Annotated in this window: 100 protein-coding genes, 7 tRNA genes and 4 pseudogenes (1 of these 111 cut by a window edge); 53 read left to right on the top strand and 58 right to left on the bottom strand. The window is 72.0% G+C overall.

Going from position 1 to position 113,665, the window contains the following annotated elements; genetic code table 11:
* The 5 genes from IF29_RS0123065 to IF29_RS0123045 all read left to right on the top strand — a co-directional run.
* Nucleotides 1-68, top strand: the end of a protein-coding gene (locus tag IF29_RS0123065; RefSeq protein WP_030258139.1) for a hypothetical protein. Its footprint begins 124 nt before the window's first position; only the last 68 of its 192 coding nucleotides appear in the window; its start codon lies beyond the left edge, outside the window; it ends in the stop codon at nt 66-68.
* 269 nt (nt 69-337) lie between these two features.
* On the top strand, nt 338-700 hold the full coding sequence (locus IF29_RS0123060; protein ID WP_030258137.1) for a DUF6907 domain-containing protein: 363 nt from the start codon (nt 338-340) through the stop codon (nt 698-700).
* 75 nt (nt 701-775) lie between these two features.
* Entirely contained in the window at nt 776-997 is a 222-nt protein-coding gene (locus tag IF29_RS0123055; RefSeq protein ID WP_157623882.1) for a hypothetical protein, read from the top strand.
* Nucleotides 998-1,387: 390 nt separating this feature from the next.
* Complete coding sequence (locus IF29_RS0123050; RefSeq protein WP_157623881.1) at nt 1,388-1,633, top strand: hypothetical protein; 246 nt, start codon at nt 1,388-1,390, stop codon at nt 1,631-1,633.
* Between the two features lie 210 nt (nt 1,634-1,843).
* On the top strand, nt 1,844-2,101 hold the full coding sequence (locus IF29_RS0123045) for a hypothetical protein (RefSeq protein WP_030258130.1): 258 nt from the start codon (nt 1,844-1,846) through the stop codon (nt 2,099-2,101).
* Between the two features lie 145 nt (nt 2,102-2,246).
* Here IF29_RS0123045 and IF29_RS0123040 read toward each other — a convergent pair.
* From IF29_RS0123040 to IF29_RS0123020, 5 genes are all read right to left on the bottom strand, one after another.
* Nucleotides 2,247-2,319, bottom strand: a tRNA-Lys gene (locus IF29_RS0123040).
* Between the two features lie 178 nt (nt 2,320-2,497).
* Nucleotides 2,498-4,507, bottom strand: a complete 2,010-nt coding sequence (locus tag IF29_RS44470; protein ID WP_063757576.1) for a hypothetical protein — start codon at nt 4,505-4,507, stop codon at nt 2,498-2,500.
* 332 nt (nt 4,508-4,839) lie between these two features.
* Nucleotides 4,840-7,149, bottom strand: coding sequence for a DEAD/DEAH box helicase (locus tag IF29_RS0123030; RefSeq protein WP_030258124.1), 2,310 nt, complete (start codon nt 7,147-7,149; stop codon nt 4,840-4,842).
* Between the two features lie 282 nt (nt 7,150-7,431).
* A complete protein-coding gene (locus IF29_RS0123025; protein ID WP_030258121.1) occupies nt 7,432-7,953 on the bottom strand; it encodes a hypothetical protein in 522 nt (173 codons plus the stop codon).
* Between the two features lie 201 nt (nt 7,954-8,154).
* Nucleotides 8,155-8,505: a metallopeptidase family protein gene (locus tag IF29_RS0123020; protein ID WP_030258119.1), complete on the bottom strand. Its 351-nt coding sequence runs from the start codon at nt 8,503-8,505 to the stop codon at nt 8,155-8,157.
* A 107-nt stretch (nt 8,506-8,612) separates the two neighbouring features.
* Between IF29_RS0123020 and IF29_RS0123015 the strand changes: the two genes are divergently transcribed.
* The 5 genes from IF29_RS0123015 to glsA all read left to right on the top strand — a co-directional run bounded on the left by IF29_RS0123015 (nt 8,613) and on the right by glsA (nt 11,569).
* Nucleotides 8,613-8,685: transfer RNA gene (locus IF29_RS0123015), tRNA-Glu, on the top strand.
* A 33-nt stretch (nt 8,686-8,718) separates the two neighbouring features.
* Nucleotides 8,719-8,792 (top strand) — tRNA-Asp (locus IF29_RS0123010).
* Between the two features lie 28 nt (nt 8,793-8,820).
* Nucleotides 8,821-8,894: transfer RNA gene (locus IF29_RS0123005), tRNA-Phe, on the top strand.
* A gap of 174 nt (nt 8,895-9,068) precedes the next feature.
* Nucleotides 9,069-10,319: a hypothetical protein gene (locus IF29_RS0123000; protein ID WP_051725763.1), complete on the top strand. Its 1,251-nt coding sequence runs from the start codon at nt 9,069-9,071 to the stop codon at nt 10,317-10,319.
* Entirely contained in the window at nt 10,316-11,569 is a 1,254-nt protein-coding gene (gene glsA, locus IF29_RS0122995) for a glutaminase A (protein WP_084714829.1), read from the top strand. Before IF29_RS0123000 ends, glsA begins: the two co-directional genes overlap by 4 nt.
* Before the next feature lie 168 nt (nt 11,570-11,737).
* Here glsA and IF29_RS0122990 read toward each other — a convergent pair whose 3' ends face one another.
* From IF29_RS0122990 to IF29_RS0122975, 4 genes are all read right to left on the bottom strand, one after another.
* The gene (locus IF29_RS0122990; RefSeq protein ID WP_030258111.1) at nt 11,738-13,402 is read right to left on the bottom strand and encodes an AbgT family transporter; all 1,665 of its coding nucleotides are present in this window, start codon (nt 13,400-13,402) and stop codon (nt 11,738-11,740) included.
* A gap of 112 nt (nt 13,403-13,514) precedes the next feature.
* Nucleotides 13,515-14,138, bottom strand: a complete 624-nt coding sequence (locus IF29_RS0122985; protein WP_051725759.1) for a hypothetical protein — start codon at nt 14,136-14,138, stop codon at nt 13,515-13,517.
* Between the two features lie 180 nt (nt 14,139-14,318).
* Nucleotides 14,319-15,506 (bottom strand): IS701 family transposase, encoded by a 1,188-nt coding sequence (locus IF29_RS0122980; protein WP_051725756.1) that lies wholly within the window; start codon nt 15,504-15,506, stop codon nt 14,319-14,321.
* Nucleotides 15,507-15,655: 149 nt separating this feature from the next.
* Nucleotides 15,656-17,140, bottom strand: coding sequence for a hypothetical protein (locus IF29_RS0122975; RefSeq protein WP_030258103.1), 1,485 nt, complete (start codon nt 17,138-17,140; stop codon nt 15,656-15,658).
* A 236-nt stretch (nt 17,141-17,376) separates the two neighbouring features.
* On the opposite strand from IF29_RS0122975, the gene IF29_RS0122970 reads away from it, so the two are divergent.
* The 3 genes from IF29_RS0122970 (at nt 17,377) to IF29_RS0122960 (ending at nt 19,020) form a co-directional block, all read left to right on the top strand.
* Nucleotides 17,377-18,096, top strand: coding sequence for a glycerophosphodiester phosphodiesterase (locus IF29_RS0122970; protein ID WP_030258101.1), 720 nt, complete (start codon nt 17,377-17,379; stop codon nt 18,094-18,096).
* Nucleotides 18,097-18,129: 33 nt separating this feature from the next.
* Nucleotides 18,130-18,846: a VIT1/CCC1 transporter family protein gene (locus tag IF29_RS0122965; RefSeq protein WP_030258098.1), complete on the top strand. Its 717-nt coding sequence runs from the start codon at nt 18,130-18,132 to the stop codon at nt 18,844-18,846.
* A 100-nt stretch (nt 18,847-18,946) separates the two neighbouring features.
* A tRNA-Asp gene (locus tag IF29_RS0122960) sits at nt 18,947-19,020 on the top strand.
* 315 nt (nt 19,021-19,335) lie between these two features.
* On the opposite strand, the gene bldC is transcribed toward IF29_RS0122960, so the two are convergent.
* Together bldC and IF29_RS0122950 are read right to left on the bottom strand one after the other, a co-directional pair.
* Nucleotides 19,336-19,542 (bottom strand): developmental transcriptional regulator BldC, encoded by a 207-nt coding sequence (bldC, locus tag IF29_RS0122955; RefSeq protein WP_030258095.1) that lies wholly within the window; start codon nt 19,540-19,542, stop codon nt 19,336-19,338.
* Nucleotides 19,543-20,133: 591 nt separating this feature from the next.
* A complete protein-coding gene (locus tag IF29_RS0122950; protein ID WP_332262556.1) occupies nt 20,134-21,087 on the bottom strand; it encodes a DUF8083 family protein in 954 nt (317 codons plus the stop codon).
* A gap of 98 nt (nt 21,088-21,185) precedes the next feature.
* On the opposite strand from IF29_RS0122950, the gene IF29_RS0122945 reads away from it, so the two are divergent.
* Both IF29_RS0122945 and IF29_RS45170 read left to right on the top strand, forming a co-directional pair.
* On the top strand, nt 21,186-22,334 hold the full coding sequence (locus IF29_RS0122945) for a Glu/Leu/Phe/Val dehydrogenase dimerization domain-containing protein (RefSeq protein WP_030258091.1): 1,149 nt from the start codon (nt 21,186-21,188) through the stop codon (nt 22,332-22,334).
* A gap of 377 nt (nt 22,335-22,711) precedes the next feature.
* The gene (locus IF29_RS45170; RefSeq protein WP_084714803.1) at nt 22,712-22,969 is read left to right on the top strand and encodes a DUF3073 domain-containing protein; all 258 of its coding nucleotides are present in this window, start codon (nt 22,712-22,714) and stop codon (nt 22,967-22,969) included.
* A 181-nt stretch (nt 22,970-23,150) separates the two neighbouring features.
* On the opposite strand, the gene purM is transcribed toward IF29_RS45170, so the two are convergent.
* From purM to IF29_RS0122925, 3 genes are all read right to left on the bottom strand, one after another.
* Nucleotides 23,151-24,242, bottom strand: coding sequence for a phosphoribosylformylglycinamidine cyclo-ligase (purM, locus tag IF29_RS0122935; RefSeq protein ID WP_030258088.1), 1,092 nt, complete (start codon nt 24,240-24,242; stop codon nt 23,151-23,153).
* 32 nt (nt 24,243-24,274) lie between these two features.
* Complete coding sequence (gene purF / locus IF29_RS0122930; protein WP_030258087.1) at nt 24,275-25,858, bottom strand: amidophosphoribosyltransferase; 1,584 nt, start codon at nt 25,856-25,858, stop codon at nt 24,275-24,277.
* A gap of 100 nt (nt 25,859-25,958) precedes the next feature.
* Nucleotides 25,959-26,813 carry a maleylpyruvate isomerase family mycothiol-dependent enzyme gene (locus IF29_RS0122925; RefSeq protein WP_030258085.1) on the bottom strand — a complete coding sequence of 285 codons (855 nt, stop codon included), beginning with the start codon at nt 26,811-26,813 and terminating at the stop codon, nt 25,959-25,961.
* A gap of 63 nt (nt 26,814-26,876) precedes the next feature.
* Between IF29_RS0122925 and IF29_RS0122920 the strand changes: the two genes are divergently transcribed.
* Complete coding sequence (locus tag IF29_RS0122920; RefSeq protein ID WP_030258082.1) at nt 26,877-27,836, top strand: DMT family transporter; 960 nt, start codon at nt 26,877-26,879, stop codon at nt 27,834-27,836.
* On the opposite strand, the gene IF29_RS0122915 is transcribed toward IF29_RS0122920, so the two are convergent.
* Nucleotides 27,815-28,411, bottom strand: coding sequence for a transglutaminase-like domain-containing protein (locus tag IF29_RS0122915; RefSeq protein ID WP_037596211.1), 597 nt, complete (start codon nt 28,409-28,411; stop codon nt 27,815-27,817). The genes IF29_RS0122920 and IF29_RS0122915 overlap by 22 nt on opposite strands.
* A gap of 60 nt (nt 28,412-28,471) precedes the next feature.
* Here IF29_RS0122915 and IF29_RS0122910 point away from each other — a divergent pair, with 60 nt between their 5' ends.
* Complete coding sequence (locus IF29_RS0122910; RefSeq protein WP_030258078.1) at nt 28,472-28,861, top strand: MerR family transcriptional regulator; 390 nt, start codon at nt 28,472-28,474, stop codon at nt 28,859-28,861.
* Here the strand turns inward: IF29_RS0122910 and IF29_RS0122905 are convergent.
* From IF29_RS0122905 to IF29_RS46200, 6 genes are all read right to left on the bottom strand, one after another.
* Nucleotides 28,809-29,759 (bottom strand): RNA polymerase sigma-70 factor, encoded by a 951-nt coding sequence (locus IF29_RS0122905; protein ID WP_084714801.1) that lies wholly within the window; start codon nt 29,757-29,759, stop codon nt 28,809-28,811. The genes IF29_RS0122910 and IF29_RS0122905 overlap by 53 nt on opposite strands.
* Nucleotides 29,756-30,343 (bottom strand): carboxymuconolactone decarboxylase family protein, encoded by a 588-nt coding sequence (locus IF29_RS0122900; RefSeq protein WP_030258074.1) that lies wholly within the window; start codon nt 30,341-30,343, stop codon nt 29,756-29,758. The genes IF29_RS0122905 and IF29_RS0122900 overlap by 4 nt, the downstream gene beginning before the upstream one ends.
* A gap of 145 nt (nt 30,344-30,488) precedes the next feature.
* Nucleotides 30,489-32,744: a phosphoribosylformylglycinamidine synthase subunit PurL gene (gene purL / locus IF29_RS42320; protein ID WP_037596208.1), complete on the bottom strand. Its 2,256-nt coding sequence runs from the start codon at nt 32,742-32,744 to the stop codon at nt 30,489-30,491.
* The gene (gene purQ / locus IF29_RS0122890) at nt 32,744-33,424 is read right to left on the bottom strand and encodes a phosphoribosylformylglycinamidine synthase subunit PurQ (protein ID WP_030258071.1); all 681 of its coding nucleotides are present in this window, start codon (nt 33,422-33,424) and stop codon (nt 32,744-32,746) included. Before purQ ends, purL begins: the two co-directional genes overlap by 1 nt.
* Nucleotides 33,421-33,672 carry a phosphoribosylformylglycinamidine synthase subunit PurS gene (gene purS / locus IF29_RS0122885; RefSeq protein WP_030258068.1) on the bottom strand — a complete coding sequence of 84 codons (252 nt, stop codon included), beginning with the start codon at nt 33,670-33,672 and terminating at the stop codon, nt 33,421-33,423. The genes purQ and purS overlap by 4 nt, the downstream gene beginning before the upstream one ends.
* Nucleotides 33,673-33,852: 180 nt before the next feature.
* The gene (locus tag IF29_RS46200) at nt 33,853-34,029 is read right to left on the bottom strand and encodes a hypothetical protein (protein ID WP_157623880.1); all 177 of its coding nucleotides are present in this window, start codon (nt 34,027-34,029) and stop codon (nt 33,853-33,855) included.
* Nucleotides 34,030-34,127: 98 nt separating this feature from the next.
* On the opposite strand from IF29_RS46200, the gene IF29_RS0122880 reads away from it, so the two are divergent.
* From IF29_RS0122880 to IF29_RS0122870, 3 genes are all read left to right on the top strand, one after another.
* Entirely contained in the window at nt 34,128-34,445 is a 318-nt protein-coding gene (locus IF29_RS0122880) for a histone-like nucleoid-structuring protein Lsr2 (protein ID WP_030258066.1), read from the top strand.
* Between the two features lie 158 nt (nt 34,446-34,603).
* Nucleotides 34,604-34,675, top strand: a tRNA-Gly gene (locus tag IF29_RS0122875).
* A 113-nt stretch (nt 34,676-34,788) separates the two neighbouring features.
* A tRNA-Gly gene (locus IF29_RS0122870) sits at nt 34,789-34,864 on the top strand.
* Between the two features lie 124 nt (nt 34,865-34,988).
* Here the strand turns inward: IF29_RS0122870 and IF29_RS0122865 are convergent.
* The 4 genes from IF29_RS0122865 to purD form a co-directional block, all read right to left on the bottom strand.
* Complete coding sequence (locus IF29_RS0122865) at nt 34,989-35,903, bottom strand: phosphoribosylaminoimidazolesuccinocarboxamide synthase (RefSeq protein WP_030258063.1); 915 nt, start codon at nt 35,901-35,903, stop codon at nt 34,989-34,991.
* Between the two features lie 120 nt (nt 35,904-36,023).
* On the bottom strand, nt 36,024-37,604 hold the full coding sequence (locus IF29_RS0122860) for a N,N-dimethylformamidase beta subunit family domain-containing protein (protein WP_030258061.1): 1,581 nt from the start codon (nt 37,602-37,604) through the stop codon (nt 36,024-36,026).
* Nucleotides 37,605-37,702: 98 nt separating this feature from the next.
* A complete protein-coding gene (locus tag IF29_RS0122855) occupies nt 37,703-39,337 on the bottom strand; it encodes a membrane protein (protein WP_030258059.1) in 1,635 nt (544 codons plus the stop codon).
* Between the two features lie 379 nt (nt 39,338-39,716).
* Nucleotides 39,717-40,958, bottom strand: a complete 1,242-nt coding sequence (gene purD, locus IF29_RS0122850) for a phosphoribosylamine--glycine ligase (RefSeq protein WP_030258057.1) — start codon at nt 40,956-40,958, stop codon at nt 39,717-39,719.
* 353 nt (nt 40,959-41,311) lie between these two features.
* Between purD and IF29_RS0122845 the strand changes: the two genes are divergently transcribed.
* Entirely contained in the window at nt 41,312-42,094 is a 783-nt protein-coding gene (locus IF29_RS0122845; protein WP_030258054.1) for an SLATT domain-containing protein, read from the top strand.
* A 91-nt stretch (nt 42,095-42,185) separates the two neighbouring features.
* Here the strand turns inward: IF29_RS0122845 and IF29_RS0122840 are convergent, their stop codons facing one another.
* From IF29_RS0122840 to IF29_RS0122815, 6 genes are all read right to left on the bottom strand, one after another.
* Nucleotides 42,186-42,833, bottom strand: a complete 648-nt coding sequence (locus IF29_RS0122840) for a hypothetical protein (protein WP_030258051.1) — start codon at nt 42,831-42,833, stop codon at nt 42,186-42,188.
* Between the two features lie 86 nt (nt 42,834-42,919).
* A complete protein-coding gene (locus IF29_RS0122835; RefSeq protein WP_063757574.1) occupies nt 42,920-43,714 on the bottom strand; it encodes a GntR family transcriptional regulator in 795 nt (264 codons plus the stop codon).
* A gap of 139 nt (nt 43,715-43,853) precedes the next feature.
* Nucleotides 43,854-45,209: an aspartate aminotransferase family protein gene (locus IF29_RS0122830; protein ID WP_030258045.1), complete on the bottom strand. Its 1,356-nt coding sequence runs from the start codon at nt 45,207-45,209 to the stop codon at nt 43,854-43,856.
* A gap of 87 nt (nt 45,210-45,296) precedes the next feature.
* On the bottom strand, nt 45,297-45,752 hold the full coding sequence (locus IF29_RS0122825) for a GNAT family N-acetyltransferase (protein WP_030258043.1): 456 nt from the start codon (nt 45,750-45,752) through the stop codon (nt 45,297-45,299).
* Between the two features lie 4 nt (nt 45,753-45,756).
* Nucleotides 45,757-46,359: a GNAT family N-acetyltransferase gene (locus IF29_RS0122820; RefSeq protein ID WP_030258040.1), complete on the bottom strand. Its 603-nt coding sequence runs from the start codon at nt 46,357-46,359 to the stop codon at nt 45,757-45,759.
* 156 nt (nt 46,360-46,515) lie between these two features.
* Nucleotides 46,516-47,802 (bottom strand): adenylosuccinate synthase, encoded by a 1,287-nt coding sequence (locus IF29_RS0122815; RefSeq protein WP_030258037.1) that lies wholly within the window; start codon nt 47,800-47,802, stop codon nt 46,516-46,518.
* 132 nt (nt 47,803-47,934) lie between these two features.
* On the opposite strand from IF29_RS0122815, the gene IF29_RS0122810 reads away from it, so the two are divergent.
* Nucleotides 47,935-48,915 (top strand): diacylglycerol kinase family protein, encoded by a 981-nt coding sequence (locus tag IF29_RS0122810; RefSeq protein ID WP_030258035.1) that lies wholly within the window; start codon nt 47,935-47,937, stop codon nt 48,913-48,915.
* Nucleotides 48,916-48,925: 10 nt separating this feature from the next.
* Here the strand turns inward: IF29_RS0122810 and IF29_RS47855 are convergent, their stop codons facing one another.
* The 3 genes and pseudogenes from IF29_RS47855 to IF29_RS43805 form a co-directional block, all read right to left on the bottom strand.
* Nucleotides 48,926-49,219 (bottom strand): Rieske 2Fe-2S domain-containing protein, encoded by a 294-nt coding sequence (locus IF29_RS47855; RefSeq protein WP_475630830.1) that lies wholly within the window; start codon nt 49,217-49,219, stop codon nt 48,926-48,928.
* A gap of 201 nt (nt 49,220-49,420) precedes the next feature.
* Nucleotides 49,421-49,891, bottom strand: a pseudogene (locus IF29_RS47850) (DoxX family protein); the annotation flags it as partial.
* A 57-nt stretch (nt 49,892-49,948) separates the two neighbouring features.
* A complete protein-coding gene (locus tag IF29_RS43805; RefSeq protein ID WP_051725750.1) occupies nt 49,949-50,863 on the bottom strand; it encodes a hypothetical protein in 915 nt (304 codons plus the stop codon).
* Between IF29_RS43805 and IF29_RS0122795 the strand changes: the two genes are divergently transcribed.
* Both IF29_RS0122795 and IF29_RS0122790 read left to right on the top strand, forming a co-directional pair.
* Nucleotides 50,856-51,164 carry a hypothetical protein gene (locus IF29_RS0122795; RefSeq protein ID WP_030258027.1) on the top strand — a complete coding sequence of 103 codons (309 nt, stop codon included), beginning with the start codon at nt 50,856-50,858 and terminating at the stop codon, nt 51,162-51,164. The two genes, IF29_RS43805 and IF29_RS0122795, sit on opposite strands and share 8 nt — an antisense overlap.
* Nucleotides 51,165-51,212: 48 nt before the next feature.
* Nucleotides 51,213-51,635, top strand: a complete 423-nt coding sequence (locus tag IF29_RS0122790) for a DUF3151 domain-containing protein (protein ID WP_030258025.1) — start codon at nt 51,213-51,215, stop codon at nt 51,633-51,635.
* Between the two features lie 85 nt (nt 51,636-51,720).
* Here IF29_RS0122790 and fbaA read toward each other — a convergent pair whose 3' ends face one another.
* Nucleotides 51,721-52,743: a class II fructose-bisphosphate aldolase gene (gene fbaA, locus IF29_RS0122785; protein WP_030258022.1), complete on the bottom strand. Its 1,023-nt coding sequence runs from the start codon at nt 52,741-52,743 to the stop codon at nt 51,721-51,723.
* Nucleotides 52,744-53,029: 286 nt separating this feature from the next.
* Here fbaA and IF29_RS0122780 point away from each other — a divergent pair, with 286 nt between their 5' ends.
* Nucleotides 53,030-54,058 carry a hypothetical protein gene (locus IF29_RS0122780; protein WP_051725747.1) on the top strand — a complete coding sequence of 343 codons (1,029 nt, stop codon included), beginning with the start codon at nt 53,030-53,032 and terminating at the stop codon, nt 54,056-54,058.
* Nucleotides 54,059-54,091: 33 nt separating this feature from the next.
* Nucleotides 54,092-54,865: a DedA family protein gene (locus IF29_RS0122775; RefSeq protein WP_084714799.1), complete on the top strand. Its 774-nt coding sequence runs from the start codon at nt 54,092-54,094 to the stop codon at nt 54,863-54,865.
* A gap of 44 nt (nt 54,866-54,909) precedes the next feature.
* On the opposite strand, the gene pyrE is transcribed toward IF29_RS0122775, so the two are convergent.
* The 5 genes from pyrE to IF29_RS0122745 all read right to left on the bottom strand — a co-directional run bounded on the left by pyrE (nt 54,910) and on the right by IF29_RS0122745 (nt 59,976).
* Nucleotides 54,910-55,446 carry an orotate phosphoribosyltransferase gene (pyrE, locus tag IF29_RS0122770; RefSeq protein WP_030258016.1) on the bottom strand — a complete coding sequence of 179 codons (537 nt, stop codon included), beginning with the start codon at nt 55,444-55,446 and terminating at the stop codon, nt 54,910-54,912.
* Between the two features lie 25 nt (nt 55,447-55,471).
* Nucleotides 55,472-56,329, bottom strand: a complete 858-nt coding sequence (locus IF29_RS0122765) for an aldose epimerase family protein (RefSeq protein ID WP_030258013.1) — start codon at nt 56,327-56,329, stop codon at nt 55,472-55,474.
* Between the two features lie 53 nt (nt 56,330-56,382).
* A complete protein-coding gene (locus IF29_RS0122760) occupies nt 56,383-57,453 on the bottom strand; it encodes an SRPBCC family protein (RefSeq protein ID WP_030258011.1) in 1,071 nt (356 codons plus the stop codon).
* A gap of 144 nt (nt 57,454-57,597) precedes the next feature.
* Entirely contained in the window at nt 57,598-59,256 is a 1,659-nt protein-coding gene (locus IF29_RS42315; RefSeq protein ID WP_051725792.1) for a spermidine synthase, read from the bottom strand.
* Between the two features lie 201 nt (nt 59,257-59,457).
* On the bottom strand, nt 59,458-59,976 hold the full coding sequence (locus IF29_RS0122745) for a DUF2617 family protein (protein WP_030258008.1): 519 nt from the start codon (nt 59,974-59,976) through the stop codon (nt 59,458-59,460).
* 572 nt (nt 59,977-60,548) lie between these two features.
* Between IF29_RS0122745 and IF29_RS0122740 the strand changes: the two genes are divergently transcribed.
* The 8 genes and pseudogenes from IF29_RS0122740 to IF29_RS0122705 all read left to right on the top strand — a co-directional run bounded on the left by IF29_RS0122740 (nt 60,549) and on the right by IF29_RS0122705 (nt 69,185).
* Nucleotides 60,549-61,730, top strand: a complete 1,182-nt coding sequence (locus IF29_RS0122740) for a pyridoxal phosphate-dependent aminotransferase (protein WP_030258006.1) — start codon at nt 60,549-60,551, stop codon at nt 61,728-61,730.
* A 4-nt stretch (nt 61,731-61,734) separates the two neighbouring features.
* Nucleotides 61,735-62,070: pseudogene (locus IF29_RS0122735) on the top strand (NUDIX hydrolase); the annotation flags it as partial.
* A gap of 214 nt (nt 62,071-62,284) precedes the next feature.
* Nucleotides 62,285-64,165 (top strand): alpha-galactosidase, encoded by a 1,881-nt coding sequence (locus IF29_RS0122730; protein ID WP_198037534.1) that lies wholly within the window; start codon nt 62,285-62,287, stop codon nt 64,163-64,165.
* Between the two features lie 35 nt (nt 64,166-64,200).
* Nucleotides 64,201-65,490 carry a sulfotransferase gene (locus IF29_RS0122725; RefSeq protein WP_030257999.1) on the top strand — a complete coding sequence of 430 codons (1,290 nt, stop codon included), beginning with the start codon at nt 64,201-64,203 and terminating at the stop codon, nt 65,488-65,490.
* A complete protein-coding gene (locus tag IF29_RS0122720) occupies nt 65,481-66,452 on the top strand; it encodes a dimethylarginine dimethylaminohydrolase family protein (protein ID WP_157623877.1) in 972 nt (323 codons plus the stop codon). The genes IF29_RS0122725 and IF29_RS0122720 overlap by 10 nt, the downstream gene beginning before the upstream one ends.
* A 10-nt stretch (nt 66,453-66,462) precedes the next feature.
* Nucleotides 66,463-67,437: a glycosyltransferase family 2 protein gene (locus tag IF29_RS0122715; protein WP_030257994.1), complete on the top strand. Its 975-nt coding sequence runs from the start codon at nt 66,463-66,465 to the stop codon at nt 67,435-67,437.
* The gene (locus IF29_RS0122710; protein WP_051725741.1) at nt 67,421-68,713 is read left to right on the top strand and encodes an MFS transporter; all 1,293 of its coding nucleotides are present in this window, start codon (nt 67,421-67,423) and stop codon (nt 68,711-68,713) included. The genes IF29_RS0122715 and IF29_RS0122710 overlap by 17 nt, the downstream gene beginning before the upstream one ends.
* 4 nt (nt 68,714-68,717) lie before the next feature.
* Nucleotides 68,718-69,185, top strand: coding sequence for an adenylyl-sulfate kinase (locus IF29_RS0122705; protein WP_051725739.1), 468 nt, complete (start codon nt 68,718-68,720; stop codon nt 69,183-69,185).
* A gap of 70 nt (nt 69,186-69,255) precedes the next feature.
* On the opposite strand, the gene IF29_RS0122700 is transcribed toward IF29_RS0122705, so the two are convergent.
* Nucleotides 69,256-69,543: a hypothetical protein gene (locus IF29_RS0122700; protein WP_030257989.1), complete on the bottom strand. Its 288-nt coding sequence runs from the start codon at nt 69,541-69,543 to the stop codon at nt 69,256-69,258.
* Between the two features lie 74 nt (nt 69,544-69,617).
* The gene (locus IF29_RS0122695) at nt 69,618-70,310 is read right to left on the bottom strand and encodes a TetR/AcrR family transcriptional regulator (protein WP_157623876.1); all 693 of its coding nucleotides are present in this window, start codon (nt 70,308-70,310) and stop codon (nt 69,618-69,620) included.
* A gap of 102 nt (nt 70,311-70,412) precedes the next feature.
* Between IF29_RS0122695 and qcrB the strand changes: the two are divergent.
* Both qcrB and IF29_RS0122685 read left to right on the top strand, forming a co-directional pair.
* A pseudogene (qcrB, locus tag IF29_RS0122690) lies at nt 70,413-72,014 on the top strand (cytochrome bc1 complex cytochrome b subunit); the annotation flags it as partial.
* 124 nt (nt 72,015-72,138) lie between these two features.
* Complete coding sequence (locus tag IF29_RS0122685; RefSeq protein WP_051725737.1) at nt 72,139-72,489, top strand: PNPOx family protein; 351 nt, start codon at nt 72,139-72,141, stop codon at nt 72,487-72,489.
* Nucleotides 72,490-72,565: 76 nt separating this feature from the next.
* Here IF29_RS0122685 and IF29_RS0122680 read toward each other — a convergent pair whose 3' ends face one another.
* Together IF29_RS0122680 and clpB are read right to left on the bottom strand one after the other, a co-directional pair.
* Entirely contained in the window at nt 72,566-73,168 is a 603-nt protein-coding gene (locus IF29_RS0122680; RefSeq protein WP_030257982.1) for a type III secretion system chaperone family protein, read from the bottom strand.
* A 150-nt stretch (nt 73,169-73,318) separates the two neighbouring features.
* On the bottom strand, nt 73,319-75,940 hold the full coding sequence (gene clpB / locus IF29_RS0122675; protein ID WP_030257980.1) for an ATP-dependent chaperone ClpB: 2,622 nt from the start codon (nt 75,938-75,940) through the stop codon (nt 73,319-73,321).
* Between the two features lie 225 nt (nt 75,941-76,165).
* Here clpB and IF29_RS43800 point away from each other — a divergent pair, with 225 nt between their 5' ends.
* Nucleotides 76,166-78,058: a serine/threonine-protein kinase gene (locus IF29_RS43800; protein ID WP_157623875.1), complete on the top strand. Its 1,893-nt coding sequence runs from the start codon at nt 76,166-76,168 to the stop codon at nt 78,056-78,058.
* Nucleotides 78,059-78,098: 40 nt separating this feature from the next.
* Here IF29_RS43800 and IF29_RS0122665 read toward each other — a convergent pair whose 3' ends face one another.
* Nucleotides 78,099-78,593, bottom strand: coding sequence for an LURP-one-related/scramblase family protein (locus IF29_RS0122665; RefSeq protein WP_030257976.1), 495 nt, complete (start codon nt 78,591-78,593; stop codon nt 78,099-78,101).
* A 144-nt stretch (nt 78,594-78,737) separates the two neighbouring features.
* Between IF29_RS0122665 and IF29_RS0122660 the strand changes: the two genes are divergently transcribed.
* Entirely contained in the window at nt 78,738-80,570 is a 1,833-nt protein-coding gene (locus IF29_RS0122660) for an NHL domain-containing thioredoxin family protein (protein ID WP_030257973.1), read from the top strand.
* 130 nt (nt 80,571-80,700) lie between these two features.
* On the opposite strand, the gene IF29_RS0122655 is transcribed toward IF29_RS0122660, so the two are convergent.
* Both IF29_RS0122655 and IF29_RS0122650 read right to left on the bottom strand, forming a co-directional pair.
* Entirely contained in the window at nt 80,701-82,014 is a 1,314-nt protein-coding gene (locus tag IF29_RS0122655; protein WP_030257971.1) for a M18 family aminopeptidase, read from the bottom strand.
* A 261-nt stretch (nt 82,015-82,275) separates the two neighbouring features.
* The gene (locus IF29_RS0122650) at nt 82,276-84,108 is read right to left on the bottom strand and encodes an acyl-CoA dehydrogenase (RefSeq protein ID WP_030257969.1); all 1,833 of its coding nucleotides are present in this window, start codon (nt 84,106-84,108) and stop codon (nt 82,276-82,278) included.
* Nucleotides 84,109-84,272: 164 nt separating this feature from the next.
* On the opposite strand from IF29_RS0122650, the gene IF29_RS0122645 reads away from it, so the two are divergent.
* A complete protein-coding gene (locus IF29_RS0122645) occupies nt 84,273-84,806 on the top strand; it encodes an SseB family protein (protein WP_030257968.1) in 534 nt (177 codons plus the stop codon).
* Nucleotides 84,807-84,941: 135 nt separating this feature from the next.
* Nucleotides 84,942-85,901 carry a pirin family protein gene (locus tag IF29_RS0122640; RefSeq protein WP_030257965.1) on the top strand — a complete coding sequence of 320 codons (960 nt, stop codon included), beginning with the start codon at nt 84,942-84,944 and terminating at the stop codon, nt 85,899-85,901.
* Nucleotides 85,902-85,966: 65 nt separating this feature from the next.
* Here IF29_RS0122640 and IF29_RS0122635 read toward each other — a convergent pair whose 3' ends face one another.
* Nucleotides 85,967-86,788: a protein phosphatase 2C domain-containing protein gene (locus IF29_RS0122635; protein WP_030257963.1), complete on the bottom strand. Its 822-nt coding sequence runs from the start codon at nt 86,786-86,788 to the stop codon at nt 85,967-85,969.
* A gap of 198 nt (nt 86,789-86,986) precedes the next feature.
* On the opposite strand from IF29_RS0122635, the gene IF29_RS0122630 reads away from it, so the two are divergent.
* The 5 genes from IF29_RS0122630 (at nt 86,987) to IF29_RS0122610 (ending at nt 90,730) form a co-directional block, all read left to right on the top strand.
* Complete coding sequence (locus tag IF29_RS0122630) at nt 86,987-87,211, top strand: hypothetical protein (protein WP_030257961.1); 225 nt, start codon at nt 86,987-86,989, stop codon at nt 87,209-87,211.
* Between the two features lie 83 nt (nt 87,212-87,294).
* Entirely contained in the window at nt 87,295-87,990 is a 696-nt protein-coding gene (locus IF29_RS0122625; RefSeq protein ID WP_157623874.1) for a hypothetical protein, read from the top strand.
* 121 nt (nt 87,991-88,111) lie between these two features.
* Nucleotides 88,112-88,948 carry a thioredoxin domain-containing protein gene (locus IF29_RS0122620; protein WP_030257957.1) on the top strand — a complete coding sequence of 279 codons (837 nt, stop codon included), beginning with the start codon at nt 88,112-88,114 and terminating at the stop codon, nt 88,946-88,948.
* Complete coding sequence (locus IF29_RS0122615; RefSeq protein ID WP_051725729.1) at nt 88,948-89,595, top strand: vitamin K epoxide reductase family protein; 648 nt, start codon at nt 88,948-88,950, stop codon at nt 89,593-89,595. Before IF29_RS0122620 ends, IF29_RS0122615 begins: the two co-directional genes overlap by 1 nt.
* A gap of 85 nt (nt 89,596-89,680) precedes the next feature.
* On the top strand, nt 89,681-90,730 hold the full coding sequence (locus IF29_RS0122610; protein ID WP_037596203.1) for a PucR family transcriptional regulator: 1,050 nt from the start codon (nt 89,681-89,683) through the stop codon (nt 90,728-90,730).
* On the opposite strand, the gene IF29_RS0122605 is transcribed toward IF29_RS0122610, so the two are convergent.
* The 6 genes from IF29_RS0122605 to IF29_RS0122580 form a co-directional block, all read right to left on the bottom strand.
* Nucleotides 90,664-95,406 (bottom strand): DNA repair ATPase, encoded by a 4,743-nt coding sequence (locus IF29_RS0122605; protein WP_063757572.1) that lies wholly within the window; start codon nt 95,404-95,406, stop codon nt 90,664-90,666. The two genes, IF29_RS0122610 and IF29_RS0122605, sit on opposite strands and share 67 nt — an antisense overlap.
* 32 nt (nt 95,407-95,438) lie before the next feature.
* Nucleotides 95,439-97,472, bottom strand: coding sequence for an SPFH domain-containing protein (locus tag IF29_RS0122600; protein WP_157623873.1), 2,034 nt, complete (start codon nt 97,470-97,472; stop codon nt 95,439-95,441).
* 58 nt (nt 97,473-97,530) lie between these two features.
* The gene (locus tag IF29_RS43795; protein ID WP_051725727.1) at nt 97,531-98,286 is read right to left on the bottom strand and encodes a hypothetical protein; all 756 of its coding nucleotides are present in this window, start codon (nt 98,284-98,286) and stop codon (nt 97,531-97,533) included.
* Nucleotides 98,287-98,421: 135 nt separating this feature from the next.
* Complete coding sequence (locus tag IF29_RS0122590; RefSeq protein WP_030257947.1) at nt 98,422-99,048, bottom strand: alpha-ketoglutarate-dependent dioxygenase AlkB; 627 nt, start codon at nt 99,046-99,048, stop codon at nt 98,422-98,424.
* A 34-nt stretch (nt 99,049-99,082) separates the two neighbouring features.
* Entirely contained in the window at nt 99,083-99,436 is a 354-nt protein-coding gene (locus IF29_RS0122585; protein ID WP_030257945.1) for an ArsR/SmtB family transcription factor, read from the bottom strand.
* 78 nt (nt 99,437-99,514) lie between these two features.
* Entirely contained in the window at nt 99,515-100,141 is a 627-nt protein-coding gene (locus IF29_RS0122580; RefSeq protein ID WP_030257944.1) for a LysE/ArgO family amino acid transporter, read from the bottom strand.
* 79 nt (nt 100,142-100,220) lie between these two features.
* Between IF29_RS0122580 and IF29_RS0122575 the strand changes: the two genes are divergently transcribed.
* The 3 genes from IF29_RS0122575 (at nt 100,221) to IF29_RS0122565 (ending at nt 104,498) form a co-directional block, all read left to right on the top strand.
* Nucleotides 100,221-101,183 (top strand): LysR family transcriptional regulator ArgP, encoded by a 963-nt coding sequence (locus IF29_RS0122575; protein ID WP_030257942.1) that lies wholly within the window; start codon nt 100,221-100,223, stop codon nt 101,181-101,183.
* A gap of 75 nt (nt 101,184-101,258) precedes the next feature.
* On the top strand, nt 101,259-103,448 hold the full coding sequence (locus tag IF29_RS0122570) for a transglycosylase domain-containing protein (protein ID WP_051725725.1): 2,190 nt from the start codon (nt 101,259-101,261) through the stop codon (nt 103,446-103,448).
* A gap of 411 nt (nt 103,449-103,859) precedes the next feature.
* The gene (locus IF29_RS0122565; protein ID WP_198037533.1) at nt 103,860-104,498 is read left to right on the top strand and encodes a LuxR C-terminal-related transcriptional regulator; all 639 of its coding nucleotides are present in this window, start codon (nt 103,860-103,862) and stop codon (nt 104,496-104,498) included.
* A 370-nt stretch (nt 104,499-104,868) separates the two neighbouring features.
* Here IF29_RS0122565 and IF29_RS0122560 read toward each other — a convergent pair whose 3' ends face one another.
* From IF29_RS0122560 to IF29_RS0122550, 3 genes are all read right to left on the bottom strand, one after another.
* Nucleotides 104,869-105,366, bottom strand: coding sequence for a GNAT family N-acetyltransferase (locus IF29_RS0122560; protein ID WP_030257937.1), 498 nt, complete (start codon nt 105,364-105,366; stop codon nt 104,869-104,871).
* Nucleotides 105,367-105,451: 85 nt separating this feature from the next.
* Nucleotides 105,452-106,438 (bottom strand): helix-turn-helix domain-containing protein, encoded by a 987-nt coding sequence (locus tag IF29_RS43790; protein WP_051725722.1) that lies wholly within the window; start codon nt 106,436-106,438, stop codon nt 105,452-105,454.
* Nucleotides 106,435-108,249 (bottom strand): ABC transporter ATP-binding protein, encoded by a 1,815-nt coding sequence (locus tag IF29_RS0122550; RefSeq protein ID WP_232242384.1) that lies wholly within the window; start codon nt 108,247-108,249, stop codon nt 106,435-106,437. Before IF29_RS0122550 ends, IF29_RS43790 begins: the two co-directional genes overlap by 4 nt.
* 509 nt (nt 108,250-108,758) lie before the next feature.
* Between IF29_RS0122550 and IF29_RS48585 the strand changes: the two genes are divergently transcribed.
* Nucleotides 108,759-108,884 carry a hypothetical protein gene (locus IF29_RS48585; RefSeq protein WP_269665019.1) on the top strand — a complete coding sequence of 42 codons (126 nt, stop codon included), beginning with the start codon at nt 108,759-108,761 and terminating at the stop codon, nt 108,882-108,884.
* Between the two features lie 234 nt (nt 108,885-109,118).
* On the top strand, nt 109,119-110,438 hold the full coding sequence (locus IF29_RS0122540; RefSeq protein ID WP_198037532.1) for a hypothetical protein: 1,320 nt from the start codon (nt 109,119-109,121) through the stop codon (nt 110,436-110,438).
* Nucleotides 110,439-110,475: 37 nt separating this feature from the next.
* Here IF29_RS0122540 and IF29_RS0122535 read toward each other — a convergent pair whose 3' ends face one another.
* Nucleotides 110,476-110,973, bottom strand: coding sequence for a methylated-DNA--[protein]-cysteine S-methyltransferase (locus IF29_RS0122535; protein ID WP_030257930.1), 498 nt, complete (start codon nt 110,971-110,973; stop codon nt 110,476-110,478).
* 112 nt (nt 110,974-111,085) lie between these two features.
* Between IF29_RS0122535 and IF29_RS0122530 the strand changes: the two genes are divergently transcribed.
* The 3 genes and pseudogenes from IF29_RS0122530 to IF29_RS42305 all read left to right on the top strand — a co-directional run.
* Nucleotides 111,086-111,613: an NUDIX hydrolase family protein gene (locus IF29_RS0122530; RefSeq protein ID WP_030257928.1), complete on the top strand. Its 528-nt coding sequence runs from the start codon at nt 111,086-111,088 to the stop codon at nt 111,611-111,613.
* Nucleotides 111,614-111,795: 182 nt separating this feature from the next.
* On the top strand, nt 111,796-112,938 hold the full coding sequence (locus IF29_RS0122525; protein WP_030257926.1) for an esterase-like activity of phytase family protein: 1,143 nt from the start codon (nt 111,796-111,798) through the stop codon (nt 112,936-112,938).
* Nucleotides 112,939-113,215: 277 nt separating this feature from the next.
* Nucleotides 113,216-113,665: pseudogene (locus IF29_RS42305) on the top strand (DUF4097 family beta strand repeat-containing protein); the annotation flags it as partial.

The following is a 113,665-nucleotide window of genomic DNA, read 5'->3' as shown; positions in this document are numbered from 1 at the left end:
GACACCCGGGCTGCCTCGGCAAGCGCAAGGCCGTGAGCACCCACCAGCCCCGGACTTGGCCGGGCTGACCAGACTCCCGCCCGGCTGGCCCCTGCGGTAGTGCCGCAGCCGGGCGGGGCACCGCGGCCGTCCGGGCGTCCTGCTCCCCAGGCAGGCTCGGACGGTCCCTCTTCCTCGCCCCGTCCGTGTTGCTGGGGAGGCCGCGGACGGCGAGGGCGGTGCCGGATCAACTGTGGTTGGCCCCCCGCAGGTACCGGCACCATGGCCCCGGCGGTACGCGTATCCCGCCGGGGCCGACATCCTCTCCAGGAGTAGATGTGCAAGACCGCGCCCCGACATGCCCAACGAGATCCTGACCGAGTACCCGCCGTGGTGCGGGGGTGTGCACAATCCGCGCCAGGGCTGGGGAGAGTCGCAGTTCCGCGCCACCCAGCCGGTGTGCCTGGACGTCGAGCTACAAGGGCGCGCCTACGAGATCGGGTCGGTCGACATCACCCAGCACCCGAACGCCACCGACCCGTTCAAGCGCGAGGCGGACATCTCGCTGCAGCTGGCGGACCCCGCCATCGAGCCGGACCCGGACGACATCGAGGCCCCCGCTGCCGGACTCGTCGACTATGCCGGGCGGCTGCGCGACCTGAACGCGAAGCTCGTGCAGATCCGGGCGGATGACCGGGCGGCCAAGGCCTGGCGGACGTAGTCGCTGATCGCTGGCCGAGGTGGTGTGCGGCCTGTCGGGCGGGCTTCAGGGCCGCGATGCGTGAAGATGCCCGGCATGAGCAGCCAAGATCGGCCTCCCGCCACGCTGACATTGGTGCAGGCCTACCGCGCGGCCTTCTACATGGTGGATCAGTACATCGCGCTGGAGGAGCGGCCTGATGAAGGGCTGGTACTGCTCTGGCAGTACTTGCAATCCGACCCGGCGCGGTGGACAGACTGGCTGGCCTCAGTCCAACGGGGGCTCGATGACGTGAACAGCATCGAGCCGCACGGGTAGTGCAGCGTCGGCGCAGGAGGGCTTCTTCGCCCGGCCCGAGCAGGAGCAGGCTAAGGACCTCGCCGCCCGGTCCTCTGGCAGCATGGCTGCCGTGACCCCAATCGATGACCCCGCCCTGCCGCTCCCTCGCCGTGACGGGTGGCCGCTCCGGATCAGCGCTGTCTCCCTCAATCGCGTCGGTGAGCGTCAAGTCTTCATGGTTGAGGAGACGACTCGACGCAATGCTCGGCTATCGAGTCCCGGAGCAGGTCGGCCGGCGACACGGCGGACGCGACGTGTGGGCACAGCCGCCGTGACGGGGTTCCTCAGGACTGGGTCAAGTCCATTGCCGCAGGTCAGTACCTATGCCACGCTGAGCCCGCCAGACGCACCATGAACCCGGGGGACCCCATGAGCGTGTTCGACATCCTGATCGCCGTCGTCGTCGTGATCGCGTTCGCGGTCCTTGTGATCCGCTTGGTCACAGATGGCGTGGACGACCGCCGGCGGTCGAGCGACCCCGATGCCCAGGGCGCATGGACCGGAGCGGACTTCTCCGACGACGCTCACCACTCCAGCGGCGGCCACCACGCCCACCACGACCCCGGTATCCACCACGGCGGCGGAGACTTCGGGGGCGGAGGCCACCACGGGTGACCCTGCTACTGCCGGTGCAGAGCGGACTGATCAAGGGGCCTGTGACGGTAGCCCGGTGCCGGGCAGCTGTCGCACCGCCCGGCCGGGGCGGACTACTGCTGCTGGCCGAACTCCCCAGCGGGACCGCCGATTTGATCTGACCAAGGTGGCTGGCCACCACTGTGCGCAGAGGGATGGACCGGTGGCAATCCACCGTGCGAAGATCTGTCCATGCCTTCAGTCCACAAGAATCCGGCCAGGACCTTCCGGCCCGAGCCCGAGCTGTACGAGCGGGCCAAGACCGCTGTCGCCGAGGTCGGATCCGACATGAACGGGCACCTGGTCGCATTCCTGCGCTGGCTCACCCATGAGACGAACGAGCTCCCGGAGCGGCCTTCGCCTGGGCCGCGGCTCAGCCCTGCACCTGGGGCCACCAAGCGGATTGACGCCAAGGCCACCGCGAGCAAGACCCGCACTCAGGTCGAGTAGCCGACCGGAACGCGCCGCCCGGAAAACGTAGATCATCTAGCGTTCGAGCGAGCAGCGGGCGAGCAGGGCCTCCATGTGATCTCCCGCCGGATACGAAAAAGCCCCCACCGCAGGCGAGTTGCCTGGTGGGGGCTTGATCACAGGGTGGGCCGCGTGGGGCTCGAACCCACAACCTACGGATTAAAAGTCCGCAGCTCTGCCAATTGAGCTAGCGGCCCAGGCTGCGGTGCCGCTGCCCCCGGAAGGGACAGGGCGAGCTGCCGAGTGAAGCCTACCTGGATCTACGGCTGGTTCCGCCACCGGATTGCCGTGCCGATCGGCAGGGCCCGGGGCGAGTGGCTGCCGGGCTGCCCCGGCCCGCCGGGTGGCGGGGCGGGGCAGCCGGTGGCAGGGGTGTCAGCTGGTGCTGAAGTAGCCGGCCAGGTCGGCGATGACGTTGACGGTGCCGAAGCCGTTGAAGAAGTCGACCTTGCCGTCGGTCATCGGGGTGATCGACAGGTTGGCGACGGTCTGCCCCGGGGTGAAGTTCAGCGTGGAGGTCGTCGGCTTCCCCTGCCCGTCCGGGCAGACCGCCAGCCAGCCGCCGAGCGTCGCCCCGGTGACGGTCACGTTCATCACAACGGCCGACACTCCCGTCGCGGGCACCGGGGGCTGGCCGGCCACCGGGAGCGCGATGCCCGCAGTTGCGCTCACCGGCTTGTGGAAGCCGCCCGTTCCATTACGGGTGTCCAGCAGCCGGGTCGGAACGGTGGGGTAGAAGTACGCCCCGGTGTCGTCGCCGGTGAAGTAGCCGGTGATGTCAGCGACGACGTCGACCGAGCCGAAGCCGTTGTAGAAGTCGATCTTCCCGTCCACCACCGGCACGATCGCGAGGTTCGGTGTGGTCTGCTTCGCGGCGAAGTTCACCGTCGAAGTGGTGGGCCGGGCCTGGCCGTCCGGGTAGGCGGTGATGTAGCCGCCCTGGGTCGACCCGGTCGCGGTGACGTTCATGGCCACCGCCGTCACCTTCTCGGGAGCCCCGTTCACCCCGGCGATCTGCAGCGGGATCGCCTTCCCCGCGGCCAGCTGCTGCTTGGGGGTTCCGGTTCCGGTCCGGGTGTCCAGCACCCGGGTCGGCCCTGAGCTCACGAAGGTCGAGCCGGTCGCCGCCGTCGTGTAGTAGCCGACCAGGTCGGCTACGGCGTTGACCGAGCCGTAGGCGTTGTAGAGGTCCACCTGCCCGTCCACCACCGGCACCGTCACCAGGTTGGCCACCGTCCGCCCCTTGCCGAAGTTCAGGTTGGACACGGTCGGCCGGGGCTGTCCGTCCGGGTAGACCGACATCCAGCTGCTGAGGGTCGCCCCGGTCGCCGTCACATTCAGCACGACGGCTCCGACGCCGCTCGACGGCACCCCGGCGCGTCCGGCCACCGGCAGGGCCAGCGATCCGCCGGCGCCCAGCGGCCTGTTGAAGCCGCCCGTACCGCTCCGGGTGTCGAGCACCCGGGTCGGCGCCACCGGCACATAGGTGGTGCAGGCAGGTGGCGGCGTCGAGGCCGGCGCCGGAGGCAGGGTCTGCGACGAGACGTAGAAGGTGTACTGGACCGTGCCGCCGCGCAAACCCGCCTTGTCGATCGGGGTCACGAAGAGGGTGTGGGTGCCCCAGCCGAAGGAGAGGCCCAGCGAGGCGTTGCCGCAGTCGTCCGGGGTCAGCTGCGGGGAACCTGATCCCGGCTGGCTGTCCACCGAGTAGAGGTAGTAGGCGAGGCCGCTCGCCTTGCAGTCGGGCGCAGACGCCGAGGTGCACCCGGACGGAAGCGGGTCCTTCGAACCGCTGATGTCGAAGGTGCCCAGCTGGTTGGCGCTCTTGACCGGCGCGACACCCGCGAGGGACGGAAAGTCGGTGCTCGAGACCAGCGGGGTGGACGGCCAGCCTGCGTCCACCGTGAAGTAGCAGCTGACCGACTCGGGCGAAGACGCGGTCGCGTTGGCTATCTGGGCGTACCAGCCGTACGTGTGACCGTCGACGAGCGGCAGGTTGAGGTACATGTAGGCCGTCTCGCCGCCGGCCAGGTCCGAGTCCGAGACGTCGACGGCTGACGAGCCGTCGGTGTCCCAGACATGCGCTGTGGTGGACCAGAGCCCGTTCACCGCCGGCAGTGCCGGAAGCGACACCTTGAGCCTCACCTGGGTGGCGCCGCTGTACGCCAGCCAGGACGAGCCGCCCGCTCCGCAGCTGGTGCCACCGGTGGTGCCGGGGTCCGTCCCCATCTCCGCCGCCGTCGGCGTCGGAATGGTCGGATCGATCGTCTGGGACCCCGCACGGGGCGCCTTCGCCGCCGCCTCGGCACCGGTCACGGGCAGCAGCAGTGCGGACAGCACCGCCAGCAGCAGTACCAGCAGGCCGAACGGGCCTCCGGCCGACACGCGGCCTCCCCGGCCGCCCAGGCTTCCCCGGCCGCCCCGGCCTCTCTCGTTGCGACGGCGGCCGGTCGGCCGCGTCGTCGTTCCCCTGGACATGGGTGTCCCCCCCTCGCGCTCGCATGGATGCGACGGCGCCGTGTGTGGGTCCGTTCAGAAGGCCCACAGTCCCCTCAGGCCCCGCGCACAAGATCAGGCGGAGCGTAGCAATGCGCCCCCGGCGGTTTGTCCTCTAAGTCAGTACAAGAACCGCTCCCACCCTTGGTAAAGCTTCAGTCAAAACACCGCTGCCCCACCGGAGTTCCGGTGGGGCAGCGGTGTTTCAGGTGCTGGGTGCGTCAGTTCTTCCAGCGCGGCTTGTTGCGGTCGCCGCCGCCGAAGGACGGACGGTCGTCACGGCGCTGGAAGCCGCCGGGGCGGCTGTCGCGGTCGCCGAAGGAGCGGCCGCCGCCGGAGGCCGGACGGTGGTCGTCGCGGCGGCCGAAGGCCGGACGGCTGCTGCCGCCACCGCTGCGGTCGTCACGGCTCTTGTAGGGGCTGGACGGACGGCCGCTGCGCTCGCCGTAGGACGGACGGTCGTCGCGACGCTGGAAGCCACCGCGCTCGCCGCCACGGTCCGAACCGCGGTTGTCACGGTCACCGTAGGAGGAACGGCCGCCACCGTAGGACGGACGGTCGTCACGACGCTGGAAGCCACCACCGGAGGCGCCACCGGAACGGTTGTCGCGGTCGCCGTAGGAGCGGCCGCCCGAGGTGGACGGACGGTCGTCACGACGCTGGAAGCCACCGCCGGAACCGCCGCGGTCGTCACGGCGCTGGAAGCCGCCGCGCTCGCCGCCACGGTCCGAACCGCGGTTGTCACGGTCACCGTAGGAGGAACGGCCGCCACCGTAGGACGGACGGTCGTCACGACGCTGGAAACCACCGCGGTCACCGCCACGCTCGCCGCCGCGGTCGTCACGGCGCTCGAAGCCCCGGCTGTCACGACCCTCACGGCTGTCGCGGCCGCGCTCGTCGCGCACCGACGTGGTGCGCGCCGGACGGCTGTCCTCGACGTCCACGGCCGCGCTCTGCGCCGGGACGGTCGCCTCGGCGACGGTCTCCGCCGCGGCGTCGGCCACCGGCTCGTCCTCGATGCCCAGTTCGGCCCGCTCACGCGCGGCCCGGGCGGCCAGACGCTCGGCGTCGGCCCGCAGGTCGGCGGCGTGCTTGGTGGCACGCTCCAGCTCGCGGGTCAGCTCCTGGACGTCCTTCTCGGCCTGCTTGGCCTGGGTCGCGACCGACTCGGCCTGCACCTCGCTCAGCGAGCGGGCACCGGTGATCTTGATCAGGTCGGCGTCGAAGGCGCCGCCGACGATGTGCCGGGTGGCCTCGACCCCGGCGTCCTCCAGCAGGCGGAACGCGCTCCGGCGCTGGTGCGGGAGGATCAGCGTGACGACGGTGCCGGAACGGCCGGCCCGCGCGGTGCGGCCGGAGCGGTGCAGGTAGTCCTTGTGGTCACCGGCCGGGTCCACGTTCAGCACCAGGTCGACGTCGTCGACGTGGATGCCGCGGGCCGCGACGTCGGTGGCGACCAGGACGTTGACGTAGCCGTCCTTGAAGTCGCCCAGGGTCGCGGTGCGCGCGCCCTGGGTCATGCCGCCGTGCAGGGCGTCGGCGAGGACGCCGGCGTCGCGCAGCTGCTCGGCGACCCGGTCGCAGCCCATCTGGGTGCGGACGAAGATGATCGTCCGGCCCTTGCGGGCGGCGATGGCGTTGGTGACCGGGGCCTTGTCCTTGGGCTTCACGACCAGGACGTGGTGGCTCATGGTGGTGACGGCGCCGGCCGACGGGTCGACCTCGTGCGTCACCGGGTTCTTGAGGTAGCGCTTGACCAGGGTGTCGATCTCGTTCTCCAGCGTGGCGGAGAACAGCATCCGCTGGCCGCCGGCCGGGACCTGGTCGAGGATCTCGGTGACCTCGGGCATGAAGCCCATGTCGGCCATCTGGTCGGCCTCGTCCAGGACGATGACCTCGGTCTCGTCCAGGGTGCAGGCGCCGCGGTTCAGCAGGTCGCGCAGTCGGCCGGGGGTGGCGACGAGGATGTCGACGCCGCGCTCCAGCGCGTAGATCTGGTTGGACATCGAGGTGCCGCCGCAGACCACCTTGAGGCGCAGGTTGAGCACCGAGCCGTACGGCTCCAGGGCGTCGGCGACCTGCATGGCCAGCTCGCGGGTCGGGACCAGGATCAGGCCGCGCGGGCGCTTGGCCTGGCTGCGGCTGCCGCCGAGGCGGGTCAGCAGCGGGAGGCCGAAGCTCAGGGTCTTGCCGGAGCCGGTACGGCCACGGCCGAGGACGTCCTTGCCGGCCAGCGCGTCCGGGATGGTCGCGGCCTGGATCGGGAAGGGCTCGGTGACCCCGCGCTTGGCGAGGGTGCGGACGATGTCCTGGTGCAGGCCCAGGTCGCCGAAGGTGACCTTCGGCTCGGCGGGCTCCGCGGGGGCGGCGTCGGTGTCGACGTCAGCGGTGTCGGTCGCGGTGGTGTCGATGGAGTCGGTGCCGTCCGCGGAGTCGGTCGACTCAGTGGTGACATCCGTGGTGACGGTGGCGGCGGGGGCCTCGGTGCCGTTTTCGGGCATGGCGAAGCGGTCGTCGTCAACGAGAGACATGAAGAACCTTCCGGAATATGGCACGCGCCAATTCCGCGGGGTTCACCTACAACCGCCTCAATGCGGTCAGCCACGGAGTGCACGGTACGCGCCAGGGCGCCTGATGGGAGTAGCAGCAGCGCCGGGCAAATGAAACAAACAACGATCTACCAAGATAGCCTAGGCCCGACCCCCCACGCAAACAGCTCGATCTTGGCCGGGAGTGCGAAGGGCGACCTGAGGCCCATCCGTACGCTGCCTCACGAGGTGGTCAGCGAACCGGGCCCTGATTCTATTCCCGCCTCACTGGGTCGAGTTGGAGGGGGCCGGCTGGGACGGGGCGCTGGAGGCCGGGTCCGACGTGGGCGTCACCGGCTGGGTGGCCGGAGCGGTCGAAGGGACCGCGGACGGGGTGGGCGCACCGGTCATGCTCCCGCCCGAGCCCCCCGCAGTGGTGCCTGCACCGCCGGTGCCGCCGGCACCGCCACCGCCGGAGGTACCGGCCGCAACGCCCTGCGCGGGGGTGCCGCCGGCGACCGGGGTCTGCTCCGCGACGGCCGCACCGGGAGCGCCCGGAGCGGTGGCCTGCGCGGCTCCTGACGCTGCGTTGCCGGTACCGCTGGGCGCGGCGCCGGCGGACTGCCCGGGCCCTGGCTGGTGCTGGGCCCCGGTCCTGGTCCGGCCGCCGATGCCGTCCTGCGAGTGGCCCGGGGCGGAGGCCCCCTCGGAGACCGGCCCTCCCGTCACCGAGGGGCTGCCGGCGCCGTCCACCTCGGTGCACCCGGTCAGCGCCACCGCCGCCAGCGCGCCGACCGCGGCCCCCACCGCGACGGTCCGAAGCCTCCGCCGCAGTCCGGCCCCACCACCATCAATCCTGCTGCCCACCGTGCGCGGCCCCGCTTCCCGTTCGGTACGGCGACCGCCACCGACGGCCCTCCTCAGTCCAACGGGAGGGCGCGGCGAAAGGACACGGCCGTTCGGCCCGGCACACCGGGATCCGGCCACAGCCCCGATCCCGACCCCTGCTCAGCCGTACCCGAGTGCGTGCAGCCGCTCGTCGTCGATGCCGAAGTGGTGACCGATCTCATGCACCACGGTCACCCCCACCTCCGCGACCGCCTGCTCCTCCGTCGCACAGATCCGCAGGATGGGGTTGCGGTAGACGGTGATCCGGTCCGGCAGCACCCCGGCGTACCAGTCGCCGCGCTCGGTCAGCGGCGTCCCCTCGTACAGTCCGAGCAGTTCCGGCATGCCGGGCTCGGGCTCGTCCTCCACGAAGATCACCACGTTGTCCATCAGCCGGGCCAGCTCGGGCGGTATCCGGTCGAGCGCCTCACCCACCAGCTCCTCGAACCGCTCTCGGGACATCTCCAGCACGGTGCTCCTCGGGACGGGGCGGAACGAAACCATTTTGGCGTTACCCGTCCCCATCCCATATGCTTCTGAACGTCCCCGACGGCCGCAAGGAAGCCGGGAGGGCCAGCGCCCTCATCGTCTAGTGGCCCAGGACGCCGCCCTTTCAAGGCGGTAGCACGGGTTCGAATCCCGTTGGGGGTACGCATTACACCGCGCGCAGGTTCGCCTGTGCGAGGCCTCGTGGAGCAGTTGGTTAGCTCGCCACCCTGTCAAGGTGGAGGTCGCGGGTTCAAGTCCCGTCGAGGTCGCAGTGTTCCTCCTTTCGAGGGGGACCACGGCCAGGTAGCTCAGTTGGTACGAGCGACCGCCTGAAAAGCGGTAGGTCGGCGGTTCGACCCCGCCCCTGGCCACAGCGGTACTGCGCGAAGCAGTGGAGAAGCCCCCGGTGAGATCACTCACCGGGGGCTTCTCGTCGTCCCGGCCGCCGTACCGGAGCGGACGCATGCTTTCCTCTTACGTCCGCCCCGTAGCCTGTGCGCGCCCTGTCGGGCGTATGTGCGGTCGCGCGGGGCGGGGAGGACCAGGTGGGCAGCCGAGTCGAGGGAGCAGCCGCCGGCGGCGACTACGGCAGGCGGACCGGGCGGATCGGCTTCCTCCCGCTGCGCCGCCACAACGCCCTGCTCGGGCTGTGGACCGTGGTCTGGTTCCTGCTGGTGGCCCGGAGCGGCGGGGTGTCCTGGCACTACCTGCGGCAGGGCGAGCAACTGCTCTTCGGCGACGCCCCGGGAGGCGGCCTGTCCCTCTACGCCCGGCATCCGGAGCTGCAGATCGGGCCGGTGAGCCTGCTCGCCGCCCGGCTGTTCGCGCCCTTCCCGCCGCAGACCGGACAGCTGCTGGCCGAGGCGGTCATGTCGGCGCTGGGCCTGCTGATGCTGATCCTGGTGGGCCGCACCGCGGCCCTGCACTACCTGGGCACCGGGACCAACCACCGGCGTCTGCAGCAGCGGATACTCATCGCCGGGCTGGCCTTCATACCGATGTGGGTGGAGGTGTCGGTACGGTTCGCACACCTGGACGACGCGCTGGCGCTGTTCTTCACCACACTGGCGGTGTACTCGCTGAGCCGGGGCCGGAGCACCGCCGTCGGGGTCTGGCTGGCGCTGGCCGCCGACTCCAAGCCCTGGGCGCTCTCCTTCGCCGCGCTGCTGCTGGTGCTGCCGCAGGGACGGCGGCTGCGGGTGTCGGCGCTGTTCTGCGCCCTGGTCGCGGTCGCCTGGCTGCCCTTCTACCTGGGCAACCTGGACTCGGTGGCCGCCGCCAGGTTCGTCATCCCCAACCAGCCCGCCTCCTCGCTGCGCTGGCTGGGGGTCAGCGCGCCGTCCACCCCGCCCTGGGACCGCCCGGCGCAGCTCTCGCTGGGACTGGTGCTGGGGGCGCTCGCGGTGCTGCGCGGGCGCTGGCCGGCCGTGGTGCTGCTGGGCGCCGACGCCCGGATCCTGCTGGACCCCAGCGTCTACACCTACTACACCGCCTCGGTGCTGCTGGGCACGCTGATCTGGGACGCGGTGGGCCAGCGGCGGCTGGTGCCGTGGTGGAGCTGGATCGCGCTGCTGTCGCTGTACGGGGGGACGCTGCTGATCCCCTCGGACCCGGCGCGCGGGCTGGTCCGGCTCGGCTTCGTGGTGCTCTCCACCGCCTATGTGCTGCTCTGGCCCACCTCGCGGAAACGCACCCGGCAACGCACCCGGACCCGCGCCCGCACGCGCGCGGCGGAGCCGGTGGACCCGCCGTCCGAGTGGCCGGCCCCGCTCCCGTCCAGCACGATCGGAGCATGACGCCGCCTCAGCGACCTGCCGGTATCGATGTCGTCAGCGAGGCCCTGGCCGACCTGTACCGCCGCTGCCGGGACCTGGACCAGGGCGAGGTGGCCGACTACATCCCGCAGCTGGCCCTGGCCGACCCGGACTGTTTCGGCCTGGCCCTGGTGAGCATGGACGGGCACCGCTACCAGGCGGGCGACTCCGGGACCGGCTTCACCCTGCAGTCGGTGACCAAGCCCTTCGTCCTCGCCCTGGCCCTGGCCGAGCTCGGCACGGACCCGGTGGGCCGGCGGGTCGGCTGCGAGCCCAGCGGCGAGGCGTTCAACGCGATCAGCCTGGACCCGGTGACCGGGCGCCCGGCGAACCCGATGATCAACGCGGGCGCCATCGCGGTCACCGCGCTGGTCCCGGCAGCGGACCCCGGGGAGCGCTTCGCGCGGATCCTGGACTGCCTGGGCCGCTTCGCCGGGCGCCGGCTGGAGGTCGACGAGGCGGTGTACCGCTCGGAGGCGGAGACCGGGGACCGCAACCGGGCGCTGGCCTATCTGATGCGTGGGACCGGTGCACTGGCCGGCGACCCGGCGGAGGCGGTGGACACCTACTTCCGCCAGTGCTCGGTGCGCGCCACCGTCGAGGACCTGGCGGTGATGGCCGCGACGCTGGGGAACGGCGGGGTCAACCCGGTGACCGGCGAGGCCGTCGTCCCGGAGCCGGTCGCCGTGCAGGTGCTGGCGGTGATGGCCACCTGCGGGATGTACGACGCGGCGGGCGAGTGGATGCTGCGGGTGGGGCTGCCGGCCAAGAGCGGGGTGTCGGGCGGCCTGGTCGCGGTCGCCCCGGCGCGCTTCGGCGTGGCGGTGCACAGCCCCCGGCTGGACCGGGTGGGGAATCCGGTGCGGGGAGTGGCGGTGCTGCGCGAGCTGTCGGAGCGGTTCGGCCTGCACCTGATGCACAACCCCGCGCCGGGAGCGGCGACGGTTCTCCCGGACGGCGCCGAGGCGGTGGCCGGCGGCGAGGCCCTGCTGGCGGCACAGGGGGCGCTGGACTTCACGGCGGCGGAACGGCTGCTGTTCGCCCTGGCCGATCGCGTGCCGTCGGCCCCGGGACGGCTGGTCCTGGACCTCGACCGGGTGACGGCCGTGGACGCGACGGCGCGGGCGATGCTGACCAGGGCGCTGAACCTGCTCTCCGAGCGGGGCTACCAGGTGGTCCTGGTCGGAGACGTACTGGGGAGCGGGCCGTGGGTGGGTCCTGGGGGCGTCTGAGGGATTTTCGGCTGCGGACCGTAGGGGGCTTGTCGCGCAGTTCCCCGCGCCCCTGAGGGGGCTGCAACTGACCGCTGTGGGCAAGTTGCAGCCCCCTGGGGGCGCCGGGAACTGCGCGACCGACCAGGCAGACGCCGCGGACGGGCTCCGGCGGAAGTCCAGCTCGCCCTAGAGGTGCACGGGTGCACCCGGCCCCAGCGGGATGCCGATCAGGTACCAGGCGATGAAGAAGATCAGCCAGGTGACGGCGACCACCAGGGTGTAGGGCAGCATCATCGACACCACCGTGCCCACCCCGGCCTCCTTCTTGTACTTCTGGGTGAGCAGCACGATGAAGGGGATGTAGACCATCAGCGGGGTCACGATGTTCATCGGGCCGTCGCCGACCCGGTAGGCGGCCAGGATGGTCTGCGGGGCCACGCCGAGGCGGATGAACAGCGGGATGAAGATCGGCGCGAAGATCGCCCACTTGGGGATGACGCCGGGGATGATGATGTCCAGGACCAGGGTCACCAGGATGAACCCGATCAGCAGCCAGACCGCCCCGATGTTGGCCCGCTCCAGCGCGTCGGCCAGCTTCACCGCGATCACCGTGGCCATGTTGGAGTAGTTGAAGTAGGCAATGAACTGGGCGATGATCAACAGCAGGAAGATCAGCCCGCCCAGGCCGGCGAAGGTCTTGGTGATGGCGGCCATCGCGGCGGCACTGCCCTTGAGGGTCCCGGCCCCGGCGCCGTAGCAGAGCCCCGCCACCAGGAAGAGCAGCATGATGATGAAGATCAGGCTGTCCATGAAGGGCGAGTTGTCGAAGACGCTGCCGGTCTCCGGGTTCCGCAGCGGAGCGCTCGGGAACGCGGTGAGCAGCACCAGCACCACCACGACGGCCAGCAGCCCGTAGAGGGCGAACTTCAGGCCGCGCGCCTCCCGCTCGGGGGCGAGCGTCCCTTCCGCCTCCTCCTCCGCGACGGCCTGCGCCGGCGGCTGGTACGGGCCCAGGCTCGGTTCGACGAACTTCTCGGTGAGCACGGTGATGACGATCGCCAGGAAGAACGTCGAGGCGATGCCGAAGTAGAGGTTCGAGGTCAGGTCGATGCTGCGGTTGGGGTCGACCAGGTGGATCGCCTCGTTGGTGACCTCGGTGACGATGCCGTCGACCGGGGTGATCAGGACGTTCACCCCGAAGGTGGCGCCGACCGCGGCGAAGGCCGCGGCCAGCCCGGCCAGCGGATGGCGTCCGACGCTCTTGAAGGCGACCGCGCCCAGCGGGATCAGCACCAGGTAGCCGGCGTCCGAGGCGATGCTGGACAGGACGCCCAGCAGCACGATGATGAAGGTCAGCGTCGCCGGCGGGGAGACCGCGACGAGTTTTCGGATCAGCGCCCCGATCAGGCCCGCCTCCTCGGCGAGCCCCACCCCGACCATGGCCACCAGGATCACCCCGACCACACCGAAGTCGGTGAAGTTGTCCACCGCCGAGGTGAAGATGAAGCGGATGCCGTCGGCCGTCAGCAGGCTCTTGACGTGCGTGGTCTCGGTGGTGACGTGCACGTCGGGGTGGAGCGCCGCACCCGGCGGGTAGCTCACCGTGGGCTCGCTCGTGCCCTGCGGATAGGTGACCGAGCCGGCGACCGGTGCCGGCGAGGCGGTCTCGTAGGTCGCATGGACGCCGAACGCCGACAGGATCGCCGACAGCACGACCACCAGGACGATCAGCAGCAGGAAGATCACGGCCGGATGCGGGACCTTGTTGCCCGCCTTCTCGATGCCGTCCAGCATGCGCTGGGTGAAGGACCGCTTGCCCGAATCGTCGGGAGCGGCGGCGGCAGTACTCATGGGAGGGGCTCCTCGCGCTGGGCGGTGCCCCATCTGTCCCATATGTATATCTGATCCATACGTGGGCACGCCGCTGCGCCCGGAAGAAATACCCTCTCGGCCGAACCCGTGCTCAGTAGTGCTGGGCCTTGGCGACCCTGGGGACCAGGTTGAGCTCGGACGGCTTGGTGCTGAAGGCCACCGGCTGGGCCTTCTGACCGGCCGCCAGATCGGCGGCGCCGACCACGTCGCTGTCGACCACCTTGCCCGAACCGTCCACGAAGTCGACCTGCACCGCGAAGTTCGCGGTCGAGCCGGTCCGGTTGGTGATGTTGACGATGGCCGCGTAGAGGCCGCCGGTCCGGTCGCGGTTGAGGCCGGTCAGCCCGACGTCGGCCATGGCGTTGCCGCTGCCCTCCACCTTCGCCAGCGCCGCCGTCGCGGCGGCCTTGATCGCGGCGGTGCCCGCCGCCGCGGAGGAGGCGAAGGCCGTGGCGGCCGCGGCCGAGGAGGCGGCCGCCGACTCGGCCGCCGCCACCGCGGAGGCCGCCTTGGAGGCCAGCGACGAGGGGCCCTCCCCCGAGAACGACGCGGTGGCGGCCGCGGTGGCGGACATCGAGGCGGCCGCCGACGAGGCGGAACCGCCCGCGTTGCTGGAGGAGCTGCTGCACGCCGCCAGCCCGACGACCGCGGCCGTCCCCCCGGCGAGAAGCGCACCGGCCAGCGTCAGCCGCCCCGCACGCGTGCCTGTACCCACGTGAAAAACGCCCACCGTCGCACCCATCGTCCGGGGCCGGGCTCCTGATCCCGCACCTGGCCCCATCGTGGGCGCCGAACCGGACGCACCGCGACCGCGCAGACCCGTCCGGGGTACACGCGGGTTTGCCGAGCAGTGTCCGCTTGCCTCAGGCCCGCCGCCTCGGGACCTGACGGGATCTCAGCCGAGCCGCTGCTCGACGGTGAAGGCGTGGGCGGCGGTGCTCAGCGTGACGTGGTGGTGCCAGCCCGGCCAGGACCGGCCCTCGTAGTGCCCGAACCCCAGCCTGTCCCGCATCACCACACGGTCCTCGGCGACCCTGCTCCGGCTCCCCGCCAGCCGCACCAGCTCGGGCAGCGGAGTCCGCTCGGGCAGATCGGTCAGCCAGAAGCCGGAGGGCGCGGGTGCCGCGTCGGGCCACTCGGCGAGCAGCCCGGCGACCGGCAGCACCCCGTCCCAGCGGCCCTCGCGGGCCACCGCCGCATCCCGCACCAGCCGGCGGGTCCGGGCCCCGGCCGGGCGCACCCGCAGGGCCAGGAAGCGGGTCGCCGGGCCGGCCCCGTCGACCCTGGCGTAGGCCTCCCGTCCGGCGCTCTGGGCCATCGCCCGGACCGACCACGGTGCCTCCCGGTAGCGCGGCAGCCCGCGCGCGCCGCGACCCGCGCCGGTGCTCCCGGCGGGCCGCAGCGCCTCCGGATGCACCGTCAGCTCGCCGTGCACACCGACCAGATGGGGCACCCCGCGAGCGGCCAGGCCGGCCCGGAACGCGGTGCCGGTCCCGTAGGCCGAGTCGGCGACCAGCACTGGTGGCACCATCCCCCACCCGGCCAGCTGGTCCAGGGCGTCCAGGGCCAGTCGCCACTTCTCCCGGTGCCCGATCCCGACGGGCACCCGCGCCTGCTGCCGCCGCTCCGCGTCGTCGGCCCACTCCTGGTTCAGGAACAGCCGCCACTGCAGCGGGCAGGACGCCTCCGGGACCACGGCGTGCACGCCCACCGCCACCTGGCAGCGGGCCCTGCGGCCCAGGCCGGCGCTGAACTGCCGGGCCACACCGACCGACAGCCGCCCCCGTTTGGGGAAGGAGACGTCCTCGACCACCCAGGCCTGCGGTCCGAGCACCGGCAGCACCCGTTCGGCGATCCGCCGCAGCACCGGTGCGGGATCCCAGGGTGAGCGGTTGACGAAGTACCGCAGGTTCCGCGGCACGCCGCCGCCGGCTCCCCCGTCCAGCACCGCCCGCTCCAGCCAGCCCACCGCCCTGGCCCGCTGGTCCCGCCGCCGCACCGACCCCAGCACGTCCGCCGCGTACGCGGCCAGCGCATCCGCTCCCGACGCCGCCACGGCGCCCCCACCCCGAGCTGTGTCCATCCGACCACGGTGCGCCACCGGCGGGCATTGCGGAAGACGGCGGGGCGCGGACGCGCCGCAGGGCAGCTGCGCTGAGAGGCAGCTGCCCTGCGGCAACGAGCGGGTGGGACGGCACTGCTGATCAGTGGTTCAGGATCAGCGGTTCGTGATCAGTAGTTCAGGTAGTACCCGAACAGGTCCACCACCAGGTGGTTGGGCGTGGCGGAGACGTTCCAGAAGTCGATGGCTCCGGTCGTCGCGCCCGGGGTGGCCTGGACCAGGTTCGGCACCGTCTGGTTCTTCACGAAGTTCAGCGTGGAGACGCTGGGGAGCGAGGTCGGCGCCGTCGTGGGCTCGGGCGTCACTGCGAGGTAGCCGGGGCCGGTGGCCACCGGAACCGTCGCGTTGTACACCAGGGCCGTCGGCAGCGCCTCCGTCCCGTTCTTCTCGAGCTGCAGGCTGATGCCACCGTAGGCGGCCATCGGCTGCTTGGTCCGGCTGTCCTCCACCCGGGTGGGGTCGGTCGGCAGGAAGGCGCTGGTGCTGCCCGCGCTGTAGTAGCCCGCGACGTCCACGACGGCGTCGACGCCCAGCCCCGGGCCGTTGGCGATGCGGATCTTGCCGTCCGCGCCCACCGGCACGACCACCGCGTTGGCGACGGTCTCGTTGGCGGAGAAGTTCACGTTGGACGCCGTCGGCGGGGTGCTGCCGTCCGGGTACGTGGTGAGGTATCCGCCCGACTTGTCGTTGGTCGCGGTGACGTTCAGCGCCACTGCGGTGACCCCGCTGGGCACGCCGGCCTTGCCCGCGATCTGGACCGCGATGGAACCCTTCGCGGGGATCTGCGCCTTGGTCGCGCCGGTGCCCTTGCGGGTGTCGACCAGCCGGGTCGGCCCGACCGGGGTGTAGCCGCTGGCCGCGGTCTGGCTGAAGTAGCCGTCGATGTCGGCGATCACGTCGACGGTGCCCTTGCTGCCGTTGTAGAGGTCCACGTAGCCCCCGCTGCCCACGGGGACGAAGGACAGGTTGGCCACGGTCTGCTTGGCCGCGAAGTTCACGTTGGAGCTCGGCGGGCGGCCGGAGCCGTCGGGGTAGGCCGTGATGTAGCCGCCGCCGGTGGCATTGGTGACGGTCAGGTTGAGTATCGCCGCGATGGCGTAGGCGGAGATGCCGCCGTTGCCACCGACCTTCACCTTGACCGTGGTGTTCGGCTTGAGCGTGGTCTTGCTGACGCGGGTGTCCAGCAGTCGGGTCGGACCGTAGGCGGTGTAGTCCGAACCGTCGGGGTACACGGGCGTGCCGTTGGTGAAGGTTCCGGTCTGATCGGTCACGCTGACGCTGAGGGTGTGTTCGCCCACCGTGGTGAACGTGTGCCCGATCGCCACAGCACCGTCGCCGGACGCCGTGATCGGGGTGGCCTTGACACCGTCCCAACTGGCCGTCAGGGTCACCGCACCGGTGCTGCCGGTGACGTCGATGCTGTACTCGACGTCATAGGCGCCCTTGCCCGGGGTGCGGGTGGGGGTGAACGACAGGGTGGAGGCGGCGGCCCTGACGCCGGCCGCGCGCGGGGAGAAGACCGGGTGGGAGAAGCCGGTGAGGCCCTCCACCGAGGTGGTCGTCAGCGGAACCTTCTGGACGACCAGCTTGGACACGGCGGGGGCGGTGGTCGAACCCGCGGCGAGGGCCGTGCCGGGAACTGCGATGACAGCGGCTGCGCCAGTGGCAGCCAGAACTATGAGTCGGCGACGAGACACCGTGCTCCCAAGATTCTTGAGTGATGGTTCGGTGTGGAGCGGGCTCACAGTACACACACGCACCGACAGACCGTCGGGCAATACCCCCACCGTCCGTTCGCCCGCGCCCGGTTCGGGAGGGCAGACTCCCTTTTATGACACTTCTGGTGGCGCACCGCGGCGATCCGCTGCTGCTGCGGGAGAACACCCTGCCCTCGGTGGAGTCGGCGATCGGGCTCGGCGCCGACTGGGTGGAGATCGACGTGCGGCTGACCCGGGACGGGGTCCCGGTGCTGCTGCACGACGAGACGCTGAACCGGCTGTGGGGCCACGACCTGCGGGTGGACGCGCTCAGCCACGCCGAGCTGGACGGGCTCGCGCACGAGGGCGACTGGCGGATCCCGACGCTGCGTCAGGCGCTGGAGCTCGCCGCCGACAGCGGCGTCCCGCTGATGGTGGACGTCCCGGCGCCGTCCGAGGCCAGGGTGTCGGTGGAGCTGGTGCGGTCGATGGGACTGCTCGGCGGCAGCGTCTTCACCGGGGTACCGGCCGCGCTGGTGGACGTGCGGGCGGCGGCGCCGGAGGCGGCCATCGCCATGAGCTGGGAGTCCGTGCTGCCGCCGCGCGCCGGGCTGATGCGCCGGGTGCGCCCGCAGTTCTTCAATCCGCACCACCGGCTGCTCACCCGGGGCAGGGTGGCCCGGATCCAGCGCCGGGGCCTGAAGGTGAGCACCTGGACGGTGGACGACCCGCTGCGGATGGCGGCGCTGGCCTCGGCCGGGGTGGACGCGATCATCTCGAACGACATCCGCGCCCTGCTGGCGGCCTGCACCCGAGCGGGCGCCGGAACCCGCGACACGCCCCGCGACGAGTAGCCGCTCCGCCGTCCTGCGGGCAGACTCCCCGGAGTGACCACCGACAGTGCCGACGCTCCGCACGAACCGCACCAGGACGGCCTGGCCACCCGGCTGAACTGGCTGCGCGCCGCCGTCCTCGGCGCCAACGACGGCATCGTGTCCACCGCCGGCCTGGTGGTCGGCGTCGCCGGGGCGACCGGCTCCGCGCAGACGCTGCTGACCGCCGGCCTCGCCGGCCTGCTCGCCGGGTCGCTGTCGATGGCGGCCGGGGAGTACGTCTCGGTCAGCACCCAGCGCGACTCCGAGCAGGCCGCGCTGGACCTGGAACGGCTGGAACTGGACCGCACCCCGGAGGCGGAACTCGCCGAGCTGGCCGGCCTGTACCAGCAGAAGGGGCTCACCCCGGACCTCGCCGCCGAGGTGGCCCGGCAATTGACCGCCCACGACGCCCTGGGCGCCCACGCCGAGACCGAGCTGGGCATCGACCCGGACGAGCTCACCAACCCGTGGCACGCGGCCGGGGCGAGCTTCCTGGCCTTCACCGCGGGCGCCCTGCTGCCGCTGCTGGCCATGGTGCTGCCGCCGGCGTCGGTCCGGCTGTACGTCACGGTGGTGTCGGTCCTGGCGGCCCTGGCGCTCTGCGGCTGGGGGAGCGCGCGGCTGGGTCGCGCTCCGGTCCGTGCCTCGGTGCTGCGCAACGTCGCGGGCGGCGCGCTCGCCATGGGCGTCACCTACCTCGCCGGAACGCTGCTGGGGGCGGCCGACTGATCCCCGGGGCGATCCCCGGCGGCGCCCACCTGCGTCCCACCTGCGTTTGGACCTCACCCCCCGGAATGGAGTATGGTCTGGGAGTCGAACAGCACAGCCTGGCCTCGTGGAGCAGTTGGTTAGCTCGCCACCCTGTCAAGGTGGAGGTCGCGGGTTCAAGTCCCGTCGAGGTCGCAGTGATCAGCCCGAATCCCACCGGATTCGGGCTGATGTGCGTTCCGGTGTGTTCCCGTGTGCATCCGCTGTCACATCCGTGACACCTGTGACACAGGTCACTTAAATTTTCTTGAGATGCTCTCACATCGGCACCCCGACGAGGGCATCAATTTTATATGTACAATTGCACCGGCAGATAAGGCCACCCTGACCAGCAAAAAGAAGTCGCACCGAACCCGGCGGAGTTCGGTGCGACTTCTCTGTGTTTCAGGTGCACTGCAAGATCTCGAATTACTGCGTGCCGACGCAGAAAACGAGGTGTTACTACGAGCCTCAGGCCTCGCTGCGCTGCTGCGGAATGCCCGCCAGCAGAGCGCGGACCTCCGCCTCACGGTAGCGGCGGTGCCCACCGAGCGGACGGATCGACGTGAGCTTGCCGGCCTTGGCCCAGCGAGTGACCGTCTTGGGGTCAACGCGGAACATGGTGGCAACCTCAGCCGGCGTCAGCAGCGGTTCGGCGTCAGGGGTACGAGCGGTCATGAGCGGCCTCCTCGGGAGAACCGAACCAACGCGGTTCTTTCCTTCAAATTCTGCACCTTGGTCTGCGATGCCCGAAATGGCATGCGCCGACCGAGTCGGTAATAGGACGAACGGCTTGTCCTCGGCACTACAACTACACCATCCGTCCAGCACCGACGGCCAAACCATCGGAATTGACCCTCGCGGGTTCAAGCTCGACGGATGGCCATGGACCATGCCATAGCGGACAGTCACCCCTTAGTGACGATCAGTCATGACATGCCCAGACCCCCCGCGTCCCCCGCGAAGTCTCTCGATCCTCCGCAGATCTCCACAGGTTGTGGACACATTGATCTGCGGTGAGGCTGGTTGTCCTATTTTGACACCCTGAGAGTACTTCGCGTCAACGGTGAGTCACGTCACGTTCGTGGGGTATTGACCCGTTCCAGGACGTTGGTCCCATGTGGGCGGGAGATAAGCCCCCGTGTGACGTATGAGGGAAGGATGCCATGCGTCCCCAGAGGTGGTCTGGTCCAGCCGTGGCGTGAACTGTCGTGGCGGAACTCCGCCAGAGCCGTTCCCGAGCGCCCGCCGGGACGATCCGACCCACCGTCAGTTCGCGTACTGGAGCTCCTGCACCCGCCGCCAGCGCTCGGTCAGCGCCCGGTAGGAGCGGCCCGCCCCGGCGCCGTCCCCCTCGCGCAGAGCCGCTATTCCCTCGGCTACCTCCTCGACCGAGCGGTCCGCCGCCAGGCCCTCCTCGGGGATGACGTCCACCAGGCCGCCGTAGTCCAGCTCCACCAGCGAACGGGGGTGGAACTCCTCCAGCCAGCGGCCGACCTCCTCCACCCCGGCGACCATCGGCCCCTCGTCCAGGGTGTCCCGGAGCACCCGGAAACCGCGGGCGACCCGCCTGCGCGCCTGGGCCATCGGTGTCCGGTAGCGCATCACCGGCGCGGTCCGCCGCTTCACGCCCCCCGCAGGCTCGTCCGCGCCCTCCGCGGCGTCCGAGGTGTCCGCGCCGTCGCCGCCGTCCGCGCCGGCGCCGTCCGTCCAGCGGCCCGGCTCGAACTCCCGGTCCTCCGGGCCGAAGAGCAGGAACCAGCGCACCGGCACGTTCCAGGTCTCGGTGAGGATCCACGGCCGCCCGTCCGGGTTCTGCGCCCTCCAGCGGTCCCAGTCGGCCTCCGCGGCCGCCCGTACGCCCGCCGGTACCGCCGCGTCCAGCAGCGGCGCCGGGAGCAGCTCCTGGAGCTCCTCCAGGGCCATCCAGCTCCGCAGCCGGGTGCGCCACGGGCAGAGGTAGACCACGCCGTCCGCCTCGTGCACGAAGGCCTCCCGGCTCTCCTGCTCGGGCACGGCCACCGGCGGCACCGCGATCAGGTCGGCCAGCCGCCGCCGGGCCTCCTCCAGCGCGGTCGCCCCGGCCACCGCCGCCGGGCCGCGCCGGGCCGCGGCATAGCCCTGCCAGTAGGACCGCTCCGGCTCCCGGAAGGCAGCCAGCGGCTCGTACACGCGCAAGTAGGCGGCGTAGGGAGGTCGTACCGAGGTCCGCAAGGTAGCCACGTCCCGCATCGTCGCACGGCGAGCCACGCCGGTCCTACGCTTCAGACACAACGCCCGCACCACATCAGCGGGCGCCGTCCGACAATGGAGTCACCACCGTGACCGATGTCAGCGAGCGCTCCGGCGTACTGCGCCGGATCTTCGCCTCCGAGACCGAAGCGGCCCCCGGCGACAGCCACGAGCAGGTCGTCCTGTGCCACGACCGCGACAGCGGCCTCAAGGCCGTCATCGCCATCCACTCCACCGCCCTGGGCCCGGCCCTCGGCGGCACCCGGTTCCACCCCTACGCCTCCGAGGAGGAGGCGGTCCAGGACGCCCTCAACCTGGCCCGGGGGATGTCCTACAAGAACGCCCTGGCCGGACTCGACCTGGGCGGCGGCAAGGCCGTGATCATCGGCGATCCGGCCCCGCGCGCCGAGGGCGGCGACAAGAGCGAGGCGCTGCTGCGCGCCTACGGCCGCTTCGTCCAGTCCCTCGGCGGGCGCTACGTCACCGCCTGCGACGTCGGCACCTACGTCGCCGACATGGACGTGGTCGCCCGCGAGTGCGACTACGTGACCGGCCGCTCCCCCGAGCACGGCGGCGCCGGGGACTCCTCGGTGCTGACCGCCTTCGGGGTGTTCCAGGGCATGCGCGCCTCGGCCCAGCACCGCTGGGGCAGCCCCTCGCTGGAGGGCCGCCGGGTCGGCGTGGCCGGGATCGGCAAGGTCGGCCACTACCTGGTCCGGCACCTGGTCGAGGAGGGCGCCCGGGTGGTGGTCACCGACGTCCGCGCGGAGGCCGTCGAGCGGGTCCGCGCCGAGCACCCCCAGGTCGAGGTCGTCGCCGACGCCGACGCGCTGATCCGCGCCGACCTGGACGTCTACGCCCCCTGCGCCCTCGGCGGCGCACTGGACGACACCACCGTCCCGGCCCTCACCGCCGGAATCGTCTGCGGCGCGGCCAACAACCAACTGGCCCACCCCGGCGTCGAGAAGGACCTCGCCGACCGCGGGATCCTCTACGCGCCCGACTACGTGGTGAACGCCGGCGGAGTGATCCAGGTGGCGGACGAGATCCAGGGCTTCGTCTTCGAGCGGGCCAGGGCCAAGGCCGCGAAGATCTTCGACACCACCCTGGAGATCTTCGACCGGGCCCGGGCCGACGGCGTGCCCCCGGCCGTCTCCGCGGACCGCCTGGCCGAACGCCGGATGGCGGACATCGGCCGGCTCCGCTCGATCCTGCTCACCGGACCCCGGAAGCAGTAGCCCGACCGACGGCCGGAGCAGCGCCCCCGACGGGGCCGCCGACGGCGAAGCAGACAAGAACGGCATTCTCACCTGACAGGGCCGTCCGAGGGATACGGAGTGCCCGGACGGGGGACAATCGTCCTGGAGCGGCCCCTTCCGGCGCTCCGGGACGAGTCCTGCGAAAGCCACTCATTCCTGCTCTGACCTGCATCGATATGGTCACAACCCGAGCCGGGGTGCGGCATGTCGCACGGGCGGCGTACCGTACGGCGCTGTAAGCAGGTACCGTTATTGCTCTAAGGACCGACCCTCTCACTCCGGCGAGGGGTCGTTCTTCATCATGAACGCGTGTCAAGACTCGGGGCCATGAGCCCCGTCGTTGAGGGGGTCGAGCCATGGGGCGCGGCCGGGCCAAGGCCAAGCAGACAAAGGTCGCCCGCCAGCTGAAGTACGGCGACGTGGGTTTCGACCCGTCACGTCTGGCCAACGAGCTGGGCGCATCGCCAACGAGGGAACCGGTGAATCCGGAGCCTCTCGATGACGATGAGGATGACGACGATCCGTACGCCTCGTACGCACAGCTGTACAACGGCGAGGACGACGAAGACGAAGAGGATGAGCCAGCGGGCCACCACGCCCGCAAACACGCTTGACCTCTTCGAGCCGACCGAAGAGCCGATCCGGTGCCGACCGGGTCGGCCCTTCGGCGTATCCGCGCACCGAAGGCGTTCGCCCACCCGGCCCCGACCTTGACGGACGGGCCCGCGGCGGACAGGGGCCGGAACTGGACGGGGGCGCTGCCGCAACCGGCGCGCCCCTCGTGCCCCTACTCTCCTACTCCGCGTACGCGCCGTACAGTGCTGCGCCGCCATCGGACCATTCGCCGCCGCGCTCGACGATGTCGCCCAGCGGCCAGGCCTCGACATCGCGGTCGGCCAGCACCGCCAGCACGGTGTCCACCGACTCGGCCGGGACCACGGCGACCATGCCGATGCCCATGTTCAGCGTCTTCTCGATCTCCAGCGTCTCCATCCGGCCGACCTGGGCCACGGTCCGGAACACCGGCAGCGGCGTCCAGGTGCCCCGGTCGAGCCGGGCGTGCAGGCCCTCGGGGATCACCCGGGCCAGGTTGGCGGCCAGTCCGCCCCCGGTGACGTGCGAGAAGGCGTGGATCTCGGTGGCCCGGATCAGCGCCAGGCAGTCCAGCGAGTAGATCCTGGTCGGCTCCAGCAGTTCCTCGCCCAGGGTCCGGCCGAACTCCTCGACCCGGCGGTCCAGCTTCCAGCCGGCCTCGTTCAGCAGCACGTGCCGGACCAGCGAGTAGCCGTTGGAGTGCAGCCCGGAGGCGGCCATCGCGATGACCACGTCACCGGCCCGCACCCGGTCGGCGCCCAGCAGCGCGTCGGCCTCGACCACGCCGGTGCCGGCGCCCGCCACGTCGTACTCGTCCGGGCCGAGCAGCCCGGGGTGCTCCGCGGTCTCGCCGCCGACCAGGGCGCAGCCGGCCAGCACGCAGCCCTCGGCGATGCCCTTGACGATCTGGGCGACCCGCTCCGGGTGGACCTTGCCGACGCAGATGTAGTCGGTCATGAACAGCGGCTCGGCGCCGCACACCACCAGGTCGTCCACGACCATGCCGACCAGGTCGTGGCCGATGGTGTCGTGCTTGTCCATGGCGGCGGCCAGGGCGACCTTGGTGCCCACGCCGTCGGTCGCGGAGGCGAGCAGGGGGCGCTCGTACCGCTTCAGGGCGCTGGCGTCGAACAGCCCGGCGAAGCCGCCGAGGCCGCCGACCACCTCGGGCCTGGTGGCCTTGGAGACCCACTGCTTCATCAGTTCGACGGCGAGGTCGCCGTTCTCGATGGAGACTCCGGCGGCGGCGTAGGTGGCGCCGGCGCCGGCGCCGGGAGTGGTCTGGTCGCTCATCAGAACGGCCCTTTCAACGGGAGAGACGAAAATCAGGGGCGGCGCAGGGCGTCGGCCGCGCCGATGCCGCCGAGCATGGACTGCACGCCGTCGGCGTCGCTGCGGTTCTTCCCGGCGTTGCGCACGCCCGGCGCGCGCCCGGCCGAGGCGATCTCCGCCTCCAGCAGGTGCTTGCCGAGCAGTTCCGGGTCGGGCAGCTCCATCGGGTACTCACCGGTGAAGCAGGCGGTGCAGAGCCGCTCCTGGGGCTGGTCGGTCGCCTCGACCATGCCCTCGGTGCTGATGAAGGCGAGCGAGTCGGCGCCCAGCGAGGCGCCGATCTCGTCCACCGACAGGCCGTTCGCTATCAATTCGGCCCGGGTGGCGAAGTCGATGCCGAAGAAGCAGGGCCACTTGATCGGCGGCGAGGAGATCCGGATGTGCACCTCGGCGGCGCCGGCCTCGCGCAGCATCCGGACCAGGGCGCGCTGGGTGTTGCCGCGGACGATCGAGTCGTCCACGACCACCAGCCGCTTGCCCTTGATGACGTCCTTCAGCGGGTTCAGCTTCAGCCGGATGCCGAGCTGCCGGATGGTCTGGTTGGGCTGGATGAAGGTGCGCCCGACGTAGGCGTTCTTCACCAGGCCCGAGCCGTAGGGGATGCCGCTGGCCTCGGCGTAGCCGATGGCGGCCGGGGTCCCCGACTCCGGAGTCGCTATCACCAGGTCGGCCTCGGCCGGGGCCTCCTTGGCCAGCCGGCGGCCCATCTCGACCCGGGAGAGGTGCACGTTCCGCCCGGCGATGGTGGTGTCCGGACGGGCCAGGTACACGTACTCGAAGACGCAGCCCTTGGGCTTGGACTCGGCGAAGCGGGAGCTGCGCAGCCCGTTCTCGTCCACCGCGATCAGCTCGCCCGGCTCGACCTCGCGGATGAACGAGGCGCCGACGATGTCCAGCGCCGCGGTCTCCGAGGCGACCACCCAGCCGCGCTCCAGCCGGCCCAGCACCAGCGGGCGGATGCCCTGCGGGTCGCGGGCGGCGTAGAGGGTCTGCTCGTCCATGAAGACCAGCGAGAAGGCGCCCTTGACCTTGGGCAGGATCTGCCGGGCGGTCTCCTCGATGGAGAGGTCCGGGTAGCCCGCCAGCAGGGCCGTGACCAGGTCGGTGTCATTGGTGACCGCGGACCGGCCGGAGCGGGAGACGTGCTGCTCGCCGGGGAGCTGCGCGACCATCTCGGCCAGTTCGGCGGTGTTCACCAGGTTGCCGTTGTGGCCGAGCGCCAGCGAGCCCTGGGCGGTGGCCCGGAAGGTGGGCTGGGCGTTCTCCCACACCGAGGAGCCGGTGGTGGAGTACCTGGCGTGGCCGACGGCGATGTGGCCGAGCAGCGAGCCGAGGGAGGTCTCGTCGAAGACCTGGGAGACCAGACCCATGTCCTTGTAGACCAGGATCTGGGAGCCGTTGCTCACTGCGATGCCCGCGGACTCCTGTCCGCGGTGCTGCAGGGCGTACAGCCCGAAGTAGGTGAGTTTGGCGACCTCTTCACCGGGGGCCCAGACACCGAAGACACCGCAGGCGTCCTGGGGGCCCTTCTCGCCGGGAAGGAGGTCATGGCTGAGTCGTCCGTCACCGCGTGGCACGCCACCGAGTCTAGGGCAGTCCGGCGGTGCCAGCCGAACGGGGGACGGCCGCAGGTCACGCAGCGGATCGCCGACGCGCGTAGATATCGGGCGAAACGGATCAGCCCATCACCGGGAGTAGCGAAGAAAGATCACTGCGCTCGCCGGAAGCCGTGAGTTGCGCCACGTCCAGCAGCTCCGCCCAGGCGGCCCGGCCGGTGGCCAGGCGGATCCACGGCAGCGGGGCGGTCTCGACCACGTTGGGCGGGGTGCCCCGGGTGTGGCGCGGGCCCGCCACGCACTGGACCACGGCGAACGGGGGGATCCGCAGCTCCACCGAGCCGCCGGGGGCCTGCCCGGCCAGGGCGTCGGCGAGCAGCCGGGTGGTGGCGGCCAGCGCCTGCCGGTCGTGCGGGACCTCGGTGCCGAGGGCGTCGGCCAGGTCGTCGCCGTGCACGACGGTCTCCAGCAGCCGGGTGACCAGGAAGTCGGAGAGCAGCATCGGACCGTAGCGGGTCGGCAGTGCCAGGCCGGCGGCGTGCTCCTCGGCGAGCGTCCTCAGCAGCAGGTCGGCGGCCCGGTCGAACTCGGCGGCGACCTGTCCGGGGCTGCCGCCGAAGGCCTCGGCCGCGTACTCGCGCACGCCCTCGTCGATGTCGGCCGCGGCGGTCCGGGTGCCGGTCACCCAGGCGGTCGGCGAGAGCAGCGCGGCGCCGGCCGGGACGTCGGCGCCGAGGTTCCGCGGCACCCAGTCCAGGACGAAGCCGAGATGGGCCACCAGCTCCCGGACCCGCCACCCGCCGAGCCGGGTGGGCCGGGCCAGCAGGGCCTCGGCCGCGTCGTCCGCGCACAGGCCGTGGACGGCGGTGCGGAGGACCTCGGTCTGGGCGGCGAGGGCGGCCCGGGTGCGGGCGGGGTCGTAGCTGCGGGCCCGGGGGCCCCTGCGCTCCCGTGAGCTGGTGTCGGCTGGCGGCATGTGAGCGAGAGTAGGCACGAATCCCGCTTGCCGCCAGGACATTGAGGCGGCGACGCTACTGTCATGACCACCGAACCCGCCGTCCGCACCGACACGCCCGCGTCCGCGCCGTCCTCCCCCGCCCGCAGGCAGGCGCTGCTGGCCTCGGCCGCCGCCGGTGTCACCGTGGTGCTGTGGGCCAGCGCCTTCGTGGGGATCCGCTCGGCCGGCCACGCGCTGGCACCGGGGCCGCTGGCGCTGGCGCGGCTGCTGGTCGGCAGCCTGGTGCTCGGGACGATGGTGGCGATCCGGCGCGAGCCGCTCCCGGCCCGCCGGGACTGGCCCGGGATCGTCGCCTGCGGGGTGCTCTGGTTCGGGCTCTACAACGTGGCCCTGAACGCCGCCGAACGGATGGTGGACGCCGGCACCGCGTCGATGCTGGTGGGCGTCGCGCCGGTGCTGCTGGTGCTGATCGCGGGGGTGGTGCTGCGGGAGGGGTTCCCCAGGCCGCTGATGCTGGGACTGCCGCTCTCGTTCGCCGGACTGGTCGTGATCGGCCTGTCCTCCTCCGGCGGCGGTGGCGGCTCGGTCGGCTGGGGCGTGCTGCTGTGCTTCGTCGCCGCGCTGGCGTACTCCTGCTCGGTGGTGATCCAGAAGCCGCTGCTGGCCCGGGTCTCGCCGCTCCAGATCACCTTCCTGGCCTGCACCGTGGGCGCGGTCACCTGCCTGCCGTTCGCCCCGGCCCTGGTCCGCGAGGCCGGACACGCCCATGCCTCCCCGCTCGCCTGGGCCGTCTACCTGGGCGCGCTGCCGACCGCGGTGGCCTTCACCACCTGGGCCTACGCGCTGGCGCGCACCAGCGCCGGCCGGCTGGGCGTGACCACCTACCTGGTGCCGCCGATCTCGGTGCTGCTGGGATGGCTGGTCCTGGGCGAGGTGCCCGGCTGGGTGGCCCTGGTCGGCGGCGTGCTGTGCCTGGCCGGGGTGGCGGTCTCCCGGCTCCGGCTGGAGCGGTGGACCCGTCAGAGCGCGGCGGGCAGGTAGTAGTCGTAGCCGTGCCGGTCCGGACGGGCCGCGCGCAGGCCGTCGAGCAGGGCCGGCGGGGTGGTGGCGTGGACGGTCGGGTAGTCGACCTCCTGCTGCGCCGGGTCCACCGGGAAGGCGGGCCGTTCGTCGGCCGGGTCCGTACTGAACCGGGCGCCGGCCCCCGGAGCGCCGCCCCGGGCATCGAGCCGCACCCAGCGGTCCTGCAGCAGCACGGCGTTGAGGCCGTGGACGACGAAGCCGCCGGGCACGTCGTCGGCCAGCCGCTGGTAGCAGAGCCCGGCCGGGATGCCGTTGGCCCGCAGCAGGGCGGCGAACAGGTGCGCCTTGCCGTGGCAGATGGCGTTGCCCGCAGCCAGGACGTCCGAGGCGGTGTAGGCGGCGCTCCACTCCCCGAGGTCGCGCGAGTGCGCGATCCGCTCGCGGACGAAGTCGTACGCCGCCCGGGCGGTGGCGGTGCCGTCGCCGGCGCGGTGCAGCTCCGCGGCCTTGGCCCGGACCGCCGGATGGGTGTGGTCGATCACGTCATCGGCGGCGAGGTAGTCGGCGGAGGCGGGGACCAGTGGCACGATCATGCGGTCACCGTACCCAGAACCCTTGACCTGGACCGGACTCCAGGTGCTTGGCTCTCCTCCATGAAGGACTTCCTCTCCCCCGGCCAGGTGGTCGAACGCAGCGGCTTCAGCCTGGACACGCTGCGGTACTACGAGCGGATCGGACTGCTGGACCGGATCGAGCGCGGCCCCGGCGGCCGGCGCCGCTACGCCGACGAGGACCTGGAGTGGCTCGGTGTGCTGCGCTGCCTGCGGGACACCGGGATGCCGATCGCGCAGATGCGCCGCTACGCCGAGCTGGCCAGGGCCGGCGACAGCACCATCGCCGAGCGGATGGCGCTGCTGGTCGAGCACGACGAGCAGGTCGAGCGCACCGTCGCCGACCTGCGCAGCCAGCAGTCGCACCTGAAGGAGAAGATCAGCTGGTACCGGACCCAGCTGCCGGGCCCTCAGGCGGCTTCGGAACGCTGACGTTGCGCATCTTGTCGGGATTGCGGACCACCTGGATGCCGGTGATCCCGGTCTCGTCCAGTTCCAGCACGAAGACGCTGTCGGCCACTCCGGCGGAGGTCAGCAGCAGGCCGGGCTGACCGTTGACGTCCACCGGGTGCACGGCAAGGTCCGGGCGCGGACGGACGGTCAGCACGCCCAGGATCCAGCGGGCCGCCTTGTCCGCGCCGACGATGGGCCGCAGCGCGGCGCGGATCTTGCCGCCGCCGTCCGACCACACCGTCACGTCCGGGGCCAGCAGCTCCATCATCCGGTTGAGGTCCCCGCCCATGCAGGCCGCCAGGAACTCGTCGGTGGCCCGGCGGCGCACCTCGGCCGGGGCCTCGTAGCGGGGGCGCCGGGCCTGGACGTGGCTGCGGGCCCGGGTGCCGACCTGACGGACCGACACCTCGGTGCGGTCGAGCATTCCGGCGATCTCGGCGTAGGGGAAGCCGAAGACCTCCTTGAGCACGAACACGGCCCGCTCCAGCGGCGAGAGCGACTCCAGCACCACCAGCATGGCCATCGAGACCGCCTCGGCCCGCTCCACCCCGCCGCTGGCGTCCGGCCCGGTCACCAGCGGCTCCGGCAGCCAGGGGCCGACGTAGGACTCGCGTTGCACCGTCGCCGACTTGAGCCGGTTGAGGGACAGGTTGGTGACCGTGCGGGCCAGGTACGCCCTGGGCTCGGCGACGCCCGCGGTGTCCACCCGGCTCCAGCTGAGCCAGGCGTCCTGCAGGATGTCCTCGGCGTCGGCCGCGCTGCCGAGCATCCGGTAGGCGATGCCGAAGAGGACCGGGCGGTGCTGCTGGAACAGCAGCAGGGCTTCATCGGTGGCGGTCGTGGTGGTGGCAGTGGTGGCGTCGGAGGCGTCGGTCACGCCTCGGAAGCTACCCGACGGAGCGGGGTCCCGCAGCGGTCCCGGCTCCAGCCTTTAAAGCGGCCCTGGCCGACCAGCCCGAAGGCGCTGTTCGCCCGCGAGCGGAGGTTCTCCACCGCGATCATCGCGGTGAGTTCGACGAAGGCCGGCTCGCCCAGGTCGGCGATCAGACACTGCGTCATCTCGTCGGTGACCGCGGGCGGGGTCGCGGTCACCGCCTCGGCGTACTCCATCACCAGCAGTTCCAGGTCGGTGAAGACCTCGGTGCGGTCCCGCCAGTCCGGGACGCTGCGCAGCTTGACCGCGGGGACGCCCTTCCTGTGGCTCTCCCAGTAGCCGAAGTCCAGGCACCGGGAGCAGCCGATCCGGGCCGCGACCGCCATCACCGCAAGGGACTTGAGCGTGGGGTCGAGCCGGTTCCAGCGCGCCAGCCCGCGCTCGAAGCGGGTGGTCGCCAGGAGCACCCCGGCATGGTGGGCGTAGGCCTTCCCGGGGTCGAGCACCGCGCCGTAGACGCGCCTGGAGTACCACGCGCCGATGCGGAAGAGCACGGTGCGCGGCGGGTCGAGGGAGATTCGGGCCATGGCTTGCTGCCTCCTTGGATCGCGGCGGATCGCGGTGTCCACAGGTAAGACAGAACAGCGGCGGCAAACGTGACACGGCTGCCCCCGTCCCGGGGCGGGGTCGCCTGGGGACGGGGGCAGCCGGGGTGCTCCGGTGGCCGGCGGATCAGCCGATCAGGGCCTCGATGACGCCGGTGTGGGCCTCGTGGAGCTCGGCCAGCGGGAGCGTGAACTGGCCCTGGATCTCGATGCTGTCGCCGTCGACGACGCCGATGCGGGTGGCCGGGAGGCCGCGGACGCCGCACATCTCGGTGAAGCGGAGCTCCTCGCTGCGGGGGACCGAGACGATGGCGCGCCCCGCCGACTCGGAGAAGAGGAACACGAACGGGTCCAGCCCCTCGGGGACGACCAGCCGGGCGCCCTTCCCGCCGCGCAGGCAGCTCTCGGTGAGGGCCTGGATCAGGCCGCCGTCGGAGAGGTCGTGCGCCGCGTCGATCATGCCGTCCCGGGAGCCGGAGATCAGGATCTCGGCGAGCAGCCGCTCCCGCTCCAGGTCCAGCCTGGGCGGCAGGCCGCCGAGGTGGTCGTGGGCGACCTGGGTCCAGGCCGAGCCGCCCAGCTCGTCGGCGGTGTCGCCGAGCAGGTAGACCAGCTGGCCCTCCTCCGCGAAGGCCATCGGCGTACGCCGGTTGACGTCGTCGATCACGCCGAGCACGGCGACCACCGGGGTCGGGTGGATGGCCACCGCGCCGGTCTGGTTGTAGAGCGAGACATTGCCGCCGGTGACCGGGGTGCCCAGGGTCAGGCAGGCGTCGGCCAGGCCGCGGGTGGCCTCGGCGAACTGCCACATCACGTCCGGGTCCTCGGGGGAGCCGAAGTTGAGGCAGTCGGAGACGGCCAGCGGCTTGGCGCCGGTCGCGGCGACATTGCGGTACGCCTCGGCCAGGGCCAGCTGGGCGCCGGTGTACGGGTCGAGCTTGGCGAAGCGGCCGTTGCCGTCGGTGGCGATGGCGACGCCGAGGTTGGACTCCTCGTCGACGCGGATCATGCCGGAGTCCTCGGGGGTGGCCAGCACGGTGTTGCCCAGGACGAAGCGGTCGTACTGCGAGGTGATCCAGGACTTGTCGGCCTGGTTCGGCGAGCCCACCAGCTGAAGCACCGCGGTACGCAGCTCGTCCCCGCCGGCCGGGCGCTTGAGGCGCTCGGCGGTGGGGGCGTCGGCCTGCAGCTCGTCCTGCCAGGACGGGCGGGCGAAGGGCCGGTTCAGCACCGGGCCGTCGTGGGCCACGGTGCGCGGCGGCACGTCCACGATCTGCTCGCCGCGCCAGAAGATCTCCAGCCGCTCGCCGTCGGTGACCTCACCGATGACGGTGGCGATGACGTCCCACTTCTCGCAGATCTCCAGGAAGCGGTCCACGTTCGCCGGTTCGACGATCGCGCACATGCGCTCCTGCGACTCGCTCATGAGGATCTCCTCGGGCGAGAGCGTGTTGTCGCGCAGCGGCACGTCGTCCAGCTCGACCCGCATGCCGCCGGAACCGGCCGAGGCCAGCTCGCTGGTGGCGCAGGAGAGGCCGGCCGCGCCGAAGTCCTGGATGCCGGAGACCAGCCGCTCCCGGAACACCTCCAGGGTGCACTCGATCAGCAGCTTCTCCTGGAACGGGTCGCCGACCTGGACCGCGGGGCGCTTGGACGGCTTGGTGGCGTCGAAGGTCTCCGAGGCGAGGATGGAGGCGCCGCCGATGCCGTCGCCGCCGGTCCTGGCCCCGTAGAGGATGACCTTGTTCCCGGCGCCGAAGGCCTGCGCCAGGTGGATGTCCTCGTGCTTCATCACGCCCACGCAGAGCGCGTTGACCAGCGGGTTGCCCTGGTAGCAGGGGTCGAAGACGACCTCGCCGCCGATGTTGGGCAGGCCCAGGCAGTTGCCGTAGCCGCCGATGCCGGCGACGATCCCGGGCAGCACCCGGCGGGTGTCGGGGTGGTCCGGGGCGCCGAAGCGCAGCGGGTCCATCACCGCGACCGGGCGGGCGCCCATCGCCAGGATGTCGCGCACGATGCCGCCGATGCCGGTGGCCGCGCCCTGGTAGGGCTCGACGTACGACGGGTGGTTGTGCGACTCGATCTTGAAGGTGACGGCGTAGCCCTGGCCGACGTCGACCACGCCGGCGTTCTCGCCGATGCCGACCAGCAGTGCGTCGGTCTCCGGCTTCTTGTCGCCGAACTGCTTGAGGTGCACCTTGCTGGACTTGTACGAGCAGTGCTCGGACCACATCACCGAGTACATGGCCAGCTCGGCGCCGGTGGGGCGGCGGCCGAGGATCTCGCGGATGCGGGCGTACTCGTCGGCCTTGAGGCCCAGGGCGGCCCAGGGCTGCTCGGCGTCCGGGGTCTCGGTCGCGTGCTTGACCGTGTCGAGAGTCATCAGGAGCTCACCAGCTGCTTCAGGATCGAGGTGAAGAACCCGAGGCCGTCGGTGCGGCCGGTGCCGACCAGCGGCTCCACGGCGTGCTCGGGGTGCGGCATCAGGCCGACGACATTGCCGGCGGCGTTGGTGATGCCGGCGATGTCGTTGATCGAGCCGTTGGGGTTGACGTCCAGGTAGCGGAAGGCGACCCGGCCCTCGGCCTCCAACTCGTCGATGGTCCGCGCGTCGGCGGTGAAGCGGCCCTCGCCGTTCTTCAGCGGGACGGAGATCTCCTGGCCGACGGTGTAGTCGGTGGTCCAGGCGGTCGCGGCGTTCTCGACCCGGAGCTTCTGGTCGCGGCAGACGAAGTGCAGGCTCTCGTTGCGCAGCATGGCGCCGGGCAGCAGGTGCGACTCGGTCAGCACCTGGAAGCCGTTGCAGATCCCGAGGACCGGGAGACCGGCCTTGGCCTGCTCGATGATGGTGTCCATCACCGGGGAGAAGCGGGAGATAGCCCCGCAGCGCAGGTAGTCGCCGTAGGAGAAGCCGCCGGGCAGCACCACGGCGTCGACCTGGTGCAGGTCCTTGTCGCGGTGCCACAGGGCGACCGGCTCGGCTCCGGCCAGGCGCACGGCGCGCTGGGCGTCGCGGTCGTCGAGCGAGCCGGGGAAGGTGACGACGCCGATGCGGGCGGTCACTTCTCCTCCTCCACCCTCACGGTGAAGTCCTCGATCACGGTGTTGGCGAGGAAGGTCTCGGCGGCTTCGCGGATCCGGGCGAGGGCGGCGTCGTCCACCGGCCCCTCCAGTTCCAGCTCGAAGCGCTTGCCCTGGCGGACGTCCGCGATCCCGGCGAAGCCCAGACGCGGCAGCGCACGCTGCACCGCCTGGCCCTGGGGGTCGAGGATCTCCGGCTTGAGCATGACGTCGACAACGACGCGTGCCACGGGTACTCCCGGTGAGTGGTGGTGCGGGGGGAGCCCCCACTCTACTGGGGCGGCCGGGCGTCCTTGGATGATCGCCTGGCTGGACGCGCGTAGAACGGGGGCAGCGTGCGGAGGTTCACACAAATGACTACCGCCTGGTAGGCACGGATTGAACGTCGGAAATTCCCTCATTCGCCACATTCAGCCATGCATTAGCAGCACCGCCGAGAGCCCGTCCAGAGGTTTCGGTCCGGTATCGGCGAGGTCTCGAACCGACACGGAATAGGGGGCAGAAAAACTTGCCTCTTCGATTTTGGGACGCTTGAGGGGCAGAATGGCGGACACCGGCCGCCGCTTCGGCGCGCGCTCGGTGGGCAAGCGGCGCTCCCAGCCTCGCGACCTCCCGAAATGTACCTCCGACCTGCGGGTTTCAGGCGGCGCCAAGGCGCCGTGGAAATCCGAGAGGATTGGCATCCATGGCTCAGCGCGTAGTGGTAACCCTCTCTGACGACATCGACGGAGGGGTGGCCGAGGAAACCGTCCACTTCGCCGTCGACGGGAAGTCGTACGAGATCGACCTGTCTGCCCGAAACGCGGAAAAGCTGCGGAGTGCGCTCGCCCCGTATGTGGCGGCGGCCCGCAAGCAGAGCCGAGCCGGCAAGGCGCTCCGTCGCACCGAGGTCGCTCCGGACCCGGCGACGGTCCGCGCCTGGGCGCAGTCCCGGGGCATCGACCTGCCCGCCCGCGGCCGGCTGCCCAAGCATGTCTACGAGGCGTTCGCCGAGGCGAGCTGAGCCGGGCCGGGGCTGGGCCGGATCAAACCGGACTTTCCTTGACCTAAAGGTCAAAGCGCCCACCCTCGTGGATCGTGCAGTGATCCATGGGCTAGTGTTCTTCTCAGCGGAACACACCGGAGACGGAAGCCGAAAGGCCAGGTCAACGGGGTGGGCTCGCAGGTGTAGCTCAGTAGTAGAGCGCTCCCCTTCCAGGGGAGAGGCACAGTGTGCAATCCCTGTCACCTGCTCAACTCGACGCTCCGACCGGCTGGCGCAAGCAGCCGAAAGGATCAGGTAGAGTAGAGCTCGCCGGAACGGACCGGAGGCCAGCAGGCCGAAGGACCGAGAAGGCGAACACCATGCGGACGTGGCTCAGTTGGTAGAGCATCACCTTGCCAAGGTGAGGGTCGCGGGTTCGAATCCCGTCGTCCGCTCCAGATCGTGAGAAGGCGCACTCGTCAGAGTGCGCCTTCTTTCTTTTGTGTCGGCCAGGACCTGACGGTGCGCCAGTTCGACGCCGCTGCGGGCCCGGACCCTCCCGGGCCCGGACCCGCTGCGCTCTCAGGCCCAGCTCTGGCCGGTGAGGCGCTCGTAGGCCTCGACGTACTTGGCCCGGCTGTCGGCGACGACCTGCTCGGGCAGGGCCGGCGGCGGCAGCTCCGAGGCCGGGTTCCAGCCGGAGGCCGGCGAGGCCAGCCAGTCGCGGATGAACTGCTTGTCGAAGGAGCGCTGGGCCCGGCCCGGCTCCCACTCGTCGGCCGGCCAGAAGCGCGAGGAGTCCGGCGTCAGCACCTCGTCGCCCAGCACCAGGCTGCTGCTGCCCGGCTCCCCGTCGGCCAGGCCGAACTCGAACTTGGTGTCGGCCAGGATGATGCCCCGGTCCCTGGCGATGTCCCTGGCCCTGCCGTAGACGGCCAGGGTGGTCTGCCGCAGCTGGGTCGCGACCTCGGCGCCGAGCCTGCGGGCGACCTCCTCGTAGGGCACGTTCTCGTCGTGGTCGCCGACCTCGGCCTTCAGCGCGGGGGTGAAGATCGGGGCGGGCAGCTCCGAGCCGTCCTCCAGCCCGGCCGGCAGGGCGACCCCGCACGCCGTCTGGAACTGCAGGTACTCCTTCAGCCCGGAGCCGGTGAGGTAGCCGCGGGCCACGCACTCCACCGGCAGCATCTCCAGGCTGCGGCAGACCAGGGTGCGGCCCTCCCAGTCGGCCGGGGCGCCGGCCGGGACCTCGGTGGAGATCACGTGGTTGGGCACCAGGTCGGCCAGCCGGTCGAACCACCACAGCGACAGCTGGGTGAGGATGCGGCCCTTGTCCGGGATGTCGGTGGGCAGCACCCAGTCGAAGGCCGAGGTCCGGTCGCTGGCGACCATCACCAGCTCACCCGCGTCGTTCCGGTAGAGGTCACGCACCTTGCCGGTGTGCAGATGAATCAGGCCGGGCACCTGCACCGGCTGGGGCTTCTCGACGAATCCGCTCAAGACATGTCCCTCAGTCAAGTGAATCTCGGGGTGGGAGCTTGCCGGAAGTCTTTCACAGGGCCCTTCCCGGCCGACCGGGGCCGCTGTGGTGTCCCCTCCGGCGGCCCGCTCCGGTGGACGTCAGTGGACCTTGCAGATGCGGTCCAGCAGGTTCGCCGTGGCGCGTTGGACCCGCTCGTCGGTGTGGCCGGGCCGGTCCAGCGCCGGGGACCAGGCGAAGGTGCCGCTGGCGAAGACCAGGGCGCCGCCCGGGGCCCGGTACAGCGAGGTCTCCTGGTGCTGCAGCGCCCCCCTGGCGTCCCGGTACGGGGAGTGGGCCAGCAGGGTGCGCTCGGTGTGCGAGGGCAGCGGCACCCGCGGGAAGTAGTGGTCGGACTCCCCCGCGACCAGCCCGGGCAGCCGGTCCTCGTCCCGCAGCCCGGTCCCCTCCCAGACCCAGTGGCCGGTGTTGCGGACCACCATCGGCGCCGGCTCGGGGACCCGGCCGCTGTACTGGATGCCCATCAGCAGCTGCTCCGGGGCGCCCTGGTCGCGCCAGAGCGCCGACGGGGCGGCCCCGGCCGGGCTGCCGTCGGCCGGGCGGCGGCGCTTGCGGCAGGTCAGCAGCCGGTCCGGTTCGCCGTTCGGGCCGGGGTCGAGCTCGACCTTCCAGTACATGGTGTTGGCGCTGAGGAAGACCAGGGAGGTGCCGCCGTCCCTGGCGTCCTCCACCGACCGCCGCATCCGCGCCGACCAGTACTCGTCGTGTCCGGGGAAGACCAGCCCCCGGTAGCGCCCGGGGTCGACCCGGCCCGAGTGCAGGTCGGTCGCGTTGGCGTAGGCCAGGTCGTAGCCGTAGCGCTCGGCCCAGCGGATGAAGTCGTAGGCATGGCCGATGTGCAGCGGCAGCCCGGCCCCCGCGTAGGGGCGGTCGAAGGACACCGTGGTGGCCGCCTCCTCCTCGCCGAGCAGCTCGCCCTTCTCGTTCCAGGCGTGGTAGAGGCTGGCGCCCGTCCGGCCGTCCTCGGGGTAGAGGTTGTACGCCTGCCAGGTCACGTCGGGGAGCAGCAGCAGCAGGTCCGCCGCGAAGGGAGGTGCGGAGCGCAGCTCCCCGTCAGAAGGGTGGTGGTGGGCGAGGGGCAGGCCGCGGACGGTGAAGGGGATGTGGCTGCGGTGGCGGTGGTCGGCGGTGGTGAGCACCGCGACGTAGGCGCCGGGGCTCCAGTGCGTGGGGATCTGCAGCCGCCAGGACATCCACCAGTGGTGGCAGGAGACGGTGCGCCCGGCGACCAGCGGGGCGGGCTGGACCAGCCCGGAGATCCGCGGACTGGCCGCGAAGTGCCTGGCTCCGGCGCCGCCGTAGTGGCCGATCCGGTAGACGTCGACGGTGAACTCGCGGGCGGTGCTGACGCTGACCTTCAGGTCCAGCGAGCCGCCGAGGTCGGCGGCGGCCGCCGCGAAGCCCTTCAGCTGGCCGCCGACGTCGTCCGAGGGCCGCGGCAGGCCCAGCGCCGGGCGGGTCTCGGCGCCGGGCGGGCGGCGGGACAGCGGCAGCTGGCCCTCGGCCTGGCCCAGGTCGACGTACCAGGGGACCTGCAGCCCCGAGTCGTCGAAGTACTGGTCCGCGCCCCGCAGCCAGGGCAGCGGGCCCTGGCCGAAGGGGTCGGTGGCCCCGTGCGCGAGCGCCCCCGACTCCCAGCGACGGCCCTGCTCCGCACCCACGCGCCCCTCCCCTGGTTGCGGCGGCGAGGTGACGCTTCGTCACCGAATACGGTTGTCAGCTCACCCCATGTGTACTCATCGTACGTGCTGACGGGTTGTCAGGGCAGACGCACGGGCTTCTCCACCCGGACGCCGATCCCGGTGAGCCAGGCCCACAGCGGCTCCCCGTCGCCGTGCTCCACGGCCAGCGCGACCGGGGCGGCGAGATCCGTCCTGCGGACGCCGTCCACCAGCAGCACCGGGCCGTCCAGCCAGTCGAGCCCGGCCGCGGCGGCGCCGCTGCCGACGGCGACGCAGCAGACCAGCGCGCTGAGGTGCTCCCCGAGCAGGTCCCGGCCGGTCCGCGGCGGCTGCAGCTGCTGCGCGGGCTGCTGTGCGGGAGCGGCTGCGGCGGCCCGCAGCCGGCGGCTGGTGAGCGCCCCGGCCAGGGCGTCGGCGGCGCCGTCCTCGCGCAGCCGGACCAGCAGCTCGCTGATGGCCCGCGCCGAGGGGGCCGTTCCGGTCCGGTCCGTGCCGGTCCGGTCGAGTCCGGCGACCGCGAGCAGGTCGTCGGCGTGCGAGCGCCACACCCGCTCGACCACGTCCTGCGGGTAGTCCTGCCAGTCGACCGGGGCCCAGCGGGCCGCGGCCGCGGCGGGGGCGGCGGCCTGCGGGCCGCCGTGGAACAGCCTGGCGGCCAGCAGCGAGACCGCCTCGTCGATCCGGCCCGGCTCCTCCAGCAGATCGCAGGCCGGGCGCTCGCCGAGCCGGGTCTCGAAGCCGTCGGCGAGCCGGTCGCGCCGGGAGAGCTCGGTCAGCGCGGAGACCACGCCCGCGTCCAGCCGTCCCGGCCAGCGGCCTATCTGCCAGGCCGGCAGCGCGACCCGGGTGAGCAGCCGGTCCCAGCCCGCGTACGCCAGGCCGACCTGCTCCTGCGCGGCGATCCGCAGCCCGTAGTCCACCTGCCTGGCCTGCTCGGAGGCCCATCCGGCGACAGCGCGCTCCATCTCGGCGGCATGGCCCCGGCAGCGGCGCAGCAGCAGCGCGGAGACCCGGCCCAGCAGCACCAGCGCGGGGCGCTGCCAGGCCGGGGCGGCGGCCCGGTCGGCGGCGAGGCCGAGGGCGGCGTCCAGGGCCCGGACGAACCGGCGGGCCGCGGCGATGTCGGGGTCGGCCGAGCAGGCGGTGCCGGCCACCACCGGCGCCAGCAGGGCGCGCAGTTCGGCGACGCGCATCCACCACATGAACGGGGAGCCGATGACCAGGGTGGGCGCGGGCGGGGCCGCGGCCTCCCGGCCGAGGGCGTCGCCGCCGGCCGCGGCCGGCACCGGCAGCGCGGGGGCGGCGGCCGGGGAGGGGTCCTCCAGCCAGCTGTCGCAGTCCGGGGTGAGCGCGATCCTGGCCGGGGCCGGTACGTCCATCCGCTCGGCGACGTCACGGACCAGCCGGTAGAGCTCCGGAGCCTCGGTCTCGGTCAGCGGGACGGCCGGCACCAGCGGGGGTCTGACCCGGCGCAGCACCGCGGCGAGGGCCAGCACGCCGAGCAGCACCACGGCCGCCACCGCGGACACGGCCCAGCGGGCGGCGTCCCACCCGGCCGCGTCGGCGGAGCCGGCGGCGCCGAGGTGGCCGGTGACACCGCCGGCGATCAGCACGGCGGCGGCAGCGGCCGGCAGCGCGGCCACCGCGAGCGCGGCACCGCGCACCCGCAGCACCGCCTGGGCGCGATCGCGCGCCGCTTCCACACCGGCCATGGATCAGTCACCCCCTGCCTGCTCTGCCGCGGATCCGCCGGACCCGGACTGTCGTCCCCCGTCGCCTATTGACGACGAGCGACCCGGGCACGGTGTTCCAGGAACGGGTCGGAACCACTCGGATAAGTGATTCCCTCTGAACCGCAGCCTCCCCCCTCGACGCCCGGCGTACCCGGCACCGGCCTCCGGGGGCGGACGAGGGCACAGCGGTCTGCGGTACCTTCGGGGCACCATAAGGCCGAGGGGCGACAGGCGTCAGCCGGATGGGGTTCCCGTCACCCGATGGGCTTGGTCCTTGGGCTTGTTGCCCCGATCCGGTCGCGGTCCGTTCCGGCAGGGCGGCGTTGGGCCCTGCGGGTGGCGGTGGGATCCCCCGCGGTCAGATCCCGGCGGCGATGTCGCTGCGGTGGTGCGAGCCCTTCAGCCCGATCCTGGCGGCGGCCTCGTACGCCCGCGTCCTGGCCTGCGGGATGTCCTTGCCGGTCGCGGTGACCGAGAGGACCCGGCCGCCGGCGCTGACGACCCCGCCGTCCGCACCAGCCGCGGTGCCGGCGTGCAGCACGTAGGCGGTGCCGTCCGGGGCCTCGGCGGCGTCCAGCCCGGTGATCGGGTCACCGCTGCGGGGGCTCTCCGGGTAGCCCTCGGCGGCGATGACGACGGTCACCGCGGCGCCGTCGCGCCAGCGCAGGTCCGGGAAGTCGGCCAGCCGCCCGGTGGCGGCGGCGTGCAGCAGCCCGTTCAGCGGGGTCTTCAGCCGGGCCAGCACCACCTGGGTCTCCGGGTCGCCGAAGCGGGCGTTGAACTCGATCACCCGCACTCCGCGCGAGGTGATCGCCAGGCCGGCGTAGAGCAGCCCGGAGAACGGGGTGCCGCGGCGGCGGAGCTCGTCCACGGTCGGCTGCAGCACGGTCTCCAGGACCTCGTCGACCAGGCCGGGGGCGGCCCAGGGCAGCGGGGAGTAGGCACCCATGCCGCCGGTGTTGGGGCCCTGGTCGCCGTCGAGGGCGCGCTTGAAGTCCTGGGCGGGCTGCAGCGGGACCACGGTGGTGCCGTCGGTGACGGCGAACAGCGAGACCTCGGGGCCGTCCAGGAACTCCTCGATGACCACCCGGTCGCAGCCGGCCGCGTGGTCCAGCGCGGCCTGCAGGTCGGAGGTGACCACGACGCCCTTGCCGGCGGCCAGTCCGTCGTCCTTCACCACGTACGGGGCGCCGAAGGCGTCCAGCGCCTCCGCCGCCTCGGCCGGGGTGGTGCAGAGGTAGGAGCGCGCGGTGGGGACGTTGGCGGCGGCCATGACGTCCTTGGCGAAGGCCTTGGAGCCCTCCAGCCTGGCCGCCTCGCCGCTGGGTCCGAAGACCGGGATGCCGCGCTCGCGCACCGCGTCGGCCACCCCGGCGACCAGCGGCGCCTCCGGGCCGACGATGACGAACTCGGCGCCGAGCGAGACCGCGAGGTCCGCCACCGCGGCGCCGTCGAGCTGGTCGACCGGGTGGACCCGGGCGACCCGGGCGATCCCGGCGTTGCCGGGGGCGCAGTGCAGTTCGCCGACCTCGGGGTCGAGGGAGAGGGCACGGCACAGGGCGTGTTCGCGGGCACCGCCGCCAATGACAAGGACCTTCACGGGGCTGAGCCTAGTCGGTGCCGGAGGACGCCCGGTCCGCCGGTCCACGTGGTGGCGGCGTGACCGACGCAACAGGCCCGGGCCGCCGGGTCAGGTACGCTCCTGCGGGCCACCCACCCGTAAGGGTGAGAGTCGCGGATCCCTGCCGCAGCCGCCCGTCCGGGTTGCTGTCTGGGGTTTCTGCGAGGGCCCCGGTGACGGTTTTGCAGCCGAATCCGAGCGGAACGGTCACATGGTCAGCCATTTGGCGGTAAGAAGTGGTGCTTGGAACCAGGAGGGCTGAGGGCAGTGCTTGTGTCAGTGGCACCTGGGACGATCGGACCCGATGGGCCGAAGGACAGGGAGTTCCCACGGTGAGCCAGCCCGAAATGCAGCCCGAAGAGAGTCCTTGGGGTACCGACCCCGGGATGGAGGAACCGGTGACCGCTGCACCCCCGCAGCCGGAGGCGTCCGGCGGTCGTGATCTCAGTACCCGGCAGTTCCCGCTGGGCGACTGGGGCGAGCCCGCAGAGCGCCTGGAAGAGCTCTACCGCTGGTCGGAGGAGCGTGCCGTCGAGGCGATCGACTGGTACCAGCGGGACCGCCGCTGGAAGCGCCGCGGCGCCCGTACGCTGCGGTATCTTGCCGCGCTCTCGGGCGTGGCCGGCGCGGTGCTGCCGCTGGTGCACCTGACCGGCGTCTGGAACGGCGCGGCCGACTGGGGCTACGTGCTGCTGCTGCTCGCCGGGGCCTGCCTGGGCGCGGACCGGGCCTTCGGCCTGACCAGCGGCTGGATGCGGGACGTCAGCACCGGCCAGGCGCTGCAGCGGCGGCTGGAGGCGTTCCAGTTCGACTGGGCCTCGGAGTGCGTGCGCGAGGTGCTCGGCCCGACCGAGGGCACCGCGAGCGAGGCCGCCGAGCGCTGCCTGGGCGTGCTGCGCCGGTTCTGCGAGGACGTCTCGGACATGGTCCGGATGGAGACCTCGGAGTGGATGCTGGAGTTCCGCGCCTCGATGACCCAGCTGCCGACCCAGGCCGCGGGCAACTGGGGCGGCCGTACCGAGGGCGCGGGTGCCCAGGTCCGGGTGCTGCCCACGCTCGGCGGCGGCCGGCCGACGATGCCGCGGCAGCGTCCGCCGGAGCCCCCGCTGCGGTAGCGCGGTCGTGGACGTGGTCGGTAGACGTAGTTGAGGGGGCGCCCGTCGGGCGCCCCCTCAACCGCTTCCGGAGCTCAACCGTTTCCGGGCCTCAGGCGAAGACGACCATGGAGCCCTGTCCCAGCGCGCGGACCGCCGCCGCGTGCAGCCCGGTCCAGGCGTGGCGCTCGCGGGAGAAGGGACCGTCGTTGCCGGGCGGCGGGTGCGCCGGGCCCTCCAGCGTGGTCGGGGCGACCGGCCGGACCGGGACCGGCGGGGCCTGGTGGTCGATGCCGATCCAGGGGGCCACCGCCTCCAGCTCCCGGAGCAGCCCGTGCAGCGATCCCAGCGGCCCTCCGGTGGCCAGCAGCGCGTCGTCCACGATCGGGCTCTCGAAGTCGATCGGGACGTACGCCCCGGCGTGGTCGAAGTGCCAGACCAGGTGCGACCGCTCGGCGGTGTCCTCGAACATCTCCAGCAGCTGCTCGTAGTCCCCGCCGAGCTCGTCCACGGGGGTCACCGGCAGGTTGGTGAGCTGCAGCAGGTAGGCGCGGCGGAGGAAGTGCAGTGACTCGTAGTCGAACGCGGCGACGGGTTCCACGTCACCGCTCAGGCCCGGCATGTACTGGAACACCGGCACCGGCGGCAGTCCGTGCGCACCGAGCGAGGCGTTGTAGATCTCCAGGTCCTCGGCGAACGGGTTCTCCGGGCTGTGGACGAGTACGTCGACGAGCGGGACGAGCCAGATGTCACAGGCCACGGGCACTCCTGGGCGCGTACGCGCCGGTTGCGACGACGGTGGGGTTTGCTCTCATCGCAGCCACCCTAACGCTCTGCGGCGAAGCCTCACAGGGAGTCGCGCTGAGCGGGAATCGGCAGGATGTCGGCGTAGCCGATGAGGGTGCCCTCGGCGCTCTCACCGCAGAGCGCGGCCATCTGCCGGAGCGACTCGCGGTTGTAGTCGATCAGCATCCGGTGCACCGTCTCGCGGTCCTTGGCGACCAGGTGCTCCATCAGCTCCAGGTGCCCGGACCAGCAGTAGTCGGCGATGTCCGGGCGCCCGCGCAGATAGGGCGCCGCGAAGATCCAGTACTGCACCCGGAGCCAGTCCAGGTACCCGGTCAGCCGCTCGTTGGCGACCAGGCCGGCCAGCTCCCCCCAGAACCGCAGGTCGCACCCGACCAGCACGTCCAGGTGCCCGGCCCGGGCCGCCCGGTGGGCGGCGTCGGCACGGCGCTGGAGCGAGGGCAGCCGCTGCCAGTCGATCGCCTTCAGATGGACCGCGAGGCGGCGGAACATCCCGTCCGAGACCAGGGTCCTGGCCTCGACGATGTCGACGAAATCGGCCCAGCCGAGCTGCGGGACGGTGAAGCCGCGGTGGTGCTCGGTCCACAGCAGGCCCTGGGCGGTGAGGTCGAGCAGCGCCTCCCGGACCGGGGTGGCCGAGACCCCGTACAGCTCGGCGATCTCCTTGACGGTGAAGTGCGTTCCGGCCGGCAGCCGGCCCGCCATCATCTCGTCGCGCATGGCGCCCGCGACCTGCTCGCGCAGGCTGCTGCGGCGGAGCGGGGACGGCTGGGCCGGCGATGTCTCCGCGGCCTGTGAGGCCCGCGGCCCCGAGGGCGGCAGGTCGGACGGCACGACCCCTCCTCGGGTGGGCTTCAGTGGTTCGGGCCTCCCAAGGGTAAGGCCCCGAACCCGCGGAAGCAGCGGAATTCGGGGCCAGTGTGGTCTAGACCTTATGTCAAATCAGTAAAGATCACCTGAAAGTAACCCCAGCTCAGACCGTATGTGCATCGGCGATGCTGAGCACCTCGTCCAGGATGGCCAGGCCCTCCTTGACCTCGGCCTCGCTGCTGTTGCACGGCGGGACGACATGCAGCCGGTTCATGTTGACGAACGGCCACAGCCCGCGCTGCTTGCAGGCCGCGGCCAGCTCGGCCATCGGCGCGGCAGCGGCGCCGGCCGCGTTGTAGGGGGTCAGCGGCTCCCGCGTGGTCCGGTCCCGGACCAGCTCCAGCGCCCAGAACACGCCCAGGCCGCGGACCTCGCCGATGACCGGGTGACGGTCCGCCAGCTCGCGCAGACCGGGACCGATCACCGTCTCGCCCAGCTGCCTGGCGTGCTCGACGATGCCCTCCTCGGCCATGGCGTTGATCGTCGCCACCGCGGAGGCGCAGGCCAGCGGGTGGCCCGAGTAGGTCAGCCCGCCGGGGAACGGGCGCTCGGCGAAGGTCTCCGCGATGGCACCGCTGATGGCGACGCCGCCCAGCGGGACGTAGCCGGAGTTGACGCCCTTGGCGAAGGTCAGCAGGTCCGGCGTGACGCCCCAGTGGTCGGCGGCGAACCAGGCGCCGGTGCGGCCGAAGCCGGCCATGACCTCGTCCAGGATGAAGACGATCCCGTAGCGGTCGCAGATCTCGCGGACCCCGGCGAGGTAGCCGGCCGGCGGCACCAGGATCCCGGCCGTGCCGACCACGGTCTCCAGGATGATCGCGGCGACGGTCTGCGGGCCCTCGAAGGCGATGGTCGCCTCCAGGTGCTGCAGCGCGCGCTCGCACTCCTGCGCCTCGTTCTCGGCGTGGAAGTTGGAGCGGTAGGCGTAGGGGCCCCAGAAGTGCACCACACCGGAGACCCCGGTCTCGTTCGCCCAGCGCCGGGGGTCACCGGTCAGCGCGATCGCGTTGGCGGTGGCGCCGTGGTACGAGCGGTAGGTGGAGAGCACCTTCTGCCGGCCGGTGTGCAGCCGCGCCATCCGGATGGCGTTCTCGTTGGCCTCGGCGCCGCCGTTGGTGAAGAAGATCTTGTCCAGGTCGCCCGGGGTGCGCTCGGCGATCAGCCGGGCCGCCTCGCTGCGCACGTCCAGGGCGAACGCCGGGGCGAAGGTGCAGAGCTTGCCGGCCTGCTCCTGGATCGCCGCGACCACCTTGGGGTGCTGGTGCCCGATGTTGGTGTTCACCAGCTGCGAGGAGAAGTCGAGGAAGCGGTTGCCCTCGTAGTCCCAGAAGTACGAGCCCTCGGCGCCGGCGACGGCGAGGGGGTCGATCAGGGCCTGCGCGGACCACGAGTGGAAGACGTGGGCGCGGTCGGCAGCCTTGACGGCCTGCCCCGCTGCGGAGTCGACAGAGATGCTCATGGCCGCAGCCTACGGAGCGGTTCGCCGCCCCGGCAGCGACAGCCTGTTCGCCGATACCGGGGCAGCGCTACAGGCTGTCAACCGGGGTCAGGACGGTGCAGCGTCCATGCTGTAGGTCAGGAAGACCGTCTTGGCCGCATGCCGATCGTAGACGGCCCGGGCCCGGTAGTTGTTCTCCGCGGTGTTCCAGCGGACGGTCGCCCAGCCCTCGTCCGCCGCGATCCGGGCCAGCGCGCCCAGCAGCGCGTCGGCCGCACCGCTGCCGCGGCGGGCCGGGTCCACGAACAGGTCGTCGAGGAAGCCGCTGGTCCCCCGCAACGGCGAGTCATAGGCCCGGAAGTGCGCCAGCCCGACCGGCACGCCGTCTGCGTCCCGGGCGACCAGGCAGCGTGTCTCCCGCTCCGGGTCGTGGATCCAGGCCCAGACCCGGTCGTAGTCCGCCTCGCCCAACTCCACAGCGTAGAAGGCGCAGTAGCCCGCATAGAGCTCCTGCCAGCGCTGCCGCTCCCCGGCCAGGACCGGGGTGATGCTCAGATCCGACACGGCGTCAGCCCTCCAGCAGTCGGTTGGTCAGCCGGGCCTTGGCCTCCGGCCACTCGTCCACCAGCATCGAGAAGTAGACGCTGTCGCGCCAGGACCCGTCCGCCCGCAGCCGGTGCCGCCGCAGCACGCCCTCGCGCTGCGCGCCGAGCCGGGCGATGGCGTTCTGCGAACGGGTGTTCAGGTGGTCGGTCTTCCACTGGACCCGGCCCATGCCGAGGTCCTCGAAGGCGTGGGTCAGCAGCAGCAGCTTGGCCTCGGTGTTCACCGCCGTGCGCCACACCGGGCGGGCGTACCAGGTCCAGCCGATCTCCAGGCGCTCGTCGTGGGGGACGATCTCCAGGTAGTTGGTCCATCCGACCGGCTTCCCGGTGGCCGAATCGATCACGGCGAAGGCGACGGCCGAGCCGACCTCCACCTCCGCCAGGCGCTCGTCGAGCAGTCGGCCGAGTTCCTGCTCGCTCTGCGGTGGTGTGACCGTCAACCAGCGCCACACCTCCTCGTCCCGGCCCCCGGCCAGGAAGAGCTCGGGCAGGTGGTCGCGGGACAGCGGCTCGAGGCGGACATGGGCCCCGGTGAGCGTCGTGGACGCGGGTGTCTTCGCAGGCATGGTCAGACAGTAGGCAACGTTTGAACTAAGCGCAATTCAATTCTGCATTAGTACAACAAGGGGATGGTGGCGCCCGAACGCCGAGGACCCCGCCCACCCGCGACGGCGGGTGAACGGGGTCCTCGGTCGACGACGGCAGCGGGCCGGTCGGAGCGGCTACGACAGGAACGACCTGACCTGGATGGTCTCGGTGCGGCCCGGTCCCACTCCGATCGCGGAGATCGGGGCGCCGGACATGTCCTCCAGGGCCTTCACGTACGCCTGGGCGTTCTTCGGCAGGTCCTCGAAGGTCTGGGCCTTGGTGATGTCCTCGGACCAGCCGGGCAGGTTCTCGTAGATCGGCTTCGCGTGGTGGAAGTCGGTCTGCGAGTAGGGGAGTTCGTCCACCCGCCGGCCGTCGATCTCGTAGGCCACGCAGACCGGGATCTGCTCCCAGCCGGTGAGCACGTCCAGCTTGGTGAGGAAGAAGTCCGTCAGGCCGTTGACCCGGGTCGCGTAGCGGGCGATCGGGGCGTCGAACCAGCCGCAGCGGCGGTCGCGGCCGGTGGTGACGCCGCGCTCGCCGCCGATGCGGCGCAGCGCGTCGCCGTCGGCGTCCAGCAGTTCGGTCGGGAACGGGCCCGAGCCGACGCGGGTGGTGTAGGCCTTGAGGATGCCGATGACCCGGTCGATCTTGGTCGGTCCGATGCCGGAGCCGGTGCAGGCGCCGCCGGCGGTCGGGTTCGACGAGGTGACGAAGGGGTAGGTGCCGTGGTCCACGTCCAGCAGGGTGCCCTGGCCGCCCTCCATCAGCACGACCTTGTTCTCCTCCAGGGCCTTGTTCAGGACCAGGACGGTGTCCGCGACGAACGGGCGCAGCTTCTCGGCGTAGCCGAGGTACTCCTCGACGACCAGGTCGACCGGGACCGCGCGGCGGTTGTAGAGCTTGACCAGGATCTGGTTCTTGTCGTGCAGCGCGGCTTCGACCTTCTGCAGCAGGATGCTCTCGTCGAACAGGTCCTGGACCCGGATGCCGACGCGGTTGATCTTGTCGGCGTAGGTCGGGCCGATGCCGCGACCGGTGGTGCCGATCTTGCGCTTGCCCAGGAACCGCTCGGACACCTTGTCCAGGGTCCGGTGGTACGGGGTGATCAGGTGCGCGTTCCCGGAGACCAGGAGCTTGGAGGTGTCCACGCCGCGGTCCTGCAGTCCCACCAGCTCGGAGAAGAGCACGGCCGGGTCGATGACCACGCCGTTGCCGATCACCGGCGTGCACGTCGGGCTGAGAATGCCCGAGGGAAGCAGGTGCAGTGCGTACTTCTGATCGCCTACGACCACCGTGTGACCGGCATTGTTGCCGCCCTGGAAGCGGACTACGTAGTCGACCGAGCCACCGAGGAGGTCGGTGGCCTTCCCCTTGCCCTCGTCGCCCCACTGAGCGCCGACCAGCACGAGTGCGGGCACAGGCGTACACCCCTTTCGGGCGGGGCACAACAGACGGCGGAAGGCCGCCGTTCTGGCCCCGGATAGACCAAGCCCCTGGCGCAACAGCGCAAGGGGCTCTTACACCGAGAGATTACCCGAGGAAGGAGAGCGGTGTCGGCTGTGCGATCGGCGGGAGAGGCACTCCTGGTGGTGGTCTCCCCCGCCGCCCTGGCCCTGGACGCGGAATCGGTCAGGGTGGCCAGGGACGTTCTCGGGGCAGCCTTCGCGGTGAAGCTGGTGGTTCCGGGGAGCCTGGCCGAGCTGGAACGGACGCTTTCGCGCAGGGGCGGGAAGCGACTCGTTGTGATTGGTGATGACCGTGCGGTGCACCAGGTGGTGCAGGTGTTGCACCAGCGTGCGGAGCTGGCGGTGAGCCCCCTCGGGATCATCCCGATCGGAAATGGCGAAAAGGTGACCCTGACCAGGTCACTGGGGGTGGCCGCGCGCCCCGTGGACGCCGCCAGAACGGTCGTCGGCGGCGCCGAACGCACCCTGGGCCTGCTCGTCGACGAGAGCGGCGGAGTGGTGCTCGGCGGACTGCGCATCCCCGGCCGCGGGCACCCCGGAGCCGTGCCCGGAGCAGCCGCGGAGCTGATCCACCCGGACCGTCCGCCCGGCTCCGCGGACGGCGCCGCAGCGGTACCGCAGCCGAGCGGCGCCGACTCCGAGCCGCGTTCGCTCAGGGCGAACAAAGCTGCGCCCGGGCGAGGCGGTCTGCTTCCGTCCCGCTGCCTGGGCTGGGGCCTCCAGTTCGGACGGGCCGCCCGCAGCGTCGCCGCACAGCTGCGCCCGCTCCGCGGCGACCCCGGGCAGGCGCTGCTGGTCGAGGCGGACGGGCGGATGCTGGCCGATCTGGACCACCCGGTGTACCTGGTCGCCGCCCCCGACGACGGCCTGATGGAGGTGCTGCTGAGCCCCTCGTCCGGGTCCGGCGGGCCGTTGCGGGTCCGGGTCCGGCGGATAACCGTCAGCGGCGGCCCGGCCACCAGCTTCACCTATCTGGCGGACGACGCGCCGGGCGGCCCGGTCCAGCACCGCACCTGGACCGCCGAACCCGCCGCCTGGCGGCTGACCGTCCCACCTGCCGCCTGACGCCTGCGGCTCAGGCCGTCTCCGTCCCCAGGTGCAGCTGGTCACCGGTCCGGGTGATGCCGAAGCGGGCGAGCGCCTTGGTGGCCGGGCCCTGGAGCACGGCGCCGGTGGCTGCGTCGAAGCAGGAGTTGTGGCAGGGGCAGACGAAACGGCCGTCCTCGGGCGGGTTCACCGTGCACCCCGAGTGGGTGCAGACGCCGGACAGCGCGGTGTAGCGGCCCTCCTCGGGCTGCTGCAGGTAGACCGGATCTCCGCTGCCCGGAGCGGCCACCCGGAGCACACCGCCGACCGGCACCGAGGCCACCGCCGCGACGGCGGTCCCGGTTCCCGTCCCCGCCCCGGTGCCGGTCCCTGCCCCGGTTCCGGTCCCTGCCCCCGCACTCGGCGCGGCCGTCCGGCCCCGGCTCCGGGCCACCCCCGCGCCGGTCAGCAGCACCGCGCCGGCCACCGCGAGGGTCGCGATGCCGCCGTCCACCAGAACCTGCCTGCGGCCCCGGCCGGCGGCCGTCCCGCGCGCATGACGGGCGATCAGCTCGTCCAGCGAGTACTGCGGCGTCCCCGCCAGCACCAGCGGCACCCAGGCCATCAGATAGATCAGGTCGTTGCCCAGGTAGTACGGGTGCACGCCCCAACTCACGCTCAGCCACAGGGTCAGATTGATCAGCGCGCCGCCCAGCGCGGCCAGTCGCCCCCACAGCCCCAGCAGGGTGCCGAACCCCACCGCCAGTTCGCCGAAGGCCATGGCCAGCCCGGCGGGCGTGGGCGAGCGCACCGCCTGGTCCAGCAGCGCGCCGATGGGGCTGTGCGCGGCCACGGCGTGCGCCTGTGCGGCCATGGACGCGGGGTCGGCCACGCCGGCCAGGAAGTGCGGGTCGGCGAGCTTGTCCAACCCCGCGTAGACGAAGGTCGCGCCGAGGAACAGCCGCAGCGGGAGCAGCGCGTAGCGGCTGGGTGAGCGGTCGGGCGGAGTGTCCATGGCTTCGGTCCGATCGGGCTGCGGCTGCGGGTAAGGACGGTGACGGTTCATCAGGGGTCAGTCGGCGGAGCTGCTGCCGGGGGCGGCGCTCCGGCAGAGCCGGGCGGCGTCACCGCTGAGCTGCGGGCAGAGCCTGTCCCTGGCCGCCGACCTGCTGGCGTAGTTGACGTCCCAGTAGCTGACCATCCCGCTGACGCAGTCGGCCCGCTGCCAGGCGGACGACGCCTGCTCGCACTGCGCCGCCGTCCAGACCGGGCGGTCGATGTTGTACTTCATCAGCCGCGAACCGGTGCCCCGGGAGCAGTCCTCGCGGGCGCTGCTGGTCGGTGCCGCGAGGCACCAGGTGAGGGACTGGACGAAGGCCGTCGGGTGCGCGGTGTAGTCGTGGGTCTGCAGGAAGTAGATCGGGGCGTAGAAGTAGCAGGCGCTGCGGTAGATCGACGGCTGCTCCGCGCAGGGGTACTGCGGCTCGCCGGCCAGCCGGTCCGCCGGGAGCTTCGCCAGCGCCGTCGGATCGCCCTCGTCCGGCTCGAAGAGCTGCATGAAGATGCCCTCGGAGCAGGCCACCACCTGGCTGGACTCGGGGAAGCGGTCGCACATCCGTTCCGCTCCGGCCACGTCCAGGTGGGAGACGAACATCGCTCCGTGCCCGATGCCGTGGATGCAGGACAGCGACTGGTCGGGCGAGCAGAGGGTGGTCACCGCCGTCTCCGGATCGGGCATCTGCTGCAGCTTCTCCTCCACCACTCCGTGCAGGTAGCCGGAGCCGCAGACGTCGTTCAGGAAGGAGACCGCCCTGGTGAAGTTCCCGTGGTACTTGGCCAGCGCGGCGTGCCCGATCTCGTGCGCCACCGGATGGCAGAAGCCGTCGACGTACGGGTCCTTGAGGGTGATCCGCTCCAGGTCGGCGAGGGCCGCGCCGGGGTCCTTGGCATCGGTCTCGGCGACCAGGTAGTTGCGCAGCGTGCTCAACGTCCAGACGGCGGGAACCGTCGGGGCCGTGCTGGACGGCGAAGGGGTCGGGGACGATCCGACGGACGACGGGCCGGAGGACGAGGCGGACGGCGACGAGGAGGCGGTGGACGAGACCGGCGGCGCGGACTCGGCGACCGCCGACCAGGAGGTCGTGGCGACCGCCCAAACCCCTGCGATGTATAGGAAAAAGGCCATAAGAAGCGCCAGTGGTCGATACATCCGCGAGTCCCCCCAAGACTGCCGAACAGGTCATCCGGCAGGGAACACGCTCTCCACGGGCGCCCCGGTTCCGCGCTGACAGCCGGTGCTTACAGGACCTTGACAGCCGGATGGCAGACTTCAGGGCATGAGCATCCACAAGAATCTGCTGGACGGACCGGAGCCGACGCTGCTGCCCGAGGACGAGCAGCCCTACCGCATGCTGGCGGAGGAGTCCGCATCGCCGGCGCAGGTGGCGGCGGAGTTCCCGACCTTCTCGCTGGCCTGGGCCATGCTCGCCGACGACGCCTACGACGCCGGGCATGTCGTCGAGTCGTACGCCTACGCCCGCACCGGGTACCACCGCGGCCTGGACGCGCTGCGCCGCAGCGGCTGGAAGGGCCACGGGCCGGTGCCGTGGGAGCACCGGGCCAACCGCGGCTTCCTGCGCTGCCTGGCGGCGCTGGCCCGCGCCGCCGACTCGATCAAGGAGACCGAGGAAGCCGACCGCTGCTGGCAGTTCCTGAAGGACAGCAGCCTGGCCGGCTACGAGGAGCTGAAGGGGCAGTAGCCCTGGGGGCCGAAAGCCCGAGGCCCGGTACGCGGTGATCGCGTACCGGGCCCCTGCATGAAGCGGTGCGGCGCACCGCCTGCGGCTACTTCAGCCGGGTGCCGGCCGAGCGCAGGCTCTGGGTGGCCTCGACCACGCGCGCGGCCATGCCGGCCTCGGCGAGCTTGCCCCAGGTGCGCGGGTCGTAGGTGCTCTTCTTGCCGACCTCGCCGTCGACCTTCAGCACACCGTCGTAGTTGCGGAAGATGTGGTCCACGATCGGCCGGGTGAAGGCGTACTGGGTGTCGGTGTCGAGGTTCATCTTCACGACGCCGTTCTCCAGCGCGGTGGCGATCTCCTGGGCGGAGGAGCCGGAGCCGCCGTGGAAGACGAAGTCGAACGGGTCGGTCTTGCCGTACTGCTTGCCGATGGCGTCCTGCAGCTCGCGCAGCAGCTCCGGCTTGAGGACGACGTTGCCCGGCTTGTAGACGCCGTGCACGTTGCCGAAGGAGGCGGCCAGCAGGTAGCGGCCCTTCTCGCCCAGGCCCAGCGCCTCGGCGGTGCGGACGGCGTCGTTGACGCTGGTGTAGAGGTTGTCGTTGATCTCGTGCGAGACGCCGTCCTCCTCACCGCCGGTCGGGGTGATCTCGACCTCGAGGATGATCTTCGCGGCGGCGGCCTTGGCCAGCAGCTCCTGGGCGATGGCCAGGTTGTCGGCGAGGGTCTCGGCCGAGCCGTCCCACATGTGCGACTGGAACAGCGGGTTCTCGCCGCGGGCGACGCGCTCCGCGGAGATCGCCAGCAGCGGGCGGACGTAGCCGTCCAGCTTGTCCTTGGGGCAGTGGTCGGTGTGCAGCGCCACCGTGACCGGGTACTTGGCGGCGACGATGTGGGCGAACTCGGCGAGCGCGACCGCGCCGGTCACCATGTCCTTGCTGTACTGGCCGCCCAGGAACTCCGCACCACCGGTGGAGATCTGGATGATGCCGTCGCTCTCGGCCTCGGCGAAGCCGCGCAGGGCTGCGTGCAGCGTCTGGGTCGAAGTGACATTGATGGCCGGGTAGGCGAACTTGCCTGCCTTTGCCCGGTCCAGCATCTCGCTGTAGACCTCGGGGGTGGCGATAGCCATGACGAATCCGCTCCTGTCGGTGATGCGTTTACGGACACTGCGACCCCGACCAGGAGTCGGGCACCGGCGTCATTCTCCCATCCCTGCCCGTCGGCTTCACCCCCGCGGGGGACACCCGGGACGTTTCCCCCCTCGCACACCCGAACGGATTAAAAAGGATTAATTCTGCCAAGCCGGGCAGCCCTGCCGGGAAGCGTCTCCCCGGTAGGGCTGATGGATCGACAGAACGGGGGGCACCCGAATGGTCACGCGGGCGGGCACGGAGCGGACGTCACGATCGAGGTGGGTGAACGCCGCGGTGACGGCGGCCGCGCTGCTGCTGCTCGCCGGGGTCCCGGCGGCCGGCACCGCGCGGGCCCAGGCCGGGACGCAGCTGAGCCGCCGTGCCCCGGAGGCCTGCGGGGCCACGGCGTCGATCCGGCGACCGGCGACGGCCGGGCCCAGGCCCGCCGCGTACCGGACCGTCGCCCTGTCCCACCAGGCGGCGGCCCGGCGGCTCTGGTACGACCAGCAGGGCGAACTCCCGATCGGGCTGTGGTCGGACGCCACCGTGGTGCTGCGCGCCCCGGCGGCGCACGGCACCGTGCGGCTCGACCTGGCCAGCCGAGGCTTCAGCACCGACTCGGTCGAGGTCCAGCGCTGGGTCCCGGCCTCGCACCGGTGGGTGGACCTCGCCGCGGCCCGGAGCAGCGCCGCCTTCCCCACCCGGGGCAGCTTCAGCTTCCCGATCGCCACCGGCGCCTCGCCGTCCAGCCCCGAGACCGTCCCGCTGCGGCTCCAGGACCTGGACACGCCCGGCAGGCTCAGCGTCACCGCGTCCTTCGCCGACGGGCACGGTCACCGCTACCGGGCGCCGGCCGTGAGCTCGACGGTCACCCGCCCGCGCATCGACTTCACCGGCTGGCCGGCCCGGGTCACACTGCACCGCGGCGGCCCGGCGCAGCGCTTCGGCCTGACCGTGCGCAACACCACCGATCGGTCCTACCCCGCCCTCACCGCACTGTTCTACGCCTACGGCACCGGCGCCGGACGTGTCCTGACGCCGCGTGACCTGGTGCTCCAGCAGTATCTGCGCGGGCGCGGCTGGGTCGGGCTGCCGCTGCTGGCCGGCGCCTGCGATCCGGGCATGAGCACCGCGCTGCGGCCGGCGTCGGGCGTCGCGCTCGCTCCCGGCGCCGTGGAGACCGTGCAGCTCAGGCTGGCCGTGGCGAAGGGCGCCCCGCACGCGGTGGGCTCCGCCTTCGCCGGACTCGCGGTGCAGAGCGGGGACACCGCGCTGGCCGCGGAGAGCCTGCCGTTCACAGTGCGGAGCTAGGGGGCTCCTAGCCGCACGGGTTACTCTGCGCGGGTGACCACGACTCTCGCGTTGAACGTATCGACACTGCTCGACGCCAAAGCCCTGATCGCCCAGGTGGGTGCGATCGGCCTGCTCGCCATCATCTTCGCGGAGACCGGCCTGCTCATCGGGTTCTTCTTCCCCGGCGACTCGCTGCTGATCCTCGGCGGCGTGGCCGCGTCCAGCGCCGGCATGAAGGTGCTGGGCGTGCAGATGTCGATCGCGGAACTGCTCGTCGCGGCGCCGCTGTGCGCCATCGCCGGCGCGCAGCTGGGCCATCTGCTGGGGGCCAAGGCCGGGCCCAAGCTCTTCAGGCGGCCCAACTCCAAACTGTTCCGCCAGGAGCACGTGGACAAGGCCGAGGAGTACTTCGTCAAGTTCGGCCCGGCCAAGGCGGTGCTGATGGCCCGCTTCATCCCGGTGGTGCGGACCTTCCTCAACCCGGTGGCCGGCACGCTGGAGATGCCGGCCCGGCAGTTCTTCGTGTGGAACGTGGTCGGCGGCGTGGTCTGGACCGAGTCGATGCTGCTGATCGGCTACGAGTTCGGCGCCTCGATGGCCCCGGTCATCGACAAGTACCTGGTCCCCGCCATGGCGCTGATCATCCTGCTGTCGATCTCGCCGATCCTGCTGGAGCTGGTGCGCGAGCGCCGGAAGAAGCGGGCCGGCGGGGCCGGGACCGGTGAGGCCGACGGGCTCGCCGCGGCGGCCACCGCCTCCGCCGTGGCGGCGCAGCGGCCGTCCGCGGACGAGGCCGCAGCGGGCGGGCGCCACCGCAGGCGCTGACGCCGGCCGGTAGCGGCCCCCGCTCCGCGCTGGTCAGAGGCTTGTCAGAGCCCGAGGTCGGTCAGCTGGTAGGCGGCGAGGTACGGCAGGCCCTGGGCCTCGACGGTCGGGGCCGCGCCGCGCTCCACGATGACCGCGACCGCGACCACCTCGCCACCGGCCTCGCGCACCGCCTCGACGGCGGTCAGCGGCGAGCCGCCGGTGGTGGAGGTGTCCTCGACGACCAGCACCCGGCGGCCCTTGACGTCGGTGCCCTCGATCCGGCGCTGCATCCCGTGCGCCTTCTGCGCCTTGCGGACCACGAAGGCGTCCAGCCGCTCGCCGCGCGCGGCGGAGGCGTGCAGCATCGAGGTGGCCACCGGGTCCGCGCCCAGGGTGAGCCCGCCGACGGCGTCGAAGTCCAGGTCCGCGGTGAGGTCCAGCATCACCTGGCCGACCAGCGGTGCGGCCTGGCCGTCCAGGGTGATCCGGCGGAGGTCGATGTAGTAGTCGGACTCCAGGCCCGAAGACAGCGTGACCTTGCCGTGGACCACGGCCTTGGTCTTGATCTGGTCGAGAAGCGCGTCGCGGTGGTTGCTCATGAGGCCCCAGCCTATCGACGCCGGCTCAGTGGCGCCGCCAGGTCCAGGTGGTGCTGACCTCCAGCGGGTCGATACGGGTGACCAGGCGCGGAGCGGTGTTCAGGCCGTTGGGCGGTCCGGTCTGCGGCTCCACGCAGATGGCGTCGTCCTGCTCGTCGAAGACCACCAGCCAGTCGCAGCCCGCCTTGATCTCCAGGCTGAGCTCGTCCTCCCAGACGAGGGTGGCGTCGACCCCGTACGGGAGGCCGAAGCAGTCGTCGCGCGGTCCGTCGACCGGACTGATCCGGTTGCCGGTGGGCAGGTGGTCGCTGCCGCGCTCCTCCTGCCAGGACGGCTCGAAGTCCAGCCGGGCTGCCGCCCCGTCCGGGCTGAGCTGCTTGCGGAACCACGGGTGCCAGCCGGCCATGGCCGGGAAGGAGACCTCGGCGGTCTCCACCGAGAGGGTGGTGCGCAGCGACTCCGGGGTCAGCTCGAACAGCTGGGTGACCCGGCCCGCGTAGGGCCACGGCTCGGTCAGGTCGTAGTAGTACGCGGCGCTGGTCGCGCCGACGGGTGCGGCCTCGCGCCAGGCGGTGCGGACGCCGGTGCCGTGGATGGCGTGCGGCGGCATGTCGACCGGCAGCTCGTGGCGCTCCCCGCCGTTGCGCCAGCGGCCGTGGTCGACCCGCCCGGCCCAGGGCACCATCGGGAACGAGCCGTAGGCGAACACGCCCTTCCCCTGCGCGGCGGGGTCCTGCCCGGTCCGCAGCAGTTCGGTGCCGCCGATCCTGAGGCTGCCGAGGCGGCAGCCGTCGCCGGGCAGCACGGTCACCTCGACGTCACCCGCCGTCAGCAGGACGGCGGCGTCGGCGGGAGCGGCCGAAGAAGCGGCGGAGCGGGGCATCGGGCCTCCTGGAGTGCGGGGACGTCGGGTCGACGGAGTCGTCGGGGTCGACGCTACCCGCGCCGGCGCAGCACCCTGACCAGGATCACGGCCCCGCCGAGCAGGGCCGCTCCGCCGCCGACCACCCAGGGCACCCGGCTGGGCTCGCCGTCGGCGGACGGCGGCTCGCCCATCCGGCGGGACGGGCCGCCCCAACGGGCCGCGGCGCGCGAACGGGCACTGCGCGGAGGCAGGGTGGGGCCGTAGCGACCGCTCGGCGGGGCGTGGTCCACCTCCTCGGCGGACCGTCCCACCATGCTGCGGCGGGTCCCGGAGGGGTCCGGCCAGGGCTCGTTGAGCGCGGCGGCGGCGTTGAAGGAGGATGCGTCCAAGGAGCCGGCGGGCTCGTCGATCAGGAACAGTCCGGACTCGTCGACGCCGTCGATCCCCTCGATGCCGTCCGGGTCCTCGGGGCTGTCCGGGCCCTGCGGGTCGTCGAAGTCGGCCAGCTCGGAGAGGTCGGTGAGCTCGCCCAGCTCGGCGAGCTCCTCCAGGTCGGCCAGCTCGGCGAAGAGGATCGGATCGTCCTCGGCGCCGTCCCCTTGGGCGGCACCGTCGGCGCCGATCAGGTCGGCGTCGGCGAGGTCGGCGACCATCGCCGCGCAGAAACGATCCAGCAGGCGGCGCAGCGCGACCGAGACCGCCTCCGGGTGGAGTTCCTCCACCCGGCCCTTGGCCGCGAGGTCGCCGTGGAACAGCACCCGGGCCCGGTCCTCGCCGTCCGGCAGCACCGCGACCCGCAGCAGCCCCGACACCGCGCCGCTGCCGACGGACTGCTGCGCCCGGACGGCGACGACCATGTCTCTGGCGTAGCCGGCGTCGCCGTCCGGATCGGCGTCGGTCGCGGGCACGAACTCCAGCTCGCCACGGTAGGTGATGGAGGAGCTGCCGATCCGCAGTTTCAACCGGCCCACCAGCGCCGGCCCCGCCGGGGTGCCGCCCGGATCGTCGCCGCCGCCGGCGCCGGGCCGGACCTCGGGCTGCTCCGCCGTGAATCCCGGCAGGCAGCGCGCCAGCAGCTCGGAACGGCGCAGCGCCTCTCGGACGGCCTGCTGCGGAAGCGGTACCAGAACCTCATGCTCCATGCCTTGGAAGCCTACAGATCACCCGGCTCCCGGGCGGGCGTATGCGGCTGTGAACCTCACGCAACGTGAACCCGGCACGGATTCGGCACGGATTCGGCGCAGCCCGCCACGGGCCACGGGCCTCGCCCGGCCTCGCGACGGGCCTCAGCGCGGGTTCAGCAGGGTCGACGGGGCCGGCTGGTGCGCGGGACGACGCAGGTCGGCGAGGGTGACCGCGATCCGCAGCGCGGCCGCGTCCAGGCTGCCGGGCGAGGCGTCGGAACTGGTCGGCGGGCGGAGCCTCGGCGTGCCGACGGAGGCCAGGATGAACCCCCAGTCGGTCGGCCCGTCACAGGAGCGGTCCGCGGGCACCGCGTACTCGGCGGTCCGCAGCCCGGTGGAGCGCAGCGTGGCCTCGGCCGCCCAGAAGGCGTCCGCGGCCACCGGTCCGGCGTGCACGGCGAGCCGCCCGTCCGGGGCCAGCACCCGGTGGACCATGCCGTAGAACTCCTGGGTGTAGAGCTTGCGCCCCTCGTCCAAGCCGGGATCGGGGAGGTCGGCGACGACCACGTCGTAGCGGTGCCCGCCGCGGGCCGCCGTGCGCAGCCAGTCGAAGGCGTCGGCGGTGACCACCCGTACCCGGGGATCGGCCAGGGCGTTCCGGTTCATCCGGGTGAGCGCCGGGTCGGTGCGGCCGAGGTGCACCACCGCCGGGTCGATCTCGACCACGGTCACCTCCCGCACGCCCGGCTCGCGCAGCGCCTCGGCCGCCGCCAGGCCGTCGCCGCCGCCGAGGACCAGCACCCGGGCGTGCGCGCCGACCAGGGCGGGCTGGACCAGCGCGGCGTGGTAGCGGGCCTGGTCGGCGCCGCAGACGGCGAGCCTGCCGCCGAGGTACATCCGCAGCGAAGCCGCAGCCGCCGCGTCCTCGGCCGGACGGAAGGCGGGTTGGCTGCCCTCCCCGGGCACTTCGTGCGGGGGGTACCCCATGCTCGCCGTGCGCGGCGGGGGCACCCGTGCGGCCCCGGTCAGCACGATGTCCTGGTAGCGGCTCTGGGTGGAGAAGCGGATCGGCGCCCCGTACAGCGCTTGCCGGGCGGCGCGTTCGAACGCCCCGGTGAGCGCGGCGGCGACGGCCAGGACCACCAGCACCGCGCCGCACAGGCCCCAGAGCAGCACCCGCACCCGGGGGCTGGGCTCCCTGGGGAACAGCCACAGCACCACCACCGCACCGGCGACGGCGTTGACCGCGCCGGTCAGCAGGGCGCCGGTGGCCTGGCCCAGCATCGGCAGCAGCAGGAAGGGGAAGGCCAGACCGCCGACCAGGGCGCCGACGTAGTCGGCGGCGAAGAGGTCGGCGACCGCCCGTCCCGCCTCCTGCCTGCGGATCCGCTGGATCAGGGTCATCAGCAGCGGGATCTCCGCCCCGATCAGGATGCCGATCAGCAGCGCCACCCCGACCAGGGCGGTCCGGTAGTGGCCGACCCAGACGAAGCAGCCGTAAAGCAGCAGCACGGACAGCCCGCCGACCAGCGCGAGTGCGCTCTCCACCAGGGCGAAGGAGGTGGCCGGGCGGCGGGTGAAGCGCTTCGCCAGCAGTGAGCCCACACCCATGGCGAAGACCATCACCGAGAGCACCACGGAGGCCTGGGTGACCGAGTCGCCGAGCAGGTAGCTGCCCAGGGCGACCAGCTCCAGTTCGTACACCAGACCGCAGGCGGCGCAGACGAACGCCGCCAGCAGCACCAGCAGCCGGGCGGCACGCCTGCCGTCGGCAGGCGTGCCCTCGGTCGGCGGCTGCGAGGAACCTGCGGAATGGTTGATCACGAACAAACGCTAGGCGACGTCAGGTCACGGCCACTTCCCCCGTGAGAGTGATAGGGACATGTTCCGCATTGACGCTTCGATCATGTGAGCGGACATACACATGGGCATGTCCATGAAAACCGCACCGAGCCTGGTACCGCCCTCGTGCAGAACCTCTGACGGAACCCCGCACGGAATTCCGGTTCCCCTGCCGATCCGTCAACTCCGGTACCAGTCCTGAACTTTCAGCGACGAGCGGGTGCACACCAGTCGCCCCTCCTGCGGATAGGCATGCCAGGTGCGCCAGTGGATGCCCTGCGCGTCGCCTCCGGCGAGCAATGCGGTGAAGGCGGTCGGGTCGCCGGGGAACACCCCGGCCAGTCCATAGGGATGGTTCTCCACCAGCGCGAGCAACTCCTGTGCCCTACCGGCGAAACTCTGTTCCTCCAGTCTTTCCACCCGGGCCGCGAATTCGTACTCCCGACCCTGGACGCGCTCGGCCACCCGGGCCGGCAGCGGCGAGCGCCGCCCCGGCAGACAGGCCACGGTCTCCGAGCAACGGCCGGACTCCGTACCCAGGACCACCTGGTGAGAGGCGCCGAGCAGGCGCAACTGGAGGTCCACCGGGCCGATCCGGAGATCCAGGACCGCCAGCGCGGGCAGTTCCTTGCTGCCCAGGCACCAGGCCAGATCCCCGGCGCGGGTGTCGGTGTAGGAGGTGTTCAGGGTGGTGAGCATTCTTGGCTCCGCGTACTCGGGTCACTCGAGGGCACCGGGTCGGAACTGCCGCCGAACACGCGCACGGTCCTGCGGGCATGGCGCATCGGGACATGGCTGCCCTGCGGCAGCGGTCATTCGGGGACTCAGAAGCAGGGAAGCACGAATACTCCGTGTTCGTAGAGCATTTACCCAACTTCACCGCCCTACCATCATTCCCGGATGGATTCCTTCTCCTTGTGTCCGCGGCCCTGACCGATGCTGCCCGTTGACGTGGGAAAACCCTGGTCGCAGGGATAACCGGCAGCACCCTGGGAACTGCTTCGGAAGGGCCGGTGAAGGAAATCGACGATTGTCACATGCCCTGGGCAATCGACCCCAGCACTGTCCCCCGCTGTTCTCACTCCTTCGAGGGTCACTCGTACGGCACACCCGCCTGTCAATCGCCGACGCGCCGTCACCCCCCAGGGTGGCGCGGCCGACGCGGGGGAGGCGGTCACGTCACCACCCCGCCCTGACCGGGCGTCCGGTCGCGAACCCGTAGGCTGCCCGGCAGGGGCGTCACCGGACGGCGCAGGAGAGGTGTTGGCGACATGGGTGCGAGGCCGCTGTTGAACCGCCGGCTGGCCGGGCTCGGGACGACGATCTTCGCGGAGATGTCGGCCCTGGCCACCGCGACCGGGGCGATCAACCTGGGCCAGGGCTTCCCCGACACCGACGGCCCGGCCGAGATCGCCGAGGCCGCCGCGCGGGCCATCCGCGAGGGAAGGGGCAACCAGTACCCGCCCGGCCCCGGCATCCCCGAGTTGCGCACCGCGATCGCCGAGCACCAGCAGCGCTTCTACGGCCTCGGCTACGACCCGGACACCGAGGTCCTGGTCACCGCCGGTGCCACCGAGGCCATCGCCGCGGCGATGCTCGCCCTGCTCGAACCCGGCGACGAGGTCATCGCCTTTGAGCCCTTCTACGACTCCTACGCCGCCTGCATCGCCATGGCCGGCGCCACCCGGGTCCCGCTGACGCTCCGCGCCCCGGACTTCCGCCCCGACCTGGACCTGCTGCGGTCCCTGGTCACCCCGCGCACCCGACTGCTGCTGCTCAACACCCCGCACAACCCCACCGGCACGGTGCTCACCCCCGACGAACTGACCGCCATCGCCGAACTCGCCGTCGAACGCGACCTGCTGGTGGTCACCGACGAGGTCTACGAGCACCTGGTCTTCTCCGGCGCGCACCACCCGATCGCCGCGCTCCCCGGCATGCGCGAACGCACGGTGAGCATCTCCTCCGCCGGGAAGACCTTCTCCTTCACCGGCTGGAAGGTCGGCTGGGTGACGGCCACCCCGGAGCTGGTCAGCACCGTCCGCACGGCCAAGCAGTACCTGACCTACGTCAGCGCGGGCCCGTTCCAGTACGCCGTCGCCGAGGCCCTGCGCCTGCCGGACGCGTACTACGCCGACTTCCGCACCGACCTGCTCCGCAAGCGCGACCTGCTGGACGCCGGACTGCGCAGCGCCGGGTTCGAGGTGTACGAGCCGCAGGGCACCTACTTCATCACCACCGACATCACCCCCTTCGGCGAGAAGGACGGCTACGCCTTCTGCCGCGCCCTGCCCGCCCGTTGCGGCGTCGTCGCCGTCCCCAACTCAGTCTTCTACGACGATCCCGACGCCGGCCGCAGCCAGGTCCGCTTCACCTTCTGCAAGCGCCTGGACGTGATCTCCGCAGCGGTCGAGGGACTGACCGCAGGCCTCGCCGACCTGCGCCACCAGTAACGCTTTCGACGCGGTGGTCCGGGAGGTCGCCGAGGAGACCGGCTGCGACGCGGTGGTCGAGCGCCTGCTGGGCGTGGACTCCAGGGTGATCCCGGCCGCCCTCGCTCGCGCGGGGGCCGAGCACCAGAACGTCGGCGTCTTCTACCAGGTCCGCATCGTCGGCGGCCGGCTCCGGCCCGAACCGAACGGCGAGACCGCCGAGTCGGTGTGGACCCCGGTCCCCGACGTCGCCCGGCTGCGCCGGTCGTCGCTGGTCGACGTCGGCCTCGCCCTGGCGCGGACCGCCCCGGCCACCGGCCACGTCCCGCCCGTGCCGGTCGGCGGGCTGATCCAGCACTGAGATCGCGACACCGCTGGTGTCTGATTTGGTTCAACTATGTTGATTATCCTGGGAAGTTGAGCTGATCCGTTGACGCTCAATGTTTGATTATGGTTAGCTCCGGATTGTGAACGGAGCGTAACACCGACCCGTCCTACCGCCCGGTGAGGGCCTTCTGCCAGTGCATCAGCACCGCAACGATCAGAAGGGCACAGCCATGCACGCGATGCCGCACATGCGCTTGTTAGTCCGGTTGGAGTCGGGAGAGGAGCGGGAGTTCGGCCCCTTCGCGCTCGGGGAGGCCGCCGCGGTCACCCGCGAGGGCGTCGAGGTCGGCGTGGGTGCGGCGGCGCCGTACCGGGTGACCGTGCGCCCGCCGGGCGGCGAGCGGATCGTCTCCCTGGAGTACCTGCTGCGGGCCCCGATGGGGAACTTCGACGAGGTGGTCCCACCGGACAGCGGCCGCTGGTTCATGAACCTGATGCACGTCACCGGCTTCTGGAAGTACGGGCGGCTCGCCCAGTCGAAGATCAACGACGTCAAGGTCCCGCTCTACCTGTTCACCGGGCGGGACGGGAACGTCGAGCTGGCCATGGGCGTCCTGGGCGAACTGGTCGAGACCGACCTCCGGCTCCTGGAGCCGGTCTCCAACCGGGCGTTGAACGTCCACACCCGTGGCGTCGAGGTGAGTGTCCGCCGCGGGACGGACGAGTACCCGCTGCCCCGGTCCGTTCCGGCGGCCGACGGCTCGGTGACCGAGTACGTCTACCTCCGCACCAGGCCGGAGCAGGGCAGCCACGGACCCTGGCTGGACGTGCTGCGGGACTTCTCCGAGCGGACCCGCTCGGTCTTCGGGCTGGAGGACCGCATCGTCGCCACCTCCTTCGAACCCTTCTGGTGCAGCTGGACCGACTGGGCCAGTGACGACATCGGCGAGGACATGGTCCTGGAGAACGTCAAGATCGGCCTCGACGTCGGCGTCCGGAACTTCATCATCGACGACGGCTGGTTCGGCCCCGGCCTCGACACCGCCTACGAGACCCCGCTGAACATCGGCGATTGGACGCCCGACCCGGCCAAGTTCCCCGACATGCACGGGCTGGTGCGCCGCATCGAGGCGCTGGGGGCGCGGGCCGTCATCTGGTGCGCCCCGCACGCCGTCGGACCGGCGTCCGACGCCTTCGCCGGGCGCCGTCACCTGCTGATCGCACCCGCTTCGGGTGAACCCGTGCTGGGCGAGACCCAGTTCTACTCGCTCTGCTTCATGAACGCCGAGGCCCGCCGGGCCATGGCCGACGTCTGCGTACGGCTGGTCCAGGAGTACGGCTTCCACGGGGCCAAGTACGACCTGTTCAACTGGATACCCGACCTGCGCTGCGAGAGCCCGCACCACGAGCACGACCTGGACTCGATGCTCATCGGCCTGCGGCTGATGCTGGCGGAGGCGGACCGGCGCACGCACGAGCTGTCCCCGGACTACATCGTCGAACTCAAGCAGAACTACGGCACGGTGTTCCTCACCCCGTACGGCACCTGCATGCGCGCCGGCGACGCGCCCTTCGACCCGCGGACCAACTTCCTGCGCACCCTGCACGTCCAGGCCTACACCCCGGCCGCGATCAACGACTACCAGACCTTCGGCCCCGACGACTCCCCGCAGGACGTCGCGGTGGCGGTCATCGCCATGCTGGCCGCCGGCATCCCGGCCTACGGATCGGACTTCGCCCGCCTCTCCGACCAGTCCAGGGACGTGCTGCGGTGGTACCACCGCCTCTACGCCGACAACATGAGCGGCTTCCTGGAACACCGGACCGCCCACAACGCCTCGCACGGCGTGCTGCGGGCGCGGGCCGCCGAGCGCGACATCGTGTTCGTCCTGCAGCCCTCCACGTCCTGCCGGATCGACCGGCCCGCCGTCGTGCTCAACGGCGGCTACGCGACCCGGCTGACGGTCGACGCCGAGGCCGCGGGGCTCTGCTTCACCGTGCTGTCGCCGTCCGGCGGACGGCTCACCGAACCGCGCGAGCACCCGGGCGGCCCGCTCACCGTCGACGTCCCACCGGGCGGGGGCATCGACTTCACCGAGAGCACCGCGGACGGGGTCCGGCTGCCATGACTCAGGCGCTGGAAGTCCCGTCCCGTGAAAGGTCGTTGACCGCAGCCCGGCGCACCCTGGCCGAGCTGCGGAGCGCCGCGCCCGACGGTCCGGCCGAAGCGGCGGACCTGTCCGGCATCACCAGCGCGGTGGCCATCGTGGCCTCCTCCCGGGGCGGCAGCAGCCTGCTCCACCAGATCCTCTCCGACCAGCCGGACGTGCTGTCCATCTCCGGTGAGCACACCGCGCTGTACAAGCTGAACAGGCTCGACCGCGGCCCCGACGGCTCCGACGCGCTGGAGCCGGACGTCGCGTTCGACCGGGCCGAGTTCTCCCGGGACTTCATGTCCCTGCTCGGCTCGGGGCCGGCCCGTTTCCCGTCGGATGCCGTCGGCCTGAAGCGGTACGCGGCCGTGGTGACCCGGCGGCTGGCCCTGCAGTGGCCGTTGGAGCAGATCGGGTACCCGACCGTCGAGGACGCGGTGACCCGTGCGCTGCGGACCTGCCCCGGCCCCGACGATCCCGACACGCTGTTCGCGGCGGTGCTGCAGCAACTCCGGGCCGACCATCCGCGGCTCGACCCGTGCTGCTACGACCTGCCGCCCGCGCTGCGCGGCCGGCCGGCCGACGACGCGCTCCGCCCGCCCCACGACGGCTACTGCATCGAGGAACCGCCGTTCGTGGTGCCGCGCGCCCGCACCGCCGCCGGTCCCGACGCGCTGCGGCGGCATCCCGTGGTGATCAAGTCGTCGGTCGACGCCTACCGGCTGCCGCTGCTGCGGCGGCTGATGCCGAACGCCCGGATCCGGGTGATCCACCTGACCCGCAATCCCGCCGCGAGCGTGAACGGCCTCTACGACGGCTGGCGCGACCGGGGGTTCTTCTCCTACGACGTCTCCGAGCAGCACACCCTGTCCATCGACGGGTACTCGGAACTCGGGTCGGCGGCGCGGCGCTGGTGGAACTTCGACATCCCGCCCGGCTGGGGGAAGTTCGTCGACCAGCCGCTGGAACGGGTCTGCGCACACCAGTGGGCGGGCGCGCACCGGGCGGCCCTGGACGGCCTCGGCCCCGACACCGCGGACGCCGTCCTGCGGGTGCCGTTCGAGCGGATCCTCGATCCCGGCACCCGGGAGCCGACCCTCCGGTCCGTCTTCGCCTTCGCCGGGATCCCGCAGCCACCCGGTCCGGTGGACTTCCCGGTGGTGATGGCGACCGCCCGTCCCCGTCCCGCGCGCTGGCGCCGGCGGGCCGACCTGGTGCTCCCCGCGCTGGACCAGCCGGCCGTCCGGGCGGTCGCGGACGAACTCGGCTACCACCAGGGGCAGGAGGAGCGATGGCTGTGACCGCGGCCGCCTACCACGGACCGGGCTGGCGCTCCCGGCCCGGGCGGCAGGAGGACGACCTCGCCCGCGGTGGTGCATGGGCGCCGCTGCGGGTGGGCCGCGACTTCGACCCGCTCACCGACGTCGTCCTGCACTGCCCGTCGGCCGAACTGCTCACCGCCGCTGAGCCGGACGCGCTCCAGCACCTGGAACGGCTCGACCGCACCGCGCTCCGCCGCGACCTGGACGGGCTGGCCGAGACCTACCGCGCCCTGGGCGTCACCGTGCACGAGCTGCCCGCCCCCGGGCCCCCCGGCGGGAACCCGTACCGGGGCGCCAACGCCATGTACGCGCGGGATCTGCTCTGGATGACCAGGGCCGGCGCGGTGATCCCCCGGATGGCCAGCACCGTCCGTGCGGGCGAGGAGCTGCAGACCCTCAGACTGTGCGCCCGGCTGGGCGTACCGGTGGCCAGGACCATCGGTGCCGACGGCGTCTTCGAGGGCGCGGACGCCCAGTGGCTGCGCTCCGACCTGGTCGCCGTGGGGCTGGGCGCCCGCACCAACGAAGCGGGTGCACGACAGGTCGAGGACGAGGCCGGACAGCAGGGCGCGCGGGTCGTCCGGCTGTCCGTGCCGACCGGGGTCCAGCACCTGCTGGGCGTCCTCCAAGTGCTGGACGCGGACCTGCTCGCCGCCCGGACCTCGGTCATGGACCCCGGGGAGGTCGGGCTGCTGCGGGAACTGGGCTTCACCGTGGTCGACATCCCCGAGTCCGACGAGGTCCGCACCCAACTGGCGTTCAACTTCGTCACCGTGGCACCGCGGGCGGTCCTCATGCCGACCGGGTCCGCGGACACGGCGACGCTGCTGGCCCGGCACGGAGTCGAGTGCGTCGCCCGCGTTCCGATACCGGAACTCGCCAAGGGCGCCGGGGGCATCGCCTGCGCCACCGGAATCCTCGCCCGCACAACCCAGGACTGAGGTAGCCCCCATGCCGACACTCAGCATCGTCGTGCCCTTCTACAACGTCGCCCCCTACTTCTCCGAACTCCTGGACTCGCTGGCCGCGCAGGAGCTCAAGGACATCGAAGTCGTGCTGGTCGACGACGGCTCCACCGACAGCAGCCCGCGGACCGCCGCCGCACGGGTGGCCGAGGACGAGCGGTTCTCCCTGGTCACCCAGCCCAACCGCGGCCTCAGCGCGGCCCGCAACGCCGGCGCGCTGAGGGCCACCGGCAGCTATCTGGCCTTCGCCGACTCCGACGACGTCGTCCCGCCGGCGGCCTACCGGGTCCTGGTGGAATCCCTGGAGCGCACCGGCTCCGACTTCGCCTCCGGAGACGTCAGACGCCTCGACTCCTCGGGCACGCACCGCCATCCGCGGTACGCCGACGTCTTCGCCACCGCGCGCAGCCGCACCCACATCACCCGTGACCGCGACCTGATCCTGGACCGGATGATCTGGAACAAGGTGTTCCGCCGGTCCTTCTGGGAGCAGCACCGCTTCGCCTTCTCCCTGGCCCAGTACGAGGACGCGCCCGTCACCGTACGGGCCCACATCGAGGCGCGGACCGTGGACGTGGTGGGGGAGGTCGTCTACCACTGGCGGATCCGGGAGGCGGGCGAACGCTCCATCACCCAGCGCCTGTACGAGCCCGACAACATCGCGGCCCGGATGCGCATGATGGCGGTCACCGGGGACGTCGTCCGCGAGCACGCCCCCGAACTGCTGCCGGTCTACGAACGCGACATGTGCCTCGGCGACCTGCGGATCGCGATGCACGCGATGCTGGAGAACACCGACCGGGCGATGGCGACGGCCCTGGACATCGGCCGCGGCTTCCTCGCCCGGGTGGACGGTCGGGTGATCGGCCAACTGCCCGATCCCGACCGGCACCGGCTCGCCCTCCTGCTGGCGGGGCGGTCCGACGAGCTTCGTGCGAGCCTGCGTGCTGACGGGCAGTAGCGCGAAGGAGAGCGAACCGAGACCGCCGCTGCCACCGCGGCCGGCCGGGCGACTGCTGCGCCAGGAGGCCGACTTCCGTCGCATCTACCTGTCCCAGCTGGTCAGCCTCGGCGGCGACTGGTTCGCGATGATCCCGCTGCTGGCCCTGCTGCAGAAGCTGACCGACGGCCCGTTGTGGGGAGCGCTGGTCCTCGCCGCCGACACCCTGGTCATCGCCGTGATGTCGCCGTACGCCGGGGTGGTCGTCGACCGGGTCGACCGCCGCCGGCTGATGGTCCTCTGCGACCTGCTCTCCGCAGGGTTCATCGCCACCCTGTTCCTGGTGCGGTCCGGGTCGACCGCCTGGATCGCCCTGGTCGCACTGGGCGGTGTCGCGGGCGTGAAGGCGTTCTACGGTCCCGCCGCGAGCGCCGCGCTCCCCAACCTGGTGCCCACGTCCGACCTGCTGACCGCCAACGCCCTCAGCGGCGGCGCCTGGGGCGTCATGCTGGCCGTGGGTGCCTCGCTGGGTGCGCTGCTCGCCTCCGTCCTCGGCATCGACTGGTGCTTCGCCCTCGACGTGGTCACCTTCTGCGTCTCCGCGGCCCTGGTCGGACGGGTGCGCAAGCCCTTCGGCGACAGCCGGGACGCAAGGCCGCGGGCGAGGGTGCGGGACGACCTCCGCGAGACCGCGTCGTTCGCCCGCGAGGACCGCCGCATCGTCGCGCTGCTGCTGGCCAAGCCGGGAACCGCGCTGGGCAACGGGGTGCTGGCGCTCTTCCCGGCGCTGGGGGCGGCCGTGTTCCACGTGGGCGATGTCGGCGTCGGGCTGCTGTACGCCGCCCGGGGAGTGGGCGCGCTGATCGGTCCGGTGACCGGCCGGCGGCTGCTGTCGGGTCGGGAGGGCCGGATCCGCGTCCTCACCCTGGCCTCCACGCTGACCTTCGGCGCCGCCTACGCGGGCTTCTCCACGGTCACCTGGTTCCCGCTGGCCGTGCTGCTGGTCGTGGCGGCCCATGTCGGCGGCAGCATGAACTCCACCCTGTCCTCCTTCGCCCTGCAGTCGGCCACCCCGGACGGCATCCGCGGGCGCGTCCTCAGCGTCGACTTCATGTTCTCCACCCTGTCCCTCGGCGCGAGCCAGCTGGTGGCCGGGGGGCTCGCGACGGCCATGGCACCGTCCGAGGCCGCCCTGTGCATCGCCGGCATCGTGATCGCCTACGGCACCCTCTGGTGGACCCTCTCCGGAGAGCTGTGGCCGCGCCGGACCAACTCGCCGCCTGTGGAACGAGGTTGAATCGATGATGCAGATGCGCAGCAAGCCGTGCGGCTGCGGCGTCACGGTATGGCTGACCGGTCCGTCCGACGTCGGCACATCGGCCCTGACACAGGCGCTGGCCGAGCGGCTGCGCGGCGCGGGCTACCGGGTGGCGGCACTCAGCACCGACGAGGCACCCGCCAGGAGCGTGCACCGGGTCGGCCTGACGGCCGAGGTGCTCGCGCACAACGGTGTGATCGCCCTGGTGTCCTCGGCCGCACCGGACGCGAACGCTCGCGACGCCGTACGGGACCGGCACCGCAGCAGCGGCACCCACTTCCTCGAAGTCCACGTGGAGGCGCCGGCCCGGGCCCACGACCCGATCGGGGCCGACCGCCGGTACGAGCCGCCGCACCACCCCGACCTGGTCATCCCGGCGCAGGCCCAGTCGAGCGGGGAAGCGCTGGTGATCCTGGCGCGGCTGCTGGCGGCGAAGTCCTTCGTGGCGTAGCACCGGCGCCGGGACGCCGGGCAGCGGTGCGATCCCGGACTGCGGTCCGGCCCTAGGCGGCGGTCCGGCCCTAGGCGGCGGTGCGCTCCGGCATCGGGAGTTCCCGGCCGTCCAGGAGCAGGGTGCAGGTCAGGGCGCGGGTGCCGTGGCAGAGGTGGTCCAGGCGGAGTTCGAAGGGCTGCGGAGGGTCGTCGGGCAGTTCGCTGGTGAGGACGGTGGCGTCGGCGCCGCGCTGGTGGCGGTAGCCGACCTCCTTGCCGTCGACGAGCAGGGTGACCTCGGGGGTGCGACCGGTGCGGGCCTCGACGGTGATCGAGTGCCCGGCGTGGTCGAGGTGGAAGTGGTGCTGACGGGTCATGGCAGCCTCCGTAGCCGGTCCCCCGCCTGTCACGTTCTGCTCTCACGCTACGCCGAACCGCCGTAGGGGGCGGATCAGGCCCGCATCGGGGCGGCGAGTTCCTGCATGGCGGTGTCCAGCTGGGCCGGGGTGAGCGTGGGCGCGGGGAGGGGGTGCGCGCCCTCGGCACGGAAGCCGTCCAGGAGCAGGGCGAGGTAGCGGCGCCAGGCGTCCGGGGCCGCGGCGGAGAGGGCGGGTACCGCGGCGCACAGGGCGCCCAGGCTGACCAGCAGGTCCTCCGGGGTGACGTCGGTGCGCATGGTGCCCTGCCGCTGGGCGCGGTGGACCAGCAGGGTGACCGTCTCCAGGTTGTGCTGCTTCAGCGCGTCCAGGGTGGGGATGCCGCGGATCCCGGTGGTGAGCAGGTCCTTGGCGCCGTGGTCGGTCACCAGCAGGGTGCAGATCTCCTCCTCCAGCGCCGTCAGCCCGGCCCAGGCGTCCTCCGCCCCCCGCGCACGCTCGCCGGCGCGCAGCACCGTGCTGAGCCCGTCCGCGAAGACCGCCTCGATCAGGGCCTGCCGGGTGGAGAAGCGCCGGTAGAGGGTGGCGTTGCCGACGCCGGCCCGGCGGGCGATCTCGTCCAGCGGCGCGTCCAGCCCCTGGGCGGCGAAGACCTCGCGGGCCGCGGCTATCACGGCCTCCCGGTTGCGCAGGGCGTCCGCCCGCAGCGGAGGGGCCTCCGCCCGCGGCGGCCGGGGGTCCGTGGGGCGCGCGTTGCTGACGTGCATGGAAGCAGGATAGCAGGGCAAGTGGGGAGTCCTGTCCGGTTACTGCTACGATCCTTTTCGGGAAGTGGGGAGCTGACCCCACTTGATCGCAGGGGGTGCACCATGTCGCAGCAGGAGGCGCAGCAGGAGGAAGGCCCGGCGGTCGCGGCCGCCGACTGGGTCGACGGCCGGCTCGGCCTCTACGCGATGGCCAAGGCCAACCTGCGGAAGCTGTTCCCGGACCACTGGTCGTTCATGCTCGGCGAGATCTGCCTCTACAGCTTCATCATCATCATTCTCACCGGCATCTACCTGACGCTGTTCTTCCAGCCCAGCATGGGCGAGGTCGTCTACCACGGCAGCTACACCCCGCTCGACGGCATCCGGATGTCGGAGGCCTACAAGTCCACCCTGGACATCAGCTTCGACGTCCGCGGCGGGCTGCTGATCCGTCAGATCCACCACTGGGCCGCCATCGTGTTCGTCGCCGGGATGACGGTGCACATGATGCGGGTCTTCTTCACCGGCGCGTTCCGCAAGCCCCGCGAGATCAACTGGCTGTTCGGCTTCACCCTGCTGGTGCTCGGCCTCTTCGACGGCCTGCTGGGCTACTCGCTGCCGGACGACCTGCTGTCGGGCACCGGCATCCGCTTCGTCGAGGGGGCGGTGCTGGCGACACCGATCGTCGGGACCTACATCGCCATGTTCCTCTTCGGCGGGCAGTTCCCCGGGAACGACATCATCCCGCGCTTCTTCACCATCCACGTGCTGCTGATCCCGGGCGTGATGGTGGCGCTGCTGACGGCCCATCTGATCCTGGTCTTCTACCACAAGCACACCCAGTTCGCGGGCCCCGGGCGGACCGAGAAGAACGTGATCGGCGCCCCGCTGTTCCCGGTCTACGTGGCCAAGGCCGGCGGGTTCTTCTTCCTGGTGTTCGGGGTGATCTCGGTGGTTGCCGCCGTCGCCACGGTCAACCCGATCTGGGCCTACGGCCCCTACCGGCCCGACCAGGTGTCCACCGACGCCCAGCCGGACTGGTACCTGGGCATGGCCGAGGGGTTGATCCGGATCATGCCCGGCTGGGAGATCAGGGGCTGGGGCCACACCCTGGAGATGGGCATCCTGGTGCCGCTGACGCTGTTCCCGCTGGTACTGGTGGCCATCGCGGTCTACCCGTTCCTGGAGAGCTGGATCACCCGCGACCGACGCGAGCACCACATCCTGGACCGCCCGCGCAACGCCCCGGTGCGGACCGCGGTCGGCGTCGCCTGGATCGCCGAGTACCTGCTGCTGCTCGCCGCCGGCGGCAACGACCTGTTCGCGCTGCGCTTCGGCATCTCCGTCAACGCCATCACCTGGGCCTGCCGGATCGGCTTCTTCGTGGTGCCGGTGGCGGCGTTCACCGTCACCAAGCGCTGGTGCCTCGGCCTGCAGCGGATCGACCGGGAGAAGGTGCTGCACGGCCGCGAGACCGGCACCATCAAGCGGCTGCCGCACGGCGAGTTCGTCGAGGTCCACGAGCCGCTCCCGGCGGAGCGGCTGCACGTGCTGACCGCGCACGAGCAGTACCGGCCGGTGGAGCTGCCGCCCGCGGTGGACCCCAACGGCGTACGCCGCAAGGTGCACGCGGCGGAAAGGCTCCGGGCGCTGCTCTCCCGGGGCTGGTACGGCGAGGCTGCCCAGATACCCAAGGCGACCCCCCAGGAGGCGAACGGCCATGGCACTGGCGAGGCGGCACAGCAGCACGAGGCGGTACAGCAGCAGGCCCCTGCGGCTCTCGGAGAGCAGGCATCTCCTGCTCACCGCGTACTCCCCTGACGGGGTCCCGACCAGCCTGGTGTGCAAGGTGGTCGCAGACGGCGACGCCCTCGGGGTGCTGCTGGCGGCGGACTCCCCGATCGCCGTCCGGCTCCGGAACCGCCCCGGCCTGCTGGTCGCCCCCTGCGACGCCCGCGGCACCCGCACCGGCGGCCAGTCCCCGGCCCGGGCGGCGCTGGGCACCGCCGACCTCGGCGCCCAGTACCGCGCCGCCCTGATGAACAAGTACGGCTTCACCACCGCCCTGGCCCTGGGCCTGGCCCGGCTCGCCCACGGCCTGACCGCCAGCACCCCGGTCCGACTCACCCCGGCGGGCACCACCTGGCCCCTGCTCTGCCCGGACTGGCGCCCGCCCGCGACCCACTACAGCCCGAACTGAGGACCGCCGCCCGGCGAGGGCAACGCGAAGGGCCGGTACGCGACGTGCGCGTACCGGCCCCCGGAGCAGCGAGCGGTCAGCTCTCGGCCGGGCCGTCCTCGGTGCTGTTGCCCTCGGTGCCATTGTCCTCGGCGTCACCCTCGGCCGGGCCGTCGGTGGCGGTGCCGTCCGCGTCCTCGTCGACGTCGGTGGCCAGGCCGAGGCGCTCGACCAGCCACTGGTCGAAGCCGACGGCGGCCTGGGTCCAGTTGGCCGTCATCGCCACGAAGTAGTTGATGTTGACGCCCATGCCGACGATCATCTGCGACTCGCCGATGACCCGGACCACGCCGTCGTCGTGGACGTGGGTGTAGACCTTCGGCCAGAGGGTCTCCCGGTTCCACTCGTCGAGGGCCTCCAGCAGCTCGGCCTTCTGCTCGATCGGGTGCGGGCGGTCGTAGAAGGCGCGGACCGCGAAGAGCTCCTTCTGCTCGCCGCGGAACATGTAGTAGACGCGGAAGCCCTCCCAGGGGGCGAGCAGGTCGCCCTCCTCGTCCACGGCGTGCTTCAGCTCCATCTGGTCCAGCAGCTGGGTGACCAGGTCCTGGTCGGGCACGACGACCGGCGGCGGCCCGTCCTGGCCCGACGGCTGCGGCTGCGGCACCCCGAATGAGGGGATGGAAGACGGGTCGATGCTCATAACTTGGCCGGGTTCCCTTCGAATGGACTTACCGCCCCCATCCTGCCTCATCCGGGGGGTCCGGCGAAGCCCCGGAGCCCCTCGTGACGGGGTTCCGGGGCATGCGCCGCACAGGCCGCCGCACCCGGGGCGCGGGCGGCCGGGTGCGGGCTACTCCTTCTCGAAGGAGGTGGCCGTGCGCTCCGCCGGGCCGACGGTCAGCCGGTCCGCGTCCGGGGCGGTGTCGACCACGACGGTGTCCCCGTCGCGGACCTCGCCGCTCAGGATGGCGCGGGCCAGCTGGTCGCCGATGGCCGACTGGACCAGCCGGCGCAGCGGGCGGGCGCCGTAGGCCGGGTCGTACCCGGTCAGGGCGAGCCAGTCGCGGGCGGCCGGGGTGACGTCCAGGGTCAGCCTGCGGTCGGTGAGGCGCTTGGCCAGGGCCGCGACCTGGAGGTCGACGATCCGGGCCAGCTCCTCGGTCCCCAGCGGGTCGAAGACCACGATGTCGTCGAGTCGGTTCAGGAACTCCGGCTTGAAGGAGGTGCGGACCGTCTCCAGCACCCGCTCCTTCTTCACCGCGTCGTCCAGCGACGGGTCGATCAGCCACTGCGAGCCCAGGTTCGAGGTCAGGATCAGGATCGAGTTGCGGAAGTCCACCGTCCGACCCTGACCGTCCGTCAGCCGGCCGTCGTCCAGGACCTGGAGCAGGATGTCGAAGACCTCGGGGTGGGCCTTCTCCACCTCGTCCAGCAGCACCACGCTGTACGGGCGGCGCCGGACCGCCTCGGTGAGCTGGCCGCCCTCCTCGTAGCCGACGTAGCCGGGCGGGGCGCCGACCAGCCGGGCCACGCTGTGCTTCTCGCTGTACTCGCTCATGTCGATGCGGACCATGGCCCGCTCGTCGTCGAAGAGGAAGTCGGCGAGCGCCTTGGCCAGCTCGGTCTTGCCGACCCCGGTCGGCCCCAGGAACAGGAAGGAGCCAGTGGGACGGTCCGGGTCGGCGATGCCGGAGCGCGAGCGCCGCACCGCGTCGGAGACCGCGCGGACCGCGGTGGTCTGGCCGATCAGGCGGCGGCCCAGCTCGTCCTCCATCCGCAGCAGCTTGGCCGTCTCCCCCTCCAGCAGCCGCCCGGCCGGGATGCCGGTCCAGGACGCCACCACGTCGGCGACGTCGTCCGGGCCGACCTCCTCCTTCACCATGGAGGCGCTGGTGGCCTCGGTGCGCGCGTCGTCCTGCGCCTCGGCGAGCTCCTGCTCGGCGGCCGGGATGTCCGCGTACATCAGCCGGGAGGCGGTGGTGAAGTCGCCGTCGCGCTGGGCCCGCTCGGCCTGGCCGCGCAGGTCGTCCAGGCGCTCCTTGAGCTCGCCGACCTTGTTCAGGGTCGACTTCTCGGCCTGCCAGCGGGCGGTGAGCCCGGCCAGCTGCTCCTGGCGGTCGGCCAGGTCGCGGCGCAGCCGCTCCAGCCGCTCCACCGAGGCCGCGTCGGACTCCTTGTCCAACGCCATCTCCTCCATCCGCAGCCGGTCGACGGCGCGCTGCAGCTCGTCGATCTCCACCGGGGAGGAGTCGATCTCCATCCGCAGCCGGGACGCGGCCTCGTCGACCAGGTCGATGGCCTTGTCCGGCAGGAACCGGGAGGTGATGTAGCGGTTGGACAGGGTCGCCGCGGCGACCAGGGCGGCGTCCGAGATCTGCACCTTGTGGTGCGCCTCGTAGCGGGACTTCAGGCCGCGGAGGATGGCGATGGAGTCCTCGACAGAGGGCTCGCCGACCATGACCTGCTGGAAGCGGCGCTCCAGCGCGGCGTCCTTCTCGATCCGCTCGCGGTACTCGTCCAGGGTGGTCGCGCCGACCATCCGCAGCTCACCACGGGCCAGCATCGGCTTGAGCATGTTGCCGGCGTCCATCGCGGAGTCCCCGCCGGCGCCCGCGCCGACCAGGGTGTGCAGCTCGTCGATGAAGGTGACGACCTCGCCCTCGGACTGCTTGATGTCCGCGAGCACGGCCTTCAGCCGCTCCTCGAACTCGCCGCGGTACTTGGCCCCGGCGACCATGGCGCTGAGGTCCAGCGAGACCAGCCGCTTGCCGCGCAGCGACTCCGGGACGTCGCCGGCCACGATGCGCTGGGCCAGCCCCTCGACCACGGCGGTCTTGCCGACGCCGGGCTCGCCGATCAGCACCGGGTTGTTCTTGGTCCGGCGGGACAGCACCTGGACCACCCGGCGGATCTCCTGGTCCCGGCCGATCACCGGGTCCAGCTTGCCGTCCCGGGCGGCCTGGGTCAGGTCGGTGCCGTACTTCTCCAGCGCCTTGTAGGTGCTCTCGGGGTCGGCGGAGGTGACCCGCGCGCTGCCCCGGACCTCCTTGAAGGCCGCCAGCAGCGCCTTGGGGGTGGCGCCCTCGCCCTTGAGCAGCTCGGCGACCGGGCCGCCCTCGGCGGCGAGGCCGACCAGCAGGTGCTCGGTGGAGACGAAGGAGTCGTCCAGTTCGGCGGCCCGGGCGGCCGCCTCGTTGAGGGTGCCGACGGTCTGCCGGGCCAGCTGCGGCCCGGACACGGTGGAGCCCTGGGCGCTGGGCAGCGCGTTCTGCTGCCGGGTGGCGGCCGCCCGGATCCGCGGCACGTCCGCGCCGACTGCCTCCAGCAGCGGGGCCGCGATGCCCTCCGGCTGCTCCAGCAGCGCGAGCAGCAGATGCACCGGGGTGACATCGGGGTTGCCCGTGCTCGACGCCTGCCGGATCGCCGCCGACAGGGCTTCCTGTGCCTTGGTGGTGAGCTTGCTCGCGTCCACGCTTGTACGTCCTCCCGTGTTCTGCTGTTCGAGGTGCTCTGCTGTTCGACTGCGTGCGGTGGTGCCACCGCTTTGTTGCCATGTTCAGCATGACGTAAGTTGAGTCTATTCCACTCAAGGCGACTGTGAAGCCCGAACCGCCCCTGGCGCGGCACCCGCCCCGACTATGCTCCTGGTTCTGCCGAGCCGGGGGGACCGGGGCGGCAGCGCGAGGGGGAGTGCCGCATGGGCGTCGCTGCATTGTCGGCCGCCGCAGTACCGGGGGCGGGTCAGAACTGGGCGCAGGGCGAGACCTGGAAGCCGATCGCCGTACTACTGGGCATTGTGCTGCTACTGCGCCTGCTCGGCATCGCCTGGCTGCTGCGCTCCCAGATCGGCTGGCGCAGCCGCGCCGTGGCCGGGGAGCGCCGCAGGGAGATCCGCGGCCACTTCGCCGACGACGCCTCCCAGCGCCAGTACGCGCTGCGCCAGCTCGACCTCGGCTACCCCCGGCACCTGCTGGCGAGCGGCCTGGAGCTGCTGTTCGGCGTCCTGGTCGTGGGCGGCATGACCGTGCTGATGCACATCGAGAACATCGCCGTCCCCAAGAACCCCATCGACCGGCGGGACCTGGCGCTCTTCCGCTTCGAACCGCCCTACCCCAGCACCTGGCTGTCGCAGGCCTTCCAGGGCCGCACCCACGGCGGCGCGACCACGCTGCTGATCTGCCTGGTCCTCGCGCTGCTCTGGCTCGGCGCCTGGTACCGGACCCGCTACCTGCTCCACGTGGTGCACACCCCCTCCGGCACCTGGGAGCGGTCCCGGCTGCGCCGGACCCTGTGGCCGCAGCTCGCGGTGCGGTTCCTGGCCGCGCTGCTGCTGCTCCCGGTGCTGGGCATCGCGACGCTGCTGCTGTGGCAGCTGGTCGCACTGCGGGCTGCCCGGCGTTTCCACGGCAAGCGGCCGATGACGACCCCGCTGCCGGTGATCGGCCGCCCGGTCGCCACCGGTCCGGTGGTCTCCCAGCTGTGGACCGGTCCGGCCGCCTTCCCGCCGGCGCACACCGGTCCGCCGGTACCGGCACCCGCCGCGGCACCCATCAGTGCCCCGTACGCCAACCTGCCCAACCCCGGATCGGTCCCCACGCCGCCGGCGTCCCCCACCGCCCCCGCCACCGCACCACCGCCGCGGCCGGCCACCGCACCCGCAACCCGCGCGCCCGATCCGGCGCCGGCCCCGGTGGTCCGCTGCTCCCCGCTCGGCCCGCACGAGCCGCGCACCCTCGGCCCCTACCGGCTGCTCGGCCGCATCGGCGCCGGCGGCATGGGCACCGTCTACGTCGCCTGCCTGGAGGGGTCGGCCACCCAGGTCGCCCTGAAGACCCTGAAGCCGGAACTGCTCGACGACCCGGAGCTGGCACAGCGCTTCCAGCGCGAGGCGGAGGCGCTCGGCCGGGTCTCGAGCGCGTACACCGCCCGGGTCATCGACTCAGGCATCGCCGACGGCCTGCCCTTCATCGCCATGGACCTGCTGGACGGCGCCCCGCTGGACGCGCACCTCAGCCGGCGCGGTCCGATCCTCGCCCCCGAGGCCCTGAACGCCTTCGCCCTGGCCCTGGCCGTCGCCCTGGACGGGGTGCACCGCAGCGGCCTGGTGCACCGCGACCTCAAGCCGGCCAACATCATGCTCACCACCGCGGGTCCGCGGCTGCTGGACTTCGGCATCGCGGTGATGCTGGACCGCACCCGGCTCACCCGCACCGGGATGGGCATCGGCACCCTCCCCTACATGGCCCCCGAGCAGTTCGGCGAGGAGCCGGCCGGACCCTGGACCGACGTCTGGGCCTGGGGCTGCTGCCTGGTCGCCGCGACCGCGGGACGCAGCCCGTTCCAGGCCCGCGACACCGCGGCGATCCTCAACCGGGTGCTGATCGCCGGCCCGGACGAGACCGCGCTGGCCACCCTCGGCCAGGTCTCCCCCGAACTGCTCCGCGTGGTCCGGCTGGCCCTCACCAGGGACAGCGCGCAGCGTCCGGCGGACGGCAACGCGCTGCTGCTGCAGCTGCTGCCGGGGGCGCAGCGCCCGCCGGACCTGGGCGAGCGGATCACCCGCGGCTGGCGCACGCTCCACCTCGGGTGAGCACCGCCCCCACTGAAGCCGTACGGACGGTGACGCCCCGTCAGTCCCCGTGCCCCTCCATCCGCTGCAGGTGGTCCACGCACACCGCCACGCACAGCAGCAGCGGGACGTCCTGGCCGTCCTCGATGTCGATGCCGTAGGTGTCCCTGAGGGTGAACCACTTGCGCGAGATCCGGGCCACCCGGTCCCCGTTGTCGTCCTCGATGTCGAACTCGTGGTCGAGGATGTTGCCGTGGATCTCGAACTCGCGGCCGTCGTCGAGGTGCGCCTCGTACTTGTCCCGGAACGGGGTGAACAGCTTCTTCTTCACCGTGGCGATGGTCTCGCCGTCCCGCTCGATCTTCATGGCGTCGCGGACGCTGACGATCTTCTTCTTGATCACCGCGACCTTCACCCCGGACGGGTCCTTCAGCTCGAAGGTGTCCGAGACCCGCAGCACCTTGCCGTCCACCAGGAACGCCTTGTCGCCGTGCTCGGTGGTGATCCAGTGATCGTCGCCGATCGAGAACATCCGGTCACGCATCAGGAACTTCATGGGTGTCGCCTCCGGGAGTGGTCCTGTACCGGGTAGGACGCCTTCCCCCAGGAGGGAGTTCCTAGCCGCCCGGGGCAACTGTCCCACTCCCGGGGACGAACCCGGCCCGGAATGCGGACCCGGATCATGCTGTTGGATGGGGACATGGCTTCACGTGCACGCGTTCGCGCTCCCGAACTGGTCGGCAAGGGTGGTTGGCTCAACACCGGCGGCAAGGAACTGACCCTCGGCGATCTCCGGGGGAAGATCGTCCTGCTCGACTTCTGGACCTTCTGCTGCATCAACTGCCTGCATGTCCTGGACGAGCTCCGCGAGCTGGAGGAGAAGCACCGCGACACCCTGGTGATCGTGGGGGTGCACTCGCCCAAGTTCGTGCACGAGGCCGAGCACGGCGCGGTGGTCGACGCGGTGGCCCGGTACGACGTGGCGCACCCGGTGCTGGACGACCCGGAGCTGGTGACCTGGAAGCAGTACGCAGTGCGGGCCTGGCCCACGCTGGTGGTGGTGGACCCGGAGGGGTACGTCGTCGCCCAGCACGCGGGCGAGGGGCACGCACACGCCATCGCCACCCTGGTGGGAGAGCTGGAGGCGGAGCACGCCGCCAAGGGGACGCTGCGGCGCGGCGACAGCCCCTACGTCCCGCCGGTGGCCGAGCCCGGCGCACTGCGCTTCCCCGGCAAGGCGGTACGGCTGCCGGGCGGCGGCTACCTGGTGGCCGACTCCGGGCACCACTCGCTGGTCGAGCTGGCCGAGGACGGCGAGACCGTGCTGCGCCGGATCGGCGACGGCGAGCGCGGGTTCGTCGACGGACCGGCCGGCACCGCCCGGTTCAGCGAGCCGCAGGGCCTGGCCCTGCTGCCCGCCGACAACGACGGAGCCAGCGGCGCGGTGGTGGTCGCCGACACCGTCAACCACGCGCTGCGCCGGGTGGACCTGGCCACCGGCGAGGTGACCACGGTGGCCGGGACGGGCCGGCAGTGGTGGCAGAACTCCGCCACCTCGGGCCCGGCCCGCGAGGTCGACCTCTCCTCGCCCTGGGACGTCGCCTGGTTCGACGGCCGGGTGTGGATCGCCATGGCCGGCACCCACCAGCTGTGGGCCTGGGACCCGGCCGACGGAACCGTCGCCGTGGCGGCCGGGACCACCAACGAGGGCCTGGTCGACGGCCCGGCGGACGAGGCCTGGTTCGCCCAGCCGTCCGGACTGGCCGTCAGCCCGGACGGGCAACGGCTCTGGGTGGCCGACTCGGAGACCTCCGCGGTCCGCTCCGTGGCCGCGGGCACGCACCTGGTCAGCACCGCCGTGGGCACCGGGCTGTTCGACTTCGGGCACCGGGACGGCGCGGCCGAGCAGGCGCTGCTGCAGCACCCGCTCGGGGTGACCGTGCTGCCCGACGGCTCGGTCGCGATCGCGGACACCTACAACCACGCGCTGCGCCGCTACGACCCGTCCAGCGGCGAGGTCACCACCCTGGCCACCGACCTGCGCGAGCCCTCCGGCGCGGTGGTGGTCGACGGTGACATCGTCGTGGTCGAGTCGGCCCGGCACCGGCTCACCCGGCTGCGGCTGCCCGAGGAGGCGGTCCAGGTCGAGGCCGCGGCGCACCGGACCCAGCGTCCGGCCACCGAGGTCGCCCCGGGCGCACTGCGGCTCGACGTGATCTTCACGCCGCCGGCCGGGCAGAAGCTGGACACCAGCTTCGGGCCCGCCACCCGGCTGCTGGTCAGCTCCACCCCGCCCGAACTGCTGCTCGCCGGCGAGGGCTCGGACACCGCGCTCGACCGCGAGCTGCGGTTGAACCCGGCGGTCACCGAGGGTGTCCTGCACATCAGCGCGATGGCCGCCTCCTGCGACGACGACCCGGCGATCGAGTACCCGACCTGCCATGTCCACCAGCAGGACTGGGGCGTCCCGGTCCGGCTGGTGGAGGGGGCGGCCTCGCGGCTGCCGCTGGTTCTTGCGGGCATGGACGGGTAGGGCGGTGCTGCACGGGCTGCGGCGTGTGCATGGCTTGTCGCGCGCGCTCTTCATCGAGCGGAGCCTCGCGCCCCTGAGCATCTGCAACTGCCCAGTTGCACGTTCTGGGGGCGCGGGGAGGCGGCTGCGCTCAGCCCTCCAGGAAGGCCTTGAGCGCTGCCGCCAGCAGGAACGGGTCGTCGGCGCCGCACAGTTCGCGGGCCGAGTGCATGGACAGCGCCGCGATGCCGCAGTCCACGGTGGAGATGCCCAGCCTGGCGGCGGTGATCGGGCCGATGGTGGTGCCGCAGGGCATCGAGTTGTTGGAGACGAAGCTCTGCCAGGGCACCCCGGCCCGCTCGCAGGCCGCGGCGAAGACGGCCCGGCCGATGCCGTTGGTGGCATAGCGGTTGTTGACGTTGACCTTGAGGATCGGGCCGCCGTTGGGCAGCGGGTGGTGCCCCGGCTCGTGCCGCTCGCTGTAGTTGGGGTGCACCGCGTGGCCCATGTCCGAGGACAGGCAGATCGTCCCGGCCAGCGCCCGGGCCCGGTCCTCCAGGTTGCCGCCGCGGGAGAAGACCGAACGCTCCAGGACGTTGCCGAGCAGCGGGCCCTGGGCACCGGTGTCGGACTCGCTGCCGTTCTCCTCGTGGTCGAAGGCGGCGACCACCGGCAGGTAGGGCAGCTCGTCGGCGCCCGGCGCGGAGGCGACCGCCGCCAGCGCCGCGGTGGCGGCGTGCACCGAGAGCAGGTTGTCCAGCCGCGGCGCCGCCAGCAGCTCGCGGTCCCGGCCCAGGTAGGACGGCGGCTGGACGTCATGGGTCATCAGGTCCCAGCCGACCACCTCGTCCGGGTCCAGTCCGGCGGCGCGGGAGACGTAGTCGATCAGTGAGCCCTCGGTGGGCCGGCCCAGGCCCCAGACCGGGGTGAGGTGCCGCTGCTTGTCGAGCGTCATGCCGTCGTTGACCTGGCGGTCCAGGTGGATCGCCAGCTGCGGCACCCGGAGCAGCGCCTCGTCCAGCTGGACCAGCCGGGCGGTGCCGTCGCGCAGCGCGAGCCGTCCGGACAGCCCGAGGTCGCGGTCCAGCCAGGTGTTCAGCGGGACGCCGCCGTAGATCTCCACGGCGACCTGGCGCCAGCCCACCGAGCCGGTGTCCGGGACCGGCTTGACCCGGAGGTTGGGCGAGTCGGTGTGGGTGCCGACGATGCGGAACGGGGTCGCCGCGGTCACTCCCGCGGGGACGTACCAGGCGATGAGCGCACCACCGCGGATGACATAGCGCCCCCCTGCCGTGCCCTCCCAGGACGCGGTCTCCTCGACCTGCCGGAAGCCCGCCTTCTCCAGCCGCTCCGCGGCACTGGCCACCGCGTGGTACGGCGATGGACTGGCCTGCAGGAACGCGATGAGGTCGTCGGTGTGGCTGCGGTCGAAGGCGACGCCGCCCGCGCCGGCTGCGCTGGTCAATGCTGCTCCAGGGGTGAGGGGAGGGCTGGTACGTGGGCGGGGCCCCTCCTGGGAAGGGCCCCGCCCACGTTTCCTGCCGTCCGAGCCTACGCCCGGCTGTTCATCGCTTCGTCGCTACGACCACGGACCGGTGTCGGAGAAGTGCCACTTGACGTGTACTTGTCCGACATCTTCTCGTCAAGATCTGGTCAAGGGACCTGACACGGCGTCCCGACCGGGATCAGAATGCCGCCTCCGGCAGGTCCATACTGCGCTCATGGATCAGAACCCTGCCTCCGGCAGGTCCATGATCGAGTTGTCGATGCCCTCGGCGATCAGCCGCTGGGCGTGCACCGTCGGCAGCACCGTGCTGCTGAAGAAGCGGGCCGCGGCGACCTTGCCCTGGTAGAAGGCGGTGTCCTTCTCGGAAGTCCCGCCCTCGGCCAGCTTCGCCTGGGCGACCGCTGCCTGGCGCAGCAGCAGCCAGCCGATCACCACGTCGCCGGAGACCAGCAGCAGTCGGGTGGTGTTCTGGCCGACCTTGTACATGTTTCGGACGTCCTGCTCGACCGAGCCCAGCTGGTTGAGCATGGCGCCGACGATGGCCTCCAGGTCGCCGGCAGAGGCGGCCAGCTGCTCCCGCTCGGCGGCCAGCTCGTCGCCGCCGAGACCGGAGGCGATGGCCTTCTGGATCTGCTCGGAGAGCGCGGTCAGGGCCTGGCCCTGGTCCTTGACGATCTTCCGGAAGAAGAAGTCCTGGCCCTGGATGGCGGTGGTGCCCTCGTAGAGGGTGTCGATCTTGGCGTCCCGGATGTACTGCTCGACCGGGTACTCCTGGAGGTAGCCGGAGCCGCCGAAGGTCTGCAGCGACTGGGCCAGCTGCTCGTAGGACTTCTCCGAGCCGTAGCCCTTGACGATCGGCAGCAGCAGGTCGTTGAGCCGCTCGGCCGCGTCGGCGGACTCGCCGCGGGCCTTGAGCAGCTGGATCTCGTCCTGGACGCTGGCGGTGTAGAGCACCAGCGCGCGCATGCCCTCGACGTAGGCCTTCTGCGTCAGCAGCGAGCGGCGGACGTCGGGGTGGTGGGTGATGGTGACCCGGGGGGCGGCCTTGTCCAGGAACTCGGCGAGGTCCGGACCCTGCACCCGCTCCTTGGCGTACTCCAGGGCGTTGAGGTAGCCGGTGGAGAGGGTGGCGATGGCCTTGGTGCCGACCATCATCCGGGCGAACTCGATGATCCGGAACATCTGCCGGATGCCGTCGTGCTTCTCACCCAGCAGCCAGCCGCGGGCCGGGTGCTTGGCGCCGAAGGTCATCTCGCAGGTGTTGGAGGCCTTCAGGCCCATCTTGTGCTCGACGTTGGTGGCGTAGACGCCGTTGCGCTCGCCCAGCTCGCCGGTCTCCCAGTCGAAGTCGTACTTCGGCACGATGAACAGCGAGAGGCCCTTGGTGCCGGGGCCGTGGCCCTCGGGGCGGGCCAGCACCATGTGGATGATGTTGTCGGACATGTCGTGCTCGCCCGAGGTGATGAAGCGCTTGACGCCCTCGATGTGCCAGGAGCCGTCGGCCTGCTGCACCGCCTTGGTGCGGCCCGCGCCGACGTCCGAGCCGGCGTCGGGCTCGGTGAGCACCATCGTGGAGCCCCACTGCTTGTCGGCCATCAGCTGGGCGACCTTGAGCTGCTCCTCGGTGCCCTCCTCGGCGATGACGCCGGCGAAGGCCGGGCCGGAGGAGTACATCCACACCGCCGGGTTGGAGCCCAGCACCATCTCGGCGTAGGCCCAGATCAGGCTGGAGGGGGTGGGGGTGCCGCCGATGGACTCGGGGATGCCGAGGCGCCACCACTCGGCGTCCATGTAGGCCTGGTAGCTCTTCTTGAAGGTCTCCGGCACCGGGGCGGTGCTGGTCGCCGGGTCGAAGACCGGCGGGTTGCGGTCCGCGTCGGCGAAGGAGGCAGCCAGCTCGTTCTCGGCGAGACGGGCTATCTCGGCGAGGATGCTCTTCGCCGTCTCCACGTCCATGTCGGCGAAAGGACCGCTCCCGTAGACCTCGTCGCGGCCGAGCACCTCGAAGAGGTTGAACTCCAGGTCGCGGAGGTTGGACTTGTAGTGACCCATGGAACCTTCTCCGGTCATCGCGTCGGTAGGTGCCGGGATGTGCGCGGACGCAGTGGAGACAGCGTCCCCTACCCAGCGGTAATCACTATGATGCTACCCGCAGGTAACTTATTTCAACCCCACCGGGCCGTCCGGGTGGCGTCGAACTCGATAACCTTGGCCCTGTGTACGGCTACGAGCAAACGACGAGCGGCGCCGGACCCGGCTACCAGGGCGGCCCCTACCAGCAGCAGAACCCCTCCGGAATGGGCCCCGACCTGGGCGCCGGGATGGCCGGCGGCGGCATGGGCGGGTACGGGCAGCCGCAACAGCCCCAGCAGCCGCTCTACCCGGAGCCGTCGCCGCCGTCACTGAGCGACGCCGTGCGCGCCTTCACCACCGGCGGCCTGCCGGTGGAGGACTTCCAGTCGATCTTCATCACCTCCAAGGTCTACTGCCCGCGCGGGGAGCGCCCCGGGTTCCTGGCGCTGCACAACACCCCGCAGCCGGTGATCCCGATGTTCAGCTCGCTGAAGGAGCTGCGCCGCTACGCCGGCAAGGAGTCCAAGTACTTCACCGTCACCGGCGCCGAGGTGCTGGACCTGCTGCCGACCGGCTACGGCTTCGCGATGGACATGGAGGGCGAGCACCGGATGGTGTTCGACGCCAAGGCCGTGGAGCAGATGGTCGACTTCACCATGCGCCGCATGTACGGCTGAGACCCGCACCGAAGGACGTCCGAGCCGCCGCATGACGCAATGGTTGAAGTTTCAACTTGCCTTCGGTTGATGCATCAACTAATCTCATGGGTGTCGGCAGGAATTGCCGCCCATGCTTCATCAGAGGAGGACGCCATGCCCGCAGTGACAGTCGAGAACCCGCTGGTCCTGCCGCGGGTGGAGGCTCCGGACCCGACCACGTCGACGGCCCGTCCGGTGCTCCAGGTGGTGACCGCGCCCGAGGGCTACGAGGGCGAGGGCTTCCCGGTCCGCCGGGCCTTCGCGAAGATCAACACCAAGTACCTGGACCCGTTCATCATGATGGACCAGATGGGCGAGGTGGAGTACGCGGCCGGCGAGCCCAAGGGCACCCCCTGGCACCCGCACCGCGGCTTCGAGACGGTGACCTACCTGATCGACGGCAAGTTCATCCACAAGGACTCGACCGGCGGCGGCGGCTTCCTCGGCGACGGCGACACCCAGTGGATGACCGCCGGCGCGGGCATCCTGCACATCGAGACCCCGCCCGAGGACCTGGTGGTCTCCGGCGGCCTGTTCCACGGGCTGCAGCTGTGGGTCAACCTGCCGGCCTCCGACAAGATGATCCAGCCCAAGTACCAGGACATCTCCGGCGCCAACGTCAAGCTGCTGACCACCCCGGACGGCGGCGCGGTGCTGCGGCTGATCGCCGGCGAGATCGGCGGGGTGCAGGGCCCCGGTGCCACGCACACCCCGATCACGATGATCCACGCCACGGTCAGCCCCGGCGCCCGGATCACCCTGCCCTGGCGCAGCGACTTCAACGCCCTGGTGTACGCGCTGAACGGGCGCGGCACGGTGGGTGAGGAGAACCGTCCGCTGCAGATGGGCCAGGCGGTGCTGTTCGGCGACGGCGACAGCATCACCGTCCAGGCGGACGCCACCCAGGAGTCCCGCTCCCCCAACCTGGACCTGGTGATCCTCGGCGGACAGCCGATCCGCGAGCCGGTGGCGCACTACGGGCCGTTCGTGATGAACAGTCACCGCGAGCTGCAGCAGGCCGTGGAGGACTTCCAGTCCGGACGCTTCGGCACCATCCCCGCCGAGCACAACTGAGACACCCCACAAGCGGGTTGACCACCCGCCCGCGGAGGCCCGGCGCGAGCCGGGGCCCGGGCGGCTCAGCGGAGCCGGGCGTAGACCACCGTGGCGTCGTCCCGGGCCTTGCCGCGCGGCCAGCGGGTGCAGGAGGCGTCGCCCGCCTCCGCCTCGCGGACCCGGCGGAGCAGCTCCGCCGGGCCCTGGCGTTCCAGCAGTGTCATCGCGTCCGGCCAGCTGCCCAGGTCGAACCGCTCCACATAGCGCGAGGAGCCGTCGGTGAGCGCGGCGAACGAGCGCAGTTCGGCCAGCGCGACCGAACCGGTCTGCGCATGGTCGGCCGCCTTCGGCAGCGCGGCGGCGATCCACGGGCCGCGCCCGGTGTTGCGGGCCGCCCGGACCGCCAGCGCGTAGCGCATGTGCAGGGCGGCGCGTTCCGGGGTGCCGGGCGGCATCGCGTGCACCTCGCGCCGCAGCGCCTCCCCGGCCGGGAAGGGCTGGTTGTCGCCGATCACCTCGACCGTCCCGAACCGGTCCAGCACCAGCAGCGAGTCGCCGAGCACCAGGTACTGCAGCACCGGACCGTGGTGGCGCACCGCGACCACCATCGCGGCAGGGGTGTTGGGGTGCGCAAGGTCACAGCGGGCGCCATGCAGCGAGGCGGTCTCGGCGATGGCGTCGCCGAGGCACTGGGCCATGGTGCGGTCGGGCCGGTCCACCAGCCTGGCCAGCAGATGCGCACCCAACCGGCGCGCGTACCAGGCGGTGCCGTGCTCGCAGCCGGACTCCATCGCGGCCGGCGAACTCGACCCGTCCAGCAGGACCAGCGCCTCCGGCGTCATCACCGTGTAGTCCTCGCTCACCCGATCAGGGCGTTGCGCCTCCCCCGCCATCTCCACGCGCATAGCTGACAGTGTGCGCGACCTGTGCGTTGTGGGACAGGGCTTCGTCAGCCGTTCCCCCGCAGAGGTGGACGGCAGCACGGCTGTACGGCAGCCGAGGGGCCCACAGCAGGCCCACAGGAGGCCGGAGTCAGGCACGAATGCGTCTCGACTCGGCAGCGGATCTGCCCCTCACGCTTCACCTGGCGCATACTTCAGGTAATGACCAGAACCGCCGCGACCCGGCGCCACATGCCCACCAGTCCCTTCAAGGCACCTGCCGCACCGCCGACTCCGGAGACGTTCGTCGTCGGAGACATGGTGACGGACGACCAGTACGGGCTCGGACGGATCACCGGAGTCGAGGGGGAGACCGCGGTTATGGTCGACTTCGGCGCCCGGCAGGTCCGAGTCACCACTCCTTTCTCCAAGCTCAGCAAGCTCTGAGGCCGCCGAGGCTTTCCTGAGAGCTCCCTCCGCCGTTCACCGGGTCCTGTGCCGGGTGGGCGGCGGCTGGCATACTCGCCGGTGTGGGCAGCGGACTCCTGGCAGTGAGGGTGATGCGCGCGGCGGTCTTCGCCGGCGTCTCGCTGGCGCTGTCCGCGGGCGGACAGGTCCTGGTCACCCACGCACCGCTGCCGTTCGCCACCGTGCTGTGGGCCTGGCTGGCGGTCTTCGTCCTGGCCCTGCTGCTGACCGGCGCGGAGCGCGGTTTCGCGCGGATAGCCGCCGTTCTGGTGCCACTGGAGCTGTCGCTCAACGCCATGTTCAACCTGGGCCAGCAGAGCTGTGGCCCGGCTGTGCCGACCACCCCCTCGACCGGCCTGGTGAGCGGGCTGCCCACGCTGCTGCTCTGCGGTCGGGGCAGCGTGCCGGTGCACACCGCGGCGGCCGGCTCGGGCCCGCTCGGCGGGCTGTTCCGGCTGACCCTGCCGGCCGATCCGACGGTCTGGCAGTTCGCCCTGCTGCTGACCGTGCACCTGGCGGCGGCGCTGCTCGCCGCGGCCTGGCTGCGGCGCGGGGAGGCGGCGGTGTTCCGCACCCTGCTCGCCGTCGCGGTGTCCATGACCGCGCCGCTGCGGGTGCTGTTCGCGGTGCTGGTCCCGCCGGCTCCGGCCGGTGTCGCTGTCCCGGCCGCGCCGAGGCGCAGCCAGCCCGGACCCCAGCAGGTCCTGCTCAGGACCGCGCGCAGGCGCGGTCCACCGCTCTGCTCCGCCGTGTGCTGAGCAGTTAGCCACCCCCCTTCACCAGCCGTACGGGCCACCGGCCCGTGGGGGCGCTGCCGCTGTTCGCGCACATCCGCGTACCGGTTCGCAGCATCCCTCACGGAGCAGGAGCACCATCACCATGAGCACCGACAGCAAGAACAGCAGGAACAGCAACAGCAGCAGCGGCAAGCGGTCCTACGCCAGGACCGAGGCCCGGGACCGGCTGACCGCCGAGCGGGAGCGTGAGCAGCGGGTGGCCGCGCTGCGGAAGAAGATGCTGATAGGCATCTCGGCCGTGGTCGTCGTCGCGGTCGGCGCCGGGGTCGCGGTGGCCGCCGCCGACTCGGGCTCGTCCGGGGGCGGCAGCGCTTCGGTCGCCGTCCCCGCCAACACCACCGGCAGCGGCGGCACCGTGATCACCTACGGCAAGGCCGACGCCGCCAACACCCTGGACGTCTACGAGGACTTCCGCTGCCCGATCTGCGACGAGCTGGAGAAGGCGGACGGCTCCACCATCACCGCGCTCGCCGACAACGGCACCTACAAGATCCAGTACCACATGGCCACCTTCCTGGACAGCAACCTGGGCGGCTCGGGCTCGGAGAACGCGCTGGCCATGGCCGGGGCCGCGGTCAACGAGAGCGTGGCCAAGTTCGTCCAGCTGCACACCGTGCTCTACGCCAACCAGCCGGAGGAGACCAACGACGCCTTCGCCGACACCGACCACCTGCTCGACCTGGCCCGCAAGGTGCCGGGGCTGGTCACCCCGGCCTTCGAGCAGGCCGTGAAGAACGGCACCTACAAGCCCTGGGCGCAGCAGGTCGCCAAGGCCTTCAACAGCAGCGGCGTCACCGGCACCCCGACGCTCAAGCTCAACGGCAAGACGCTGACCGTCTTCGACAGCAGCACCGGCAAGCCGATCAGCGCCGCCGCCTACCAGGCGCTGGTGCAGCAGACCATCGCGGCGGCCAAGTAGTGAGCGCCACCGCGACCACGGCCCCGGCCGTGCCGGAGGAGCGCCGCACCGCCGCGACGGTGCCGACGGGCAGGGCGTTCGCGCTGCTGCTGGTGATCGCCGGGGCGGCGGGTCTGGCCGCCTCGGTGATGCTCACCCTGGACAAGATCCGACTGCTGGAGAACCCGAACTACGTCCCCGACTGCAACATCAACCCGATCATCAGCTGCGGCTCGGTCATGCGCACCTCCCAGGCCTCGGTGTTCGGCTTCGCCAACTCGCTGCTGGGCATCGCCGGTTTCGCGGTGGTGGTCACCCTCGGTGTCGGCCTCCTGGCCGGGGCCCGCTACCGGCGCTGGTTCTGGCTGGGGCTCCAGGCCGGTGTGCTGGCCGGGATCGTCTTCGTGGGCTGGCTGATCAGCCAGAGCCTCTACGTGATCGGCGCGCTCTGCCCGTACTGCATGGTGGTGTGGACGGCGATGATCCCGCTGTTCTGGTGCACCACCGTGCACAACCTCCGGCACGGGGTCCTCCCGGTGCCGGAGCGCCGGCGCGGCGGGGTCGCGGCGGTCGCCCGGTACCCGTGGGTGCTGCCCGCGCTCTGCTACCTGGTGGTGCTGCTGATGGTGCTGAACCGCTTCTGGTTCTACTGGCGGACCCTGCTCTGATCCGGAACTCCGGGTGGCCATCTGCGTTTGCCGCTACGGGCGTTACGCTTGCGCGTCGCAGTCCGTACGGGGGAGGGAACCGCAGATGGCCACTGCTGTCACAGCAGGGCACGATCCGGCCGAGTGGGCCGGGCTGCTGGAGGACGTCGCGAGGACCGGGCGGCGGTTGCGCCGGGAGGAGCTGGAGCAACTGCGCTCCTACGGCGACCGCGCCGCCCAGGAGGGCCGGGGGCTCGCCGAGCTGGTGGACGAGCGGCTGGTGCAGACCGGCGCGGTGTGGACCGGGCGGACCGTGGACGGAGCGTCGATGGCGGCGCTGCGGGCCGCGGTCGCGGCGCTGGCCACCGGGCACGGCCGGGCCTACCGGGAGCGGCTGCAGCGCGACGAGTCGGGCCGGCGCGAGTTCGTCGCCGACCTGCTGAGCAGCCGCAGCGACCTCGGCCGGCTGGCCGAGCACGCCGAGCGCTTCGGCCTCAACCTGGCCTGCGCCCATGTGGTCGCGGTGGCCGACGGCGACGGCTACGACCTGGAGGACCCGCTGGTGCGGGGCGTCGAGCGGCAGCTGCTGGGCCGCTTCGGCGAGCAGGACGTGCTGCTGGCGGTGAAGCACGGACGGCTGGTCTGCATCGTGCCGGGCGGTCCCGCCGAGGCCCCGGCGGTGCAGGCGTTCGCCGCGCTCACCGAGGGCCGGCGGGTGGTGGTGGGTCGGCCGCACAGCGGCCCCGGCGGGGTGGTGCGCTCCTACGAGGAGGCCCGCAACGCGCTGGAGCAGGCCAACCGGCTGCGGCTGCCCGGGCAGCTGCTGCGCGCCGCCGACCTGCTGATCCTGCCGGTGCTGCTGCGCGACCGGGACGCGCTGGAGGAGCTGATCCACGGAGTGCTGGAGCCGCTGGTCGGCGCGCGCGGCGGCCCGGGCCCGCTGCTGGAGACGCTGGCCGCGTACGCCGACTCCCGCTATGTCGCGGCCGAGGCCGCGCGGCGGCTGGGGCTGAGCGTGCGGGCGCTGTCCTACCGGCTGGAGCGCATCGCCCGGCTCACCGGGCTGGACCCGGACGACGCGCTGCAGCGCTACACCCTGGAGACGGCGGCCTTCGGGGCCCGGTTGTTGGGGTGGCCGGACCAGGCCGGTTCGTAGCCGCCGGGGGCGTGGTCCGCGGGTTCGTGGTCTGCGGCGGCGTGGTCGGCGGCGGCGTGGTCGGCGCACAGCCGGCGCCAGCGGGCGGTCTGTTCGGCGGTCGCGCGGCCGCGCAGCAGCGCCAGCTTGATCAGGTTGGCCTCGGCGGCGCTGCCCAGGGTCTGCGCCTCGGCCAGGTAGTGGTCGTCGACCAGGGCCTCCAGCTCGGCGTCGTTGAGCACCGGGTCGATCCGGGCGGCCAGCGCCGCCATGGTCCGGTAGGAGCCCTGCAGCAGGAACGGCGGCTCGGTGCGGGTGGCGTCCTGCTGCGCGGCCGAGGCGATGTAGGCGCGGTTGACCTCCAGCACGGTCTGCTGCACCCGGCGCATCCTGGCCAGCACCGCGAGCACCCGGTCCAGGTCCTGGACCGGACGGGCCAGCTGGTCCGCCTGCGCCGAGGGGTCGCCGGCGGCCATCCTGACCAGCAGTCGCAGCTCCTCCGCGGGGCTCCCGGCGAGCGGCGCCAGCACCGGGTTGGCGGCCAGCGCGTTCTCCAGGAAGCTCTGTGCGAACAGGTCCTCACGACCTGTCAGCACCTCGCCGAGGTTCCAGACGTCGGCGCGGTTGGCGAGCATGTCGGGGATCCGGAACCGCTGTCCCGACGTGGTGTAGGGGTTGCCGGCCAGCGAGACCGCGAAGCGGCGGCCGCGCAGGTCGAAGCTGCGGGCCCGGCCGTCGCTGACCGCCTCGATCCGGCGCTGGGCGTCGCACAGCGGGATGAACTTCTGCAGCAGCTCGGACGAGACGTGCTGGATGTCGTCCAGGTGCAGCAGCACATTGCTGCCGGCCTCCAGCGCGAAGACGATCTTCTCGACCTCGCGGCGGGCGGCTGCGTCCGGGGCGCGGTCCGGGTCCAGCGAGGTGGTGCCGGCGCCGAGGGCCGGGCCGTCCACACGCACCATCAGCAGCCCCAGCCGGTCGGCGACGTACTCCAGCAGCGTGGACTTGCCGTAGCCGGGCGGGGAGAGCAGCAGCAGCAGGCCGCTGCGGTCGGCCGAGGTGGAGTCGGCCGAGCCCAGCTGCTTGGCGAGGTTGTCGCCGATCAGCGGCAGGTAGACCTCGTCGATCAGCTGGTTGCGGACGAAGCCGGCCAGCGGGCGCGGGCGGTGGTCGTCCAGCCGCAGCCGGGCCCGCTCGGTGGCCAGTGCGTCCGCGCGCTGTCGCTGGAAGGCGCGGAACGCACTGACCCGCTCGGCCCGGAACCGGGCGGCCTGGTAGGGGAGTTGGTCGATTCGGACGGTGAGCCGGCCGTCCTGGATCCGGGGGTGGCTGCCGAGCAGGCCGTCGACGGTCTCGCTCAGCGGGGCGTCGACCGGGTAGCGGGGCAGCTCCGGGGCGCAGAGCTGGGACACCGCCTCGGGCAGCGCGGTGGCGGCGTCCGGGGCGAAGGCGCTGAGCCAGGCGGTGGCGAGCTGGTGCCGGGCCGGGAGGTCGTCGGCTAGTTCCCGCAGGTCGGCTGCGAGCAGCGGGCCGCCGGGGGTCTGCTCAAAGGCGTCCAGCAGGGTGCGGGCGTCGGCGCTGGCGGCGAAGCCCTCCGTCGGGTCGGCGAGCTCCTCCAGCAGGTAGTCGCCGGCCGGCGGGGTCTGCGGGAGCCCGGCCGCCGAGCCGAACCGGGCGACGGCGTCGGAGAGTTCGGCGGCCAGGTCGGCCAGCGCCGCGGCCGGACCGAAGGTGCTGCGGGCCAGGGCCAGTGAGCGGGCCCGGCGCTGCCAGCTGCGGCGCCGGCCCTCGTCCGCACCGTGGGCCCAGAACAGCTGGGCGGCGGCGCGGACCTCGGCGGGGTGCTGCAGCAGCCCGGCCCCGGCGCGCAGCCGCAGCAGGGCGCCGAGGATCAGCACCGCGTCCTGGTCGTGCACGCCCCGCTCGTAGCCCTCGTCGTACGCCGCCTCGGCGGCGCGGCGCACCTGCCGCTCCAACGGTTCGTCAGTCGTCGCTCCCAGCAGCCCTGTTGCCAGGTACTCGGAGCGGTAGAGCAGCGGTGACTCGCTGACCAGCGGCTGGGTCCAGAACTCGCGTCCGGCCAGCAGCGCCGGGTCGTGCGCCGGGCGCCGGTAGCCGGTGCCGGTGACCGAGAAGGCCAGCCCGTCCCCGTCCGGGAGCAGGGTCAGCTCGACGGGCTCGCGGCGGACCGCGAAGCGGTGCCGGCCCAGCCGGACCGTGGCGCCGCCGTCGGCGGACAGGTCGGCCCGGTCGCGCAGGGTGCGGACCGCGGTCTGTCCGGCACCGGTGAGGCCGTCCTCCAGCTCCTGGGCGCGGACCCGGTCGTCGAGCGCGCGCAGTTCGGCGGCGGCGGAACGGACCCGGAGCGCCATCGGGTCGGCGGCCAGCGCGGCGTGCACGTCCTCGGCCGTGTGCAGCCCGGCCAGCCGGCGGCGCAGTGCCTCCAGTGCGCGGGCGGCCGAGTCCGCGAGCCGGTCGGCGCGGGCGGCGGCCTCGTCCAGCAGGGTCTGCCGGCGGGCGGCGAAGGCCTGCTGGATCGACTCGCGGCGTTCGGCGAGCTCGGCCGCCAGGTCCTCGGCCTCGGCGAAGCGGGCCTCCAGGCCGTCCAGCCGCAGCAGCAGCCTGGCCAGTTGGTCGTCGGCGGCCGCGGGCGAGTCGGCGGCGGCCAGGGCCGCCGTGGTGGCCTGGGCCAGCAGCGCGGACTCGGCGGCGTGGGCGGAGCGGTGCTCGGTCTCCAGCAGCGAGCGGCGGCGGCTGTCCAGGATCGCCCGGGCCCGGTTGACGGCGGCCAGCACCTCGCCGATGGCGAGCAGCACCGTGGTGCCGGCGCCGGGGTCGGCCGTGACCGCGCCGGTGACCAGGTCGGTGACGGTGGTCAGCGACTCGGCCTGTTCGGCGAGCCGGTCCGCGACCCGTCCCGCCTCGGCGGCGGTGGCCAGCTCCGCTGCTCCGTCCGCGGCCTCGCGGGCGGCTGCGAGCGGGGCGGCGAAGGCGTCGGGGCCGGCGAAGTAGCCGAAGGCGCGTTCGGTCGCCGACTCCAACTCCGTTGCCAGCGAGGCCTCGACGGCCTCCAGTTCGGGCAGGTCCAGCTGCGGCAGCTCGCGCAGCGAACGGGTCCGGCCCTGGGACCGGCGCAGCTCGCCGAGCAGCGCGGTCCAGCCGTCGGCGTCGGTGGGGGGTCCGCCGTGGGAGCGGCGGACCAGGGCGGCCGCCTCCTCCCGGGCCGCGGAGACGGCCTCGGCGGCCCGGGCGGCCAGTGCGCCGATCCGGGCCTGCTCGGCGCCGACCTGCTCGGCGGCGTCGCGCAGTTCGGCCAGCGGCTCCAGCAGCCCGGTGCTGCCCAGCCAGTAGTGCCGGTCGGCGGCCTTGGCGCAGGCGTCCAGGATCAGCGCGGCGTCCACCAGGTCGGCGCCGGAGGCGCTGCGGACCACGTCCAGGCAGTCGGCGATGCCGCGGACCAGGTCGGCGTTGCCGATCCGCTCCAGCGGGTCCTCGCCGACCTGCTGCGAGGCGGCGAACTCGGCGGAGGCGAAGGGGGTGTGCCACAGCTGCATCTCATGGCCGCGCACCGGTTCGCGGTCCGGCTTGAGCAGGGCGAGGGTGCCGTCGGGCAGCAGGGTGTAGCCGGCGCCGTGCAGCGGGGCCGCGGCCTCGCGGCGCACGGTGTTCCAGGACAGCAGCAGCACCTGGGCCGTGCCCGGCCGGCGCAGCACGTAGAGCAGGTCCTCGCCGCCCAGCGAGGGCAGCACCGCGTCGAAGCGCAGCCCGTCGGTGCCGTCGGTGCGGAAGGCGCGGTTGGTGCCGTCGGCCAGCTCGTAGCCGCCGGGGAAGATGAGGCCCTGCTCGGCCGGCAGCAGCCGGGCCCCCTGGGCCAGCGAGTCCTGCCTGCGGACCGAGCCGGTACGGGTGTTGACGACCAGGTAGCGGTCGGCGGCCTCGTTGTAGGGGCGGACGCAGAGCACCAGCAGCGGTTCGGCGACGGTGTAGGCGATGGCGGCGTCGGCCAGGCTCTGCAGCGGGTCGTCGACCGCCTCCCGGTACAGCTCCCGCCCGTCGACCGCGGAGCGGACGGTCAGGCTGCCGCCGGTGGCGGCCACCGAGACCCGGCCCTCGATCAGCACCCGGCCGCTGTCGTGCTGCTCGCGCCCGGTGGTGGTCCACGGCAGTTCGAAGACCGGCGGGCTGGGCAGCTCGCGCTCGCCGTGGTTGTCCAGGTACTCGACCTGACGCTCGGTCAGTTTCCACTGCAGCACCCGGATGTCGCCGTCCTGCTCGCCGGTGCGGAACACCGCGAGCAGCCGGGCGGAGGGGGTGCGGACCAGCTCGACCAGGCGGGCGTCGCGGTAGTAGCGCAGCAGCTCGGCCAGGTCCCGGTGGAACCGCTCGTCGTCCAGCAGGCCGGGGACGGTGCCGGGGTCCAGCGGTCCGCCGTCCTCGTCGTGCAGCGAGAGCATGCCCTCGGCCAGGCCCGGCGCCGAGGTCCCCAGCAGCAGGACTCCGGGCCGGATGGCGATGATGCCGCAGGCGGTGGCCTCGGCCGCGGTGCGCAGCCGGGCCGAGGCCGCCAGCTCCAGCACGGGGGCGCCGAAGACCTCCTGCCGGCGGGTGTTCAGCTCCGCCGCCCGGCGGCCGAGCTCGGCCGCGCGGTCCGCGAGCCGGGTCCGCAGGATCTGGAAGGTGCCGTCCTCGACGCCCATGGCTGTTCCCTGCTCCTCTGTGATGCGGTGGATTACTTGGTGGTGCCGTTGACGATCTGGGCCGGCACGGGCGGCACGGCGGGTGCCGTTCCGTCGGCTCCGGTGCCCAGCAGCTTCAGCAGCATGGCCAGGTTCCAGGGGCCGCCGGCCGCCAGCGAGCTGAGCACCTCGGTGGCGTCCTTGCTGAAGCTCTTCTCGCCGCTCAGCCACTCGGCACCCAGTGCCTTGATGACGTCGGAGTTGTCCACCGCCGCGTCGATGCCCTTGCCGAAGGAGACCGCGCCGACCAGCTTCTCGAAGAACATGCTGTCGCCGCCGACGATGTCGATGTCCGCGCTGGTGAGACCGGCGGCCAGGACCGAAGCCTGGGCCTCGGCGACCTTGCGCTGCACCTCCAGCGCGGCCAGCCTGACCTCCTTGTCCGCGGCCAGCCGCAGCCGGAACTCCTCGTGCGCCCGGGACACCTCGTCCAGCGCGGCCATCGCCGCCGCCTTCTCCTTGAGGCCGGCCGCCTCGCCCAGCAGCCGCTCCCTGATCCCGGCCGCGTCGGCCATCGCCTTGCTCTCGGCGACCGCGGCCTCGGCCAGTCCGGCCTTCTCGATGCCGACCGCCTTCTGCTGCAGGCCCTCGGCCTCGGCCTCCATCTTCGCCCTGATGCCGGCCGCGTCCGCCATCGCCTGACGCTCCGACACCTCGGCCTGGGCCAGCCCGGCGGCGCCGACCCTGGCCCGCTCGCCCTCGGCCAGCCGCACCGCGGCGGTGGCGTCCAGCTCCGCGGTCTGCTGCCGGGCCTCGGCCAGCACCAGCTGCTCCCGGGCGGAGAACTGCGCGGTCTGCTCGGCGGCCTCGGCCGCCTTGATGTCCTTGACCAGCTGCTCCTGGGCCTCGCCCTCGGCGGTGATGATCACGGCCTGGCGGGTGCGCTCGGCCTCCTGCACCACCCGGACCCGCTTGATCTCCTCCTCCTGCTCGGCGACGGTGCGGTCCACCGCGATGCGCTCGCGCACCACCTCGGCGACGCCCCGGCGCTCGACCTCGACCTGGCGCTCCATCTCGGCGCGGGACAGCTCGACCTCGCGCTCCCGGTTGACGACCTCCAGCAGCCGGTCCTTCTCGATCCGCTCGGTCTCCACCGCGATCACCCGCTCGCGGTTCTTCTCGGCGACGGCGATCTCCCGCTGCTGGTTCTCCCGCTGGACGCCGAGCAGTTCCTCGGTGCGCAGCAAGGCGCTGTGCGACTTCAGCCGCTCCTCCTCCTGCACCTGCAGGGTGGCCGCCTCCTCCTGGGCACGCAGTGTCTCGATGCCCTTGCGCTGCCGGATCTCGGCCTCGGACCGGCGCCGCTCCAGCTCCAGCACGGCCTCGCGGGCGTCGACGTCCTGGCGGGTGATCTCCATCTGCTCGTTGCGCTGGAAGTCGTTGGTGCGGATGTGCTCCAGCGCGGTCAGTTCGGTGATCTTGCGGATGCCCTGGGCGTCCAGGATGTTGGCCGGGTCCAGCTGCACCATCGGGGTCTGTTCGAGGTGGTCGATGGCCGCGTCCTCGAGGTGGTAGCCGTTGAGGTCGGTGCCGATGGCGGCGATGATCCGGTCCCGGAACTCCTCGCGCTTGGTGTAGAGGTCGATGAAGTCCAGCTGCTTGCCGACGGTGCGCAGCGCCTCGGCGAACTTGGCGGCGAACAGCGTCTGCAGGGTCTCCTGGTGGCTGGCCCGGTCGGTGCCGATCGCCTGGGCCACCTTGACCACGTCCTCCTTGGTCTTGTTGACCCGGACGAAGAAGGTGATCTTGATGTCGGCGCGGATGTTGTCCTGGCAGATCATCCCCTCCCGGCCGGAGCGAACGATCTCGATGGTCTTCACCGAGATGTCCATCACCTCGGCGCGGTGCACCATCGGCAGCACCAGGGCGCCGGTGAAGGTGACGTCGACGTTCTTTGGCTTGTTGATGATCAGGGCCTCGCCCTGCACCACCTTGCGGAACAGCCGGCCGAAGAGCAGCAGCGTGCCCAGGCCGATGAGCAGGAGGACGGCGACGAGCACGCCGATTCCGATCGTGACAACAGACATGACCGACCCTTTGGCGGCCGCTTGAACGGCCTTGGAGTGATTGATTGCTGAAGTTACGTCAGCTGAGCTGACGGGTGGCTGCGCCCGGGACTCCCGGCATCACCCGGAAGAACTCGCCCTCGGCGTCGTAGTCGTAGATCAGTGCTGAGGCGCCCTTGGACAGCGCGCTCCCCGGCCCGGCCGCTTCGTCGAGGCTCTGCCGTACCTGCACCAGGGCCGCGGATCCGTCCTCCGCGCGCACCTCCGCCTGGCCGAAGTCCGGGCCGACCCGCCCGGTGCGGATGACGCAGGGACGTCCGACGAAGTCCCGGCGGGAGGGCGGCGGGGCGGGCGCCGGCATGAGCCGCCGCAGCGGCCAGGCCAGCACCCGGGCCCCCGCCCAGCCGACCACCAGGGCCCCTGCCAGCACGGCACCCCCGTGCCTGCCGTCCAGCAGGGACTGACCGGTCAGCGCGCCGAACCAGGCGAAGGCGACCACCAGCGAAATCGCGACGGTGACCGGCATCCCGCCCAGCCCGAACGTTCTCTGCAGACCCCCGTTGAGGTGGCGCAGTCCGCCGCGGACACCACCGTGGTGGTGCCCGGCCGGACCTCCGTGACCGCCGCCGTGGCTGCCCCCGTGACCGCCGTGGCCGCCGCCGTGGCCACCGTGGCCACCCCCGTGACCGCCCCCGTGGCCACCACCCCCGTGGTGTCCCGCGTGCAGGTGTGCTCCCCCGAGCAGAACCAGCACCCAGTACGCCACGACGACGACCAGTGCGAAGCTGAAGACCACGGTCGGGAACCCCGTGACCACCCCCGTGAAGCCACCCACTGCTGTCGCCGCCTCTGCAGATCCTCCGTAGTGGCACTCCGTGCCACCTGGGCCAGAGTGACAGCGGCGGAGCAGCCCGCGCACTGCGTGATCCCGGCAGTCTTAACGGTCCTTTGACGTCCGGGATCTGATCATTCAGGCCACTCCGCGCGGGCGGAACTGGATGCTGATCCGGGGGCCGACCCGCCGGGCCGTCTTGGGCACCGCGTGGTCGTGGGTGCGCTGGCAGGAGCCGCCCATGACCAGCAGATCGCCGTGGCCCGGCATCAGCCGCACGGTGTCCCCGCCGTCCCTGGGCCGGAGCAGCAGGGCGCGCGGCTCGCCGACGGAGAGGATCGCGACCATGGTGTCCTCGGACCGTCCCCGGCCGATCCGGTCGCCGTGCCAGGCCACGCTGTCCCGGCCGTCGCGGTAGTAGCAGAGCCCGGCGGTGCGGAACGGCTCCCCCAGCTCGGCCGCGTAGTGGGCGCTCAGCGCCGCACGGGCCCGGTCCAGCACCGGATGCGGCAGTTCGGCGCGGTCCGCGTAGTAGGCCAGCAGCCGCGGGACGCCGACCACGCGCTCGTACATCTCGCGCCGCTCGGCGCGCCAGGGCACGGTCCCGGCAAGGTGTTCGAACAGCTGGTCCGCACCGGTGAGCCAGCCGGGGAGCAGGTCCACCCAGGCGCCGTACCCGAGCGCGGTCCGGCGCACGCCGTCCAGCCCCAGCAGGGCGGGGGCCTCCGCCTCGCCGAACAGGGATCCCTGGAGTGCGACGGTCATGGGATCCAGGCTACGCCTTCTTCGAACATATGTACTACTCGGCGATCGACCGGTCCGGCTTCTCGCTCAGCACCAGGTCCAGCAGCCCGGGGAAGCGCGCGTCGAACTCGGCCCGGCGCAGCCGGTTCACCCGCCGGGCCCCGCTGTCGCGCTGCTCGATCAGCCCGGCCTCGCGCAGCACCGCGAAGTGGTGGCTCAGCGCCGCCTTGCGCACCGGCACGTCGAAGCTGCCGCAGGACCGCTCCCAGTCCCGGCTGGCCGCCAGTTCCCGGACCAGGATCAGCCGCACCGGATCGGCCAGCGCCGCGAGCGCGCCCTGCAGCGGCACCTCGCGCGGATGCCGGTGCTCCGGCGCGCCCCGGCCCGCTGCGGTTTCGGCGGTCCCCATGACGACCCCTCGGTTCTGTTCGTAGTTGATCGAACAGTTTAGTCGGGAAGCACCCCCGGCTGCTTCAGGCGCGCGTCTTCAGGTACGCAGCACCAGCGCGACACCCATCGCCAGCATGGTCGCCGCGATCAGCAGGTCCAGGGTCCGCCAGGCACCCGGCCGGGCGAACACCGGACCGAGCAGCCGGGCGCCGAAGCCCAGACCGCTGAACCACAGCACACTGCCGGTCGCCGCTCCCAGCGCGAACATCCAGCGGGCCGGTCCGTACCCGGCGGCGACGCTGCCCAGCAGCAGCACAGTGTCCAGGTAGACGTGCGGATTGAGCCAGGTGAAGCCGAGGCAGCTGAGCACCGAGGACGCCAGCGACCCGCCGCCGCCGGCCGCTGCGCCCGCCGGTCCCTCGACCAGCCGTCCCGGCCGCAGCGCCCGCCGGGCGGCCAGCAGCCCGTACCCCACCAGGAACGCCCCGCCGATCCAGGCCACCGCGGTGATCACCCCGGGGAAGCCGCGGACCAGTGCGCCGAGGCCGGCCACCCCCAGCGCGATCAGCACCGCGTCGGAGAGGGCGCAGATCCCGACGATCGCCGGGACGTGCTGCCGCCGGATGCCCTGGCGCAGCACGAAGGCGTTCTGGGCGCCGATGGCGACGATCAGCGAGAGGCCGGTGCCGAGCCCGGCCGCGGCGGCGACGATGTCTGCGTCCATGCGTCCGACCGTAGAAGCGGCCGGACGCATCAGGCCAGCTAAAGTTTCTTACGTATCATTAGCAGCTGTGATGTCGACGATGTCGGAACTCCCGCTCGACCAGGTCCGTACCCTGCTCTCCGTCGTGGACCGGGGCAGTTTCGACGCGGCCGCGCAGGAGCTGCGGCTGACGCCCTCGGCGGTCAGCCAGCGGATCAAGGCGCTGGAGCGGCGGGTCGGCCGGGTCCTGGTGCTGCGCACCAAGCCGGCCAGGCCGACCGGCTCCGGCGAGGTGCTGGTGCGGCTGGCCCGGCAACTGGTCCGGCTGGAGGACGACGCCGCGGCCGAGCTGGGCCTCCCGGCCCCGGGCGGAGACAGCGACAGCGGCGGCGCGGGGGCCGGACCCGCCACCACGCTCGCCGTCGCGGTCAACGCCGACTCGCTGGCGACCTGGTTCCTGCCCGCGCTCTCCCAGGTCCCGGCCGAGCTGCGGGTCTGCTTCGAACTCCACAAGGAGGACCAGGCCCGCACCGCCGACCTGCTGCGGCAGGGCCTGGTCTCGGCCGCCATCACCGCCTCACCGCATCCGGTGGCGGGCTGCACCGTGCGTCCGCTCGGCAGCATGGCCTACCGCGCCCGGGCCACCCCCGGGTTCGTCCAACGCTGGCTCGCCGGCGGCCCGGTGGCGGAGACCCTGCCGTCGGCCCCGGTGATCGTCTTCAACCGCGACGACGACCTCCAGGACGCCTTCCTCCGCGACCTCGCCCCGCAGGCGGTCCCCGGTCCCGGCCGGGTCCGGCACTCCATCCCCGCTTCGGACGCCTACGTCCGCGCGGTCGCGGCCGGCCTCGGCTGGGGCATGCTGCCCGACGAGCAGGCGGCGCAGCTGCCCGCCGGCACCGTGGTCGACCTGGCCCCGGGACGGACCGTCGAGGTCGCCCTGTACTGGCAGCAGTGGAAACTGGACTCCCCGCCACTGGCGGCCCTGGCCGCCGCGGTCGCCCGGGCGGCCGCGGGGACGCTGACCGCGCCGAAGGGCGGACACTCCGCGGGCACTCAGTAATTTGTGGCAACTCCGTGACAGTCCTGACGGCCCCTACGTCGGATCCTCTTAAGGTCGCCGCCTATCGTGGGGCCCATGGCAGCGAAGCAGATCAGCACTCCCCTCCAGAAGGTCGGCAACGGCCTCGGCCTTGTCGGCGCGAGTGTGCTGGCGGGTGCGATCGTCGCCGGGCTCGCGATCCCGGCGGTGGGCGCGGTCGGTCTGGGGGCGAAGTCCACGGCCGACGACTTCAACAGCATCTCCGACTCCCTGGCGATCCCCACCCTGTCGCAGTCGTCGACGATCTACGACGCCGACGGCGGCGTGATCGCCACGGTCTACTCCCGGGACCGCCAGGTCGAGCCGTTGAGCAAGATCGCTCCGGTGATGCAGAACGCGCTGATCGACATCGAGGACCACCGGTTCTACCAGCACGGCGCGATCGACCTGACCGGCACGCTGCGCGCGCTGACCCGCAACGCCTCCAGCGGCTCCACCCAGGGTGGTTCCACGCTGACCCAGCAGCTGGTCAAGAACATCTTCATCGAGGAGGCCGGCGACGACGCGACCCTCGTCGCCCAGGCCACCGCGCAGACCACGGACCGCAAGATCAAGGAACTGCGGTACGCGATCAACTTCGAGAAGACGCTCACCAAGCAGCAGATCCTCGACGACTACCTCAACATCACCTACTTCGGCGGCAAGGCCTACGGCGTCGAGGCGGCGGCGGAGCAGTACTTCAGCGTCCACGCCAGCGAGCTGACGCTGCCGCAGGCCGCGCTGCTGGCCGGCCTGGTGCAGGCTCCCTCGCAGTACGACCCGATCGCCAACCCGGAGGCCGCGCTCACCCGCCGCAACGAGGTGCTCAACTCGATGGCCTCGTACGGGACCATCACCCCGGCCGCGGCCAAGGCGGCCGAGGCCACCCCGGTCAAGCTGAAGATCAAGCACGCGTCCGAGGGCTGCATCACCGCCAAGAAGGGTGAGGAGTTCTTCTGCGACTACGTGAAGTCGATCATTCTGAAGGACCCCACCTTCGGCAAGACCGCCGAGGAGCGGTCCGCGGTCTGGTACACCGGCGGCCTGAAGATCTACACCACGCTGAACCCCAAGGACCAGGCCGCCGACGTCAAGGCGGTCGAGGACCACGCCTACGCGAGTGACAAGGCCATCGCCGCCTCGACCATGGTCGAGCCCGGTACCGGCAAGATCCTGGCGATGGCGCAGAGCCGCCCCTACGGCACCGGCACCAACCAGACCGAGATCAACTACAACGCCGACTCGCAGCACAGCGGCGGCGGCGGCTTCCCCACCGGATCCATCTTCAAGGCGGTCACCGCGGCGGCCGCGCTGGAGCAGGGGATCCCGCTGAGCTACACCATCAACTCGGTGGCCAGCGGCGACTTCCCGGAGATGACGAACTGCAACGGCGACCGGCTGCTGGCGACGCCCGGTGACGAGAACGACACCACGACGCCGTACGGCAACATCAACATGGTGCAGGCCATGGCCGCCTCGGTGAACACCTACTTCGTGCCGCTGGAGGCCAAGGTCGGCCTCTGCAACGTGGTCAAGATGGCGCAGCGGCTGGGCCTCACCTACCAGGGCAGCGCCGACTCCAAGTCCCCCAGCGGGCTGACCCCGCTGGACCAGGTGCAGACGCTGACGCTGGGCGTCAACAGCCTCACCACGCTGCAGATCGCCAACCTCTACGCGACCTTCTCCGCCAACGGGACCTACTGCAGCCCCACCGCGATCAGCCGGATCACCAACAGCTCGGGCAAGGACATCAAGGTCCCGGGTTCGAACTGCACCCAGGCGCTCACCCCCAGCGTCGCCGCCTCGGTGAACACCCTGCTGCACTCGGTGGTCTCGGACCCGGGCGGCACCGGTGCCTCGATCGGCGACATCGGCGGCTACGACGACGCCGGCAAGACCGGTACCACCAACAACGAGGACCAGGCCTGGTTCGCCGGCTACACCAAGCAGATCTCCGACGCGACGATGATGACCAGCCCGTCCGCTCCGAGCACCTACTCGCTGTCCGGCAAGACCATCGGTGGGACGTACTACGCGAAGGCGTGGGGTTACCTGACCTCGGGCGCGGTCTGGCACCAGGCGATGGTGGCGTCGATGAGCGGGCTGCCGCACCTCAGTCTGACCGTCGCGGCCAAGCCGGCCGACGCGGTGAAGGCGACCACCACCACCAAGAACAACGGGAACAACAGCAATAACGGCAACAACAACAACGGTAATAACGGCGGGAACAACAACGGCGGCCACTGAGCCCCTCCGGCCCAGGCCGCCCCGCACCTGACGAGTGCCGCACCGCTCCCCGCGGTGCGGCACTCGTGCTGTTGCCCCGTCCTGGGTCCGAACTTCCCTGTACTATCCGGGCAGTTGTGACCTGAGTCGGTACGAAAGCGTCAAGAGACCTGCCGGGGCGGGCGGGTGGCCACCATACTGACGTATGACTCGTGCATATGCCGCTGGCCAGGTCCGGCAGCGGTGGCACGGGCCCGGTCGACGGCCCCTGCGCCAGGGGGCAGGGCTGGTGGCCTACAGGTTGATGTGCGAATAGGCACATGCCCGAAAGCCGGAGGTGGTTCATGTGAACAGGGTCAGGAAGTCGAAATCCTGCGGAAGCCGAGTGCTCGGCGAATTGGGTCCGCCATGGTGAACAGACGACTTGCACTCGTGGGTGCTTCATCGATTTTCCAGGACGGCCTCCGCGCGGTTCTCGACGCCGTCGACGGATTCAGCATCGTCGGCGAAGCACAGGACATGACCGAGGCGCTGCACGCGGTCGGCCGCTGCCATCCGGACGTGCTGGTGATCGACACCGAATCGGTGGGAACCGGGTGGCTGGCCCGAATTCCGGATCTGCACGGACACCCCGACGGGCAGGCGCCGCGGGTGCTGCTGCTGATCGTCAAGGTCGACGACAACCAGCTGATGCGGGCCGCCGCGGCCGGGGTGGACGGGTGGGTGTTCAAGGACGAGGAGACCGCCGATCTGATCGCCGCGGTACGGGCCCTCTCGTCCGGCTACGCCTGGCTGTCGCCGCAGGTCGCAAGGCAGTTGCTGGACCACTGGCGGGACACCCTGGCCGCGCCGGCCAAGCCCCCCTCGGAGGAGGTCGACCGGCTCAGCAGCCGGGAGTTGAGCGTGCTGGGGCTGGTCGCCCACGGCTGGTCCAACGCCGAGATCGCCCAGGAACTGGTCCTCGGCGAAGCCACCGTGAAGACCCATGTGTCCCGGATCCTCACCAAGCTCGATCTGCGCAATCGGGTCCAACTCGCCGCCTTCGCGCACCGGAACGGCCTAACGGTGTAGCGGAACGGCCGAACAATACGACGGATCTCATCCTTTCGACGGACCTGTGGATTCCCGCTCGCGGCCGACGCCGGGGGAACGGCACGGGCCTAATGTGGTGTGGCCCGCTCATGAATTCCCGGTGCCGCGGAAGGCCGAGGACGGCGCACCGGTACCGGGAAGGAGCGGGAACGGCGGTGCGTGCGGACACCGTCGGACCGTGAGTACGGAGGTGGGTTCCGAAAATGCGGTCAGCCGCGCCGACCGGGTGAGGCCGAACGGTCGGCGCACCGGCAGGTCGGCCCGAAGCCCGCCGAACCAGGGCGGACTCCGGGCCGGCCTGCCGTACGCAGCAGCAGCCCCGACCGGGCGCCGCGGAACCGACAGGGCGTCAGGCCCCCGCGGCGGGCAGTGCCAGCCAGTCCTGCCAGGAGATGTCACGTCCCAGGTAGCGGGGCTTCCGGAACGGCCACTCCGCCGCCATCCAGGCGGGGACCAGCGCGTCCAGCGCGGCCTCGACCTCGGTGCCCACCAGCTCGTCCACCACCCACCAGGCCAACTCGGCGTCCGCGCCCGGCTTCTCCGGCGGGTCGATGTAGACGCAGCCCAGCAGCACCGTCTCGGCGTCGTCGAACAGCGCGTAGTTGAAGGACTGGTGGGCCTCGATCTCCCGCTCGTGCCGGGCCAGGTCCTTGCGGTCCTCCTCGACGGTCATGTCGGCGGCCGGCCAGCCCCAGGGCTCGCCGTAGAACGACCACAACCGCTCCCGCGAGCCCATCACGGCGGGGTAGTCGAGCTCGGTGTCGGTCGCCCTGATCGGGCGCAGGTGGTAGCCGTCGAGCACGGCGGTACGGACGGGGTGCACGAAATCCTCGGGAAGCCAGGTCATGGTCCTGGACGGTACCGAGACCCGGCCTCCCTCCCCAGTGGTTTACCCGATCAGGTGTCCGACGCAGGCGCGCGAGGGCGATCCGCTACCAGGACCTGACCCCGGCGACGCTGCTGATCAGCGCCAGCGAGGCGGTCGGGCCGGCCGCCCTGGCCAGCAGCATGCCGACCGCGGTCCGGTAGCGGCCCACCGACGGCTGGTCGTCCAGCAGTTGCACCCCGGTCAGCTGCTCCCGGACCACCACCGGCGACGATCCGTCGGCGAAGCCGAAGACGGCGAACGGGCCGCCGAGACCGGGCACCGCCGCCCGGCTGAAGGGCAGTACCCGCAGCTCGACGCCGGGCCGCCGGGCCAGCTCCACGAGTCTGCGCAGCTGCCCCCGCAGCACCTCCCGGTCGCCGAACGCCTGGTGCAGCACCGCCTCGGTGAGCACCACCCGCAGCCGCGGCGGGGCGTCCGGCCGGTCGACGACCGCGCGTCGCCGGTTCCCTGCGGCGACCAGGGTCCGCACCCGCGCGGCCGACGGCTCGCCGGGCGGCCACCCGCTCCAGCCGGGGAGCGCGGCGACGGCGGCGCTGTACTCCTCGGTGCGCAGCAGTTCCGGCACCGCCTCCGGGTCGTAGAGGGCGATCTCGGAGGCGGCGGCCTCCAGTCCGAGTTGGTCGTCCGCGCCGGGCGGCAGCAGCCGGTGGTACTCGCGGGCCTGCCACCACTGCGGCGTCCTGGTCCGCGCCGCGCACTCGGCCAGCACCGCGGCCCGGTCCCCGGGGACGTGGTACAGCGCGCACACGGCACTCACCTCGGCGTCCCGCAGCCTGCCCTCGGCCCGCTCCAGCCGGGACACCTTGGCCACCGACCAGCCCATCGCCTCCGCCACCTGACGCCCGGTCAGTCCGGCGTCCTCGCGTAGCAGCCGCAGCTCGGTGCGGAGCCTGCGCCGGCACAGCGCGGCCGCCCGCGGCGCCGGCAGCAGCTCGGGTTGCCGGTCCGACCGCTGGTCCGACCGCTGGTCCGACTGCCGGCCCGGCAGCGGCTCGGGCAGCGGGTCCGGCAGCGTCCCGGTGCCGTTCATACCCGCCCCCTCAGTCCGAGCGCGGCCGGGACCACCAGCCCGCCGTGCTCGACCGAGAGGAAGGCGTCGGCCTGCTCGGCGAGCCGGGTGTCATGGGTGATCAGGAAGGTGGTGCGGTCGGCCATCAGCCGTTGCAGCGGCCCCATCACCCGCGCCGCCGACGCCTCGTCGAGCCCGGTGGTCGGCTCGTCCAGGACCAGTACCGGCGTGTCCCGCACCAGTGCGCGGGCGATCGCCAGCCGCTGCCGCTGGCCGCCGGAGAGCAGCCGTCCGCGCGGGCCGACCGGAGTGTCGTAGCCGTCCGGCAGCGAGTCCACGAAGGCCTCCAGGTCGGCGCCGGCCGCGGCCCGGCGGATCTGCTCGACGCTCGCGCCGGGCCGCCCGTAGGCGATGTTCTCGCCGATGCTCGCGTCGAACACCATGGTCTCCTGGGGGACCAGGGTGACCGTGTCGCGCAGCCGGCTCAGCGGCAGCCCGGCGATGTCCCGGCCGTCCAGCAGGACTGTGCCCGTGGTCGGGTCGTACAGCCGCAGCAGCAGCTTGGCGACGGTGGACTTGCCGGCCCCGCTCGGCCCGGCGATCAGCACCAGCTGGCCGGGCCAGGCGGTGAAGCTGACGTCGTCCAGGATCGGCCGCCGGGTGCCCGGGTAGGTGAAGCCGACCCGGTCGAAGGAGAGCACCCCGCGGGCCCGGGGGCCAGGTGCCGCTGCCGAAGGCGGCGCTGCCGCCGCTGACGTCGCCCGCCCGGAGCGCGACGGGGCCTGCGGGTCGCGCACGGAGGGCCGGGTCTCCAGGATCTCCAGCACCCGCTCCGCCGCCGCCGTGGACGAGGCGAGGCTCAGCTGCACCGATCCCAGCGACTGGATCTGCGGATAGAGGTAGCCCAGGTAGGCGGAGAAGGCCAGCAGCCCGCCCAGGGTCAGCCGTCCGGACGCGACCTCCCAGGCGCCGGCCACGATCACGCTCAGCAGGCAGACCGTCTCCACCAGGGTGGCCAGCGGACCGTAGGCGTAGGAGAGCCGGTACTGCCGGATGACCGCGCCCATCCAGGCGACGCTCTCCCGGTGCACCTTGGCGCCCTGGGTGTCCTGCCGGTTGTACGCCTGGACCAGCGTCATATTGGCCAGGCTCTCCTCGATGGCGGCGGTGAGCGCGCCGTTGCCGTCCCGCTCCTCGCGGGAGGCGCTGCGGATGCGCTTGCTGAACACCCGGGCTGCCAGCCAGAACAGCGGGGCGGCGGCGAAGGTCAGCAGGGCCAGGTCCCAGCGCACGTACAGCGCGGCGCAGGCGAAGAAGACCGCGTTCGCGGCGCAGGTGAACAAGGTGACCGGGGTGGTCACCACCAGTCCCTCGATGGCGTCCACGTCGGAGGTGAGCCGCTCCACCAGGTCGCCGGTGGGGCGGGACTCGAAGAAGTCCGGGGAGAGCTGCTGCAGGTGGTGGAAGGTGCGGTCGCGCAGCCGCCGGAGGAAGTTCTCGCCGACCCAGCTCAGCGTGTAGTTGCCGGCGAAGGTGGCCAGGCCCTCGACGGCGGCCAGCCCCAGCCAGAGCACCGCCGGCACCCAGACCAGCCCGAGGTCGCCCTTGGTCAGCACATGGTCGGTGACGTACGAGAACACGGCGACGACGGCGACGTCGCAGGCGGAGGAGACCAGCAGGCAGAAGGCGGCCAGAGCGAGCCGCAGCCGCCAGACCCGGGCCAATGGCCAGAGGTTCCGGAATGCCTCCCGCGCGGAGATCCTGGCGCGGCGCCGTTTCGGCGCCTGTTCCACCAGATCCCCCAGTCTGATCATGAGGGTGTTGTCGTTCATGGCCCCCGCTTTCCTTGTGTACCGCACCGGCGAATTCCGAACCTACAGACCGGGTAACGGGTCCCGTGGTTCCGCCGAATGGGCGCGTTCCGGCCGGAAGGGAATACTCACAGGCTGCCGATATCAACACCACAGGATTGACAGCATCGACTGAAACCCGGAGGACATAACACCAGGTGGACGGTGCATGGTGACCATGGGGCGGAAACGTGGCGAAACTGTGGCGGCCTGAGAATTACGCCCCCGCAGGCCGACTTCGGGGTTTCACAGGATCGTCCCTCCGAGGCACAGCCCAGTCACATAGAGGCAGACGGGAATGCATCCGGTAAGAGGCGGTTCCTGTGAATTGCGACGGAGTGCGGCGGGCGCCGGAAATGACGGAACCGAACCGGGCCCGGGGAGGTCTGTATGGTCAGTTCCACCGCAAGGGGCCGACCGGAAAATCCGGCCCCGAGCGGAAAGAAATTGGCTCCCCTCCGAACCCGGAGGGGAATAGGAAAGGAATCACCATGGCCCTCCCCCCGCTGCCGCTGCCCAAGCCCAAGAAGCAGCTGCCCCCGCCGCCGAAGCCGGCCCACGGCAAGAAGCCGCTGCCCCCCAAGGGCCCCAAGCCGTTCGGTGCGCCGAAGGGCTGATCCCGGGCGCCGGGCCGCTCGCCGGTCCGGCGCCCCCTCTCCCCAGGGCGGGGACCTCGCTTCAGGCGGGGTCCCCGCCCTGCGGCGTGCCCGGGGCCGGCGCCTTCCGTACCTGATCTGCCGTCACCCGCCGGCTGAGTGGCGGTCAACCCCCGTTCGGACCACCCCGGAAGCGTCGCGACCCGGCACGCCGCACAGTGGGACACCCTGGGAACCCACGGCCGGGAGGCACGGATGTCGGACGATCCGCAGCAGGCGGAGCTCTCCGCGCTGCGCGAGCGGGTCGCCGCGCTGGAGGCCGGGCCGCGGCGCGAGCGGCACCGGCTGCGCTCCTTCGCAGCGGTGGCACTGATCCTGGTCGCCGCGGTGCTCACCCCGCTGAGCGTGGTCGCGGTGTGGGCGAGCCAGGAGATCGGCGACACCGACCGCTATGTCGCCACAGTGGCCCCGCTGGCTTCGGATCCGGCCGTGCAGGACGCCGTGGCCAACCGGGTGACCACCGCCCTGGTGCAGCAGATCCCGGTCGACGCGCTGCTGAGCGGTCTGCCCACCAGCAGCCTGCCCAGGGTCGGATCGGCCCTGGACACCTCGCTGACCAGCGCCCTCACCAGTCTGATCCGCTCACTGGCCGACCGGGCCGTGCAGAGCAGCGCCTTCGCCACCGTCTGGACCGAGGCCAACCGGCGGATCCACGCCTCCCTGGACAAGGCCCTCACCGGTGCCGGCGGCGGCGCCGTACAACTCACCGGCAACACCGTCACCATCGATCTCGCTCCCGTCATCGACCAGGTCAAACAGCTGCTGGTGGACCAGGGGGTCACCGCGGCGGCCAGGATCCCGGAGGTGCACACCCAGTTCACCGTGGCGACGGACGACCGGATCGGGAGGCTGAAGACCGGATTCCGGCTGCTGCAACTGGCCGGTGTCTGGCTGCCGGTGATCGTGGTGCTGATCGCGGCGGCCGGGGTGCTGCTGGCGGTGCGCCGCCGCCGGGCCCTGGTGACGGCGGCGCTGGCGGTCGCCGCGGGTGCGGTCGTCCTCGGCGTGGCCCTGGTCGCCGCACGGGCGGTCTATCTGGACTCGCTGCCCACCGGGGTGTCCTCGGACGCCGCCGCCGCGGTCTTCGACGCGCTGGTCCACTTCATCCGGGTCTCGGTGCGCACGGTGGCCGTGCTGGGCGTCGCCGTGGCGCTGGGCAGCTGGCTCAGCGGCCCTGGCGGGTACGCGCGGCGGGTGAGGTCGGTGTGGAGCTCCGGCCTGGGCGCGGCCCATCACGCCGCCGCGCAGGCGGGGATGCGCCTGGGCCCGGTCGCCCCCTGGCTGCGCCGCCATCAGCTCTGGGTCAACTGGGCGCTGTTGGCCGGGGCCGCGCTGATCCTGGCGTTCTGGAGCCGTGCGACCGCCGGGGTGATCGTCGCCCTGGTGCTGGGCCTGGTACTGGCCCTCGCCCTGGTCGAGTTCCTGGCCGAACCGGTGGCGCCGCCGGAACCGGTGGAGCCGGCAGCACGGACCGGTTCCCGCCCGGACGGACCGGCCCCGGAGCCAGCGCCGTAGCCGCCCGCGGCGCCCCCCGCCTCCTGCCCCCCTCGCGTCAGAAGAGCCGGGCCGCCTTCTCCTCCGCGGACTCCTCCAACTCCAGCAGGAACCGCTTGCGCTCCAGCCCGCCCGCATAGCCGCGCAGGCTGCCGTCCGCGGCCAGGACCCGGTGGCAGGGGACCACCACCGACACCGGGTTGAGCGCATTGGCTGCGCCGACGGCCTGGGCCAGCGCAGGGTCGCCGAGCCGGCGGGCGAGCTCGCCGTAGGAGGTGGTCCCGCCGTAGGGGAGGGTCAGCAGCAGGTCCCAGACCCGGCGCTGGAAGTCGTTCCCCACCGGTGCCAGCGGCAGCTCGAACTCCCGGCGGGCGCCGGCGAAGTACTGCTCCAGCTGCTGCCGCACCGCCGCGAAGCCCTGGTCCTCGCGCTCCCCGAAGGTCTCCACCGGCGGGCGGCGGAGGTGGCCCTCGAAGTACAGGCCCGCCAGCGCACCGTCCTCGGCCACCGCCGTCAGCTCGCCGACCGGCGAGTCGATCACGGTGTACGTCCTCATGCTCCCCACCGTAGCCGCCGGCACCGACAGGCCATGTCCCGGTACCCGGACATCTACCCGGAGCCGCACGCGAAGTCCCCGGGTATGCACGTACGATCAGCCAATGTCAGACATGACGGAAACCACGCCCGGCTGGCTCGCCTCCGACGAACTGGAACTGGCGCGCGCCCGGATGCCGATCCTCTACGTCGAAGCCGTACCGGTACGGGTCGACGACAGCGGCGAGGTCACCCACATCGGACTGCTGCTGCGGATCGGCTCGGACGGGACGGTCAGCCGCACCCTCGTCTCCGGCCGGGTGCTGCACCACGAACGGGTCCGCGACGCGCTGCTGCGGCATCTGGAGAAGGACCTCGGTCCGGTGGCGCTGCCCAGGGTCCCGGCCTCGCTGCAGCCGTTCACCGTCGCCGAGTACTTCCCGACGCAGGGGATCACCCCGTTCCACGACCCGCGCCAGCACGCGGTGTCGCTGGCCTACATCGTCCCGGTGAGCGGTGACTGCCGGCCCCGTCAGGACGCGCTCGACCTGGTCTGGTTCAGCCCGCAGGAGGCCTCGTCCGCGCTGGTCCAGCAGGAGATGCCGGGTGGGCAGGGAGTCCTGCTCAAGCAGGCCCTGGCCCATGCCGGCTGCCTGAGCTGACCGGGCCGTCCGCGCTGCCCGGCCGCCCGGACCTTCCGGGCCCTCCGGACCTTCCGGGCCGCGTCGCGCAGCCGAAGCCGAATGTTCCCCTGGAACCCCTTTTTCAACAAAACGTCAGATGCCAGTCTGGGGGCGCCTCCGCTCCGACATCTCCCAGGAGCGCTCCCGCCGAAGGAGTACCTGTGCCTCCGTCCAAGACGCCGCACCCGACCCGATCCAGCCGCGTCAGAGCCGCCGCGGTCGCCGCCCTGATGCTGGCCTCGCCGCTGGCGATCCCCGCCGCGAGCGCGCGGGCCGAAGCACCGACCGGCGGGCACCTCCCGTCGCCGTCGCTCGCCTGCGGGGCCGACGCCTGGGCGGAGGGCTACAGCGACGCCCTGAACAAGCTCGTGGTCGACGGGGACACCGTCGGCGGCCTGTCCGCGCTGAGCTACGACGCCCGCCGCCACGCCTACGGCGCCGTCGTCGACCACAGCACCGGCGAGCTCGCCAAGATCTGGTTCTTCGCCGATCCGGCCAGTCCGAAGGTGGTCGGCAGCCTGGTGCTGCGCAAGCCGGACGGCACCCCCTACGACGAGACCGACTTCGACGGCGAGGGTCTGGCCGTCCTGCCCAACGGCGACTACCTGGTCAGCTCCGAGACCGAGCCCTCGGTACGCGAGTTCGACCGCCAGGGTGTCCAGCGGTCCGAACTCGCCGTCCCGGCCCGCTTCCTGGTCGCCCCGGCCGGCCAAGCGACCTCCAACGCCACCCTGGAGGGCCTGAGCGTCTCCCCGGACGGCAGCACGGTCTACGCGGCCATGGAGGGTGTCCTCAGCGGTGACGTCAGCAGCACCGGCGCGGCGACGGACCGCCGCATCCTGGTCTACCGGGCCAACCACCGGCACGGCTACGACCTGGTCAAGGAGATCGGCTACCAGGTGGACCCGGGCAACCGGATCTCCGAGGTCGCCGCCTACGGCCAGCACGGCCTGTTGGTCCTGGAGGCCGCCTTCACCGCGGGCTTCGGCAACACCATCAAGGTCTACGCCGCCCCGAACGTCCAGCGCTCCGCCGACGTCACCGCCGTCACCGACCTCGGCAACGCCGGCAGCGGCGAGCTGACGAAGAAGACCCTGATCGCCGATGTCAGCCAGTGCCCGTCCCTCGGCGCGACCGCACCGGAACCGCAGCCCAACCCGATCCTGGACAACTACGAGGGCATGACCCTGGCCCCGGGAGCCCCCTGCTCGGGCCTCAGCGAACTCCTGCTGATCAGCGACGACAACTTCTCCGCCGCCCAGAACACCCGTCTACTGCGGCTGACGGTACGTCTGCCCTCCTGACCGAGGTCCTTCCGGCCCGCCCCGGCCCGTCCGGTTCGGGCGGGCCGGAAGGAGACCCGGGGCGCCCGACCGTGAAGCCACCGGTCATAGCGTTCATTCTCAATCCATTGCAACGTTCAAGGTGAAGCCTGTTGCATTAGATTCAAAACCATTGCAATGAAATCCTGGCCTTGACCTTTGTCTATTGGGATTTCAAGCAACAGAGTCGTTGCCAGTTCCTTGAACGCAACGTAGCGTTTCCCGTGTCAGAAAGAGCGAACGACTACGGGAGAGCATGATGCAGAAGTTCGACACCCCCGCCCCGGTCTCCGCCGTCCTGGAGATCCCCGCCGGCCGGGTCCAGTTCATCGCCGCGGACCGCGCGTCCTGCGGATCACCGCCGGAGCCCCGGACAGCCGGCTCCTCGGCTCCGGCTCCGTGGAGGTCACCGTCCAACTGCCCGCCGGCTCCCACGTCCAGGCCAGCTGCGCCGGCACCGAGTTGCGCGGCGTCGGACGCCTGGGCGACATCGTCTTCGACGGCGCCTACCGCACCATCAAGATCGACGAGGCCGCCAGCCTGCGACTGACCGCCGTCGACGGCGACATCGAGGTCGGCCGTCTCGGCGGCTCCGCCACGATCAGCACCGCCCGCGGCGACATCCGGATCGCCGAAGCCGCGGCCGGCACCGTCGAACTGCTCACCCAGTCCGGCAACATCTCCGTCGCCGCGGCCCCCGGCGTCTCCG

Origin of the sequence: Streptacidiphilus jeojiense (assembly GCF_000719095.1) — a bacterium.
Classification (GTDB): domain Bacteria; phylum Actinomycetota; class Actinomycetes; order Streptomycetales; family Streptomycetaceae; genus Streptacidiphilus; species Streptacidiphilus jeojiensis.
The sequence above is the reverse complement of the archived record's forward strand: the minus strand, read 5'-3'. Positions and strand labels throughout refer to the sequence as shown.

Coding starts and splice junctions, on each gene's coding strand:
- IF29_RS0123060 (WP_030258137.1), top strand. CDS start 338: ATGCCCAACGAGATCCTGACCGAGTACCCGCCGTGGTGCGGGGGTGTG.
- IF29_RS0123055 (WP_157623882.1), top strand. CDS start 776: ATGAGCAGCCAAGATCGGCCTCCCGCCACGCTGACATTGGTGCAGGCC.
- IF29_RS0123050 (WP_157623881.1), top strand. CDS start 1,388: ATGAGCGTGTTCGACATCCTGATCGCCGTCGTCGTCGTGATCGCGTTC.
- IF29_RS0123045 (WP_030258130.1), top strand. CDS start 1,844: ATGCCTTCAGTCCACAAGAATCCGGCCAGGACCTTCCGGCCCGAGCCC.
- IF29_RS0123030 (WP_030258124.1), bottom strand. CDS start 7,149: ATGTCTCTCGTTGACGACGACCGCTTCGCCATGCCCGAAAACGGCACC.
- glsA (WP_084714829.1), top strand. CDS start 10,316: ATGACGCCGCCTCAGCGACCTGCCGGTATCGATGTCGTCAGCGAGGCC.
- IF29_RS0122990 (WP_030258111.1), bottom strand. CDS start 13,402: ATGAGTACTGCCGCCGCCGCTCCCGACGATTCGGGCAAGCGGTCCTTC.
- IF29_RS0122980 (WP_051725756.1), bottom strand. CDS start 15,506: ATGGACACAGCTCGGGGTGGGGGCGCCGTGGCGGCGTCGGGAGCGGAT.
- IF29_RS0122970 (WP_030258101.1), top strand. CDS start 17,377: ATGACACTTCTGGTGGCGCACCGCGGCGATCCGCTGCTGCTGCGGGAG.
- bldC (WP_030258095.1), bottom strand. CDS start 19,542: ATGACCGCTCGTACCCCTGACGCCGAACCGCTGCTGACGCCGGCTGAG.
- IF29_RS45170 (WP_084714803.1), top strand. CDS start 22,712: ATGGGGCGCGGCCGGGCCAAGGCCAAGCAGACAAAGGTCGCCCGCCAG.
- purM (WP_030258088.1), bottom strand. CDS start 24,242: ATGAGCGACCAGACCACTCCCGGCGCCGGCGCCGGCGCCACCTACGCC.
- IF29_RS0122925 (WP_030258085.1), bottom strand. CDS start 26,813: ATGCCGCCAGCCGACACCAGCTCACGGGAGCGCAGGGGCCCCCGGGCC.
- IF29_RS0122920 (WP_030258082.1), top strand. CDS start 26,877: ATGACCACCGAACCCGCCGTCCGCACCGACACGCCCGCGTCCGCGCCG.
- IF29_RS0122915 (WP_037596211.1), bottom strand. CDS start 28,411: ATGATCGTGCCACTGGTCCCCGCCTCCGCCGACTACCTCGCCGCCGAT.
- IF29_RS0122910 (WP_030258078.1), top strand. CDS start 28,472: ATGAAGGACTTCCTCTCCCCCGGCCAGGTGGTCGAACGCAGCGGCTTC.
- IF29_RS0122900 (WP_030258074.1), bottom strand. CDS start 30,343: ATGGCCCGAATCTCCCTCGACCCGCCGCGCACCGTGCTCTTCCGCATC.
- purL (WP_037596208.1), bottom strand. CDS start 32,744: ATGACTCTCGACACGGTCAAGCACGCGACCGAGACCCCGGACGCCGAG.
- IF29_RS0122880 (WP_030258066.1), top strand. CDS start 34,128: ATGGCTCAGCGCGTAGTGGTAACCCTCTCTGACGACATCGACGGAGGG.
- IF29_RS0122855 (WP_030258059.1), bottom strand. CDS start 39,337: ATGGCCGGTGTGGAAGCGGCGCGCGATCGCGCCCAGGCGGTGCTGCGG.
- IF29_RS0122830 (WP_030258045.1), bottom strand. CDS start 45,209: ATGAGCATCTCTGTCGACTCCGCAGCGGGGCAGGCCGTCAAGGCTGCC.
- IF29_RS0122820 (WP_030258040.1), bottom strand. CDS start 46,359: ATGCCTGCGAAGACACCCGCGTCCACGACGCTCACCGGGGCCCATGTC.
- IF29_RS0122790 (WP_030258025.1), top strand. CDS start 51,213: ATGAGCATCCACAAGAATCTGCTGGACGGACCGGAGCCGACGCTGCTG.
- fbaA (WP_030258022.1), bottom strand. CDS start 52,743: ATGGCTATCGCCACCCCCGAGGTCTACAGCGAGATGCTGGACCGGGCA.
- pyrE (WP_030258016.1), bottom strand. CDS start 55,446: ATGAGCAACCACCGCGACGCGCTTCTCGACCAGATCAAGACCAAGGCC.
- IF29_RS0122765 (WP_030258013.1), bottom strand. CDS start 56,329: ATGCCCCGCTCCGCCGCTTCTTCGGCCGCTCCCGCCGACGCCGCCGTC.
- IF29_RS0122760 (WP_030258011.1), bottom strand. CDS start 57,453: ATGGAGCATGAGGTTCTGGTACCGCTTCCGCAGCAGGCCGTCCGAGAG.
- IF29_RS0122745 (WP_030258008.1), bottom strand. CDS start 59,976: ATGCTCACCACCCTGAACACCTCCTACACCGACACCCGCGCCGGGGAT.
- IF29_RS0122740 (WP_030258006.1), top strand. CDS start 60,549: ATGGGTGCGAGGCCGCTGTTGAACCGCCGGCTGGCCGGGCTCGGGACG.
- IF29_RS0122730 (WP_198037534.1), top strand. CDS start 62,285: ATGCGCTTGTTAGTCCGGTTGGAGTCGGGAGAGGAGCGGGAGTTCGGC.
- IF29_RS0122720 (WP_157623877.1), top strand. CDS start 65,481: ATGGCTGTGACCGCGGCCGCCTACCACGGACCGGGCTGGCGCTCCCGG.
- IF29_RS0122715 (WP_030257994.1), top strand. CDS start 66,463: ATGCCGACACTCAGCATCGTCGTGCCCTTCTACAACGTCGCCCCCTAC.
- IF29_RS0122705 (WP_051725739.1), top strand. CDS start 68,718: ATGATGCAGATGCGCAGCAAGCCGTGCGGCTGCGGCGTCACGGTATGG.
- IF29_RS0122700 (WP_030257989.1), bottom strand. CDS start 69,543: ATGACCCGTCAGCACCACTTCCACCTCGACCACGCCGGGCACTCGATC.
- IF29_RS0122695 (WP_157623876.1), bottom strand. CDS start 70,310: ATGCACGTCAGCAACGCGCGCCCCACGGACCCCCGGCCGCCGCGGGCG.
- IF29_RS0122680 (WP_030257982.1), bottom strand. CDS start 73,168: ATGAGCATCGACCCGTCTTCCATCCCCTCATTCGGGGTGCCGCAGCCG.
- IF29_RS43800 (WP_157623875.1), top strand. CDS start 76,166: ATGGGCGTCGCTGCATTGTCGGCCGCCGCAGTACCGGGGGCGGGTCAG.
- IF29_RS0122665 (WP_030257976.1), bottom strand. CDS start 78,593: ATGAAGTTCCTGATGCGTGACCGGATGTTCTCGATCGGCGACGATCAC.
- IF29_RS0122660 (WP_030257973.1), top strand. CDS start 78,738: ATGGCTTCACGTGCACGCGTTCGCGCTCCCGAACTGGTCGGCAAGGGT.
- IF29_RS0122650 (WP_030257969.1), bottom strand. CDS start 84,108: ATGGGTCACTACAAGTCCAACCTCCGCGACCTGGAGTTCAACCTCTTC.
- IF29_RS0122640 (WP_030257965.1), top strand. CDS start 84,942: ATGCCCGCAGTGACAGTCGAGAACCCGCTGGTCCTGCCGCGGGTGGAG.
- IF29_RS0122635 (WP_030257963.1), bottom strand. CDS start 86,788: ATGCGCGTGGAGATGGCGGGGGAGGCGCAACGCCCTGATCGGGTGAGC.
- IF29_RS0122630 (WP_030257961.1), top strand. CDS start 86,987: ATGACCAGAACCGCCGCGACCCGGCGCCACATGCCCACCAGTCCCTTC.
- IF29_RS0122620 (WP_030257957.1), top strand. CDS start 88,112: ATGAGCACCGACAGCAAGAACAGCAGGAACAGCAACAGCAGCAGCGGC.
- IF29_RS0122610 (WP_037596203.1), top strand. CDS start 89,681: ATGGCCACTGCTGTCACAGCAGGGCACGATCCGGCCGAGTGGGCCGGG.
- IF29_RS0122605 (WP_063757572.1), bottom strand. CDS start 95,406: ATGGGCGTCGAGGACGGCACCTTCCAGATCCTGCGGACCCGGCTCGCG.
- IF29_RS0122600 (WP_157623873.1), bottom strand. CDS start 97,472: ATGTCTGTTGTCACGATCGGAATCGGCGTGCTCGTCGCCGTCCTCCTG.
- IF29_RS0122590 (WP_030257947.1), bottom strand. CDS start 99,048: ATGACCGTCGCACTCCAGGGATCCCTGTTCGGCGAGGCGGAGGCCCCC.
- IF29_RS0122585 (WP_030257945.1), bottom strand. CDS start 99,436: ATGGGGACCGCCGAAACCGCAGCGGGCCGGGGCGCGCCGGAGCACCGG.
- IF29_RS0122580 (WP_030257944.1), bottom strand. CDS start 100,141: ATGGACGCAGACATCGTCGCCGCCGCGGCCGGGCTCGGCACCGGCCTC.
- IF29_RS0122575 (WP_030257942.1), top strand. CDS start 100,221: ATGTCGGAACTCCCGCTCGACCAGGTCCGTACCCTGCTCTCCGTCGTG.
- IF29_RS0122570 (WP_051725725.1), top strand. CDS start 101,259: ATGGCAGCGAAGCAGATCAGCACTCCCCTCCAGAAGGTCGGCAACGGC.
- IF29_RS0122560 (WP_030257937.1), bottom strand. CDS start 105,366: ATGACCTGGCTTCCCGAGGATTTCGTGCACCCCGTCCGTACCGCCGTG.
- IF29_RS43790 (WP_051725722.1), bottom strand. CDS start 106,438: ATGAACGGCACCGGGACGCTGCCGGACCCGCTGCCCGAGCCGCTGCCG.
- IF29_RS0122550 (WP_232242384.1), bottom strand. CDS start 108,249: ATGAACGACAACACCCTCATGATCAGACTGGGGGATCTGGTGGAACAG.
- IF29_RS48585 (WP_269665019.1), top strand. CDS start 108,759: ATGGCCCTCCCCCCGCTGCCGCTGCCCAAGCCCAAGAAGCAGCTGCCC.
- IF29_RS0122540 (WP_198037532.1), top strand. CDS start 109,119: ATGTCGGACGATCCGCAGCAGGCGGAGCTCTCCGCGCTGCGCGAGCGG.
- IF29_RS0122535 (WP_030257930.1), bottom strand. CDS start 110,973: ATGAGGACGTACACCGTGATCGACTCGCCGGTCGGCGAGCTGACGGCG.
- IF29_RS0122530 (WP_030257928.1), top strand. CDS start 111,086: ATGACGGAAACCACGCCCGGCTGGCTCGCCTCCGACGAACTGGAACTG.